The sequence below is a fragment of the Eggerthella sinensis genome (assembly GCF_003339815.1).
Classification (GTDB): domain Bacteria; phylum Actinomycetota; class Coriobacteriia; order Coriobacteriales; family Eggerthellaceae; genus Eggerthella; species Eggerthella sinensis.
The window spans coordinates 1-115,343 of the sequence record NZ_PPTT01000001.1 but is presented as its reverse complement, the minus strand read 5'-3'; the positions used below and the strand labels follow the sequence as shown (position 1 = coordinate 115,343).

Here is a 115,343-nt window from a genome sequence, read left to right as displayed (position 1 = left end):
CCGCCCGCGCCGGCCGGCTCGTTGTTATCACGGGGCGTTCGTACGACTTGGGCCATGCGGTGAGCGGGGTGCAGTTTTCGCTTAACGAAGGGGCCTCGTGGACGACGTATCCCTTCGAGAACACGAACGACTATCAGCCGGTGGACTGGTCGTTCGAGTTCCAGCCGCCGCGGGTGGGGGAGTACCGCCTGTGGGTGCGCTCGGTGAACGATGTGGGCGCGACGAGTCCCGAAGCCGCGCTCGCCGTTATTCGGGCAACGGCGTAGGGCGTGCGCGTTGTACTTGTGGGGGCGGGGCGTCGTATGGTGACGGCTCGCCCTTTTCTGTTGGCGATACCCCGCTTTTCCGCTACACTGCTCGCATTGTTCATGCGCGCTTCGAGCCTGATGGCCGGGCGCTTTCGATAAGCGAGGCAGAGTGGCTCGAGAAAAATTCGGATCCCGTCTGGGGTTCATCCTGATCAGCGCCGGGTGCGCCATCGGGTTGGGCAACGTGTGGCGGTTCCCCTACATCGTGGGGCAGTACGGCGGCGCGGCCTTCGTGCTGCTCATCATGTTCTTCCTGCTCGTGTTCGCGCTCCCCATTCTCATCATGGAGTTCTCGGTGGGGCGTGCCAGTCAAAAGGGCATCGCGCGCAGCTACGACGCGCTTGAGCCGGCGGGCTCGAAGTGGCATCGCTTCAAGTGGGTCGCGCTCGGCGGCAACTACCTTCTCATGATGTTCTACACCGTGGTGACGGGTTGGATGCTGGCGTTCATGGTGCGTAGCGCCATGGGCACGTTCGAGGGCATCGACGCGGCGGGCGTGAAGGCGGTGTACGACGGCTTGCTGGCGAACCCCGTGGAGTCGGCCGGGTTCATGGTGATCACCGTGGCCATCGGCGTGCTGACCACGCGCGCGGGGTTGCAGAAGGGCATCGAACGCGTGACGAAGGTGATGATGGGCGCCCTGTTCGCGGTGCTCGCCATCCTGTGCGTGCGCGCGGTCACGCTGCCGGGCGCGCAGGAGGGCCTGTCGTTCTACCTCATGCCCGATTTCGCGAAGCTGTTCGCCGGTGCGACGCCTACCGAGCAGTGGTCGACGTTCTTCGACGCCGTGTTCGCGGCCATGGGGCAGGCGTTCTTCATGGTGTCGGTGGGCGTGGGTTCCATGTCCATCTTCGGCAGCTACATCGGCAAGGACCGGCGGCTCACGGGCGAGGCGCTCAGCATTGCCGGCCTCGACACGCTCGTGGCCATCATGGCGGGTCTCGTCATCTTCCCGGCGTGCTTCGCGTTCGGCGTCGAGCCGGGCGCGGGGCCGGGCCTCGTGTTCATCACGCTGCCCAGCGTGTTCTCGCAGATGCCGTTCGGCCAGCTGTGGGGCGCGCTGTTCTTCCTGTTCATGAGCTTTGCGGCGCTGTCCACCGTCATCGCTGTGTTCGAGAACATCGTGGGCTTCAGCATGGACGAGTGGGGTATGCCGCGCACGAAAGCGTGCATCGTGAACGGCATCGCGCTCGCGCTGCTGTCGCTGCCGTGCGTGCTCGGCTTCAACCTGTGGGCGGGCGTCGAGGTGCCCGGCATCGGCAACATCCTCGACATCGAGGACTTCCTTATCTCGAACACGGTGCTGCCCATCGGCAGCCTCGTGCTGCTGCTGTTCTGCACGACGAAGCGCGGCTGGGGCTGGAACGCCTTCATCCGCGAGGCCGACACCGGCAAGGGCATCGGCTTCCCGCATTGGACCCGCCTGTACATCCGCTACGTGCTGCCGGGCCTCATCACCGTCGTGTTCATAGCCGGCTACGTTCCCATCGTGCGCACGTGGCTGGGGATGGGGTAGGCTCGCTGCGCTGGAGGGGGCGCGCCGCGAGGCCGAGCGGAAAGGGGCCGCTGGCGGGTGCGGCCCCCACTACAGCTTAGATCTCGCTCTTCACGGTTTCGGCCATGAGGTAGCCGTAGTTCATGGCGGCATCGAAGCCCATCGCGTAGGGTCGGCCGTCCTTCTCCTCGATGGATCCGCACACGTCGCCCGCTGCGTACAGGCCGGCGACGGCCTCGCCCGACTCGTTGAGCACGCGCCCCTTGGTGTCGATAGCCAACCCGCCCGTGGTCAGGTAGAACGTGGGGATGCAGGACACCACCCAAACGCCGTCGTGCGTGTCGAGGTACGGCAGCTTCTTACGCCCGAACTCGTCCTCCTCGCCGGCGAGCGCGTGGGCGTTGTGCGTCTCGAGCGTGGCGGCGAGGTCGGTCAGCCCCAGCTCCTCGGCTGCGGCTTCCACGGAATCGTAGTGCACCATGTCGCCGCGATGCTCGAGGCACTTGTAGGTGTCCATGGCGTACAGCTCGTTCTTGTTCGTGGTGATGCGGCCCGCTTCGTCGGTGATGTAGTAGAACGCGCCGCCGTTGGCTTCGTCGAGGAGCGCGCGTCCGAGCACGCCGTGGTTGTCCGACATGATGTTGCCGAACTGCTTGCCCGACGCGTTCACGAGGATGCCCGGCGTGGTCTGGTACAGGAAGGCGATCTCGAAGTTCGAGCCGGCCTGGTTCGTGGTGGACAGGAACGCGCCCAGGTCACGCCCCATGCATTCGATGGCGCCGCCCGCTTTCTGCCCCAGTTCGATGCCGTCGCCGGTGGAGCCGGGCGCACAGTTGAACTTGAAGTCGGCGTACTGGGGGTAGTGCTCCTTGATCATGTCTTTGTTCGCGGCGAACCCTCCCGACGTGAGGCATACGGCCTTCGCCGTGACGGTCCACGTGGAGCCGTCGCGCCCTTCCGCCTTGAGCCCGGTCACGCGACCGTCGGCATCCTGCACGAGCTCCGTCACCTTCGTCGCGTACACGATCTGCCCGCCGAGCGCGCCGATACGGTCGACCAGGAAGTCCTTCGCGTATCCGCAACCGCCCATGTAGCAACCGGGGGCCAGGTACGGCGTCACGCCGTACGCCTTGTTCACGCCCAGGCTGTAGAAGCCCACGCCGATGCCGTGCATCCAATCCACGAGCTGCCCCGAGTTCGAGTACATGGCCGTCTGGTACGGCATGGCGCCGTCGAAGCGGTCGTTCTCGGGGACGAGGTACTTCTGCATGACGCCCAGCATGCCCTCCTTGTTGTACATGGGGTTGTCGTCGGCGCGACCGAGCGCGTAGTTCGCCTGCAGCTGCGATTCGGCGGCGGCGACGCCCGAATACGTCATGGGCATGGAGCCGCCGGCGAGGTCCTGCTTCTCGAAGAGCACCACCGTCTTGCCGGCTTCCAGCAGGCGCGTCGCCGCAATGAGCCCCGCGGTGCCGGCGCCCATGAACGCCACATCCACGTCGGCGGTCTGCGCGGTGCCTCCGCTGGGGGTCGAAGCGCCCAGGCGGAAGTCCTTGGGGTTGCCGCCGGCGTTCGTGATCGCGTCGGCTACGGCGCTTTGCACGGCCATCGAGGTGGTGGTGGCGCCGGTGACCGTGTCGACGTCGAGGTTCTTGGCTTCGAGGATCTTCGCGGCCATCATCGGTGCGGCGGTCGATCCGATGCCGATGGTGTCGTCGCAGCGCAGCACGCTGATGCCCGCGATGTCGCCGCCGGCGACGGTCACCTGCACCAGCAGGTTGTCATCGTGGCCCATGGCCGTGCCGATCCACTTGCCGTCGGTGAAGCTATCGGGCACGCTCTTCTTGTCCGGTTCGGCGTCCTTCGCTTGGCCGTCGCTCGTCTGCTGCGGCGCGGCGCATCCCGCCAAGCCGCCCAGCGCGGCGACGCCGCCGAGCGCGAGCGATCCCTTGAGAAAGTCCCTGCGATTGAGTTCCATGATGAAGCTCCCTCCTTGATCGGTCGGCGGGGCGTCGGCATTGCCGCGCCGCGCCGAAATGAACAAAGCGAGTATCGTCAGACGGGGCGGTCGGAGTCGACCCCGATAATCGGTACACAGGTCGAAATCGACGGTTTTCGTCTCGCCCATTTTCGGTTATTTTTTGTATTTAGCCTGTTCAAGGGCATTCGACTGCGGGGGACAGCGGACGGTTTTCCGGCCGGTGCCCGCATTGTCCCGCGCAAGACAAGGTACAATGCAGCGGGGAGGAAATTGCGTGGCGAACAGGTTTGCAGGCATAGCCCTCGGGGCGCTCGGCTTCGGTCTGTGCAAGACCGCGATTTCCGTTGCCTACATCACGGCGATGGGGTCGGTGTCCTCTACCGTCGGGTTCGTGTCCGAGCTCGATTTCATGTTCGCGATGAATGCCGCTTCGTTCACGACGGCGCTCGTCATCATCGCGCTAGTGCGCGCGGGGCGGCTTCGCCCGGGCGCGCTGTCTCAGGTTCCGGCGGTGATCGCGCTGCTCGTCGGGTTCTTCTTGAGCGCTACCGGCGTGATGACGGGGCTGCCGTTCGCGGTGGCGGCCGTGTTCTACGGCGTGCTGTGCGGCTTCGCGCTCACGGTGCTCAATGCCGCGTGGCTCGAGGTGTTCGTCGCGGAGCCCGAGGCTGCGTACGGCGTGTACCAGATCGTAGGCGGGCTCGTCGTGCAATGCGTGCTGGTGTCGGTGCTGCCCCTGCTGGGATCGTTTGCGGCAAGCATGCTGTCCATCGTGGCGGTGGCTGCTTCGGCGTGCCTGCTCGTGCGGTGCAAGCGGACGCTCGCGTTTGCCGAACACGCCGCGCTTCTTCCGGCGAACCGCGGCGACCGCCTCACGCTGTTGCAGGCGTGCCTGTGCCTGTTCGTGCTGGTGGGCGTTGTGGGCATCCTGCATACCACCGTGCTGGGCTCGCGGTCCGAGAGCATCGTGGGCGATGTGAACATGTGGATGCCGCTGGTGGCGGCGACGGCGATCACCGCGCTGGTGGCGGGACTGACCATGCGCCACCCCGATCCCACCGCCGTCTACAAAGGCTGCCTTCCCGCGATGCTGGCAATCCTCTCGCTGCTGCCGTTCTTCGGCGAGGCGCTCGGCGGGCTGGCCGGTCTCGTCATGATCACCTGCTACGACGTGTGCGGCATGGTGTTCCTGCTGTTCATCGTCGATCGGGCGCGCACGTTGCGCATGTCGAGCTACGTGCTGTCCAGCGTGTACCTGGGCGGCTCGGGCCTGTTCTTGGTGATCGGCCTGTCCATTGGCAGCGCGTTGGGCGCGCTCAGCGCCGACTACGGGCTGTCGCTGCTGACGCTGCTCGCGTTCGCGGCCATCTACCCGCTGGCCATCGTGCTGGTGGTTGCGTTGCGCCGCGCGCACCCGCAGGACGCGTCTCCCGCTGCGGCGGAGGAGGGCAGGGAAGGCGCGACGAGCGCGGATGTCGTTCCCACGGTGGACGACGCGCTGGGCGCGGGCGTCGACGCGGTGGCGGCGCAGTTCGAACTGACGCCGCGCGAGCGCGAGATACTGGGCTACCTGGCGCGCGGCCGTTCGGCCAAGTTCATCGCCGAGACGCTGGTCATTTCCGAGAACACCGCGTGGGCCCACATCAAGCGCGTCTACGCGAAAACCGGCGTCCACTCCAAGCAAGAGCTCATGAGCGTCGTCGAGCAGCAGGGCAGAAGCAGGTAGAAGCGGAAAGCGCCCCGGCGAGGGAGGGGCCGGGGCGCTGCGGAGGGGGCTCGGGTTGGTTGAAGCTACGCGTCCCAGGCGTCGAGGGTTGCGGCGGTGCGACCGGCGATGCGGCCCCACACCATGTTCTCGGCGTTGTTGCCTCCCGAGATGCCGTACGTGTGACCGGCCATGTTGCCGAAGCAACCGGCGGCGTACAGGCGCGGGATAGGCTGGTCGTTGCAGTCCACGACGTTCGCGTTCACGTCCTTCTTCGGGCCGCCGAGCGTTGAACAGCCGCCGGGATAGAGCGGCCAGGCGTAGAACGGGCCGTCCATCGACACGGGCGCAAGCGTTTCGGCGGTGCGCTCGAACGCCGGGTCGGCGCCCTGCTCGCAGTACGCGTTGTACGTTTCAAGCGTGGCCTGCACCGACGCGGCGTCGGGAGCGTTGTCAACCGCCGCCATCTTCGTGCACAGCTCTTCGAGGGTGTCGGCCTTGATGATCCACCCCTTCGAGATCTCGGCCTGGTTGTCGGTGCTCCAGCCTTCGAAGCCGCCGCACTCGGCGGGTACGTCCTCAAGCGCCATGCCGATGGCCGTCGAGCCGCCGGGGGTGTTGAGCACGCCGCCCTTCACCGCCCCGAGCGGGCCTGCGTCGATAACCTCCTGGCCGGCCACCACCCAGGTGGGAATGCGCTCGAAGTCGGCCAGCGAGGCGTCGTTGAACTTCTCGAACTCGTGCCAGCCCACGTGCGGGCTGAGGAAGGTGGACTCGGCGATCCATCGGTTGCCCAGGCGGTCGAGCATGACGTAGTTGTTGGCAGCCGGCGTGACGGTGAACGCATAGGGCCATTCGGCGTCTTTGAAGTAGGCGTTGTACGAGCCGATGATGTTGTTCATATGCCACAGCTGCGCGCCCACGTTCTGCACCATCTTGATGCCGTCGCCCGTGTTGAACGGCCAGCCGTAGAAGCCGCTCATGGGGTAGCACTTGCAGTGCTCGTTCTTCAGCTCGTCGTTGAACTCGAAGCCGCCGAGCGTGAGCACGACGCCCTTGCGCGCTTTGACGGCTTTCGGCGTGGCATCGTCGCCGATGAGCGTGTAGCAGCCGACGATTTCCTTCGTCTCGGGGTTTTGGATGAGCTCCTCGTCGTGGCAGTTGAACACCACCTCGATACCCAGGTCGGCGCGCACCTGATCGAGCGTGTGCCACCCTGCGTTGCCGCCCTTCGTGGGGTCGCCGAACGAGCAGACGTGCATGGATTCGGCACCTTCGATGAACGGATACTCGCAGCTCGACGTGCCGCCGGAAGCGTTCGTGCCCTTCTTGAGCTCGGTCTCGATGCCCCAGTAATCGCAGTAGTCCATGTTCTGGTAGCATTCCTCGGCCCACGCGCGGGCGATGTCCTCGGGCGTGTGGTTCTTCGAGAAACCGGTGATGTACTGCACGGCGCCGTCGATGTCGTCGACCCAGGTGTACTCGCCCATGTTGATGGACGAGTTGCCGCCCCCGCGCGAAGGCGCTTTCTCAAGCACGAGCACGTCGGCCTCGCCCTCGTCCTTTGCGGTGACGGCGGCCCACAGGCCGGCACCGCCATACCCGATGACCAGCACGTCGGTCTCGTAATCCCAGGTTGACGGCTTCCAATCGGTTGCGGCGGACGCCTGCTGCGCGCAGCCGCCCAATGCTCCGGCCGCTGCCACGCTTGCGGCGGCGATGCCGGCTCCCTTGAACAGATCGCGTCGAGTCAAACTCATGAGTTCCCCTTTCAGACAGATGGTAGATACGGTTGATGCGGTTGGAACGGGCTGTCGCGCGGCTTGGCATCGCACGCCCCCGATTCCTAGCTGTGCTCGTGGCAGGTGTAGCATTCGAACACGTCGGCGTGATGGCAGGTGAGGCAGTACGCCTTGGCATCGGCTTGCAGGTCGGTCTGCTCTTCGTGCATGGTGTGGCAGTCGGTGCAGACGATTTGGCCGTGCGTCTCGGTGTCGGGCAGCTGATGCGGGTTCACCGTCGTGCCCTCCGCATCCGCGAGCGCGGTGCAGGCGGCGCTTTCGGCGGCGATCTCGTCCTGATCGTGGCAGCCGAGGCAAACCGACGAATCGACGGTGGTCTGTTTGAGCCGCGACGGCATGCGGTCGTCCGACGATGCGCCCTCGTGCTGTTTTGCGAGCGTGGTCGTATCGGTGTGGCAGTCGGCGCATTGCAGGCTCGTGTGCAGCGAAGCCGTGCATGCCGCATCCTGCCGCGACGTTGCTTCGGTGCTGTGGCAGGTGCTGCAATCGGTTTCCGGCGTCCAATCCGTGAGCGTGACCGACGCGCTTGCGGCCGCCGCTTGCGGCTGCCCGCTTCCCGAAGCGCCCTCCGAGGTTGCCTGCGGCGCGCATCCTTGCAGGCACCCCAGTCCCGCGGCGCAGGCGAGCATGCTTGCGCAGACGGCCAGCAACGCGGCCCTCTTGGGCATGGCGTGCGCAACGGCCGCTTCCCCTCTGTTCACCTTCATGGTTCCTCCTTTCCGTGGCATGAATTTCAACGGGCTCCATGGTGGCAGGAGGGGCGGGCGCAGAACTCCCCTCTGCCATATGATTTGCGGTGAAAACCCTTCATCTGTTTCAGAGTATTTCCTGTTGGCGGGCCGTTCGTACTCCGCGAAGCACGCTATGATGAAGGCGCTTTCAAACAAGCTGCATGTTCTTGGAGGGGCATATGGCACAAGGGGACGAGGGCGCGCGGGGCGCCCGGGTTGAACGCGGTGCGGCGCGCACGGCACGCTGCGCCGTTGGACTGGCGCTGCTGTGGTTTTGGGTGCCGTGGGCCGTGGCCGTCGCGCACCCGTTGGAGCGGGGCGTCATGTTGGCGCCGCTGTTGGCAACGGCCGTGTTCTTCGGGTCGACCGCGCTTGCGGCGGTGGCCGCGCTGTGGGTGGCGAAGCGCATCGGGACGGGGTACGCGCGCACGGGGGACCTGCTTGCGGCAAGCGCGGGGAGCCTGGGATGCGTGATCGCGCTGTTGGCGTATGGCGCGGGCGAGGCGGGCCTCGCGTTGCAGGCGTTGGCGATGGCGCTGTTGGGGTTCGCGATGGGCCTCGCGCTTGTCCGGTGGGAGCGAAGCGTGGCAAGCGTGTCGGAGCGGGGGGTGGTGGCGTGCGCGGCCGCCCTGCTGGCGTCGTGGTCGGCGCTGCTGTACGCCCTGTTCGCGGGCGGCGGCCCGGAGGCGAGTCTGGCGGGGCTTGCAGGCGTGGCCTCGCTCGCCGTGCGCCCTCGCGCGCTGACGCCCGATGCGCAGGACGTGGTGGTCACGCGGTTGCTCACGCTGCAAACGGCCTCGTTTCTGAAGCGCTACGCGGGAGCGTTCGCGGCGTCGGGCGCGGTGACCACGTTCGCGCTCATCCAGTTCGCCTCCGCGCGGTTCGCGGTCGTGTCCGGCGACACGTTTCTGGTATTGCTGCTGGTTGCCCCTGTGTTCCTGCTCGTACTGCTGTGCGCGTGGCTGCCCAAGCGCGAGCCGAACTTCATGCTGGCGTTCCACCTCTCGTTCGTGGTGGCGCTGCTGGCCCTGTTCCCGGTCAACCCGGGCACGCCGATATCGCTCAACGTGTCCGTGGCGTTCTGCATGCTGTGGATCGGGTCGCTGGCGGGGTCGCTTCTGGTGATGGGCTCGCGGGTGAACCGAGCGCTGCGGCTGTGGTGCGACCCCTGCGGCCTCGGGCCGGCAGCGTTCTGCCTGGGCGTTGCCGTGGGCGCGCTCGTGGCCATCGGGTGGACGATGACGCCCGACTTCGAAACGGTGGCATCCGGGTCGCCCGACGGCATCGTGAAGGTGAGCGTGGTCACCTCGTTCGCGCTCATCGTGCTGTTCTGCGCGACGAACGTGGTGCTGCGCGGGTCGATGCTGCGCCGGGTGGAGCTCATCGCGCGCGGCCGCATCACGCAGGTGATGCCGGCGCCGCGGTCGTTCTCCGGGTTGGAAGCGCGCAGCGAGGGCGACGCGCCCGACGCGTTGCAGGAGGCGTACCGGCGCATCGCGTTCGACCGGGGGCTCACGCCACGCGAGCTTGACGTGCTCGTGGTGCTGGGACGGGGCAACACGCTTGCGCGCGTGCAGAGCGAGCTGGTCATTTCGGAGGGCACCGCCATCACGCACCGACGCAACATCTACCGCAAGCTCGATGTGCACAGCAAGCAGGAGCTCCTCGACGTCGTCGAGCGGTACGCGCGCGGCTGAGGAGGCCCTACGAACGCAGCTTCAGGCGGATGGCTTGGGCGGGGCACGACGCGATGCAGGCGCCGCACTTGGAGCACTCGGGGATGCGGGCGCTGTGGGGGTCCACCTGCTCGGGGCATGCGTCCACGCAGGCGCGGCAGTCGATGCCGCGTTCGCGCAGGCACGCGGCGCGGTCGACGCGCGGCCGCAGGGTGCGGTTCGCGTTCGAGATGAGCGACACGAGGGCGCTGATGGGACAGATGTTCACGCACCACTTCCGCAGCACGAGCACCTCGATTGCGAGGATGGCGGGAAACAGGATGAGGCCCCAGGACGTCTCGTTGAACTGGAACAGATGCCACAGTCCGATGAGCGTGGCGAAGGTGAGCCCGACGGGGCACACGAGGCAGAACACCGGGAATCCGAACACGGCGGTGGCTCCCAACGCGCCCAGCAGCGTGGCGTGGCGCGTGTCGAGGCGGAAGCCGTCGCGCTTGCCGCCCACCGGCGCGAGGGCGCACGACGGGCAGGCGCCCTCGGCAGCGCAGGAGGACCCGCAGGACGAGCCGCAGGTGGCGTCGCAGGTGGCATCGCCGGCGGAGAGCTCGGCGGACTTGCGGGAGGGTTTGGGTCGCACGAGCTTTTGCAGCCACGGCACGGGGCAGAGCCAGGCGCAGAACGCCTTGCCCACGAGCACGATGATGGCAACTACGGCGATGAGCAGCAGCAACGGGTGCAGCATGACGTCCTTCGCACCCGCCATGGTTTCGAGCGCCCCCAGCGGGCACACGGCGGCAATCGCGTCGATGCCGAAGGCCGAGGGCGTTCCCGTGCCGATGCGAAACGCCAAGCCCGCCACCACGAACGCCACGAATGCGGCGAAGACGAGCGCGCGGGCTTTCGGGAAGGGGAATCGTGCGTGCGGCACCTTGTTCTTCGCCATGGCTATGCCTCGACTTTCTCCACGTTGATGCCACGGCGCGTGCCGCCCGAGAACGACCGGTACGTGTTCGACGGGCAGCGATACTCGCAGATGCCGCAGCCGTTGCAGCGCGTGGCGTCCACGACGGGACGCCCCGACGCGTCGGTGGAAATCGCGTCGTAGGGGCACGCGTCCACGCACACGCGGCAGCTTCCTTGAATCCACCCGATGCAGCGCTCGTCGTCGATGACGGCCACCCCGATGCGGCTTTCGTCCTCGCTCACGCCGACGATGGCGCCGGTGGGGCACGCCGTCTCGCAGCGCCCGCAAAAGTCGCAGATGCCGCGATGAAAATCCATGACGGGCGTGCGCCAGTTCAGCAGCCCGTCCTCAAGCGTGGCGGTGCGCACGCATCCCTGCGGGCAGATGGAGCGGCAGCGGTCGCACGCAAGGCAGAGCGCGCGAAAACGCTCCTCGTCCTGAGCGCCCGGCGGTCGCAGCGCGCTGCGCGACCCGTCGAGCGCCCGGGCGGCTCCTCCGACGGCGAAGTTCGCCGCCACGAGCGCGCCGCCCGCAACGAGGCCGCGTCGAGAAAGGGAATATGCCATGGCGTGCTCCTTTGCAGTCGGAGGAGGGAAGGAAGGGGGGAACCATCGTGCCGTCCGGCGCGCTTCGGGGCGCGCCGGACGGCACGAACCTAGATGAGCCCGAAGAAGTCGTACAGCCCCGCGCCCAGCAACCACATGGCGCAGCGGAACGCGCACGACCCGACGAGGGCGCCCGCGAGGGCAACCAGCCCCGCCACGAGCGCATTTCCAGGCCGCTTCCAGGCAAGCGCGCCGAAGACGAGCGGCACGACGCTGCCGCACAGCACGGCACCGCCGGCGTACACGAGCGCCGTCGAACCTGCGAACACGCCCGCCATCGCGCCGTACGCAACGGTGGTCACGAGGGACACCGCGCCCGCCACCAGCGTCATGAGCCCGAAGAAGCTCACGGCGGATTCGTCGGCCTTCTGCGCCGCGATGAGCATGAGGTAGGCCGCCGCGCCCGCCGCTGCGGCGGTGCCCAGGTAGCCGAGCGGCAGCAGCTCGGTGTTCCACGCGGCGATGGCGTCCATGAGGTAGCTCTGACCGGCCATGAACGACATGAGCACGCCCAGCGTCATGCCCACGATGGCCACGGCCTTGAGCGGCGTGCCCGCGATGGAGCGCTTGAGCATCACGAGGAACGCGACGAGCGTGATGCACAGCAGGCCCACCAGCACGGCCTCGGTGAAGATGCCCGACGTGGGATGCTGCAGGGCGCCCAGCATGCGGTCGGGGTGCGACAGGTGCGTGACCGACGCGCAGCCGCCCACGATGGCCAGCGCGAGGGCCGCCACGGTGCCGGCGAACGCGCCCTTGTCGGTTTTGCCCAGCAGCACGTTCAGGCCGACGAAGAAGAACAGCCATCCGCCCAGGCCCGTGAGCACGGTGAAGATGACGAGGGACCATTGGATATCCATTAGTCGATCTCCTCCTTCCAGTCGGCGTATTTTGAGGACAGGATGTAGGCGGTCTGCGGTCCGTTGCCCACGTCCTTCAAACGGTGCACGGAGCCGGACCCCGCAGCTGCGAGCGCCTTCGCGGCGTCGGAGGAGGGGTCGTCGAGGTCGCCGTAGAAGCGCGCCGACCCGCAGCAGGCCGCCACGCACTTCGGCAGCTCGCCCGCGGCGGTCAGCTGGCCGCACAGCGTGCATTTCTCCACCACGTGCTCCGATGGGCTCCACGAGCGCACGCCGTAGGGACAGGCCATCATGCAGTACTTGCAGCCGATGCACTTCTCCTTGTCCACCAGCACCACGTTCGTGTCGGGGTCGCGGTACGACGCGCCCGTCGGGCACACGTGCGTGCAGGGGGCGTTTTCGCACTGCTGGCACATGACCGGCAGAAAGTACTGCTGCAGGTGCGGGTAGTCGCCGAACGGGCCCACCTGCACCACCTTGTTCCAGAACGAGCCCAGCTCAACTTCGTTCTCGTTCTTGCACGCGATCTCGCAGCCATGGCAGCCGATGCAGCGATCGAGATCGACGACGATTGCGTAATGCGCCATTATGCGGCACCTCCTCCGGTGTTCTCAGTGGGTTGCGGCAGCCAGGGCGCGAAGTCGGTGGGCTCGTACCAGATGCCGTCGGGACGCGCGGCCTTCTCGATCTTCACGTTGATGCCGCGCAGGGTGTACGTGCCGAACTCGGGGTTGTAGTAGCCCGTGTTCTTCGTCAGCACGTTCATGTTGCACGTGGTCCAGCTCTTGCGCGGGTCCTTGCCATCCTCGAGGAACTCGGGATTCCAGAAGCGCTCCATGTAGGCGCAGTCCTTCGCAATGCCCTCGGTCACCTTGGCAACGCCGTAGATGCCGTCCTTCACGAGGTTCTGTCCCTCGGCGGTGAGCTCCTTGCCGGTGCTCAGGTCGCTGAACACGTCGAGGCCGTCGGTGCGGGGCGACTTCACGTTCACCCAATCGCCGTCGGCAATGCCGTGCTCGGAGGCGTACTCGGGACTGATCCACACCTCGGGTGCGGGGTAGATTTCGCGGATGTAGGGGTTGTTGCGCAGCGTGCCGTGGTGGAAGTAGGGAATGCGGCCTTCGGTGAGCACGAGCGGGTAGGCGTCGGCGTAGTCCGTGTAATCCTCGGGCTCCTTGTAGTACGGCATGGGAAGGTACTCGCTTGAGGCGGCGGGCATGTCGAACTGCTCGGCGCCGTGACGGCCGATGTAGATCATCGTGTCGCCGTAGGGGCCGCACTTGAGCGGGTTGTCCTTGATGTCGCCCGCGGCGCAGCGCGCGAATCCGGCGTACGTGCTGCCGTCCTTGGACAGGCCGCGGTAGGTGTCCTCGTAGGCGGCGTCCCAGTACTGCTCGGGCTCCATGTCGTTGTACGGGGCTTTCTGCTTCAGCTCGTCCCAGGTCATGCCCACGTTCGAGGCCACCCATTCGTAGTACTCGTCCATCGTCTCCCAGTAGGCGGGCGTGGCGCCGCAGGCCTCCTGGTCGAAGGACTTCTGCATGCCCTCGTGGCCGCGCTCGGCCAGGGATTTCGCCAGCTTCGCCCAGATGAACGTCTCGTCGATGCATTCGAACAGGTTCGTCACCGGCTGACGCAGCAGCACGGCGTACAAGCGTCCCTGGATGAAGGCCGTTTCCAGCCACTCCGCCGTGGGCAGCAGGATGTCGGCCGCTTCGGTGGAGAACGACGTGGGGTACATGTACATGTGCACGATGAGGTCGAGCTTCGGGAACGCGTCCACCCACGACGACGCGTTGCCCAGCATGGCCATCTTGTTGCCCGAGCGCTCGATCCAGATGTGCGGCTGATAGGGCTCGCCGGTGAGGATGGCGTTCAGTATGGTGGGAATGTGGCTGTGCATCCAGCCGCCGAGCCCTTTGTGCTCCACGTAGCCCAGACGGTTCTGGATGTTCTCGGGCTTTTGGAACTGGTACGGCGCCGTTCCCATGAACCCGTCGGGGAACACGGTTGACTCGGCCGCGTGCGGGAAGCCGTTCGCCGGGCTGCCGGGCTTGTCGATGTAGCCGCGCATGCAATCGAGCGCGGCCGCGCCGATGGCGGCCTGCGTGGACTGGGGGTACTGGTCGGTGGCCACGCCCAGGCTGATGCCGCCGGACTCCACGGTGGCGTACAGCTTGATGGCTTCCTCGAGGTCGCCCGCGTCCACCCAGCAGATGTCGGCCACGCGCTCGAGCGTGTACTCGTCGGCCTGGTCCTTGTACGCTTCGAACGCGGTTTTGGCCTTGACGGTGGAGCCGTCGGCCAGGGTCACGTCGTAGGTGCCGAACAGAGCCGGACGGTACGTCGCCTCGTTGTCGGGCGAGAGCGCCACGGCCTTCGTCACCTCGCCGGTGCCCTCGTCGTAGTACACGTAGCCCTCGTTCTCGGCGGTGACGTCGGCGAACACCTTGCTCGCGCGCAGCAGCGCGCCCGCGGGGTCGCTCGGGTCCACGAGGAAGGGCAGGTTCGTCCACTTCGTGCAGAACTCCTCGTCGTACAGCTTGTTCTCAATGAGGTAGCGCATCCACCCCAGCATCATGGCAACGTCGGTGCCGGGGCGGATGGGCAGCCACACGTCGGCGCGCGCCGCGTCGGGCGTGAAGCGCGGGTCGACCACCACCGTTTTCACGCCGGCGACGCGCAGTTCCACCACGGCGCGGCCGGCCGAGGACGGCGCGTGCTGCGCGGGACCGGTGCCCCACATGACGTACGTCTCGATGGACACGTTCGGGTTGTACAGCTCGGCGCAGCCCGAGTCGGCGATGGACGTGTCGCTCGTGCCGTTGATGAGCGGCATGGTGTAGTTGCGCGGCAGGTAGCACTGCGCGCAGCCCGGTTCGAACACGTTGCCGGCGCCCCAGAAGTTGCGGAAGCGGGGCGGGCTGAAGAACTGCGGGTTGCCGCCGCCTCCCGTGGAGCACAGCAGGCCTTCGAGCCCCGTCTTCTCCTTCATGTCCATGAGCGCATCGGCGATGGTGTCGATGGCTTCTTCCCAGCTCACGCGTTCCCATTGGTTGCCGCCGCGTTCGCCCACGCGCTTCATGGGGTACTTGTTGCGATTGGGATGGTACAGCGCCTGGATGCCCGACAGGCCCTTCGGGCACACGCGGCCCTCGGACATGGGGTCGGCGGGGTCGCCTTCCAGCTTCACGACGCGGCCGTTCTGCACGTGCGCGATGATGCCGCAGTTCGAGATGCAGGCGCGGCACGACGTGTGCACGAGCTTGACCTCGTCGGCGGCGTACGCCTTGTCGCTCGGCGCCAGGTTGCTCACCGCGGAAACGCCGCCCGCAAGTGCCGCCGCGCCGGCGGCCAGGGCCGAGGCTTGCACGAAACCGCGTCGGGTGAGGTTCGTCTGTGTCATGTTCCCTCCTTCTTGTTCGCTCGTCTTGTGATACGTGCTTTATCTATGGCGAAACGCCCGCGCGCCCGAAGCGCGGCGTGCGCTTCCGTCAAACCGATGCGAGAAAGCGCTTTCCGGCATCGGTGGTGACCCAGGCGTGATCCCACACGAGGCCGCCGGCCTCGCTCAGGCGATCGATGAAGTAGACGGCGTGCAGGCGCTGTCCCGCCGTGCCCGCGCTCGGCTCGAGCGCGGGATGGTTGGCGAGCAGCTGCTTGACGGCGTCGAGCGTGCGCGGCTGCTCGCAGAAGGCGAGCACGGCGGCGAAGGCGTCGCGGCGCGCCGGCACGGCGTTCACGCAGGCGGCGATGCGGCGCTCGGGAGCAAGCAGCTCGACGGCCGCGCGTCCGGCGGGCGTGGTGCGCACTATGCGGAAGGCTTCGCGGGGTTCGGCGGCAAGGTGGGAGGCGTCGGCGTCAGCTCCGGCATCGCCGCCGTCGTCGAGCGCGTTGCCCGCGGCGTCGCGCCGCACGAGGGCGAGCCCGCCCGCATCGACGAGGCACCGTACGAGCGTGAAGGGCGCCTGAAGCGCCTGCGCGCGTTCGGGCTGCGCCTCGATGAAGGCCTCGGCCTCCTCGAAGCGCCGCTCCTCGTCGCAGAAGTCCAGCGTCTTGTACAGCAGCTCGCGATGGCGCGGATGGTTGTACAGGCTGTCCACGACGCGGGCGACGCGTTCTTCCGTCAGATCTTCCGTCGATTCCGCTGCGGGCGCGGTGCCGTGTTCCATGTCGTTCCCCCTTGCTGCTCGATTGCTCTCGTCGGATTGCACCCTACGGCTCGGTGCCGGACGCCGCATCGTCAACGCTGTTCTAAATCGTCGAGCAGGGGGCGTCCGTCTAGTCAATCGGTGACTAGTCGCCGGGGCGATGCGCGGCAAGATAGAACGAAACGGGCGATTCGCCGCGGCGGGGGCGCTCGTAGGATGGGACGAGCAAGACGAGCGCAGACGAAAGGGGACCCTATGGGATCGAACGAACAGGCAACGATGCTCGAGCAGGTGCGCGCCGCCGAGGAGGCGCGGGCGGCGTTCTACCGCACGCTCGCGTCGTTCTACTTCAAGGAGCTCGACCAGGACGGCATCGACCGTTTGGCCGCGAGCGACCTGGCCGCTATCGAAGCCGACGACGCGCTCATGCGCGCGGGCTATGCCGACATGGCCGCGTACCTCGCGCGGCGCGACGGCGGCACCCGGCAGGAGCTGGCGAGCGATTTCGCCTGCGCGCTGCTCGCCGCCGGCTCGTACGAGGAGCGGCGCGCCACGCCCTACGAGAGCGTGTTCACCTCCGAGAGCGGGCTGCTCATGCAGGAGGCGCGCGACGACGTGTACCGCCTGTTCTGCGAGCAGCACCTTGCGGTGGACGAGGCGCTGCGCACGCCCGAGGATCACCTGAGCTTCGAGTTGGAATTCATGGCGACGCAGGCCGAGGCGGCGGCGTGCGCGCTCGCCCGCGGCGATGCGGAAGAGGCGCGGCGCGCGGTGGATGTGCAGCGGACGTTCCATCGCCATCACCTGCTCAACTGGATCGACGCATACGCCGACTGCCTCGAAAGCTGCGCTCGCACGCGGTTCTACCGCGGCCTGGCCAAGCTCACGCGCGGGTTCGTGCACGCCGACGAGGCGCTGCTCGACGAGACGGCCGCCGCGTTGGAGGATGCGGCGGTGTGCTAGGATTGCCGCATGGCGAAACGGCGGCGCGGCAGGGGCCGCGCCGGGAGCAAGGGGGATCTCATGCCGAGTGGGGAGCGGCAACGCGCGCGGCGCAGCCTGGGGGCTTGGGCGTCGCTGCTTGACGATCGCATGCCGCAGTTGAAGTTCTTCGGGTTCGGATTCTGGGTTGCGTGGTTCGGCGTGGCCTACAAAAGCTCCGTGTGGGTGGACGGGGTGGAGGCCACTGCGTCGGTGGTGTCCGACATGTTCTTCGCCTCGACGGTGGCCCATGCAGTGACGTTGCTGCTGTTCGCGGCGTTGTCGAAGCGCGCTGCCGCCATCGCGCAGCGCCCGTGGTTCGTGATGGGCGGCGGCGTGGCCGCGGCCGTGGGCTGCGTGCTCATCATCCTGGCCGGCCCTGCATTCATTCCCTCGCGCGTCGTGTTCACGGTGGGCAGCGCGCTCACGGGCGTCGGGACGGCGGCGCTCAGCCTGAACGCCGGCCTGCTGCTGTGCTCGGTGCGCCCGCGCCGCGCGCTCACGCTCATCCTGTACTGCGAGCTGGTGGCGGCGCTCATGCAGTTCATGGTGCTCGGGCTGCCGCAGCCGTACAGCGCGGCGCTGTTTGTGGCGCTGCCCCTCGTGTCGGCGGCCTGCTTCGCGGTGGGCGCGTCGAAGCCCGCGGTGCCGGTTGCATCCGAAAGCGAGCGGCTCAAGCCCGTGCCGACGTTCTACCGCTTCCTGCTGGTGGTGGGCATCCTCGGCGTGGCGGCGAACTTCGGCAAGGGCCTGTATCAGGTGCTGGTCAGCCCGCTGCAGCTGTCCGAGGACGGCAGCATCACCGCGTTCGTCACGGCGGTGTGCCTCATCGTGCTCGTCATCGTGGTGGCCGTCAAAGAGAGGGCGCTCAACTTCGGGCACCTGTTCTACCCGATGGCCCTCGTCATCATCTTCTCGCTGCTGGTGACGTACTTCTTCCCCGGCAGCGCAAGCGTGGGCGTGGTGTTGTCGGGCGTGGCGTTTCAGCTGTTCGACGTGGTCATGTGGTATATCTTCTCCTACATCGTGTACCAGTCGAAAGCGTCGGCCGTGCTGGTGGTGGCGCTTGGGCGCGCAGTCATCGCGTTCGGCGTGACGGCGGGCAACGCGGTGGGCAGCGCGTGCGCCACGATGGACGCGAACGCGTTGCCCCTGTCCACCGTGGTGTTCGTCATCCTGTTCGCCGCGGCTGTGGCGGTGTTCTTCCTCTTTCCCGAGAAGCAGGTGGATCGGCTGCTGCTGCCCATTCCCGACGAGGACGCGCCAAGCGTGCAACGCGCGGCGGCGGGGGAGGGCGCTGCGGGTGTGGGCGAAGGCGTGGCGACGAGCGCGACGGACGGCGCGGCGGAGCCGGAAGAGGCCACGCGGCACGGCCATTGGAAGCAGCGCTGCCTCGAGCTGGGCGACGAGGCGCAGCTCACCGAGCGCGAGAAGGAAGTGCTCGTCATGCTGGCGCGCGGCTACGGATCGCAGTCCATCTCCGACGCGCTCACCGTGTCGCTGTACACGACGCGAGCGCACACGCGCAACATTTACGCGAAGCTCGACGTCCATTCGCGCCAGGAGCTTGCCGACCGTGTGCGCGCGTACGTCGAGGCGCGCGAGGTCTAACGGGGGCGGCGCCCTTGAGCGGCCCGCGAATATTTCTCCACATTCCCTGCGAATGCTCGCGTGGGGGCACCGCTCGTGGCTATAATAGCGAGTAACACCTGAGCAACGGATGCTCGGCGGGGCGCGTACGGCGTTTCCGCGCGACGTCCCACACCGCACCGATCGCAGATGGAGGAGTTCATGGCATACTATTTCGACGAGCCGTCCCGAACCTTTAACGAGTACCTGCTCGTTCCGGGTTATTCGTCGGCCCAGTGCATTCCCACGGACGTCAGCTTGAAGACGCCGCTCGTGAAGTACAAGCGGGGCGAGGAAGCACCGATCTCGTTGAATATCCCCATGGTATCCGCCATCATGCAGGCCGTGTCCGACGACGGCATGGCCATTGCGCTTGCCACCGAAGGCGGTCTGTCGTTCGTGTTCGGCTCGCAGACCATCGAGGATCAGGCGGCCATGGTGGCCCGCGTCAAGGAGCACAAGGCCGGTTTCGTGACGAGCGACGCGAACCTGTCGCCCGAGATGACGCTTGCCGACGTGGTGGCCCTCAAGGACGAGCACGGCCACTCCACGATGCCCGTCACCGAGGACGGCACGCCGCACGGCAAGCTGGTGGGCGTGGTGACCGACCGCGACTACCGTCTGTCCCGCATGTCCATGGACGCGAAGGTGGCCGACTTCATGACCCCGCGCGACAAGATGATCGTGGCTCCGGCCGACACGAGCCTGAAAACCGCCAACGACATCATCTGGGACAACAAGCTGAACTCCCTGCCCGTGGTGGACGACGAAGACCATCTCATGTATCTGGTGTTCCGCAAGGACTACGATTCGCACAAGTCCAACCCGAACGAGATGCTGGACTCCCACAAGCGCTACATGGTGGGCGCGGGCATCAACACCCGCGACTACGCCGAGCGCGTGCCCGCCCTGGTGGCGGCCGGTGCCGACGTGCTGTGCATCGACAGCTCCGAGGGCTATTCCGACTGGCAGAAGTTCACCATCGAGTGGATTCGCGAGCACTACGGCGACGACGTGAAGGTGGGCGCCGGCAACGTGGTTGACGCCGAGGGCTTCCGCTTCCTGGCCGACGCGGGCGCCGACTTCATCAAGATCGGCATCGGCGGCGGTTCCATCTGCATTACGCGCGAGCAGAAGGGCATCGGCCGCGGTCAGGCCACGGCCACCATCGAGGTGGCGAAGGCCCGCGACGAGTACTTCGAGGAGACGGGCGTCTACATCCCCATCTGCTCCGACGGCGGCATCGTGTACGACCATCACCTCACGCTGGCCCTGGCCATGGGCGCCGACTTCGTCATGCTGGGCCGCTATTTCGCCCGCTTCGACGAGAGCCCCACGAACAAGGTGAACATCAACGGCTCCTACATGAAGGAGTACTGGGGCGAAGGTTCCGCGCGCGCCCGCAACTGGCAGCGCTACGACCTGGGCGGCGACAAGAAGGGCATGTCGTTCGAGGAAGGCGTCGATTCGTACGTCCCCTACGCCGGCTCGCTCAAGGACAACGTCGACCTCACGCTGTCGAAGGTGAAGTCCACGATGTGCAACTGCGGTGCGCTCACCATTCCCGAGTTGCAGGAGAAGGCGAAGCTCACGGTGGTGTCTTCCACGTCCATCGTCGAGGGCGGCGCTCACGACGTGGTGCTCAAGGACAAGACCCCCTACGTGAGCAGCACCATTCACTAGGCAATACGCGACGCCGAGCCGCACATGGCTCGCATCGCGCACTGCAGCCCGCCCGCGCCTCCCTCCCGGCGCCGGCGGGCTTTTTTGTGCGCTGCACCGCAGAAGCCGCGGAATTGGCAAATTTTGACGCGATTGCGGGCTTGCGAAGGCGCACGTCGGCCGAGAGAAAAACGCGACCTGGTGTTTTGCGTGGCGGTGGAGGGCCAAGCGTCGAAAACGGGGCGGAATCGAGGTCGAAATCCCGCAATCGCGTCAAAATTTGCCACTAAGGCGCTGCGAACGGAGCAGTCGCTTGCAACATCCGGGATTGCCGGGTTTCGCGCGCTCTACCGGTGCGGGACGACGGTGGGGTCGGCGCCGATGATGGCGTGGAGTTCGTCGATGTAGCGCAGCAAGAGCTCGCTCGGGCGACGTTCGTTGTGCATGATGTAGCCCACCTGCATGTCCTCCTCGGTGGCGAGGGGAATGGACGCGATGCCCGAATGCATTTCGGCCGACAGCACGCCGGTTGACAATGTGTAGCCGTTGTAGCTGGTCAGCAGGTTGGTGAGGGTGCCGCGATCCGAGATGCGGATGTTGCGCTTGTGCGGCAGGTGGCTGAGCGGCTCTTCGGAATAGTAGAACGAGTTCGTGGTGCCCTGCTCGAACGAGTAACGCGGGTAGTCGGCCAGGTCTTCGGGACGCAGCTGCTTCGCGTTCGCCAGCGGATGATGCTCGCCCACGAACACGTGCACGCGTGCGTCGAACAGCGGGAAGTAAGCCACGTCGGCATCGTCGAACGCCTTCTGCAGCACGCGCCGATTGAAGTCGTCGGTGTACAGGATGCCCACCTCGCTGCGGAACGTGCGCACGTCGTCGATGATTTCCGCCGTGGTGGCCTCGCGCAGGATGAACTCGTACTCGTCGCCCTCGCACGCTTCCACCACGTTGACGAAGGCCTGCACGCTGAACGCGTAGTGCTGCGTGGACACGGCCAGGCGCAGGTGGGTGGCGCCCTTGTCGGCGTAGCGCGTTTCCAGCATGTCGGCCTGCTCGATCACCTGGCGCGCGTAACCCAGCAGCTCGGTGCCGTCGTTCGTCAGCGTCACGCCGCGGTTGCTGCGCGTGAACACGGTGATGCCCAGCTCCTGCTCAAGCTCCTTGATGGCCGTGGACAGGTTCGACTGCGAGGCGTACAGGTTCTGCGCCGCCGCGTTGATGGAGCCGTACTCCGCGATGGCGATGAGGTAGCGCAACTGCTGCAGGGTCATGGGCGGGCCTTCCGGGTCTTCGTGTGTTCGCGCGGGTCTGACGATCTTTTTGTCATTCTACCCAGGTATCTATTCAATAGATAGCAAACCATCAAAACATCGAATGACGTAGAAGGTTGTGTTTGGGGCCGGTTCGTGGTTTCATGCAATACGCTGCATAATCGCAAACGAACAAGGAGCAACCATGGCGAAGGACATCCCCTACGATCAGAAGTACTACGATCCGGAGATCGAATGCATGCCGCGGCCTGAGCTTGAGACGCTGCAACTGCAACGCCTGAAGGACATGGTGGCCTACGCATACGACAACACGGTGTACTACAAGCGCGCGTTCGACGAGGCCGGCGTGGCGCCGAGCGACATCGAGACGCTTGAGGACATCGCGAAGCTTCCCTTCTGCGACAAGAAGACGGAGCGCGAAACGCAGCATGTGGGCAGCTTCTTCGGCGAGATGTGCTCCGTGCCCGAGGAAGAGGTCATCTTCATGGCCACGTCGTCGGGTTCGACCGGCGTTCCCACAGTGAGCCCCTTCACGCAGGAAGACTTCGACCTGTGGCAGGACACCGAGGCGCGCCTGTTCTGGCAGGCGGGTATGCGTCCGAACGATCGCTACGTGCACGGCCTGAACTTCGCGCTGTACGTGGGCGGCCCCGACGTCATCGGCGCGCAGCGTTTGGGCGCGCTGGCCATCTGGGTGGGCGCCGTGCCGTCCGACCGTCTGCTGTTCGTGCTCAAGCAGTACCAGCCCACGGTCATCTGGACGTCGCCGTCCTACGCGTGGCACCTCGGCGAGATCGCCAAGGAAAAGGGCTTCGATCCCAAGACCGACTTCAACATCCATACCATCATCGTGGCCGGTGAGGCGGGCGGTTCCATCACGTCCACGCGTGAGGCCATCGAGAACCTGTGGGGCGCGAAGGTGGTGGACTTCTACGGGCTGTCCGACATCTACGGCGCCTGCGCCGCCGCCTGCGAAGCGCACGACGGCCTGCACATCGTGGAGGATCAGATCCTCGTGGAGACGGTGAACCCCACCACGGGCGAGGTGCTGGCTCCCGGCGAGACGGGCGAGCTCGTGTACACGACGCTGTGCAAGAAGGCGCGCCCGATGATCCGCTTCCGCACGGGCGACATCGGCTACGTGAGCACCGACACCTGCGAATGCGGCCGCACGCTGGCGCGCATCCATGTGACCGGTCGCAAGGACGAGATGTTCATCGTGGGCGCCGTCAACGTGTTCCCGAGCGACATCGAGTACGTGGTGCGCGGCCTGGACGGCCTGACGGGCGAGTACTCCATCCGCGTGTACGAGAAGAACTTCACCTGCAAGTACGAGGTGTCCGTCGAGCGCTCGCTCGGCAGCGACGAGCCCTACGACGAGGTGGCAAGCCGCACGGAAGCCGCGCTCAAGGCGCACACCGGCGTGCGCCCGGCCAAGGTTATCGTGTATGATGCGGGCAAGCTGGGCACGTCGTCCGAACACAAGGCATCGCGCTTCATCGACGAACGCGGCTGCCAGACACGATAACCCCTGTCATCCTGAGCGGAGCGCCTTAGGCGCGGAGTCGAAGGATCTTGCTGAAAGGAACCACCTATGACCACTGAAACCACCTTCGCTGTTTCCGGGCAGCATTACCTGTTCAACGTGCAGACGTTCGCGCACGTGGTGTTGGCGCTGGGCGGCGATGCGTACCGCTACGCGCTGCGCGACCGCACCACGCAGGGCGTCATCGACGACGTCGCCAGCGGCAAGAGCCAGCTGGGCGTGCTGTTCGAGACCTCGGCCACGGCCGACGACGTGAACGCGGCGCTCGACGCGGCGGGTCTCGAGTTCGTCGAGCTCATTCAGTCGGCTCCGCGCGTGGCGCTGCCGAAGAGCCACCCCATGGTGAACGCCGAGAGCCTGACGCTCGAGGACATGGAGGACTTCCCGTACCTCTACTTCGAGCAGGACGCGGATTCGCCCGTGGCCTTCGCCGAAGAGGCCCTGGCCAGCGTGCCGCGTGCCAAGAGCATCGCGTGCACCGATCGCGCGTCGCTGTCCGAGCTCATCGTGGCGCTCAACGGCTACACGGTGACCAGCGGCATCCTCGTGGGCATCTCCGACGGCGCCGGCCTCAACACCGTGCCGCTCGACACCGACGTGCAGCTGCGTCTCGGCTACGTCGTGCGCAAGGGTGAAGAGCTTGGCGAGATCGGCCAGCGCTTCGTGGACACCCTCAAGAAGAACCTCGTGAAGTACGCACGCTTCTAACGCATCCAATGAGAAGGCCCCTCCGCGGAGGGGCCTTCTTCATGTGGTCATACGGGTTGGATGTGCTCGTCGTCCTCGTCCCAATCGGGGGCGTGATGGGGGCGACCGGCGAGGTCGCGGGTTTCGGGCGTTGGCGTAACGCCCTGCTCGTGCGCGCCCCACTTGGTGCGCACCTGCTCGCGGCGTGCGCGCTCGGCGCGAGCTTGGCTTGGACGCACGTGGCGCGGCGCTTCCTCTTCGACGGCTTCGGCGTGCGAGAGCGCCGAGCGAATGCGCATGTATTCCCAGATGAGCAGCACGAACAGGATGCACATCACAATGAGGTAGCCGATGACGGCGCCGGGCAGCCCCGTGAAGTTCACCAGCAGGATGGGCACGAACACGGCGAACCCGAACGTGATGACGTACAGCTTCGTGACGGCCTTCTGCTGGCGCAGCACGGTGATCACCTGGTACAGGAAGTCGATAGCGGCGGTCACGCCGCCGGCGGCCAGCATGATGTAGCAGAGCCCTCGGAACTGCTCGAAGTCCACGCCGTACAAGAAGCTCATGACGGGGATGCCGATCCACGCCATGCCGAGCGCCGTGACGCCGGCCACCGCCACGATAACCGCCATGATCACGACGATGATCAGGTCGAATCGCTTGCGCTTTGCGGGGTCGGCCCACACGTTCGCCATCTTCACGAGCAGCGGCTTGTAGATGAACCCGACGGTGAGCAGGATGCCCTGCGCGGGGAAGTACAGCGCGTTGAAGTACAGCTGATTGTCGTAGCTCAGCACGCCTTCCATGACGAACTTCGGCATGTTGTCGATGAACGCGTAGAGGAACAGCGCGATGAACAGGGGAAAGCACTGGCGGAACAGCTCGACGATGCTGCCGAAGTTCCAGCGTTTCGACTTCGGCGTCTCGAACAGCGCGAGCGGGAACGTGAACACGGCGAAGGTGGCGAGTGCGGCCACGGCCATCACGATGCACGATACGGCCAGGTTGCGCGTGACGAGCAGGCAGATGGAGAAGGCCACGAGCACCACGATGGAGCGGAACGCCTGCGAGACGCCCGACAGGTATAGCTTGTCCACCTGCTGCAGCCGGCCTTCGTACACGTCGGCTAGGCCGTCCACCATCTTATAGAGGTACACGCCCACGCTGATGGTGAACATCTGGCTTTCGTAGCCGCGTACCAGGCAGTACACGACGCCGACGAGCACCATGAACGCGCAGGTGATCCAGCGATTCACCTGGTAGTCCGAGAACGAATGCTCCTCGCTGACGTCGGATACCTGGTAGGTGCGCACGCCGTAGTTCGCCAAGATCATGAGCAGCGTGCCGGTGACGAACGCGAGCGAGAACATGCCTGCCTGCTCGACGCCCACCAGCTGCGTGACCACGACGGTGAGGATGGGGAACACCATGCCCCATGCGCCCACGCCCACCGTGTTCCATACGTAGTCGCGGGTGGTGCGGTGCGCGGCGTACTCCTCTTCCTGGTCGGCCAGCGAGCGCTCGGACACGGCGCCCAGCAGACGGTTGCACCAGCGGTTGACGCGGCGCGTGATGAAGTTGGGCTTGCGAGGCTTGCCGCCGGTGGCGCGCCGTTCGCGCGACGAGGCGCCCAAGAACGGCGTCGTGTCGGAGGGGGTGAACTCCTCCGGTGTCGACGGTTTCGCGTGCGTGCCTTTGGCCTGGTCTTTCTCGAATGTGCTGCGCGCCATGCTCGTGCGTCCGGCTCCTTCTTGCGTTCGGGCTCGTCTCTGCAAAGTATAGTTCATCGGGGCGCGGATTCCCGATATCCATACCAGCAGCAAATCGCGCACACGGGAGGAGTTTGGCCGTCAACGTGAGGGCTTTGACCGGAGCGCGCCGCGTCAGCTCGTGCGTGAGCGGTATACTGGCTCTACTTCACGCGAGAGACGAAGGGTGAGATTCATGATTGAAGTTGTATGGCACGGGCGCGGCGGGCAGGGCGCGTTCACGGCCGCGCGGCTGTTGGGCGCGGCGGCGTCGCTCGCCGAGGGCAAGCATGCGCTGGCGTTTCCCTCGTTCGGCCCCGAGCGCCGCGGCGCGCCGATGCGCGCGTTCACGAAGATGTCCGATGCGCCCATCGGCGACCGCAGCGCGGTGTCCTGCGCGGATTACGTGGTGTACCTCGATGACACGCTGCTGGGCGACGGCTGGGACAGCCAGGTGAAACCGGGCGGCATGGTGCTGGTGAACAGCACGCGCGTGTTCGACGACGAGCGCATTCTGGCGCTCGACGCGGACGGCATCTCGTCCGCCATCCTGGGTCGCCCCATCCCCAACACCGTATTCCTCGGTGCCCTGGTCGCCCTGTGCGATCGCATCGAAACGGAGGACGTGCAGGAGGCGATTCGCCAGTACATGCCGGAAAAGCTGCACGCGAAGAACCTCGCCATCGTGGAAGCTGCCGTGGAAGCGGTGCGGGGAGCGATGGGGGAGCGTGCGACCGGCGGGGCTGGTGCGGCCTCTCTCCCGTGCACGGCGAGCGAGGTTTCCGAAACCGGCAACCCTGTCCCGCCGTACAATGAGGAGGGCCTCGAGACGGCGCGCCGCAACCAGGCGGCTAGCATTCCCACCCTTCGCACGTCCTCCCTCGACCCGGCGGACTTTGCGCATTCCACCTGCTTCGAGGCCGGTTATCTCACCGTCAAGAACGCCGGCTGGCGCAACATGCGCCCCGTCATCGATGCCGCCGCGTGCACCGGTTGCCTCCAGTGCTACCTGCACTGCCCCGACGGCACCATCTTCAAGGTTGCCGAACCGGCGGCGCATGCTCCCGTGGCCGTCGACTACGACTTTTGCAAGGGCTGCGGCATCTGCGTGAAGGTGTGCGCATTCGGTGCCGTCGCCATGATTCCCGAGCGTGATGAAAGCGAGGCGGATGCCCGATGAAACGGTTCCTTTCCGGCGACGAAGCGTTCGCCGAGGGCGTGCGCTTGGCGCGTCCGCAGGTGATTTCCGCGTACCCCATCACGCCGCAGACCGTGGTGGTGGAGCGCCTCTCCGAGATGGTGGAGGACGGCTCGCTCGACGCCGAGTACGTGCACGTGGAGTCCGAGCACTCCGCGCTGTCGTGCGCCATCGGCGCGTCGGCCACGGGCGCGCGCACGTTCACGGCCACGTCGAGCCAGGGCCTGCTCTACATGGCCGAGTGCCTCACCTACGCGTCGGGCGGCCGATTCCCCATCGTCATGATGAACGCGAACCGCGCCACCGCGCTGCCGTGGAACATCTACGGCGATCAGCGCGACTCGCTGGCGTTGCTCGATCACGGGTGGATTCAGGTGTACGCCGAGGACAACCAGGAGGCGCTTGACCTGGCGCTTATGGCCTATGCAGTGGCCGAGCATCCCGCGGTGGCCACGCCGGTGATGGTGAACCTCGACGGCTTCGCGCTCACGCACACCTACGAGACGGTGGACGTGCCCGCGCCCGACGAGGCCGACGCGTTCCTGCCGCCGTACGAGCCGACGGGGAACCGCTTCGACTTCGAGCATCCCGTGAACATCGGATTCTCGGCCGGTCCGGAGTACAATCGCTACTTCAAATACTGGGAGCATCGCGACATGCTCGACGCGCCGGCGGTCGTCGACGAGGTGGAAGCACGCTTCGCCGAGGTGTTCGGGCGCGCCTATCCGGGTATGATCGAAACGCTGAACTGCGACGATGCCGACGTGATCCTCGTGACGCTGGGTTCGGCCGCCGGCCTCGTGCGCGGTGTGGTGGAGAAGCTGCGCGCGCAGGGCGTGCGGGCGGGCATGCTGCGCATCCGCTACCTGCGCCCCATGCCGAGCGCGCTCATCGCGGAGGCGCTGCGCGGCGCGAGCGCCGTGGGTGTGTTGGAGAAGGACGTGTCGTTCGGCGCCGAGGGCACCGTGTTCACCAACGTCAACTCCGCGCTGCAGCAGGCGGCTGTGGGCGTGCCCACGTACAACTTCGTTGGCGGCTTGGGTGGTGACGACATCTCCGAGACGCAGGTGGAGGGCATGTTCGCCATGCTTGAGCAGGTGGCGAAGGGTGCGGAAGCGGCGCGCGACATGCCCCGCGTGAGTTTTTTGGGGATCGATTCGCCCGCCGACGCGCTGGGAGCGCGCGGCGCGGAAGGGGGCCGCTGATCATGGCCATCAACGCCAAAACCATCGCCGACGACGAGTTTTTCTTCGGACACAAGGCGTGCGCGGGCTGCGGCGGCTCGCTTGCCGTGCGCGCGGCGCTCAAGGTGCTCGGGCCGAATGCGGTGTGCGCGCTTCCGGCGGGGTGCATGAGCGCGGTCGGGTTCAACTTCCCGCAGCTCAGCTTCGCCAATAACGCGATGATCACGCCGTTTGCCGCCACGGCCAGCGTGCTGACCGGCATCGAGGCCGGCCTGCGCGCCCAGGGCAAGAAGCCCGAAGACTGCACCGTGGTGGGCTTCGCGGGCGACGGCGGCACGGCCGACATCGGCATCCAGGCGCTGTCGGGCGCCATCGACCGCAACGACGACGTGCTGTACATCTGCTACGACAACGAGGCGTACATGAACACGGGCATCCAGAAAAGCTCGCTCACGCCGTTCGGTGCCAAGACCACCACGACGCCCGCGGGCGCGAACGTACGCGGCTGCCTCACGCAGAAGAAGAACATGTTCGAAATCGTGGCTGCTCACGGCATCCCCTATGCCGCCACTGCCTCCATCGGCTACCTCAACGACTTCATCCGCAAGGTGGAGCATGCCGCCACGATTCGCGGCACGAAGTACATCCACGTGATGGCGCCGTGCCCGACGGGGTGGGGTTGCGACGTGGACGAGACGGTGGACATCTCGAAGGATATCGTGGACTGCGGTCTGTGGTACCTCGCCGAGTTCGAGAACGGCACGTTCAAGCTCAACCGCAACCCGCGCCAGTTCGCCAGCGTCGAGGCCTACCTGCGCAGGCAGGGTCGCTTCAAGGCGCTCACCGACGGGGACATCGCGGAAGTCGAAGCCGGTCGCGACGCCAAATGGGAGGTCATGCGGCGGGATTGGGCCTGACCGAGGGGCGCGTTGGCGCGTTGATGGAGGCGAAGGGCGTTGCTTAACGGCAGCGCCCTTTTTATTGCTCGTTCTTGTTCATGAATCAATCGTATGATATAGTAGAATCAATCAAAAGATAGCAGATTGGAGAAACTATGTCACATGATCTCACTGCGCAGGATATCAAGCGGATTCGAGAAAAGTACGGTCTGACGCAGCAGGGGTTCGCGCGCTTATTGGGGCTTGGGGATGCGAGCGTCGTGCGGTACGAGAACGGGCAGACGCCCAGCAAGGCGAACGCGAACCTCATACGCGCCGCCGAGAACCCGGAGTTCGTGGCGGATTGCCTCAAGCGCGATGGAGACCTGCTTTCCGCCGGCCAGCGCGAAAAAACCGAGAAGATCGTGTACGCCCTGGTTTCATTCGACGAGGAAGGGGACATCATGGATATCAACGAGATGTACGAGATCACTTTGCAGCAAGAGATATTGATCGAACAGGTTGCGCATCTCGCAGGGAAGGTGTCGCGTTTGCTCACCGCCGCAAAAGATCGAGGAGACGAGATCAGCGAAGCCGTCTACGAAGATGTGCTCAAGCAGCTCGCGCTTGTCCGACCCCGTGTTACGTACAAGGAGAATTCAAACGATGCCAAACTGTCCGAAATCAGAGGGCAAGTCGAGTGCTTGAAGAGCATTGCTGCAAGGCGGGAATCCAAGGCGGCTTGATATGGGAAATCTCGAAGACTACTCGGATGACGAATTCCGAACCGAGTTCCAGACGATCACAAGCATGCTTCTCGTTGACCCGCTATGCGTGCCGGTCGAGCATCCTGAAGCGTTTTTGCTGGGCGGTCAAAGCGGCGCGGGCAAAACCACCCTGCATAGATTGCTTCAAGTCCGCCTTGCAGACAATGCGATAGTCGTCAACGGTGACGAGTATCGTTCTCGTCATCCTCGCTTCGAGCAGATCAGCGCCCAGTACGGCGTCGATGCTCCGGCGCGTACCGCTGCATGGGCGGGGTGCATGGTCGAAGCCGTCGTCGACGCTCTGTCCATTATGGGCTACAACCTCGTGATCGAGGGGACGCTGCGCACGTCGGAAGTCCCCTTGAAAACCGCGCAGCTTTTGCGCGGCCGAGGCTATCGCGTCTCATTGGCGCTCATGGCGATCAAACCTGAGATATCGCTCGTGAGCTGCCAGCTGCGGTACGAGCAGATGCGCCTTGCCGGCACCGAGCCGCGCGCGGTCGACCCCGCGCATCACCTCGCGATTGTGGAGGGCATCGTCGGAAATCTGGCGACGCTCGAGGAATCCGGCATGTTCGACAGCGTCAGCCTGTATTCTCGCAGCGAGCAATGCCTGTTCAGCAGCGATGACGGAAAAGGTTCGGCACATGAGGCGCTCGCGAGCATCCTCTTCGGCGACTGGACCCCAGAGGAGCGCGGACACCTATCCTACCTCGAGAAACGCCTGAGCGAGGCGCAAGGCGCCAGCTAACTGATTAGCTCTCCGCGGGTTTGGGGTCGAAGGAGTCTACGAGGTCGATGAGCTCTTGCTTCTTGTGCACGTCGAGTTTCGCGTAGATGCGCTTCGAGTGCATGCGCACGGTGTTCTCCGAGATGATGAGCTCCTCGGCGATGCGCACGACGGTTTTGCCGCGCACGATGTGCTCCATGACCTCGGCTTCGCGTGCGCTCAGGCGGTACTCGTCGCGAATGCGCGCCACTTGCTTGGAGATGCGGTCTTGATAGACGGGCTCGGTATCGGACGATGCGCCCTTGCTCGCGATCTTCTTCGTGCTCGTTCGCACGGGACGCGTCGTACGCTGCTGCGTGCGCGACACCAGCTCGACGTCCGGCACGGTGGGGGATACCGTGCTCATGGCGGTGCGGAAGCCGCCCTGCCCGAAGAAGTACATGAACCCCAGCAGGTACCCTGCCCCGAGGGCGACCACTGCGTGAGAGGAGAGGCCGGGGATCGACACCTGCGCGGCCAACGTGCCGCCGATGAAACCCGCGTCGTGCAACGCGTACACCACGCCGCCGAAGAACCCGTAGACGAACACCGGGTTCGTGCCGTGGTCACGCGAAGACTGCGCGCATTGGATCATCATGAGCATGATGGTGACGCTGTACGCGGCGTACAGGATGGCTGCCAGCCAGCGTGCGTATCCGTCGCCCAGAAACGGCAACAGCACGAACCCCGTGATGATGACGGGGAATACGATACGGAAGAGCGAGACCACGTTCAGCCGCACGCTTTTGAACTGCCACAGCACCAGAAACGCGACAGCTGTTACCAGCGAGGCGCCCATGGACAACGCGTTCACCAGCGAGCCCATGGACGGGTCGTCGATGGCCAGGGCGCGCATGAGCCCCGCGCACAGCCCGAGCGACCCGACGCACAGCGCCGGACGGGCGAGGTTGGAAATGGCTTGGCGGTACACGCCCTTGTTCTTCTTCGGCACGTCCTCGAACATGGGCTGGCTGAAGTCGATCTCGCGGCTTTTCAGCGAGATGGCAAGCGCGAAGAACGGCGTGATGACGAGGGGAATGAGGTACACGGTGACGGCACGGGGGATAAGATGCAGCGCGAAGTAGAGCACCGAGGCATAGGCGGTACCCAGAATGAGGTCGTGGTTGCCCGCGTCGGAGTCTTCGCTTGCGAACAGCCGCTGCCACAGCATGTAGAACCCGGCCGACCCCACGCCGATGAACCCGCCTCCCGCAATGACGAGCGGCAGCGTCCATTCGTCGAGGTACATCGACCCGATCAAGCAGAACCATCCCAGCAGATAGGGTACCGCCGACAGCCGCACGATGAACAGCCGCGTCGGCCCCGGCACGTGGTACGAGCCCACGACGCTCAGAAAGAAGCACGCGGCGAACACGAGCGATTCGGCGAAGAAAAACCAGAACAGCATGTGCGGCTCTTGCAGCTTCATCGGCAGGAAGGGGAATACGCCGCCCCAAGCGCCCGCGGCGTTCACAGCAAGGAACGACGCGTAGCCGAACAGCGTGGTGTTCGGCTTGAAGGCGCGCAGTATGTTCGCGGCGTTCACTATGATCCTCCCCTGGAAAATAGCCCTCGACCGGTAAAATTCCCCGTGCCCAGTATAACGGCAGGAAGAGGGCGCGGGGAATGATGATGCAAACGCATAGTAATCGTTTGATCAGGTGAAACGTAAAATGTACATATTTCATGTAACACGCGATTCCGCCGAGGAGCCTACAATGCGCGGTGTTTCGTCCATACGAAACGCATGAACAGACGAGGGAACAAGGAGGGATCATGACGAAAACGAAAGAGCATGCCGTTTCTCGCCGCACGTTCGTGAAGGGTTCGGCGCTCGCCGGGCTCGGTGCCGCCACCCTGGGAAGCGGTGCGCTGTTCGCCTGCACCCCGAAATCCGAGGATGCGGGAAGCGGCAACGCCGCCACCGCGCCCGTGGACGAGAAGGTGGTGTGGGGCCACTGCTCGGTGAACTGCGAGGGTCGGTGCGCGCTGCGCCTGCACGTACAGGACGACGAAGTCGCCTGGGTGGAGAGCGATAACACCGGCGACGATACGTACGGCAACCACCAGATTCGCGCCTGCCTGCGCGGCCGCTCCATCCGCCGTTGGATCAACCACCCCGACCGCCTGAGCTACCCCATGAAGCGCACGGGCAAGCGCGGCGAGGGAAAGTTCGAGCAAATCTCGTGGGACGAGGCGTACGACCTCATCGCCGAGAACTATCAGCGCATCCTCGACGAGTACGGCCCCGAGGCCATTTGGAACCACTACGCGTCGGGCGTGAACGCCAGCAACATCGGCTCGTTCCTGTCGCGCTTCATCAACCTGAACGGCGGCTGCTTGGGCCGCTACGGCAGCTACAGCTCGGCGCAGATTTCCGCAGCGCTGCCGTACCTGTACGGCACGCGCGCGGCCAACTCCAACTCCGACATCGTGAATGCGAAGCTGGTCGTGATGTTCGGCGAGAACTCCTGCGAGACGAAGGCCGGCGGCGCGGGCCCCACCTACCATCTTGAGCAGGCGCTCGAGCAGGGCGGCGCGAAGGTCATCGTCATCGACCCGCGCTACAGCGACACGGTGGCATCGCGCGCCGACCAGTGGATTCCGCTGCGTCCCGGCACCGACGCCGCGCTCGTCGACGCCATCGCGCACGTGCTCATCGAGGAGGACCTCGTCGACCACGACTTCCTCAACACGTACTGCATCGGCTACGACGAGGACACCATGCCCGAGTCGGCCAAGGGCAAGAACGCCTCCTACAAAGCCTACATCATGGGCGAAGGTGCCGACGGCGTGGAGAAAACGCCGGAGTGGGCCGAGGGAATCACCGGCGTGTCGCGCGACGTCATCACCCAGCTCGCACGCGAGATCGGTGAAGCGAAGCCCTGCGCTATCTACCAGGGCAAGGGCCCGCAGCGCCAGTCCAACGGCGAGCAGACCGCCCGCGCCATCTGCATGCTGCCGGTGCTCACGGGCAACGTGGGCATCAACGGCGGCAACACGGGCTCCGACCTCGACGGCTTCTACTTCTCGTCGTTCGAGGTGCCCACGGGCAAGAGCTCGGTGGAAACGAAGATCGCCACGTTCATGTGGACCGACGCCATCGATCACGGCACCGAGCTGACGAAGCTCGCCCATGGCGTGCGCGGCAAGGACAAGCTCGACGTGCCCATCAAGATGATCTTCAACTACGCGGGCAACACCATCACGAACCAGCACAGCGACATCAACCGCACGCACGAGATCCTGCAAGACGAAACGAAATGCGAGTTCATCGTGGTGTGGGAGACGTTCATGACCGACTCCGCGAAGTACGCCGACGTGCTGCTTCCCGACCTCATGCCCGTCGAGCAGCCGAACTTCGTGTCGAACGACTACGCCGGCAACATGGGCTTCATCATCATGGGCGACGCCGTGACCTCGCCGAAGTTCGAGCGCCGTACCCTCTACGCCGACTTGCGTGAAATTGCGAAGCGCATGGGCAAGGAAGAGGAGTTCACCGAAGGGCGCGACGAAGAGGCGTGGCGCGCGTTCTGCTACGAGGAGGCGCGCAAGGAAGACGCCGACCTGCCCACATACGACGAACTGAAGGAGATGGGCGTCTACCGACGCAAGGACCCCGACGGCCATCATGTGGCGCTCAAGGACTTCCGCGACGATCCGGCGGCCAATCCGCTCAAGACGCCGTCCGGCAAAATCGAGATCTACTCCGAGCAGCTTGCGGAAATCGCGGCGACCTGGGAGCTTTCCGAAGGCGACATCATCGACCCGCTGCCCGTGTACGCGCCGGGCGTCGAGGGCTGGGACGACCCGCTGCGCGAGACGTACCCGCTGCAAATGCCGGGCTACCACTACAAGGCGCGCGCTCACTCCTCGTACGGCTGCATCGACGTGCTGAAGCAGGCGAACCCCCAGGAGCTGTGGATCAACACCCTCGACGCCGCCGAGCGCAACATCAAGGACGGCGACACGGTGCAGGTGTTCAACGACCGCGGCACCGTGGAAATCGTGGCGAAGGTCACGCCGCGTATCATGCCGGGCGTGGTCTCGATGGGGCAGGGCGCATGGCACGATGCGAGCATGACCGGCGACAAGGTGGACAAGGGCGGCTGCATCAACACGCTGACGTCCCAGCGCCCCTCGCCGCTTGCGAAGGCGAACCCGCAGCACACGAATCTCGTTGAAGTCAAGAAGGCGTAGAGGGGGTAGACCATGACTCAGTATGGGTTCCATTTTGACGGCAAGCGCTGCACGGGATGCAAGACCTGCGTGCTGGCCTGCAAGGACAATAAAGATCTTTCCACCGAGATCGCGTTTCGCAACGTGTACGAATACGGCGGCGGCTCGTGGGAGCAGGCCGACGGCCTGTGGAGCAACGATGCGTTCACCTATTACGTTTCCGTTGCGTGCAACCATTGCGACAGCCCGGTTTGCATGGCCAAGTGCCCGCAGGCGGCTATCTCGAAGGACCCCGACACCGGCATCGTGACGTCGGATCCGGAGAAGTGCATCGGGTGCGGTACGTGCGCCATCACGTGCCCCTACAGCGCCCCGAAGGTGGACGAGGAAAAGAAGAAGAGCGTGAAGTGCGATATGTGCGCCGACCGTGTGGCCGAGGGCAAGCAGCCCATCTGCGTGGAGGCCTGCCCGCTGCGCGCGCTCGACTTCGGCGACATCGACGAGCTGCGCTCGAAGTACGGCGAGGTGGCTGCGATCGCGCCGCTGCCGAGCGAGGAAGAGACGCATCCGAATATCGTCATCACCGAGCCGGTGAACGCGAAACCGGCTGGAGATACCACGGGATCGGTGCTCAACGAGCGCGAAATCGCGTAAAATCTTCTGAGCAGTTCTGAGAAGGGTGTCGCGCTGCGGACGCGGCGCGGCACCCGGTTTGTCGCGAGGGGACGAGCGACGTGCCGGCTCGAGGCTCGACCGGCGATCGGGGGAGGACGCGTGGAGCAGTACGGTTTCTATTTCAACGCCAAGCGGTGCACGGGATGCAAGACGTGCATGCTTGCGTGCAAAGACTACAAGAACCTGGACGCGTCGGTGTCGTTTCGCCAGGTGTACGAAGTCGCGGGCGGCGACTGGTCCCAGAGCGCAAACGGGTGCTGGACGCAGGATTGCTTCGCGTACTACGTGTCCTCTGCATGCAACCACTGCTCGAATCCCGCCTGCATGGAGGTGTGCCCCACCGGCGCCATGGGCAAGAACGAGTTGGGGCTGGTCAGCGTTGACGAACGCCGCTGCATCGGCTGCGGGTACTGCGCGCTGTCGTGCCCGTACCATGCGCCGAAGGTGGATCGTTCGGTGGGTCACAGCGCGAAATGCGACGGGTGCTTCGACCGGGTATCGCAGGGCGAGCGGCCCATCTGCGTGGAGGCCTGCCCGCTGCGCGCGCTCGATTTCGGCCCCATCGACGACCTGCGCGCGACCTACGGGCGAACCGTCGATATGCCTCCGTTCCCCGACTCGTCGCAAACGGCTCCCAACCTGGTGTTGAGCCTTCCCGCCTGCCTTGAACGCGAGGGGCAACGGGTGTTTGAACAGGGGATCGTCCATAATGTGCGCGAACTAGTATGAGGGGTGTGAGGGGCATGAGGGATACGAGAGAAACGACGAATGACGCGGACGCAAACGAGCAGTCTGCGGCGGAGCTGGAGGCCATCGCCTTCGTGGGCGAGACGCTCGCTCCGTTTTTCCTGCAAGACCCGCGGACGGGCACGGCCGATGCCTCGTTCGACGCGGTGGCTGCGCTCGACGCGCAGGAAGCTGCCAGCGCTTGGCCTTTTGCCGACGCCGAGGAGGCGCAGCGGGCGTTTGCCCTCATGGTGGACGGGCTGGCCAAAGGCCGTGACGACGACCTCGTGTGGGAGTACCGCCGCCTGTTCATCGGGCCCGCGCCCAAGCCCGCGCCGCCGTGGGGCTCGGTGTACACCGACCGCGAGTGCGTCGTGTTCGGCGCCACCACGCTCGAGCTGCGCGCGTGGATGCGCGCCCATGGCGTGCAGCGTGCGAGCGACGAGCGCACGCCCGAAGATCACATCGGCCTCATGCTGGGACTCATGGCCTACCTCGCGCGCACGCAGCCCGGCGACCTCGACGAGTTCCTGCGGCTGCACCTGCTGCCGTGGTCGTCGCACCTGCTGAGCGCATTGGAAGAGGCCGCGGAGTACCCCTTCTACGTGGGGCTGGCGCTCCTGGCGAATTCCAGCTTGGAGGGCATTCGACAGGTGCGCGATCTGAATGTCGTGCAGCCGCGGTTCTATCGGTAGGTTGGTAGTGCGATGACCGGGTTCGCCACCGCTTTCAACGAGATCACGCTCGTGCTGTTCACCACCCTCGCGCCATCGGGCGCGGTGGCATACGCCGTGATGGCCCTCGCCGCGCTGCGCGCACAGGGCGAGACGCGCAAGCGGGTGAGCGGCGCGCTGCTCGTGCCCTTTCTCGTGACGCTCGTTGGTCTGGTGGCGTCCGCGACGCACCTCGGCAATCCCGACAACGCGCTGTACGTGTTCACGCGCGTGGGGCAGAGCCCGCTTTCGAACGAGGTATGCGCGGCCGTGCTGTTCTTGGGCGCTTCAGGCGTGCATTGGCTGTACCAGTTCGCCGAGCACGCGCGGCCGAAGGTGCTCGACGCGCTGCTGGTAGGGGCCATCGCGGCTGCGGCTGCGTTCCTCGTGTCGGTGGCGTTCGCGTACGACAGTCGCACGGTGGTGACGTGGGATACCCCGTTCGTCCCGCTTGCCTTGTGCTTGAACGCGCTGGTGGGAGGCCCGCTGCTTGCCATTGCCGGACTGCGGTTCGCGCGGTGGGAGCCGCTGTCGGGCACCGCCGCTCGCGTTCTGCTGGGCATCTCGCTCGTGGCCCTCGTGGCGAACGCGGGCGTGTACGCGGCGCAGGGGGCGCATGTGTTGCCGTTGGCGAACTACCTGACAACCGTCGAGCAGCTGGTTCCGGGGTACTTCGTCATGGTGCTGGTATTCGTTGCGCTGTCCGCTGCCGGGTTGGTGGTGGATGCGGCGGCGCTGCTGCGCGGCAGGCAGCTGGCGAGGTGCGCCGCGACGGCATCGTCGGTGCTCGTGTTCGCGGGCATCTTCGTCATGCGCTTCGCGTTCTACATGATGCACATGACGTACGGGATGAGCCTCTGACGTTGCGAGTATGGTACGCTGCGGGGGACAGCCCCCGGCGAAAAGGACCCGTGATGAGCAGCGATCTACCCACCACCACCGAGCGAATTCGTGCGATAGGCTCCTCCATCGAGCCGGACGTCATCGCGCTGCGGCGGCGGTTTCACCGTCATCCCGAGCTGAGCGGCAAGGAGCAGTGGACGTCCGACGCACTCTGCGCCGAGCTGGATGCGCTGGGCATTCCGCACCGCCGCGTAGCGGGCACCGGGGTGATTGCCACCATCGCGGGCGAAGCGGCGGCATCGGCGACCGCGTCCGAGGGTGGCGCGCGCTCGTGCGTGGCGCTGCGGGCCGATATCGATGCGCTGCCCGTGACCGAGCAGACGCGCGCGCCGTACGCCTCGGAATGTCCGGGCGTCATGCACGCGTGCGGTCACGACTGCCACATGGCCATGATGTTGGGTGCGGCGCGTATCTTGCACGAGCTGCGCGACCGGCTGTCGGGCGAGGTGCGCGTGCTGTTTCAGCCGGCTGAGGAGATTTCCATCGGCTCCACCATGATGATGGACGCGGGTGCGCTCGACGGGGTGGACGCCATCTTCGGCGCGCATATTTGGAGCGAGCTCGACGCGGGCCTCGTTTCCTGCGAGCCCGGTCAGCGCATGGCGCATACCGACTGGTTTCGCATCGACATCGAAGGCGTGAGCGCGCACGGGTCCATGCCGCACAAGGGCGTGGACGCCATCGTCGTAGGTGCCGAGATGGTGACGGCGCTGCAGATTCTCGTGAGCCGCGACGTGTCGCCGTTTGAACCCGTGGTGGTCACCGTGGGCGAGTTTCACGGCGGCGAGGCGCGCAACATCATGGCGGGTTCCGCGTACCTCACGGGCACGGTGCGCACGTGGAGCGACCGTCTGCGCGCCGAAGTGCCCGACCGCCTTGAGCGCATCGTGGGCAAAATCGCCCGCGCGTTCAATGCCGAGGCGCGCTTCACGTTCGAGTCGGGCAATGCGGGTTTGGCGAACGATCCGGCCTGCGCCGAGTTGGCGCGTCGCGCCGTGGTGGACGTGCTGGGCGAAGAGGCCGTGGGCTCGTACGAAGGCACGCTGTCGGGCGAGGATTTCAGCGAGTACCTGCGCAGGGTGCCGGGTGTGTTCGTGTTCGTCGGTTGCCGCAACCCGTCGGTGGGCGCCGAGCATCCGCAGCACAGCTGCTACTACGACGTGGACGAAAGCGTCCTGGTCAAAGGCTCTATGGTGGCCGCGCAATGGGCCGTGAGCGCGCTGGCAGGAGCGTAAGGACATGGATGCGGCAGCCGTTGCGCTTGCCGAGCGGGGCGAATAGGGGCGCGCACGCGAGCAACTATCATCGTTCGGCTCATTTTATTTGCCGAAGTGACGAGAAAGCTGGCGGGGGGGGGGGCTTCATTCTGTATAATCCCAAGAAATGAAGTCCGTTTCGAGACGTGAGTCGATGCCATGTACCAGGTCGTAATAGTTGAAGACGATGCCGATCAAGCAAGGATTCTCGGTCATATGATCGAGCGCTCCCCGCGGGGTGGCGACGTTGTCATCACGCACCTTGCCGACGCTGCATCGTTGCGGGAGCGCTTTGCGACAGGCTTGGCTGTCGACATCCTCATGATGGATATCGAGCTGGGGCCTGAGGACGCGAACGGCATCGACCTGGTGAAACAGCTCGTGCCCGTCGGATGCGGCACGCAGGTGATCTACGTCACGGGGTTCGTCAACTACTGCACGAGCGTGTACCGCACGGATCACGTGTACTTCCTCACGAAGCCGGTTGCGCAGGACGATTTGAACGATGCGATGGATCGCGCGTTCGAACGGCTCGAGCAATGCGCGAACAAGCCGCTGAGCGTGCGATTCGGCGGCAAGGTGATGCTGGTGCCGCCGCGCTCGATCAGCTATATCGAAAGCGACCGGCGCAAGGTTCGCATCCATGCCGGCAACGACGAGCTGGAAACGTACGCGTCGCTGTCCGATCTTGCGACCGAGCTGCCCTCGTCGTTCGTGCAATGCCACAAGAGCTTCCTCGTGAACATGGATCACATCGAACAGGTGCAGAAAGACGGCGTCGTGCTTGCGTCGGGCCATGTCGTGCCCGTCAGTCAGAAGCGCCGCAAGCTCGTGCGAGAAGCGCTGTTCCAGCACATCCAGACGAAACTGTAACGGCGAAGCGCATTCCCATGTCCAATGCCCTCATCGACATCGTCGGGACGTTTCCCGTGCAAATGGTGTTCGCGTACGCGCTTTCCCGGATGCTCGTCATGCGCAACGCCGCGCTGTACTGGACGTTGGAAATCGTATTGGTGCTGCTCCTGGCATGTTTTCGCTCACAGATGGACGTCGGGGTGAAGTTTTTGGCGGCGCTCCCGCTGTCGCTGCTGCCGATCTTCCTCTCGGAAGGCGCTCTTTCGCGAAGGATTCTGGCCGTTGTGCTGGCCAACCTCGTGCTGTTCTTCGTCGAATTGCCCGGCGGCGCGCTGTGGATGGCCCTCACCGGCACGCCTGTCGTCGACTACGATGCGACGCGCGCGCATCTCGATGCGTTCGCCCTCACCCATGCTGCCCATCTCGCCCTGCTCGTGGCCCTGCTTGCCGTGTTATGCCTGCTGTTCAACCGATTCGCCGACAGCGCGCAGAAGGAGGGCAGGTGGCTCCCCGTCGCGTTCACGGTGGTGCAGCTCATGCTGGTGAACATCATACTTGTGCTTCCGTTCGGGTACATCGAGTCGTCGGCGTTCTACTATGCGTTCAGCGTGCCCCTGTCGCTCCTCGGCCTTGCGGCCGACTTGCTGCTGCTCTTCGCGATGGGCCGGGTTGCGCAGAAGCGGCGGGCCGATGCGCGTGCCGCGCTGCTGGAGGAGGAGCTTGATCGGTACCTTGTGCGCTACGAGCGCTTCGTCGAGGATGTCGAGCAGGTGGCGAAGCTGCGCCACGATATGAAAAACCAGGTGCAGGTGGTGCTCGCGCTGTCCGAGTGCAAGAGGTTTGACGAGGCGCGCGGGCATCTCGAGCTCGTTCGCGACGTGCTCGATGCGGCGAGCGTGAGCGAGGGGAGGGCTTCGTGATCGCGCGAATCGCTGGCGCGGTGTGCGTCGTGCTGGTCATGTGCGCCGTCGTGGTGCTGCTTGCGCGGCGACTTCGCGACGTTTCGCTCGATCGCGTGCTCATCAACCTGCTGTTTCCGTTCAGCCAGCTGTGCATCGTCGTGTTCTTGTTCTACTGCACGATTGCGTACGAGCTTCCGCTGTGGATGTTCGTGGTGGTTGTCGTCGTCGGCTTGCTGTGCGGTCCCGTCGATTTGGTGCTGTTCAAAGCGCTGCGTGAGTCCGAAGAGCGCGAGCTGTCGCGCGAACGCGTGCGTCTGCTTGAAGAGCAGTTGAGGGCACAGGAAGACTATCTGCAGCGGCTCTCTGCGGACATCGACGAAGCGCGGCGTATTCGCGAAGACGTGGCGCGCGAATTGGAGGACGTCGAGGCACTACTCGATCGGCAGGAAGCCGAGGCGGCCTCACGCGGTCTGCTGAAGGCGGTGGACATGATGGACGCGGGCCGCACGCGCACGTGCGGCCATCAGGTGGTGGACGCCCTCGTGTCGATGAAGGCCGCGGTGTGCGAAGAGCAGGGCATTCGCCTGACGCTTGAGCTGGCGCTTTCCGACGATCTCGCCCTGCCGAGCGTGGAGTTGTGCGCCGTATTCTCGAACCTGTTGGACAACGCGATACACGCATGCGTCGACGTGCCCGCAGGCGAGCGGTTCATCGTGTTGAAGGCGCAGGTAGAGGCTGGGTATTTGGCGGTGCACATGGAGAACAGCTGCGCGCCGAACGCGTCCGCCGCGCGTCGTTCCGCCCGACGCCCCCGCGGCGCCCGCTTGCCGGAGCACGGCTGGGGTCTCGGCATTCTCGACACCCTCGCCACCCGCCACGACGGCAAGTTGGAAATTACCCAAGAAGGCCCCGTCTTCCAAACCACCGCAATCCTCAAACTGGAAGCTGGGTAGCCCCGCTTCTGCTGTGCGCTATCGGTTGATCCTGCGCGGGCTCCTTGCGGGGCCCGCGTTGTTTTGCCATACTCTCATGCATGGACAAGGACGTTTCGACGTGGGGGAGTGAGCATGCGGTTCATCGTGTCGCCGGCTAAAAAGATGAACGTGGTGGACGACGCGTTTGCGTGGCGCGACCTGCCGCGCTTTCTCGACCGTACGGACATGCTGGTCGAGGCCATGCGCGCGCGTTCATACGATGAGGCGAAAGCGCTGTGGCAGTGCAGCGACGCGTTGGCCGAGCTCAACTTCGAACGCTTCCGCACGCTCGATGTGCGCGCAGGCGCGCTGACGCCGGCGATCCTCGCGTACGAGGGCATTCAATACCAGCACCTTGCGCCGCAGGTGATGACGGCCGCGCAGCTGGACTACCTGCAAGGGCATCTGCGCATTCTGTCGGGGTTCTACGGCGTGCTGCGTCCGCTTGACGGCGTGGTGCCGTATCGCCTCGAAATGCAGGCGAAGCTCGAGGTCGACGGTGCAAAGCACCTGTACGAGTTTTGGGGCGACCGTCTGTATCGCGCGCTTGCGGACGAAGGGGGCACCATCGTGAACCTCGCATCGGTCGAGTACGCGAAGGCCGTCACGCCGTACGCCGCAGACGGATGCACGGTGCTCACCTGCCTGTTCGGCACCATCGACGCGCACGGCCGCCTCGTGCAGCGCTCGACCGCCGCCAAGGCCGCGCGCGGCTCCATGGTGCGTTGGTGCGCCGAGCACAGCATCGAGCGCCCCGACGACCTGCGCGCCTTCGACGTCGCCGGCTACGCCCTCGACCCGACGCGCTCCACCGAAGACACCCTGGTGTTCGTGCATGAACACCAGGGTTCTTAACGTCTCCCTATATCCCCAGCACTCCTACGATGAAGGGGACCCATAGGGTGATCAGCACGATGAGCACGGCTGCGGGGACGATGCCGGTTTTGAACATGTCGCCGAACGTGTAATACCCCTCGCCGTACGTCAGCATGACGGTGGGGTTGACGGGCAGCAGCACGTTGCCGGCAACCACGATGGCAAGCGAGATGGTGGGCACGGCGGGCGACACCCCGAAGCTCGCGCACAGCGTGATGAAGATGGGGATGAAGATGCCCAGGATAGCCGCGCCGATGGGGCAGATGGTGTGCAGCAGGTACACGAGCGTCATGAGGATGGCCATGGAGGCGAGGAAGCCGAAGTTCGTGACGCCGCTGTTCATGAACAGGTCGGCCAAGAACGCCGCGCCGCCGGTGCTCTGCACGACGCCGCCGATGGTCATGATGGTGCCGCACATGATGACGATGCCCCACGGCACCGACTCCTGGAACTCTTTCCAGGTGAGCAGATCCATGCCGGGCAGGAACATGACGATGAGTCCCACCACGGCAACCACTGTCACGTTGAACACGGGCACCCAGTTGCCGATGATCCACAGCGCAACGAGCAGCACGATGATGGCGAGCGCCTTGATCTCGTAGGGCTCGACCTTCTTCGCGGCGGCTGCCTCGTCGCGGATGCCCTGCAGGCAGCTGTCGGTGATAGGCTCGGGCTTGAGCACGGTGGTGATGAAGAACCACAGCACCGGCGTCATGACGATGGCGATGGGCAGCCCGACGATCATCCAATCGAAGAAGCTGATGGTGGTGCCGGTGATCTGCTGCATGATGCCGAGAGCCACCACGTTGAACGAGCTGCCGGCGGGAGTGGCGATGCCGCCCGTCACGGACGCGACGGGAATGGCAATCATCAGGCACTTGCCCAGATTCGACGAACCGGGCTTGGCGTCGGCCGCCTTGAGGATGGTCAGCGCGAAGCCCAGGAACAGCACCGTGCACGGTACGTCGGACATCACGGTGGATACGAGGGTGGTGGCAATCATGAATCCCAGCACGAGCTTGCGGGAGTCGGTTCCCGTCCAATCGAGCAAACGCGAAATGAGCCGGGCTCCCCATTTCGTCTTCATCATGATGACGGGCAGCGCGAACACCGAGATGATGAAGAACAGCGCCGGGCTTGCGAAGCCGGAGAACGCCTGCCCCATCTCGACGATGCCAAGCAGGGGGAGCAGGATGACCACGAGCAGCGCCACCGCGCCGATGGGCAGCGCCGACGTTGCCCAGAGCGAGGCGAGGGCAAGCAGCAGGCCGAGGGCCATAATGCCCTGGTGGGAGAGCGATTCCGATCCGGGAATCAGACATGAAGCGATGATGCAGATGGCCGCAACGCCAATCCCGATCAGGCGTTTCGGAAGAGGTACGCTTGTGTCCATGGGACAAGCCCCTTTACCTTGGTGCGCGTTCGCTCTGCGCGGATGCGCACAATGGATACGATAAGGGCCCCGCACCAGATCAGACGTCTGAAAGCGCGGGGCCCGTTACTATACCAGGGAAGGCAACCGCAGCGTTAGGCGCGATTCGCCTTCTTGGGGATCCTGACGAGGAACGCGCAGATGGCGCACACTGCCACGATGCCGGCGGTCACGAAGAACGCCGTGGTGGCAAGGCCGGTTGCGTCGTACAGGGCGCCCGCCATGACCGGGATGATCGAGGAGATGATCGTCGTGGTGAGCATGGTGGTGCTGAGGTTCTTCGGATACGCGGCCAGGCCGAAGTAGTTCGCCACGGTGGTGGGCAGGTTGGTGGCGATGGAGCCGAAACCGAGGCCGGTGCAGATGTAGTACACGTAGATCATGGCGGCGTTCGTCGCGAAGGCGGCGGACAGAATGCCGATCACGATGATGACGAGCGCGGCACCGATGATGCGGATGGGCTCGATGGTGTCGGAAAGCAGGCCGATGACCAACTTGCCGATGATACTGGCGATGCCCATGGCCGCCGCGGCACCCACGATGGTGCCGGTGTCGAAGCCGAGCGCGCTGAAGTGGATGACGCCCTGCGAAGTGGCCAGGCTGAACGCGCAGAAGCCGCCGGCGCCACCCACGGCGATGAGCCAGAAGAACGGGGAGCGAATGGCCTGGCGATACTCGACGGTGCCCGTGTTCTTGTACACCTTGAGGGGCTTCTTCGCACCTTCGGCGCTCGCGTCGGGTGCGGAGCCGTCGGGAACCTGGTTAACGTCGGCGGGCTTGTTCTTCACGACGAAGAGGGCTAGCGGAATGGAGATGACGGCGAACACGGCGATGAGGTACCAGCCGCTCTGCCAGGCACCGCCCGACGCGCCGATGATGGAGTTCACCACGAGCGGGGCGACGAACGACGCGAGGCCGCCGATGCCCATGGTCACGGCCATGGCAACGCCGCGCTTGGCGACGAACCACTGGCCGATGGTGCTCTGGACGGAAATCTGACCGACCATGATGGTGCTGACGCTCAAGATCACGCCGAAGATGATGAAGTACAGGATGGCGCTCTTCACGAGGAAGATCATGGCCAGGGCGGCCACGAGCATGATGACGCCGCCGAGCGCCATGGTGAACTTAGCGCCCTTCTTGGCAACAAGCTGACCGACGATGGGCGACGGCAGTCCCTGCATCAACACGAACAGCGAGAAGCCTGCGCCCAGCACGGTGCCGGTCAGGCCCATCGACGGGTCCTGCAGCATCATGGGGTTGACGATTTGCGCCGTTGCCAGCACGAAGCCCGATGACATGAAGTACATGAGACCGAGCACGATGGCGAGAGGCCATCCGAAGAACGATTTCTTTTCCATTAGTTCCTCCTTGATTGGGGTACGCATGCGCGTGCAGCGACCACGGCACGCGCGCGAGATGGACATGCCCCCGCCATCTCGCGGGTTCGTCTTGCGTGTGCGCGACGATCGTGGTCGTACGCACGCAAGACGTCTGATGGGGCGTGGTCGCAAAGTGAAATCCGGTGCGACACCTCCTTCGTCAGATCGGTTGGCTCGCAGTTCGATGCCGGGCCCGCATGAGGGGCCAACAGCGTCTCTACCTGGGAAGTATAGGAACATGCGCCGGTATGGAACAAATACGGATGTTGCAGATACCCTGCTCCTGAACAGTAAGGTGACCATACGGGGAGCGCAGGGCGTCTATGCACGGTTTGCATACTGTCGGCCGAGCGCGGCAAGAGAAAGGCCCGCGACAATGAGGGGTCGCGGGCCATGATACGAGCGGCGGTTCAGGGGTTGCGCCGCTACATATCCAAATTGAGGTCGACGGGATACATGGGGAACATCTTCACCTTGAGGGCGCCCTTGAAGAAGAGCACCGTCCAGGCGGCGATGCCCGCCGCGGACCCGACGAGCGCCACGACGGCGCAGGCAAGAGACGAGAACATGATGGCCGCGGCCAAGCCGAGCCCCGCCACGGCAACGCCGGTGACGATCCACGTGATGTACGCGGTTCGATACGGTTGCTCGCGCGCATCGACGTTTACGCCGTAGCCGACGGTGCGCATGCGGCTCGTGTAGGAGATCTGCGTGGCGACGCAGGCGAGGAAGCATACGACCGCTGCTGCAGACAGCGCCGCCGGCACGACCGGCCCGCCGCTCAGGCATACCACCACGGTGGCGATGCTGCCGGCTTCCGCAGCGGTGAGCAGGAACAGCACCACGATGAACGGGGTGTTCCAAGCCGGGCGCGAGCGCATCTGATACGCGAGGCCCGTGCATACGAGGAAGGCGAGCGCCAAGACGCCGGTCACCCACTCGATGGCGACGGACGCCCCTCCCGCATCGAACAGCAGCCCGTTCAGTCCGCACGCCACGAGGGCGATGCCCAGCAACGGCGTGATGATGGCTTCCTGCGTGAGGTGCGATTTCAAGTTCGAGAACGCGTTGAAGAAGCGCGATGGCGATTGCAGGTGGAAGATCGACGCGATGCCGCCGATGCCCAGAAACACGAGCGTTGCGAGCGCGACGATGTTCATGGGCAGGGCAAGCCCGAACGCGGCGCTTGCCAACAGCGCGCACAGGTACATGCCCAGCCCCACGCGCTGACAGGTGGTGGAAACTACGAGCGGCCAATGGATGTGCATAGCGTTTCAGCTCCTTTCCTCGGCACGAGATAGATGACGGACGGATTGTTGCCGAATTCGGGATGGATGCGGTACTGACGATCTTCGTTCGCGGCCAGCACCTGGGAAATCTTGCTGTCGGGATCGTTCATGTCCCCGGCCACGCGGCAGCCGGTGGTGCAGGTGTAGGCGCATGCGGGCTGCTCGCCCTTCTTCAGCTTGTGGATGCACAGCGTGCACTTCTCCACCGTCTTGGTGTTCGGGTTGAGCGTGCGGGCCTCGTACGGGCAGGCCCAGATGCAGTATTGGCATCCGAAGCAGCGGCTTGCGGCAACAAGCACCACGCCATCCTCGGTTTTGTACGTGGCCTTTGTCGGGCACACCTCGATGCAGCTGGGATGTTCGCACTGCATACACATGTTGGGGAAGTAGAACATCTCGAGCTTGTCCGGGAATTCGCCCACGGGTCCCATGCGGTACACGCGGCAGCGGAACACGCCCAGATCGACGTCGTTCTCCATCTTGCAGGCCACCGAGCATGCCTGGCAGCCAGTGCATTTATCGAGGTCGATGACCATGCCGTAGCGGCGGTTCGCCTCGCTTGCGTCGTGTGCCACGATCACTCACCTTCTTTCTTCTTCACGATGCGGCACAGCGTGCTGCGCATGCCGGGCGTGAGATACTCTTCGTTGTACGCGCGGTCGCTCGTCAGCGTGTTGGCATTCGCGCTGCCGTCGGGGTAACCCGGCAACCCGAGCGAGGGGCATGCCTGCCACCAGCCATGGGGGATGAAGCACACGCGGGGGTCCACGCCGTCGCTCGGGCGCGCTTTCATGCTGATGCGGCCCGTGGGCGATTCGATCCACACCCATTCGTCGCGCTCGATGCCCAGGTCGCGGGCAAGTGAGGTGTGGAAGATCACCTGCGGGTCGGGCACGATCTCGCGCAGGTGCGGTACGCCGCGGAACGAGGAGTGATAGTAGATGGGATAGCGACGGCCCGTCACGCCGGTCAGCGGGTAGTCCTTCGCGATCTCGGGCGTGGAGTGCACGCTTTCCTTCGGCTCGCTTGCTTCTGGGAAGGGGTCGCGCCCCTTGAAGAAGCTCACGGGCGTGTACAGCTCGACGCGGCCCGACTGCGTGAGGAAGCCGTTGTGCTCGAAGTCGCGCGAGGCGGCGTTCGGCACGTGCTGAATCCAGCGATCCTTAAGCTCGGCCCAGGTGACGCCCGCATGCGTCTGCTCCAGCTGCCAGTCGAACATGTCCTCGTCGGTTTCCCAAGGCCACCATTCGGGATCGAGTCGGTTGCCCAGCGTGCGCCAGAACCACACGTCGCTCTTGCGCTCGTACAGCGGCTCGACGGCCTTCTGCTGGCCGAACACCCACTCGCAGCACACTTCGTCGGCGATGTAGTCGCGCTCGGTCCAGTGCGCGGACGGCAGGACGAGGTCGGCAAGCTCGCAGGTGGGGGACATATAGTAGTCCATCATCACCAACAGGTCGAGGTGCAGCAGCGATTCCTTCACGAGCGCGGTGTTCTCGGACCACGACAACGGGTTGCCCTGCACCGAGATATAGCCTTTGATGGGATAAGGCTTGCCCGTGCGCATGGCCTCGAACACCTTGCTGGGATTCGAGGTGCCCAGCATATCGCCCGAAGCGCGCTCGTCCACGAGGCGCAGTTCCTTCTGCGTTTTGGGCTCGCGGCCGCCGAGGGGCATCATCTGGTTCCAGAACGGCATGCTCAGATTGCCGCCCGTGCGTTCCAGGTTGCCCGTGATGGCCATGATGATGTTGATGAGCTGCAGCGTATCCTTGCAGTTCGTCTGCTCTTCGACGCCTTGGAACACGTTGATGGTGGCACCCTTCGCGGTGCCGTACGTGCGCGCCGATTCCCGGATGCGCTCGGCGCTGACCCAGCACATCTCGGCGGCCTTTTCGGGCGTCCATGCGTCGGCGCGTTCCTTCAGACCCAGCCATACGGTCTTCACCTGCACGTCGCTGCCATCGGCTAAAGTGACGGTGCCGCAGTAGTCCAAGTCCTCGTCGATGTCGCGGTCGCGCAAGCTGGCGAATGCGCCTGCCTGCTTGTCCCAGACGAGCATCGTCTTGCGGTTGCCGCCCTCTTTGACGAGGGCCTCGGTGAGCGGCGCGTTGCTGCCCTCGATGATGAGCAGGGGCGCGTTCGTGTACTTCTGCACGAAGGTGCGGTCGTACAGCTCCTCGTTCATGATGACGTTGATCCAGGCGTATGCCAGGTACGTGTCCGAACCGGGGCGCACGCCCACGAAGTGGTCGGCCTTGGCAGCGAGCGGATGCTCGAACAGCGGGTCGATGACGATGAGCTTCGCCCCGCGATCGCGGCTGCGGCCGATCTGGCCCGACGTGTACGTGGCTTCGGTCCATACGGAGTTGCATCCCCAAAACACGATGCAGTCGGCGTGATCGAAGTCGCATCCGTCGTATATGGGCAGCATGCCCATCTGCACGATGGACTGCACCATCATGGGGCCGAGGCAGATGTTGCCGGGCGCCAAGCTGTGGTGTACGCGCCCTCCTGCGTGGCCGGCGCGCTTCGTCCATTGGTTCGTGCCGCGCCCGGTGCCCTGCCCGTAGGCGATGGTTTCGGCGCCGTACTCGTCGGTGAGCTCGTGTATGCGGTCGACGAGCCAGTCGAGCGCCTCGTCCCAGCTGATCTCCTCCCATTGCCCGCTGCCGCGCTCGCCCACGCGGCGCAGCGGCACGCGCAAACGGTCGGGGTCGTACAGGATCTTACGCGCGGATAGGCCCTTCGAGCACATGCGCCCCTCGTTGCGCGGGTCTTCCGGGTTGCCCTTCACGTTGGCGAGCACCCCGTCTTTATCCACTTCGCAGAGCACGCCGCACTTCGCGTGGCACTCGAAGCAGTTCGTCTTGACGATCTTTCCCCCGTCGGGGAGGTGAATGACCGATGGCATGCGCCCTCCTCTTCCGCTCGTCGGTGATGATGGCGAAGCGGTCCGGTCGACCGCTTCGCACCCTACAATGCCGACAGTATAGAAATGCGGGCGAGTATGGGGTAAATACCTATGTTGTTGGGTGGCCTGCTGGCGGTGCTCAGGGCGCTATGCGCGTCTCGTCAGGCAACCATGCGCAAAACGTATAGTGCCTGAACAGGTGTCTCCGCATTAGCATCCGTCAATGTCGACGGCGTTTTGATCCGGGCAGACTTCGCTGCGCATCGCTTCGGCATGCTGCCTGAGGTGCTCGGCGAAGAACTCGAGCTCCGGACGATCGGGATAGTTGTTCATGAGCGCATACGAATCCACGTAGCACGCGTCCTCGATGGAGCGGATTTTGACGTACTGCTTGAGCAGGCTCGAAATGAGCGGGTTGTACTTGCGGTCGACCTTTGTCAGCAGGTGGATGCCGTCACCGGGGTGGGTGCCGTAAAACTCCATTTGGCTGTCGGCCGGCACGAGCGTGATGTTGGGATAGAAGCCGCGCGCCGAGCATATGCGAATGAAATCCTCGCGGAAGCGCTCGCTGTGTCGGTTCGCCTGCAAGATGAAGCGCGATTGGGCGAGGTCGCTCAGCTTGAGGGTGGGCTGCGTTGCAAGCGGCGAGTCCTTCGCCACGCCCACCACCAGTTCGCCGTGAAACTCGGGAATCCAGATGGTCTGCAACGTATCGGGCACCTTCGGCTCGACAGGTGGCAATCCGTCGGAGATGGTGGTTTCAATCGAGATGTCGATCTTGCCCATTTCCACCATTTGCTGGGCGTTCATGCCGCTGCTGTCCATGTTGATGAGCTCGACACGCAGGCCGGGGTACTTCTGCTTCGCAAGCTTGGTGGCTTCGTTGATGCCGACGTACAGGGCGTTCGTGGGGAACAGGTCGATGATGAGGATGCGGTTTCCAAGCGCCGTCGGAAGCTGATCGAGTTCGGCGAGCATGTTCTTCTGGTCGCGGATGATTTTCCCGGCGTACTTCAGCACCACTTCGCCGGCGGCAGTAAGGCTGAGCGGCCGCGTCTCGTAGAAGAGCTGGCATCCGAGCTCTTTGGCGAAGGCGTTCATGTGGCGGCTCAGCGATGGTTGCGACATGTTGAGGTCGCGCGCCGCCGATACGAAGCTGCGATGCGTTGCTAGCACCGTAAATTCCCGGTAGATATCAATGTCCATCTAGCATCCTCCACTCCCGTTGCTCTTCTTCTGCGCGGTGCGTCCAACCGCCGTTTTCCCGCCGATCCTGGTCGCTATTGTACAACGGCCCCGCAGGCGGGCTCTGCCGCTGCGGGTGGTCGAGCTTCCCCTATCCAAACGTGCGCGATTGCTGCACTGCGTGGTTTGGTCATATTAAAAGTGCAGGTCAATGATGTGTTCAAAGGGAAGTGTATCAAAAGACGGGCCGTTGCGGGGCGACGCTTCCGCACGCAAATACCCCTGACCTCGCTCTATGCAAACCCTGTATTACGCACTATCGAACTCTGCATACGGAGGTGAAAGGGCACGGCTTCGGTTGCTGCAACATACGTATTTATTCCATACCGGCGCGGCTTTCTATACTGTCCGGCAAGGCGGCGGGGCGCCGTGGAGTCGTGAGCGTCTTCGTCAAACCACCGAATAGAGAAGGAGCACCGCGATGGACTTCAAGAAGACCGAAGAGCAGGAGCTGCTGCTTGAGAGCCTGAGGACCGCCTATGAGCGCGGCAACCTCGAAGACTACTTCAAGGAGTGCGACAAGAACCACGAGTATCCGCAGAAAGCGGTCGATATCCTCGTGGAAGCCGGTTTCTCGTCGCTCGGCATCCCCGAGGAGTTCGGCGGTACTCCCACCGACATCATGACGCAGATCATGGTGTGCGAAGAGGCCCATGCCCTGGGCTATCCCTCGCTCGTATGGATCAACTTCGCCACCGAGGTGGACGACATCCTGACGTTCGGCAACGAGGAGCAGCAGAAGGAGATCCTCAAGTACGCCATGCAGGGCGTCAAGCCGTTCACGCTCGGGTTCACCGAGCCGCAGGCCGGCTCCGACAGCGCCGCCATGGCTACGACGGCCACGAAGCGCGACGGCAAGGTGTACATCAACGGCAACAAGACGTTCAACACGAGTGCCGACCGCGCTCCGTACATGCTGTGCGTATGCCGCAGCGGCATCAACGAGAACCCCTACAAGGACTTCAGCATGTACCTGTTCCCCATGGATCGCCCCGGCATCACCATGGAGAAGCTCGACAAGATCGGCAACAACATGTGCGGCACCTACGAGGTGCACCTCGACAACGTCGAGTGCGAGGAATCCGACCTCGTGGGCGTCGAGGGCAAGGGCTTCTACCAGCTCATGAAGAACTTCGAGGTGGAGCGCCTCACCATTTGCGCCGCCAACGTGGGCATGGCTCGCTGCGCGTACGACGAAGCGGTGAAGTACGCCGGCCAGCGTGAGCAGTTCGGCAAGAGCATCGGCACATTCCAGCTCATCCAGGAAAAAATCGTCGATATGAAGATCAAGATCGAGAACATGCAGAACATGCTGTACAAGGCCGCGTGGAAGAAGATGAACGGCGAGTCCATCTCCATCGACTCCTCGCTCGTGAAGCGCTACACCGGCCAGGCAGCCTTCCAGGTGATCGACGACGCCATGCAGATCATGGGCGGTATCGGGTACACGCACGACTGCCGTATCTCGCGCTTGTGGCGCGATCAGCGCGTGTACCGCATTATGGCGGGCACCGAGGAGATCATGGTGCACACGGCCGGGCGTGCCCTCATCAAGGAAGCCCAGTAGGGCGCAGGGGGTACGTCATGAACACGGTTGCATGTTACAAGGTGGTGCCCGACGAGCAGGACATCGTCGTCAAGGCGGACGGAAGCCTCGATTTGAGCAGGGCGAAGCCGATCATCGGCGAGTACGACCTCATGGCTGTCGAAGAAGCGGTGCGCATTGCGGACGCCACGGGAGGCAGTGCGGTGCTGCTGAGCGCAGGCGATGCCAAGCTGACCGATTCCAAGCTGGTGAAGGCAGCGCTTTCCCGTGGAGCTTCCGAGTTGTACGCCGTGGTGGACCCTGCGCTGAGCGCAGCCGATGCGTTCCAGACGGCAACCGTGTTGGCGGCCGCTCTGGAAAAGATCGATTACGACCTGGTGCTGTGCGGCGAGGGCTCGTCGGATCTGTACGCACAGCAGGTGGGCTCGCTCGTGGGCGCCCTGGCGGGCGTGCCGGTGCTCAACGCGGTGAGCAGCATCGAAGTGCAGGGTGACAAGCTCATGGTGGCGCGCACGCTCGAACACGAAGTGGAAGTGCTCGAAGTGACGCTTCCCGCAGTGCTGTCGGTGACGACGGACATCAACCTGCCGCGCATTCCCCAGTTGAAGGACATTCTAGCGGCGGGCAAAAAACCGGTTACCACCTGGTCGCTCGACGAGGTGGGCGGCCTTCCTTCCACCCCGGTGGAAACCGTGTCGGTGCTGGCTCCCGAGAGCATCGAACGCAAGATGGTGGTGTATGAAGACGCTTCGGCCGAGAACATCAGCGCCTTGGCCTCCGATATTCGAGCTTCGCGGTAAGGGCGGTGAGGTGCATGAGCACGTTCGGAACGGTTTGGGTGATGGGGGAAGACCCCGAGAGCTATGCGGCGCTGTGCGCGGTCGGTCGTCGCGTGGGCGAGCGCGTTGAAGCGGTTTTCATCGGCACGGCCGCCGATGCCTCCCGCGTGCAAGCTCAGGGAGCAGACGCGGTGCATGTGGTATCAAAAGAGGAAAACGCGCTGTACGAGGATTGCATCGGCGCGGTGATAGAAGGCGTGAAGGAGCATCGTCCCGACGTGGTGCTCCTGTCCACGAGCAAGCGCCTGCGGTTGGCGGGTGCGTGCATTGCCGCCGCCGTGGGGTCGCGCGTGGTGAACGACGCTTCCCGCGTGTGGGTTGAGGACGGAACGCTGCTGGCCGAGCATCTGGTGTACGGCGGTAGCGCGCTGAGCGTGGAGCGCGTGCGGGCGGCAACGGCCGTGGTGCTGGTGGGCGACGCTCTGCTGCTGAACGAGCCGGTGCCGGAGGCGACGGGTGCGGAAGCGGCGCTCGACGAGCTGCCCGCATCTGCGGCGGCGAGCGGATGCACGCTCGTCGAGCGCCGTCCGCGCACCGTCGAGGCGGTCAATCTCGTGGCGGCGAAACGCGTGGTGAGCGTGGGGCGCGGCATCGCGCAGCAGGAAGACCTGCAGCTGGTGGAGCAGCTCGCGCATGTCCTCGAGGCAGAGGTGGGCTGCACGCGCCCCATCGCCGAAGGGGTGAACTGGATGTCGCGCGAACGCTACATCGGGGTGTCGGGCGTCATGCTCAAGCCGGATATGTTCGTTGCGGTGGGCGTGTCGGGCCAGGTGCAGCACATGGTGGGGGCGAACCGCGCCAAAACCATCATCGCCATCAACAAGGACAAGAACGCCCCGGTGTTCAAGCAGGCGGACTACGGCATCGTCGGCGACCTGTACGACGTGGTCCCGCAGCTCGTGGCGGCATTGGAAGCGTAAAGGGTGCACGAACGATAGCAAGGAGGAAGCACGATGGATCAAGCGTATTTGGAAGGTTTGGCGAAGAACGTCAACGAGGGGCCGACCCCCTTCATCAACCTCGCGAAGCTCCAGCCGGAGATCATCGAGGAACGCCATGTGCGTCTGGGGCTGCCCGTGCAAGAGCTGCATATGAACCATGTGGGCATCGCCTATGCGGGCAGTGAGTTCGTGCTGGCCGAGATCGCGGGCGGCACGCTGTTCATGGCCACGTACGGCAGCGACGAATTCGTGCCCATCCTCAAGGGCGTGGACATCAAGTTCGTCAAGCCCGGCACGAAGGACCTGTACGTCGAGCTGTCGCTCACCGAAGAAGAAGCGGCCGAGAAGATCGCGCCGGTGCGCGAGCGTGGACGGGGCAACTATTTCCTGCAGGTGGACGTGCACGACGTGGACGGAGACGTGGTGGCGCAGTTCGACTTCAACTACTACGCCTTGCCCGCTCAGAAGTAAGACCCAGGCAAGATCAGCGAGTGCGACCCCCAACGAAGAAAGGGATCTGATATGAGGCACTATGATGCGGTTGTGATTGGCGCGGGCATCGGCGGACTTGCTTCCGCGCTGCTGCTGGCGCACAGCGGCAAAAGCGTGGCGCTGTTCGAGAAGAGCGTGCGGCCAGGCGGGCGTCTGGGTTCGTCCGCGCGTGACGGGTTCACCGTCGATTACGGCGTCCATCTCATCTCGCGCGGCGAGAAGGGCCCGCTCATTCAGCTGCTCGAGCGTTGCGACGTCCCGTCGAGCATCGAGTTCACCAAGGTGCGCCCCGTGCAGAGCACGGGCGGCGAGAACTTCAAGTTCCCTCACGACCTCAAGGGCCGCGTGCCCGACGAGGACTTCGAGGCCGTCATTGCGATGGTGAGCGACATCAAGGCCATGAGCGATGACGAGACGCACGCGCTCGACGATATCACGCTTGAGGAGCACCTCAACTCCTACACCACGGATTCGTTCGTCCACGCCTGCGTGAGCCAGGTGGGCTTCATCTATTGCTGCATTCCCGAGTACCGCCTGTCGGCCGGCGAGTTCGCACGCTGTCTGAAGTGGGAGTCCGAGGCGCGTTCGTCGGCGTATCCGTCGGGCGGCTGCGTGGCCATCACGAATGCCTATATGGAGGGCCTCGACAAGTACGGCGTGGAAGTGCACCTCGGCATGCCGGTTGAGAAGATCATCGTGGAGGACGGCAAAGCCGTGGGCGTCATCGCGGGCGGCGAGGAGTGCCGCGCCGACTATATCGTGTCGAATTCCAGCATTAAAGACACCGTGCTCGAGCTGGCGGGGCCGGAGCGCTTCGACGAGGAGTACGTGCGCTACGTCGAAGATCTGGCCATTTCGTTCGTGGGCATCATCGCCCGCTTCGGCATGGACACGCCGGTCAGCCCCGAGATCAAGATGCTCAGCAACTTCTCGTCCATGGTGCCGCGCGAATACAACGAGACGCTTGCGCGCGGCGAGATGCCCGACGAGATCAACGCGTTCATCGTGGTCCCGTCAAGCTTCGACCCCTCAGTGGCGCCCGAGGGCAAGCAGCTTATCATGATGACCACCGCCGTGCCCGACGACCTTGACCAGACGTACTGTCCCGCCATCCTGGAAGCGCTCATCGATTCCGCCGAAGAGTACTTCCCCGGATTGCGCGAGCATGCGGCGTTCGTGGAAACGGTCATGCCGGCCGATGGCGCGCGCGTCATGGGCGAGCGCGGCACGGGCATCGGCATCGCTCAGGAGGCGGGCCAGGTGGGCAAGAAGCGCCCGGCCATCAAGACGCCGCTTGAGAACCTCTACGTCGTGGGCGGCGACGCAGGCGGTTCAGGTGTCGGCCTTGAGCTGTGCGTGAACAGCGCGATCGAGTTCTTCGACAACTACGTGGCGTAACCGAAAGGAGTGGGAAGGCATGGTCAAACGAGCCGATATTCCCGCATTTGGCAATCTCCAAGGAGTCAAAGTCGTGGTGTCCGCCGTGTCGACGGCGGGCCCCTTCGCCGGCGAGCTGTTCGCCGAGAACGGTGCCGACGTCATCTGGCTTGAACCGCCGAAAGGCCTCGACCCGTTCCGCTGGACGCAGGACGGGTGGGGCGCGCAGAACGAGCACCGCAATATGCGCAACCTCATGCTGGACGTCGTGTCGCCTGAGGGTCACGAGGTGTTCCTCAAGGTCATCGAAGACGCCGACATCTTCATCGAAGCCTCCCGCGGCGGTCAGTGGGAGAAGTGGGGATATCCCGACGAGCTGCTGTGGGAGCACAACCCGAAGCTGGTCATCGGCCACATGTCGGGCTATGGCCTGACGGGCGATCCCGACTACGTGAGCCTGCCCGGCTACGACTTCACGGTGAACGCGTTCAGCGGCCTCATGTACCTCAACGGCTACAAGGACGGACCGCCGTACATGATTCAGAAGTTCGTGACCGACTACTACGCGGGCCTGTTCGCCTACGGTTCGGCGTTGGCCGCGTACATCAATGCGCTGCGCACGGGCACGGGCGAGAGCTTCGACCTCGCGCAGTTCGAGGCGGCCGTGCGCTGCCAGGCGGGCCTGTACAGCAAGTGGTTCGACAAGCAGGTGCAGGAAGAGCGCGGAGCGGGTGCGCCGCGCGACAACATCTCGGCGGGCTGCGGCTACTACGAGTGCGCCGATGGCGAGGGCGTGTACCTGTTCACGGCCGGAGCATCGACGGTCAAGAAGGCTATCGAATTCTTCGGTTTGGAATACGGCTCCGAGCTGTTCCCGGAGGGCATGCCGTCGGTCGGCATCAACTCCGAGGGCGCGCCGGTGTACGACGGTGCCATCGAGCAGTACTGCTCCGAGCACACGGCGGCCGAATTCGCCGACGCCATGGCGAAAATCGGCATCCCGTGTTCGGTGGTCATGAGCTACGAGATGATGGAGAACCATCCTCACTACGTGGCGCGCGGCACGTGGGTCGAGTGGGATACGGTGGATGGCCGCAAGGCGAAGGGCGCCACATCGGTGCCGCGATTCACCAACCAGCCGTCGCAGATTTGGCGCGGGTGCCCGTCCCAGGGCATGGACAACGACGACATCTTGGCTGAATCGGGCTTCAGCGAGGACGAGATAGCCGCCCTGTACGAGAAGAAGGTTCTGCGTAAGTCCGATTACGTTGGTGGGCTTTGATGTCTCTCGCCGACATATGGGAGGCTTCGGTTCGTGCTCGTCCCGGCAAGGTGGCACTGCGCTTTGCCGGGCGGGCCTGGACCTACCGAGAGCTGGGCGACCGGGTTGACCGATTGGCCGGCGTGTTGAGCGAGCTCGGCGTGAGCGCGGGCGGCCATGTGGCCGCAATCACGCCGAACCATCCTGCATGCATGGAGCTGTTGCTCGCATGCATGCAGGTGGGAGCGGTGTACGAGCCGTACAACATACGGCTTTCGCCGCTCACTATCAAGCAGCTGCTTGCGCGTTCCGGGGCGAGCGTGGTGTTTCTCGCCCCGGAGCTGCGGGAGTCGGTGGGGTCTGTGCTGGGCGACGTGGGCCATCCCGTGCGGCTGGTATTGCTGGGCGACGAAGCGGTGGGGGATGCGCTGGCGTACGAACAGCTGCTGGCGCATGCGGGCCCGCGGAAATCGCGCGCGGCCGTCGAAGGTTCCGACACGGCGTTGCTGCTGTACACGAGCGGTACGACGGGTATTCCGCGCGGTGTCATGCTGTCGCACGACGCGCTGCTGAAGCGCGTTGAAATCGACACGCGCGCCATGCAGTTCTCGGACGATTGCGTCACGCTGTGCGTGCTGCCCCTGTTCCACGTGACGTTTATGTCGTCGCTCATCACGCTGTTGGTGGGCGGCGAGTTGGTGATGGCGAGCTCGCGCAAGGCGGAGGACCTGGTGGCGTCCATCAGCGAGTACGGGGTGACGCACCTGTGCGTCGTGCCGTTTCTGCTGCGCGGCATCGCCGCCTATGTGGAGCGGGAGGACGTGCGCATCACGTCGTTGCGCCTCGTGGTGTACGGCGGCGAGCCGGTGAATGCCGAGTTGCTCGCGTTGTGCCAGAAGCTGTTCGCGTGCGGGTTCTTCCAAGGCTACGGCATGACCGAAACGTTCGGCGCCATCGCCATGTTGCTGCCCGAGCACCATAGAGACCCCGCACGGCTGTTGTCGGCGGGCACGGTGGTGCCCGGTATGGACTTGAAGATCGTCGACGACGACGGCGCGGCATGCCCGCGCGGGGTTGCGGGCGAGGTGGTGGTGAAAACTCCCACTATCATGACGGGGTATCTGCGCGATGAGGAGCGCACGCGCGAGGTTCTGCGGGACGGGTGGTACTTCACCGGGGATATCGCCACGCTCGACGACGAAGGTTTCCTCACGCTCGTTGACCGGAAGAGCAACATGGTGATCACCGGCGGCGAAAACGTGTATCCGCTCGAGGTGGAGCGGTGCATCCGGTCGTTGGGCGAGGAGGTACTCGACGTTGCCGTGGTGGGCGTGCCCGATGCCTACTGGGGGGAATCGCTTGCCGCGTTCGTGGTGCGAGCGGAGGGCTCGCAGCTGACGGCTGAAGACGTGATGGGACAATGCGCTCGCCAGCTGGGAGGATATAAGAAACCCCATCGCGTTGCGTTCGTGCAAGAGCTGGAGCGAAGCGCGTCGGGCAAGGTGTCGAAGGCATACATCGACCTGCTGAAGCAGCAGGAGCAGTAAGGAGTGCGAACGTGGCGGATTTTGATGCGATAGTGGTGGGAGCCGGCTGCGCGGGCTCGGTGGCTGCCGCCGTGCTTGCGCAGGAGGGTAAGAGCGTCCTGCTGGTGGAGCGCGGCGAGGATGCGGGAGCCAAGAACATGACGGGCGGGCGCTTGTACGCGCATGCGCTGCGCGCGGTGTTCCCCGACTTTGAGGACGACGCGCCCCTCGAGCGTGCCATAACGAACGAGCGCATCACCTTCATGACGGACGATGAGAGCACCACGCTCTCGTTTTGCTCGCCGCGCCTCGCCGGCGCCGCTACCGTGTCGTATGCGGTGCTGCGCGGCCCCTTCGACCAATGGCTTGCCGGTCGGGCCGAGCAGGCGGGTGCCGAATGCGTGTACGGCATTGCCGTGGAAGACTTCGTCTGGGAGGGCGAACGCGTTGCGGGCATTCAGGCGGGCGACGATGCGATCACGGCTGATGTGGTGATTGTGGCCGACGGCGCGAACTCGCTGCTTGCCGAGAAGGCGAAGCTTGCCACGCGCCCGCTGCCACATCAGATTGCCGTGGGCGTGAAAGAGACGATTGCGCTGCCTGAACAGGTGATCAGCGATCGCTTCCAGGCTGCCGAAGGGGAGGGCGCGGCGTGGTTGTTCGCGGGTGCGGCGACGCACGGGCATGTGGGAGGCGGGTTCATCTACACGAACCGCGCGTCCGTTTCCATCGGGCTGGTGGCTACGTTGTCCGATCTGTGCACGTCGTCGGTGCCCGTCTATCAGATGATGGAGGACTTCAAGCAGCATCCCACGGTGGCGCCGCTCATTCGCGATGGAGCGCTCGTGGAGTATTCGGGCCACCTCATTCCCGAGGGCGGCTACGACATGGTGCCCACGCTGTACCGCGACGGATGCCTGGTTACCGGCGATGCGGCTATGCTCTGCATCAACCTGGGATACCAGGTGCGCGGCATGGACTACGCCATTGCGGCGGGTCGTATCGCGGCCGAGGCTGCCATCGAGGCGCTTGACGCCGGCGATGCGTCGGCAGCACGCTTGGCCTCGTATCGCGCAAAGCTCGAGGACAGCTTCGTGCTCAAGGACTTGCAGGCGTACCGCAGGTTCCCCGCGTTCATGGAGGGGACGCCGCGCATGTTCTCCGGGTATCCCGAGATGGCTGCCGATATCATGCGCGGGATGTTCTCGGTGGACGGCGCGCCGGTGCGGTCGGTGAAGAGCACCGTCATGGGGCCGGTCAAGCGGATGGGCATGCTGTCGCTGCTCAAGGATGTGCGGAAGGGGATGAAGGCGCTGTGATCGACACCATCACCGTCAACGTCGACGAGAAGCTGGCCGTCGACAAGTTCAACGTGGACGAGAGCCATGCCCATATCGCGCTCAAGGACGAGGTCGCTGCGGCCGAGTTCGACAAGCTCATCCTGTGCTGCCCGGCTGGATTGTACAAGCGCTCGCCCGAGGGCGAGACGAGCTTCGACTACGCCGGCTGCCTTGAGTGCGGCACCTGTCGCATCCTGTGCGCCGACACCGCCCTCGAGCGCTGGACCTTCCCCCAAGGAGGCCTCGGGGTGTCCTACCGCTACGGGTAGGCATCAACTCCACGTGTGAAGTTGGGCTTTGGCGCTTCGCTTTCGGGCGGCAATCACTATAATAGGTGCATTCGCGATTTTGAGCCTCCGCACGGACGCGTGCGGGTGGCGCCGACCTGACGAGGACAGCAATGATGAAACCTTACAACCCGCACGAGATCGAGCCGCGTTGGCAGCAGGAGTGGGCCGACATCGACCTGTACAAGGTGACCGAGGATGCCTCGAAGCCGAAGAAGTACGTGCTCGAGATGTTCCCGTATCCCTCGGGCGACATCCACATGGGCCACGTGCGCAACTACACCATCGGCGACGTGACCGCGCGCTACTACAAGATGCGCGGTTTCGACGTGCTGCACCCCATGGGCTGGGACGCGTTCGGCTTGCCTGCCGAGAACGCGGCCATCAAGCACAACAGCCATCCGGCGAAGTGGACCTACGCCAACATCGACACGCAGAAGGCCAGCTTCAAGCGCATGGGCTTCTCGTACGACTGGGACCGCACCGTCGTGGCGTGCGACCCCGAATACTATCGTTGGGGCCAGTGGATCTTCCTGCAGTTCTGGAAGCGCGGGTTGGTCGAGCGCCGCAACAGCCCGGTGAACTGGTGTCCGAACTGCCAGACCGTGCTGGCGAACGAGCAGGTCACCGAGGGTCAGTGCTGGCGCTGCGGCGGCGCGGTGGAGAAGCGCGACCTGACGCAGTGGTACCTCAAGATCACCGACTACGCCCAGGAATTGCTCGACGACCTCGATCAGCTGGACGGCTGGCCCGAGCGCGTCAAGCAGATGCAGGCGAACTGGATCGGCCGCTCCGAAGGCGCCGAGATCGACTTCGTGCTGTGCGGCCCCGACGGCGAAGCGCCGGCCGAGCCCACCGAAGCCGACACTATCACCGTGTTCACCACGCGTCCCGACACGCTGTTCGGCTGCTCGTTCTTCCTGCTCGCGCCCGAGTACAAGGGGCTCATGGAGCTCGTCGAGGGCACCGAGTACGAAGCGGGCGTGCGCGAGGTGGTGGAGCAGGCCGCGAAGGTGAGCGCCGTCGAGCGCGCGCAGGGCGACCGCGAGAAGCACGGCGCGTTCACCGGCCGCTACATGGTCAACCCCGTGAACGGCGAAAAGGTGCCCGTGTGGGTGGCCGACTACATCGTGAGCGACTACGGCACCGGCGCGGTCATGGCCGTGCCGTGCGGCGATCAGCGCGACTTCGAGTTCGCGCGCAAGTACGACCTGCCCATCATCCCCATCATTTTGGGCGAGGAAGACCCGCTGTATCCCCAGCTCAACGGCGAGCAGGAGCGCGTCGTGACCTCCGTCGACTGGGATCGCGCCTACGACGCCGAGGGTGTGCTCGTGCAGTCCGGGAAGTACACCGGCATGGTGGGCGGCAAGCATTCGCCGGCCGTGGACGCCATCATCGACGACCTCGCCGCCGAGGGCAAGGGCAAGAAGACCGTGCAGTTCCGCCTGCGCGACTGGCTCATCAGCCGTCAGCGCTACTGGGGCAACCCCATCCCGGCCGTCCATTGCCCGGAATGCGGCCTCGTGCCCGTGCCCGAGAGCGACCTGCCGGTGCGCCTGCCCGAAGACATCGACCTGGCCGCGGGCGAGACGCTGGCAACGCACGAGGCGTTCGTGAACACGACGTGCCCCGTGTGCGGCGGCCCGGCGAAGCGCGAGACGGACACCATGGACACGTTCACGTGCTCGAGCTGGTACTACCTGCGCTACACCGACCCGCACAACGAGGAGCTGCCGTTCGCGCCCGAGAAGGCGAACCGCTGGATGCCCGTCGATCAGTACATCGGCGGCATCGAGCACGCCATCCTGCACCTGCTGTACAGCCGCTTCTACACGAAGGTGCTGCGCGATCTGGGCATGCTCGAGTTCGACGAGCCGTTCGCGAACCTGCTGTGCCAGGGCATGGTGAAGGACGAGCACGGCGAGACGATGAGCAAGTCGAAGGGCAACGTCATCGCTCCCGAGGACATGATCGCCGAGTACGGCGCCGATGCCGTGCGCGCGTACATCCTGTTCATGGCCCCGCCCGACAAGGATCTGCTGTGGGACGAGGGCGGCCTTGCCGGCATCTACAAGTTCATGAACCGCGCGTGGCGCATCGTGAGCGATCTGCGCTACGTGGCCGACGACGAGTCGCTCTACCAGGAGGGCGCGTCGTTCGAAGAGGGCGAGAAGGCCGCCGAAACGCTCAACCGCGAGCGTCATCGCGTGGTGGGCAAGGTCATCGACGACTTCGACCGCAACAACTTCAACACGGCCATCGCCGCCATCATGGAACTGACGAACGCGACGAGCGACTACCTGCGCAAGGTGTCGCCCGAAACCCGCGCGAACTGCGACTACCTCAAGGACCTCGACGCCGACGTGGCCGCCGTGCTCGTGAAGCTCATGGCCCCCATCGCGCCGCACTGGTCCGAGGAGCTGTGGAGCGCCGTGCTGGGCAACGAAGGCTCGGTGCACACGCAGCCGTGGCCCGAGTTCGACCCCGAGCAGGCGAAGGCCGACGAGGTGGAGCTGGCCGTGCAGGTGAACGGCAAGGTGAAGGCCAAGATCATGGTGGCTGCCGACGCTGCCGAAGATGACATCAAGGCCGCCGGCCTCGCCGCCGTCGAGGCGGCGCTTGCGGGCAAGGACGTCAAGAAGGTTGTCGTCGTGCCGGGCCGCCTCGTGAACATCGTCGCGAAGTAGCGGCGCGCGCCACACGCAACGCGCAAAGCGGCCCGGGCATGCCCGGGCCGCTTTGTTGTTCTATCCTACGTAGTCGGCGGCGTTGTCGCCGGCGACGCGGCCGAAGGTGTAGATGTCGGCCATGGACGTGGAACCGAGGCGGTTCGTGCCCATCTTGTGGCCGGCCACCTCGCCGGCGGCGAACAGGCCGGGGATGGGGTTGCCGGCGGTGTCGAGCACTTCGGCGTTCGGGTTGATGCGCAGGCCGCCCATCGTGTAATGTACGGCCGGCTTGTACGCCATGATGTAGTACGGCGGCGTATCCACTTTGTGCATGGTTCCGCGATAGCTGAAATCGGGATCGGACCCCTGGTCAACGTAGGAGTTCCACTGCTCGATGGTCTTCGAGAGCGCGGCGGCGTCAATGCCGAAGGGCTCGCACGCCTCCTCGAGCGTGTCGGCTTTCACGCACAGCTGACGCGACGAGAGGTTCTCGAACTCGTCGGAATGGATGTCTACCACCTTGGTCTCGTCGGCTGCGGCCTGATCCCAAATCTCATAGGCGCGCTCGCCCGTCTGCTCGAGGATGGCCTTCGACAGCACGTCGCGACGGCCGAGCTCCTCGACGAAGCGCTTGCCCTCCTTGTTGAACATGACGGTGCGCTCGTCGAGGCGCATGTCGTCGAGGTAGAGCAGGGCGCCCGTGTCGACGTCGCAGATGGGGTACGTCTGAATGAGCTCCATGTCCACGAGGTCGGCGCCGATGTCGGACGCCATGGTCAGGCCGTCGCCCTGCGCGCCCACCGAGTCGGTGGAGTTGAACTGCTCGCCGAAGTCGGGATTCGCCTTCGCGCGCATGTCGACGTTGGCGCCGAAGCCGCCGCAGGCGAGCACGACTGCTTTGCAGTTGAACGTGTACTCGTCGCCCGTGACGGTGTTGGTGGCCTTGACGGCGTTGATGCTGCCGTCCGAGCCGAGCGCGAGCGCCGTGGCCTTCGTGTTGTCGATGAGCGTGATAGCGTCGATGGCCTGCGCGCGCGTGGTCAGCTTCGTGGTCATGGCATTGCCGATGTGTCCCGTGGGGATGATGGAGCGCTTCACCGAATGCCCGCCGAAGAACAGCAGGTTGTGCTCCCAGGAGACGCCGCCCTCATAGGTGAGCCACTGCGCGGCGTCGAACACGCCGTTCGCGATGACGTTCACCAGCTCGGGGTCGCCGCGATGGTCGCCGCCTTCCAGCATGTCGTTCGCCAGCTGCTCGGGGCTGTCGGACAAGCCCATGTTCTCCTGAACCCAGTTGTTCGGCACGGCCATCTCGCCGCCGGACAGGGCGGTGGACCCGCCGTACACGCCCAGCTTCTCCATGAGCAGCACTTGCTTGCCCTTGTTCGCCGCGCTGATGGCGGCCGTGAATCCCGCGCCGCCGGTTCCCACTACCACGACGTCGTAGGATGTGGCGATGCCGTCGGCCGGTTGCGGCAGTGCCTTGTCGCGCTTCTTCCACTCCGACGATTTCTCGCCGGCCTCGTCGAGCGCTTCGGCCACGGCGTTGAGGTACGCCATGCTCGAGAGCGAGGCGCCGGTGACCACGTCGACGTTGAGCGTCTGATGGTCGACGATGAGCTTGCCCAGCTTGTCCATGCACACGTCGCCGAGCCCCATGGACTCGCGCGATTCCAGCACGTCGATGCGCTCGATGACGCCGTCCTTCGTCACCACTTCAACTTGGATGGTTCCGTGCTTGCCCATTCCGGTGCCCACGGTTGCCGTGCTCGCGTTTTCGGAAACCGTGCTCGACGTTTGGCCCGTCGGCGCGCAGCCGCCCAGCGTCAGCGCGCCGCCCGCGGTGGCGAGCGCCGCTCCGGTGAGAAACTGCCTGCGAGAAAGTCCTGCCATGATGTCATCCTCCTTCGGTATGCCCCGCCTCCCTTGGTTTTCGTTCGGGGCGGCAAAACCCTACCACCGGATGTGCTGGCGATACGTCTAGCTGGGGGTTCAATGTGTAAACCGGCCCGAGTTTAAAAATGTAACCCGTGGGAAAACGCCCGGACGGCCCGGTTGTTTCGGGGTAAGATGGGAAACCGAGCCTGCAGGGAGGGGGTCATCTGCATGAGGGATTTCGTTGAGCGTTGGAAAGATGTGCTCATGCGCGTGGGCATGCTGCCCGTGGCGTTTCTGGGAGTGGGGCTGTATCGTGCGTGGCTGTCGACGTTTTTTCGCTACGAGGCGTTTCCTACGATCGGCTTCTTCGACTACGCGTTGTTCGAAGGGGCCATTGGCGTTGCGTCGTTCGCGGTGGTGATCTTCGCGCGCCGCATCGTGCCGCTGTGGTGCAACCGCACGCTGGTCAGGTTGACCGCCGTGGCCATGGTGGGAGGGTCGGCGCTGTGCGTGTTCGCGTGCTTCGCGGTGCAGATTGCGGCGCTCAAGTACGCGGGGCTCGTGTTGGCGGGCGCCGGGTTGGCCCTGCTCATCCTCATGTGGACGGAATTCTTCGGGTCGCTCAACCCCATGCGCGTCGCGGTGTACTACGCGGGGGCCATCGCGTTCGGCGAGTGCCTCAAGTGGCTGTTCACCGGGCTCGATCCGGCGTATATCGCGGTGTTCTCCGTGGCGCTTCCGCTCGTGTCCATCGATTGGGTGCGTCGCTCGATGAGGCGGCTTCCCGAGCTCGACCTGCCGAAACCCATGGGCAAGCCGCGGTTGTCGGAAGTGCCGTGGAAGCCCATCCTGCTCATGGGGGTATGCACGCTTGGAACGGGCTTCGGCGTGCTGCCCGATCAGCCGCTCGTGGCGGGCAATATCGTGGGCACCGTGTTCGTGGCGCTGTTCGTGTTCTTCGGCGTGCTGTCGTCGTCGAAGTGGTTCAACTTCGACACCATCTACCAGCTGGCCTTTCCCTTCATGACGGTGGGGCTGCTGCTCATCGCCCCGCAGTTTTCGCTCGATTCGCAAACGGCGGCGGCGTGTTACGACGCCGGATACACCATGCTGTCCGTCTTCATCATGATCGTGCTGAGCAACATCACGTATCGGTTCGGCATTGCGGCCGCGTGGCTCAACGGCATCGAGCGCGGCATCCGCTATCTCGTGGAGGCGGGCGGGTGGAGCGTCTTCGCGTTCGCCTCGGTGTATTTGTCGAAGGAGTCGATGAACGTCCTGCATATCGGCATCGTGATTGCGGTGGTGGTGGCGTTCGCGGCGCTGTTCTTCTCGGAGAAGCGGCTTTCCGCGAAGTGGGGCATCAACCTCAAGGGCGATCCGGGGGAGGACGACGTGTTCTCGCCCGGCGTGTTGGCGCTGCGCGTGTCCGATTTGTCGCGCGACCATAATCTGAGCCCGCGCGAGGAAGAGGTGCTGCAACTGCTGGCGCGCAAGGAGACCACCACCCAAATCGGGGAGAACCTGTTCGTGGCGCCCGGTACGGTGAAGGCGCATACCAGTCGCATTTACAGAAAGCTTGGCGTGCGCAGTCGCGAAGAGCTCTACGAATTGCTTACTATAGAACCATGAGCGGTTGGGATGGGTAAAGCGACAACATGAGGGGCGAGAGCGATGAGCGAGCTGTTCGAGGACATGCGGGTGGGGACGCTGCGGGCGAAGAACCGGTTGGTGCGCGCGGCAACCTACGAGGCGCTGGCCACCGAGGACGGGCGGATCACGCCGGAGTTGCAGGCGGTCTACGAGGAGCTTGCGGCGGGCGGCGTGGGCACCGTCATCGTGGGATATGCGTACGTCACGCCTGACGAGCAGCCGAATCCGCGCATGTTGAGCATCTGCGACGACGCGCTCGTCCCCGCCTATCGCGCGCTGGTGGAGGCGGCGCATGCGCACGGGGCGGCCATCGTGTCGCAAATCGTGTACGGCGGCTCCGCGACGAAACTCGATCCTCCGAGCGCGCGCATCCTCGGGCCCTCGGCGGTGCCCCATCCGAAGACCGGCATCGTGCCGGTCGAGGCGACGACGGCCGACCTGTGCGCGCTTGCGTCCGCCTTCGCGGACGCGGCGGCGCGAGCGCAGGCGGCCGGGTTCGACGGCGTGGAGCTGCATGCCGCGCACGGCTACCTGCTCAGCCAGTTTCTCAACCCGCTGCTCAACCGGCGCGCCGATGCGTACGGCGGCTCCCTCGAGAACCGGGCGCGGTTCCTCCTCGAGGTTGTCGATGCCGTGCGGGCGCGCGTGGGCACGACCTTCCCGCTGCTGGTGAAGTTGAACAGCTCCGACGGCGTGGACGGCGGGCTCACCGAGGACGATAGCCTCGCGGTGGCGAAGCTGCTCGCCGCGCACGGCGTGTCGGCCATCGAGGTGAGCGGCGCCTGGCGCGCCTGCCGCATGCGCGACTTCGACGGCGAGCCCTTCTTCGCCGCGTACGCGCGGCGCCTGGCGCGCGCCGTGGATATCCCCGTCATCCTCACGGGCGGCAATCGGAGCGTCGCTGCGATGGAGCGCCTCGTGCGCGAGGACGGCATCGCGGGGTTCGGCCTCTGCCGTCCGCTCATCTGCGAGCCCGACCTCCCGCGCCGCTGGCAGGCCGATCCGCACGCGAAACCGCGTTGCATCTCCTGCAACGGCTGCAGCACCACCTCCGGCCACCGCTGCCTCCTGCCCGCGCGGGAGTAGCCCTTCGGATGCTATGGTTCTCATCGTGCCACCCCCGAACCCCGCAATTCTCGTGTAATCGGCTTTGAGTTTCGATGACGAGTGATGAACGTGTGGCGGGGGCGGCGCGGCGTTTGTTATCATCGACCCCTATGACGCAACGTAAGAAACATGGGTGGTTGAGGACGATGCTGGGTTTGATACTCGGATGCATACTTGTGGTCGTTGCCGTGTTCGCGGTGACGAACGTCGTGACGGTTGCCACGACGAAGGAGCATATCGTCGAGCCGCAGGCCGCCGAAGGCTACAACGCCGACGCCATCGTGGTGTTGGGCGCGTCCGTGTTCGCCGACGGCACGCCGTCGGGCATCCTGCAAGACCGCCTCGACGACGGCATCGAGCTGTACAAGGCGGGCGTCGCGCCGAAGCTCATCATGAGCGGCGACAACAGCACCGTATCGTACAACGAAGTGAAGGCCATGAAGGACTACGCCATCTCGCAGGGCGTGCCGAGCCAGGATATCTTCTGCGACCATGCCGGGTTCTCCACGTACGAGAGCATGTATCGCGCGAAGAACGTGTTCGGCGCCGAGCGCATCGTGGTGGCCACGCAGACGTACCACCTGTACCGCGCGCTGTACGCCGCGCAGGGCCTCGGCCTCGAGGCCATCGGCGTGGCGAGCGACTACCACGACTACTCGAAGCAGTTCCAGTACGACATGCGCGAGATTCCCGCCCGCACGAAGGACTTCTTCAAGACGCTGTTCAAGGTGCCCTCGACGTTCGTGGGCGATCCCATCAGCCTCAACCAGTCGGGCGACGTCACCGAAGGCTAAGGCATGCGGCAGCGCCTGCGCCTCGCAGGCCGCCGCTCCGTCTACTCGTAGTTCTCGATGAGGTCGATGAGGTCCTGCTTCGAATGCAGGGCCGTCTTTTCCAGAATACGCCGCGTGTGGGTGCGTACGGTGCTTTCCGACACGAACAGCGCTTCGGCGATCACCTTGGCGGAGCGCCCGCGCGCGAGGTAGGGTAGCACTTCGGCCTCGCGCCGCGTGAGCCCGTAGTAGTCCACAATCGGGGCGAACACCTCGTCCGTGTCGTCTCCCTGCTCGCGTTGCCGCACGGGGCACGACGCTCCGCACGCAACGGCGCATTCCGCGTCCGCTTCCTTCGCCTTGCCCGCGCCGAAGCTTAAAAACGAGAAGCGATGTCGGGTGTGCTGAAACAACGCCAGCATGGCAAGCACGTAGATGGCGCCCACCGACACGCCGATGATCAGCACCGACGGGCTTTCGGGAATGAGCATCACCACGTAGCCGATGCCGATGCCCACGAGGCGCGCGATGATGGACACCCCGCGCACGATGCCGCCCACCACGAAGCCCGACACGGAGAAGTCGTACGCCGTCGACGCCACCATGTACCAGATGATCACGTCGAACACGCCGTAGCAGGCGCTCATCACCACGTTGAGCTCGACGGGATTCGTGCTCCAGAAGCACGGCATGAGCGCGAACAGCACCACCAAAATGGGCACGATCACCTTGAACGTGAGCGCGAGGTCGGTGCGGCGACGCGCGAACAGCACGAGCCCGATGAGTGCGACGGCCGCCACGATGTTGGCCATGAGCGGCAGCCGATGCGCTTCGTAGGCGGAATCCACCGACACCACGGTCATCTGCCACACGTACCCGAACAAACACGACAGCACGAGGCTTGCCACGATGAGGCTCACGAGCGATCCGAGCGCCGTGCGGTACCGTCCCGAATCGGCGGTGAGGGTGGCGCGCTCGTCGGGCACCTCGCGGTTGCAGCGCGTCAGGCACAGCTGCGAGAGGATGGGCAGCGGCAGCATGAGCAGCAGCGCGGGCACGCCCAGCTCCTCCGAGCAGAACGTGAACGCCACGAACAGCAGCGCCGTGAGCAGCAGCACCACGGGAAGGTAGAACGACGTGCGCGAGGGGTGCATGCGGCCGAGGCATTCGGCCCAGCTTCCCCAAAAGTAGCCGTATCCCACGCCGGCCAGCACCGAACCCGTCATGAGCACGGCGATGGCGACGGGCTCGCTCAGCAGCCCGGCGCTTCCGGCGGCGCCCGAACCGGCGAGCAGCACGAGCCCCGTCACGATGGACGCGGTGAACGCCGTTGGCGGTAGCTTGTCGTAGAAGGAAGGGTTGCGCTCCATGCGGGAGGCGACGAGGAACAGCGTGGTCATGTTCGCCACGAACGACACGATGACGATGAGCGTTTGATAGCCGGTGGTGTACAGCGGCCCCGAAAGCAGGATGGAGCTGCGGAACGTGAGCATGCTGCACGCCCAGAAGAACGCGAGACCGAGGTGGCGAAGTCGCAGCGTCTTCCATACCATGCGCATGCTGCGTCGTTCATTCGCTTCAGGCGAGCATTCGGACATGGGTCGGCAAACTCCTTCGTCGAACGGCGGCGGCTTGGTTCCAGGGGTCCGCACGGCCCCTGAGATAGAGGGCGCTTCGGGGGGAAGCGCGCTGACAACACTTTACCTCATCAGCATAAACACCATTATCATCAATTATTGATGATAAGCAAGTGATTCGCTGGGGTTAGGGTTTTGCGGCGACGAGAAAGGACGCCCGTGAATCCGAACGCACCCATCGCGCCCCACGCACCAGCCCTGTCCGCCGAGCCCGCCACGCCCACCGACATCATCCCCTCCGCACGTCTGCTGCAGGCGGCTTGCGTTGCCGTCGCGCCGCTGCTGACCCGGGAAGGTCTCGAAGCTGCCGACGAAGCCTCGGTGCGCGCCGTGTGCGAGGTGCTCGCGTGCCTGTCGGGCGAGGCGGTTGCGCCGCCGAGCGACGCGGCTCGCCGCGCGCTTGGCCGCGACGTGCTGGTTGCCGGGCTGCCGTTGGCGGCGCTGCCGGTGGAATCGCTGCACAAACCGTGGTGCGGTCCCGACGGCACGGTGCGCGCCGCGCGGGGCATGTACGGCGGCGAGTCGGCCCGGCACGTGCGGGCGCTGTACGCCGCCTGCGGGCTGAGCGTGCCCGAGGGGTTCGCGGCCATGCCCGATCACCTCGCGCTGCTGCTCGAGCTTGAGGCGTTCTTTCTCGAAGCCGATGATGCGTCGGCGGCGCGCACGCTCGTGTGCGATCACTTCGACTGGCTGGGCGCCTACGACGCCATGCTTGCCGCTCGTGCAGAGCAGGCGGCAGACGCCCCGGCATTCGATATGACCAAGCGCCGCGACCTCGCGCAGGGCATCGCCTTCATGCGCACGATGGTCCGCTCGATGGACCGTGCGGTGCACGCATGGGCTGCGAATGCGGCGTGAGAAACGCTCATCGGTAGGGAGGGCGTTGCGCGCTCGCGTGCGACGCAGACAGTACGACGAGATGGTAAGGAGGAGGAATGTTCGATTCTACGGTTTCGCGCAGGACGTTTCTGAAGGGATCGGCCGCGGCTGCGTCGCTGGGCGCGGTCGGGACGCTTTCGCTGAGCGCGTGGCGCGCCGATGAGGCGCATGCGGCCGGAGGCGACCGCGCGGTCACGCCGTCGCTGTGCAACGGCTGCTCGAGCAAGTGCGGCCTGATGGCCACCACGTTGGGCGGGACGCTGTTCACGCTGAACGGCAGCGAGCAGCATCCGTATTCGAAGGGCAAGCTGTGCGCCCGCGGCCATGGCTTCGCGCAGATGGCCTACAACGAGGAGCGCGTCACGCAGCCCCTGCGCCGTACGGAAAACGGCGAGTTCGAGCCCATCGACTGGGACACCGCGTTCCGGGAGATCGGCGAGAAGGTGCAGGCCATCGTGGCGGCAAGCGGCCCCGAGTCGCTGGCGCTCATCCACGACCCGCGCCCGTCGGGCAAGTACTACACGAAGCGCTTCATGAACGCGCTGGGCTCCGCGAACATCTACACGCATGCGGCGGCGTGCAACCTGTCCAAGGAAGCCGGCTTCGCCGAGACCATCGGCGCGTCGAACTACTCGGTGGACTTCGCCTCGTGCAAGATGGTGATGTTCATCGGCCGCAGCTACGGCGACGGCATTCGCCCGTCCCATGCCATGAGCTTGGCCGACGCCGCCGAGGCCGGCACGCGCGTGGTCATCGTCGACCCGCGCCTCAACAACGCCGGCATCTTCGCCACCGACTGGGTGCCCGTCAACCCCGGCACCGACCTGGCGCTGCTCATGGGCATCTGCAACGTGCTCATCGAAGAGGACCTCTACGATCACGAGTTCGTCGAGCAGTACACGGTGGGCTTCGACGAGTTCGCCGCGCAGGCCAAAACCTACACGCCCGAATGGGCCGAAGGCATCTGCGACGTGCCCGCCGACACCATCCGCGAGCTGGCGCAGGCGCTTGCTGCCGCCGCACCGGCCGCCGCGGTGGAGGCGAGCTGGCGCGCCGCGTTCGGCTGCGCGTACAAGAACTCGTTCGACACGGCCCGCGCCGTGACGGCTGTGAACACGTTGCTGGGGTCGTGGGGCCAGAAGGGTGGCGCGCTGCTCACGGGCTCGCCGAAGGCCGGCGACATCGCTGACGAGCGGTTCGCCGCTCCGCCGAAACCCGAGGCCAAGCGCATCGGCGACAAGGAGTACGGCGCGGTGAGCAGCTCGGGCTCGAACATCGCCGCCCTCGAAGCCGCCCTCGACGGCCGCATCAAGGGCCTGTTCTTCTACAACTCCAACGCGGCAAAGGGCTACGCCCAGCCCAAGGTGTGGGCCGAGGCCTTCGAGAAGCTCGACCTCATGGTGGCCATCGACGTGCAGATGTCGGAGACGGCCATGCAGGCCGACTACGTGCTGCCCGAGTGCACCTACCTCGAGCGCATGGAGGCCCCCGACTACATCGGCGGCAAGAAGCAGTTCGTGGCCCTGCGCGCTCAGGCGCTCGACCGCGTGCATCCCGACACGCTGCCCTGCGACGAGATTTTCACGGGCCTCGCGCAGGCCTGCGGGGTGGGCCAGTACTTCGACTTCACCGTCGAGGATCTGGCGCGCGCCGAAATGGACACGCTCGGCGTGAGCTTCGACGAGCTCAAGGAGAAGGGCATCGTGGACGTGACGTCCAAGAAGTTCGAGTACGGTGTGCCCGCGTTCAAAACGCCCACCGAGAAGTACCAGTTCACCAGCGATAAGGCGGGTGCTGCGGGGCTCAACCCCGTCATCGGCTACGTGGAGCGCCTTGTCATGCCGCAGGGCGACGAGCTGCACTTCATCGGCGGCAAGCAGGCCATCCACTCCCACACCATGACGCAGAACATCGAGGCCCTCAACGCCATCTCGCGCGAGTACAACCTGGAGCGCGTGTGGATGAGCTCGAAGGATGCGGCGGACCGCGGCATCGCCGACGGCGACCTCGTGGAGGTGGCGTCGAGCGAGCATACCGGCCAGGTGCGGTGCAAGGTAACCGAGCGTCTCAAGCCGGGCGTGCTGTACCTGCCCACGCACTACGGCGGGTCGTCTCCGTACCAGTCGCGTGCCTACGAGTACGGCATCAGCATGACGGAGTTCGTGCCGTTCCACGGCGGCGAGCCGGGCGTCGGTTCGACCATGAGCCAGGAAGTGGCCGTTACGGTGAAGAAGGTGGAGGCATAACATGGCGCGTTACGGAATGCTCATCAACACGAAGAAGTGCGTGGGGTGCTACGCCTGCCGCGTGGCCTGCCAGATGATCAACGGGTTGGACTCCGACAAGGCGTTCATCCACTACGAGGAGCTGGAAACCGGGACATACCCCAGCGTGTACGCCGAGAACGTGCCCGTGCAGTGCATGCACTGCGAGAACGCCCCGTGCGCGTCGGTATGCCCGACGCACGCCACCTACACCACCGATTCGGGCGTGGTGCTGGTGGAAGAGGAGAAGTGCATCGGCTGCAAGTACTGCATGGCCGCGTGTCCGTACGGCGTGCGCGTGCAGCTGCACTCGGGCGTGGTGGAGAAGTGCCGCTTCTGCTGGTACGAGGGCGAGCCGGGCAACCCGCCGGCGTGCGTGGGCACCTGCATCACGGGCGCGCGCATCTTCGGCGACCTGGACGATCCTGAGAGCGAGATCTCGAAGGCCATCGCTCGCTCCAACGCGCAACCGCTCGCGAGCAATCTGACCGAATCCAAGATCTACTACGTGAGGTGATGAACAATGGTATGGGGACCCCTTATCGCTTGGTACCTGTTTCTGGCCGGCGCGTCGGCCGGCGCGTTCCTGACGGCCGCGTTCGTCGAGGCCAAGTACCCTGACAGCGTGAAGATGCGCGTGGCCGGCCGCATCATCGCTCCCGTGTTTCTGGCCATCGGCCTGGTCATGCTCATCTTCGACGCCGAAGCCGGGCTGCACAACCCGCTGCGTTTCGTGTGGCTCATCGCGAACCCCGGTTCGGTGATGACGCTGGGCGTGTACTTCATCTGCGTGTTCATGCCGGTGGCGCTCGTGTCGGCACTGCTCGAGGTGTTGAAGAAGCCCGTGCCGAAGTGGCTCACGTGGATCGGCGTGGTAGCCGCGTTCGCGGTGGCGGCCTACACGGGCTTCCTGCTGGGCGTGGTGAAGGCGTATCCGCTGTGGAACAACGCGGTGCTGCCCATCCTGTTCGTGGTGTCGGCGCTGTCGGCGGGCCTTGCGGCCACGTCGCTCGTGGGGCTGATCGTTGACCGCGAGCGCTTCGAGCAGATGTGGCTCATCAAGAAGTCGCACGTCATCCTGTCGGCCATCGAGATGGTGGTGCTGGCAACCATGCTCATCATCGTGAGCGCGGGCAGCGTGGAAGGCGCCGCGTCGGTGCAGTCGCTCGTCATGGGGCACTACGCACCGGCGTTCTGGGGCGGCATCGTGCTGCTGGGTTTGGTGGCGCCGTTCCTCATCGAGGGCTATCCGGTGTTCATCACGAAGCGCGTGGAAACGTCCATGACGTCCATGGCCGTGAGCATCATCGGCGAGGCGGGCGTGCTCGTGGGCGGCTTCCTGCTGCGCCTGCTCGTGGTGCTCGCCGCGCTGCCGGTGCTGTACCTCTAGCGCCGCCGCTGCGTCGAACGTACGCGCGCATCATACGCATTACCCGACGGGCGCCGCACCCTCTCCGCGGCGCCCGTCTTTTTGCGTCTACCGGTAGCGTTCGATGAGGTCGATCACTTCTTGCTTGGAGTGGAGGTCGGTCTTTTCCAAGATGCGGCGGGTGTGCGTGCGGATGGTGTTCTCCGACACGAACAGCGCGTCGGCGATGACGCGCGCCGACCGCCCGCGGGCGATGAAGGGCAGCAGCTCGGCCTCGCGGCGCGTCAGGCTGAAGTCCTCGGCGATCATCTCGAAGACGGCGTCCTCGGATGGGGGCGCGGCGGGGACGGCCTGCGCCGGGGTAGGAGCCGCGGGGGCTTGCGGCATTGCGGGTGCGGCCGGAGTCGCGGGGACGGGCGCAACCGCGCCTGCGGGGGAGTGCTCCGCCGTCTCGCCCGCCGTCAGCTCGCCCGCGCCCGCTTCGGCGCGCGCTGCCTCGAGCACCGACGGCTTGCGCCGCGTGCCGTAGAACAGGCCCAATGCGGCCAGCACGTAGATGGCGCCCACCGACACGCCCACGATGAGCAGCGACGAGCTGTTCGGTATGAGCATGAGCAGGTACCCGATGCCGATGCCTATGAGGCGCGCGAGGATGGACAGCGCGCGCACGATGCCGCCGATGACGAAGCCCGAAACCGCGAAGTCGTAGGCGCTCGACGCCACCATGTACCAGATGATCACGTCGAACGCGCCGTAGCTCGCGCTCATCACGGCGTTGAGCACGATGGGGCTCGTCTCCCAGAAAAACGGCAGCACCGCGAAGAGGATGACGATGACGGGCACGATGACGCGGTACGCCAGCGCCAGGTCTAAGCGCTTGTGCGCGTACAGCACGAGGGCGATGAGCAGCACGGCCACCACGAGGTTCGCCACGAGCGGCGCCTGGTGGGCCTCGTTCACCGAGTTCACCGACAGCACCGTCATCTCCCACACGAGGCCGAACAGCAGCGATAGCACGAGGCTTGCCACGATAAGCGTGACGAGCGAGGCGAGCGCCGTGAGGTAGCGCTTGGAATTCGTGGTGCGCGCGTAGTTCCCGTCGGGAACCTCGGCATGGCAGCGGCGCAGACAGAGAAGCGACAGGACGGGCAACGGCAGCATGAGCAGCAGCGGCGGCGCGCTCTCGTACTCGGCCGCCAGCGAGATGCCCAGGAATAGCGCAGCCGTGAGCAGAAACGCCACGGGGATGTAGAACGAGGTGCGCGAGGGGTGCATGCGCCCGAAGTATTCGGCCCAGCTTCCCCAAAAGTAACCGTATCCCACGCCGGCAAGCGCCGAGCCGCCTATCAGCAGCGCGAGCATGACCGCTTCGTTGCCGCAGCGTCCTGCCACGTCGATCACCACGAGGCCCACGATGATGAACGCGCAGAACAGCCAGCCGGGCAGGCGGTCGAACGTGCGGGGGTCGCGTTCCATGAACGCCGCGATGGCGAACAGGGTGGTCATGTTCGCCACGAACGAGACGAGCACGACGAACGTCTCGAGCTCGGGCGTGTCCGCGGGGCCTTGCAGCAGGATGGAGCTGCGGAAGGTGAGCATGCTGCACGCCCAGAAAAACGCGAGCCCGATGTGGCGCAGCCGGAGCGTCTTCCACACCATGCGCATGCTGCGTCGATCGCGTCCGACCGCCAGCCGAGTGCTCAAATCCATCCCCCTCTTGGTCAACGGACGCGTAACAACCCGGTACCGACGTCCCGTTCTACTTGCGAAAAAATCCCTATTCATCAGGTGAAATAACGAAATCACCAGAAACTGATTACCCGGCCTTTCGCCGCCGCGCCTAGGATGGGCGGCAACGAGAAAGGACGAAACCGTGCGAGCCATGAACAACACAGCTTTCCTATTATCGCTCATTGCGCCGCTGTTTTCTCACCTGAAGGATGAGGAATACGGTCAGGTGCTGCGAAACGCCGCATGGCAGGACGTGCGTGCCGCGGCGGGCGACACGGCGGGCGCCGCGCTTGCGCTTCCCGCATGGCCGGTTCGTTCCTCGTTCCAAAACGAACTGCTCATGCCCGGCATGCCGCTTGCCGCCATGCCCGTGGAATCGCTGTACAAGCCGTGGTCCTCGCAGGAGGGCAACGCGTTCGGCGCCACGCGCGGCCTCTACATGGGCGATGCGGCGCGGCATATGTCGGCCCTGTACCGCCAGCTTTCCATCGACGTGCCCGCGTCCTTCGCCTCCATGCCCGATCACCTCACCCTCGAGCTCGAACTGCTGTCGCTCGTGCTCGAGGCGGGCAACGAGGAGGCCGCCCGACAGCTCGTGCATGACCACGTCGACTGGCTCGACGACTACGACGCAGCGCTTGCCAATCGGGCCGACATGGTGGCGCACAACGGCGCCCTGATCGACCAACGCCGCCGCACCCTGCTCGACGGCATCGCGTTTCTGCGGGCGCTCCTTGCGCTGGTGACCTCGATTACCCGCGCCATTCTGAATGAGCGAACCGAGGCGCCGCACGGATGCAGCAACCCCGTCCCCCTGTTTCATGCGGGACGATAAGCGATAGATAAGACGAGTTGAACTGCAAGAAAGGGAGGAAAGGAATGAGGGAGACAACGGTATCGCGTAGAACGTTCCTCAAGGGTTCGGCCGCTACGGCCGCGCTCGCCTGCGCCGCGGGTTCCATCTCGCTCGGCTCATGGCAGGCAGAGCGCGCCGTAGCGGACGAACCGTCCGCGACCAAAACCGCTCCGTCGCTGTGCAACGGCTGCTCGAGCAAGTGCGGCCTCGTGGCCACCACGGTGGACGGCCAGCTGTGGACGCTGCGCGGCAACGAGGGGCATCCGTACGCGAAAGGCCGCATCTGCGGACGCGGCCACGGCCTTGCCCAGATGGCGTACTCCGACGAGCGCGTGACGCAGCCCATGCGCCGCAAGGACGACGGCTCGTTCGAGCCCATCGACTGGGACACCGCGTTCAAGGAGATCGGCGAGAAGACGAAGGCCATCATCGAGAAGAACGGCCCCGAGTCGCTGGCCATCATCCAGGACCCGCGCCCGTCGGGCAAGCAGTACTCCGCGCGCTTCATGAACGCGCTCGGCTCGGCCAACGTGTACGCGCACTCCTCGTCGTGCAACCTGTCGAAGGAAAGCGCCTACCAGCTCACCATCGGCGCCACCGGGTTCTCCAACGACTTCGCCAACGCGAAGATGGTGCTGTTCATCGGCCGCAGCTACGGCGACGGCATCCGCCCCTCGTCGGTGCAGAGCCTGGCCGACGCGGCTGAGAACGGCACGCGCATCGTCATCGTGGACCCGCGCCTCAACAACTCCGGCATCTTCGCCAGCGATTGGGTGCCCATCAACCCCGGCACCGACCTCGCGCTGCTCCTGGCCATGGCGAACGTGCTCATCGAAGAGGACCTCTACGATCACGACTTCGTCGAGCAGAACACGTACGGCTTCGACGAGTTCGCCGCGCAGACCAAGGAGTACACGCCGACCTGGGCCGAGAAGATCACCGACATCCCGGCTGCAACCATCGAAGAGCTTGCCCGCGCCATGGCGAAGGCGGCCCCGGCGGCCTCCGTCGAGTCGGGTTGGCGCGCGGTCATCGGCTGCTCGTACAACAACTCGTTCGACACCGCCCGCGCCATCGCGGCCATCAACGCCCTGTTGGGCAGCTGGGGCGCGAAGGGCGGCGCGCTGCTCACGTCGTCCCCGAAGGCCGGCGCCATCGAGGACGCCCGCTTCAAGGCCCCGGCGAAGCCGGAAGCCAAGCGCGTGGGCGACGCGGAGTACCCGCTGGCCCTCGCGAGCGCCGGCACGAACGTCGCCGCGCTGCAGGCCGCGCTGAACGGCGAGATGAAGGGCCTGTTCTTCTACAACTCGAACGCTGCGAAGGGCTACGCGCAGCCGAAGAAGTGGACCGAGGCCTTCGAGAAGACCGACCTCGTGGTCACCATCGACGTGCAGATGTCCGAGACCGCGCTGCAGTCCGACTACGTCCTGCCCGAGGTCACCTACCTCGAGCGCCTCGAGCTGCCCGAGTTCGTGGGCGGCAAGAAGCACTTCGTGGGCATGCGCACCGTGGTGCTGGACAAGATTCATCCCGAGACGAAAACCTGCGACGAGATTTTCAACGGCCTGGCCGAAGCGTGCGGCGTGGGCGAGTACTTCCAGTTCACGGCCGAGGATTGGGCTGAAGCGCAGCTGGCCACCGTGGGCGTGACCCTCGACCAGATGAAGAAGGACGGCGTGATCGAGCTGCCCGACCCGAACTTCCAGTATGGCGTGCCCACGTTCAAGACGACCTCCGGCAAGTTCGAGTTCAAAACCGACAAGGTGGGCGACGCCGGCCTCAACCCGGTGATCGGCTGGGTGCCGCGCAAGGTGACCCCGAAGGACGGCGAGTTCTCCATCATCGGCGGCAAGCAGGGCATCCACTCCCACACCATGACGCAGAACATCGAAGCGCTCAACGCCATCTCGCGCGAGTACCACATGGAGCGCCTGTGGATGGCCGCGAAGGACGCCGAGCAGCTGGGCGTGCAGACGGGCGATACCGTGGAGGTGGCCTCGAGCGAGCACACCGGCCAGGTGGAGGTGCGCGTGACGCAGCGCCTCAAGCCCGGCGTGGTGTTCCTGCCCACGCACTACGGCGGAGATTCGCCGACCCAGACCCGCGCGTATCAGTACGGCATCAGCCTGAACGACTTCATTCCCCTCGACGCCGAACCGGGCGTGGGCTCCATGATGAGCCAGGAAGTGGCCGTTACGGTGAAGAAGGTGGAGGCGTAACATGGCACGCTACGGAATGCTCATCAACACGAAAAAGTGCGTCGGCTGCTCGGCCTGCCGCATCGCCTGCCAGATGAAGAACCATCTGGAAACGGGGGAGTCGTTCATCAAGTACCACGAGATCGAGACGGGGGAGTACCCCAACGTCTACAACGAGATCGTGCCCACCCAGTGCATGCACTGCGAAGACGCGCCCTGCGCCGCCGTGTGCCCGACGCACGCCACCTACATCACCGACTCCGGCGTGGTGCTGGTGGATGCGGAGAAGTGCATCGGATGCAAGTACTGCATGGCCGCGTGTCCCTACGACGCCCGCATCGTGCAAGAATCCACCGGCGTGGTGGAGAAGTGCCGCTTCTGCTGGGACGGCGAGAATCCGGGCAACCCGCCGGCGTGCGTGGGAACCTGCATCTCGGGCGCGCGCATCTTCGGCGACCTCGATGATCCGAACAGCGAGATCAACCAAGCAATTGCGCGCTACCATGCGCAGCCGCTCGCCGACAATCTGACCGCTTCGAAAATCTACTACGTGAGGTGATGAACCATGGTTTGGGGACCTATGATCGCATGGTACCTGTTTTTGGCCGGCGCGTCGGCGGGGGCGTTCCTGACGGCCGCGTTCGTCGAAGCCAAGTACCCTGAGAGCGTTAAGATGCGCGTTGCCGGCCGCATCATCGCTCCCATCTTCATCGGCATCGGCCTGCTCATGCTCATGCTTGACGCCGAGGCCGGGCTGCACAACCCGCTGCGCTTCTTCTGGCTCGTCTCGAACCCCGGTTCGGTGATGACGCTGGGCGTGTACTTCATCTGCATCTACATGCCGGTGGCGCTCGTGGTGGCCCTGCTTGAGATCCTGAAGAAGCGCGTGCCGAAGTGGTTGACGTGGATCGGCATCGTGTTCGCCTTCGCCGTGGCGGCCTATACGGGCTTTTTGCTGGGCGTCGTCAAGGCGGTGCCGCTGTGGAACAACGCCATCCTGCCCATCCTGTTCGTGGTGTCGGCGCTGTCGGCGGGCCTTGCGGCCACGTCGCTCGTGGGGCTCATCCTCGATCGCGAGCGCTTCGAGCAGATGTGGCTCATCAAGAAGTCGCACGTCGTCCTGTCCGTCGTGGAGATGGTGGTGCTCGCAACGATGCTGGTCATCGTCAGCGCCGGCAGCTTCGAAGGCGCGGCATCGGTGCAGGAGCTCGTGGCCGGGCAGTATGCGCCGGCGTTCTGGGGCGGCATCGTGCTGCTGGGTTTGGTGGCGCCGTTCCTCATCGAGGGCTATCCGGTGTTCATCGCGAAGCGCGTCGAAACGTCGACGACCTCCATGGTGGTCAGCGCCATCGGCGAGGCCGGGGTGCTCGTGGGCGGCTTCCTCCTGCGCCTGCTCGTCATCTTGGCGGCGCTCCCCGTGCTGTTCCTCTAGCTTGCCCGCGCGTCCCGCCCACCCCCTGGCGGGACGCTTTTCGGCAGCTCGGCCTCCTTCGAGCTTGCCGTTCCCCCTCCCTAGGGCGTCACGCATACCCCCTCCGCGTGGCGCCCGCCTGTATTGAGACGAATCGAGGTGCACTATATGGAAGATTCCCGTGCTGTGCATTGGGGCATGGTCATCGACCTTGCGAAGTGCGTCGGGTGCGACTCGTGCACCGTGGCGTGCAAGGCGGAGAACCGCACGCCGCCGGGCGTCACGTACAACGTGGTGCTTGAGCAGGAGACGGGCACGTATCCCAACGTGCGCATCGAGGCGGTGCCGCGCCCGTGCATGCAGTGCGAAGACCCCGCCTGCGTGTCGGTGTGCCCGGTGCGCGCCACGTACCGCGGCGAGGACGGCATCGTGGTGATCGACGCCGACCGCTGCATCGGGTGCAAGTACTGCATCGCCGCGTGCCCCTACGGGGCGCGCTCGGCCGACGAGGGCTCGTCGTACGCCGCCGAGATGCAGGCGGCCGACCAGGTGACGGCGCCCGAGTACGGCGTGGAGCGCGGCGCGCGCGGGAAGTACGCGGGCACGTACGGCACGGTGCGCAAGTGCACGTTCTGCGCGCATCGCATCGCCGAAGGCGAGGCGCCGGCGTGCTGCGAGACGTGCATCGGCGACGCGCGGTACTTCGGCGACTTGAACGACCCGGAATCGAAGGTGGCGCAGCTGGCCGCCTCGCCGCGGGCGTTCCGCCTGCGCGAAGAGCTAGGTACGAATCCATCCGTCTACTACCTGAAATGATCGGGGTGACTATCCATGGCATCTAACACAACGAGGAAGGGCGCGCCGCGCACGTACGCGCTGCCCGCGCCGTTCTCGCGCCGCGCCACCGTCGGGTGGGCCGTTATCGTGGGCGCGCTGCTGGCGGCGGGCGCGTTCTTCATGTTCGACCGCCTGGCCAACGGGCTGGGCATGGCCGGGGCCACGAACGCCGTGCCCTGGGGTTTGTGGGTGGTGGTGTACATCTGGTTCTCCGGGCTGGCGGGCGGCTTGTACCTGCTGTCGGCTTTGGTGTATCTGCTGAGGCTGCCGCGCTTCGCGCCCATCGCGCGGCTGTCGCTGGGACTGAGCATCGTGTCGCTTGTCGTGTCGATGATCTTCATTGGCATCGACCTGGGCGCCATCCGGCATTCGCTGGGCACGCTGCTGTTCTTCCACTGGTCGTCGCCCTTGGCGTGGGAGATCAAGGCGTATATGTTCTTCATGGCGGTGGCCATCGCGCAGTTCGCGCTGGTGCTGTGGAACGACAGGCGCACAGCGCGCGAGGGCGCGGATGCCGCGGGTTCGGGCGCTGGCGCTGGCGCGCCGAGCGCGGCGGCGCTGCGGCGGCGCGGCAACGTGAACCTGGCCATCCGCGTGCTGGCCGGCGTGGGCGTGGCCACGTCGTTCGTGGGGCCTCCGGGCGGCACGGGCATGTTCTTCGCCGCGGTGAAGACGCGCGGGCTGTGGGAGGGCGGCATCACGTCGGTGCTGTTCTACGTCATGGCCATCGTGACGGCGGCCGCGTTCCTCATCGTGGCGTTCCGGCTGCTGGCCCGCCTGCGCGGGGCGCGTTCCGAGGCGGGCGTGCTCGTGGGGTTGAACCGCGTGCTGGCCGCGTCGCTGTTCGCGCTTGCGTTCTGCGTGTTCTTCCAGGTGGCGCCCGCGCTCTTGTCGGGCGATCCGGCCGTGGCCGCCGCTGTGCAGGTGATGGTGGCGGGGTCGTTGGCGCCGCTGTTCTGGGTGGGCGAGATCGGCCTGGGGCTGGTGCTGCCGGCCGTGCTGCTGGCGGTGGGCGCGCTGCGCGGGCGCCGGGCTGCGAGCGGTGTTGCTGCCGGTGCCGCCGGTGGCGCTGCGGGCGGCGCGTGGGCCGTGGGCGCGGCCCTCTCCGCGATGGCGGGCATCCTCGCGCTGCGGTACGTGCTGGTGGTGGCCGGGTTCTCCGTGCCGCTGCTGGACGGCATGCCCGCGCCGGTGTACGTGCCCAGCGTGGGAGAGGTGATGGTGGCCCTGTTCGTGCTGGGGCTGGCCGTCGGCTGCTACGGGCTGGCCGTGCGCCTGCTGCCGCTCGAGCGCGTGGGCGCGAGCGAGGGCGAAGCGCGGTTGGAGAGCGCGTACGCGGACGCGTACGCCGATGCGGACGCGGCGTTTGGTGCGGCGGCGCGCGATGAGGTTTCGACGGGCAAGGAGGTGCGCGATGGAGGCGCAGCGTAAGGACGAAGCGCAGGAGCGTGCCGGCATGTTCGGCACGCCGTCGCGCCGCGCCGTCATCGGCGCGAGCTGCGCGGTGGCTGCGGGCGCGGTGCTGGCCGGTGGAGGATTGGGGGCGTACATGGCAACCGACAACCCGATGACCGACGAGCCGCACGGACGCGGCAGCGCTACCGGCGCGTACGCGGCCGACGACGTCATCCTGTCCATGTGCAACAACTGCAACACGTACTGCACCATCAAGGTGCGCGTGGCCGATGCGGCCGACGGCGCGGGCGCCAACGAGGGCGCCACGGCGCTCGTGCGCAAGATTGCGGGCAACCCGTACTCGCCGCTCAACTCGCAGCCCTATGCGCCCGTGCCCTACGCGACGCGCCCGGAGGACGCGCTTGCGCCCGGCGACGACATGGCCCGCGCGGGCCGCGCTACGAACGGCGGCATGATCTGCCTCAAGGGCCAGTCGGGCATCCAGCTGGCGCACGACACCTTCCGCATCACGCAACCGCTGCGCCGCGTGGGCGCGCGCGGCTCCGACGAGTGGGAGACGGTGAGCTGGGACACGGCCCTCGACGAGATCGTGCACGGCTCGTCCGCGCTCGGCACGCCGGGCATTGCCGAGTGGTACGCTTGGGCGCCGAAGAAGCAGGTGGAGGCCGATGTGGCACTCGTGGAGTCCGGCGAGATGGGGCAGGACGAGTTCGACCGGAAATGGGCCGACACGCTCATCGACACGAAGCACCCCGACCTCGGCCCGAAGTCTAACCTGTTCTGCTCGGCGGGCGGCGACCGCATGTTCCTCATCGGCGACCGCCTCACGCAAAACGGCTTCGGCTCGGTGAACAACTTCAACCACGGCGGCGTGTGCGGCATGACCGGCGTCATGGGCAACGTGCGCACGCACCCCACCACGAACCACAAGCGCATGTACGCCGACATCGACCACTGCGAATGCCTCATCATCTGGGGCACCGAGCCCATGACGGCGAACAAGGGGCCGTCGTGGCTGGCCCCGCGGCTGTCGGTGGCGCGCGAGCGCGGCATGAAGCTGTACGTGGTGGACCCGCGCCAGGGCCGCAGCGCGTCGAAGGCCGACGGGTGGCTGCCCGTGATGCCCGGCAAGGACGCCGAGCTGGCCTTCGCCCTGATGTCGTGGATCTTCGCGAACGAGCGCTACGACGCTCGTTATCTGGCGGCGCCCGGAAAGAAGGCGGCTGCGGCGCTGGGCGAGCCCACCTGGTCGGACGCGGCGCACCTCGTGGCGGTGGATCTGCCGAACCGGCCCATCGTCACGGCGAAGGTGCTCGGGCGCGCGGGCGAGGCCGGCGCCGACGATGCCGCGCTGGCGGAAGACGCGCGGTTCGTGTTCGTGGACGGCCAGCTCGTGGCCGCCGATGCCGTCGACGGTGCGGCCGACTTGCTGGTGGATACCGAGATCGAGATCAAGGGCAAGCCGGCGCGGGTGAAGAGCGTGTTCCAGCTGTTGAAGGAGCGCGTGGAAGAGCGCTCGCTCGAGGAGTACGCCGCCGACGCGGGCATCGAGCCCGCAGTGGTGGAGGACGTGGCGCGCGAGTTCACGAGCCACGGCAAGCGCGCCTGCGTCATGAGCTACCGCGGCCCCGCCATGCATGCGAACGGCTACGACGCCGTGCGCGCGGTGGGCTACCTCAACTTCCTCATCGGCAACCACGACTGGAAGGGCGGGCACCTGGCCGCTGGGGCGAAGTTCGCGCCGTACACCGGCCGCTACGACCTGCAAACGGTGCCCGACGCGCACGCGGGCTGGGGTATTCCCATCACGCGCCAGAAGACGCAGTACGAGAACACGAGCTACTTCAAGCAGGACGGCTATCCCGCGTCGCGCCCGTGGTACCCGCTGCCGGGCAACCTGTCGCACGAGATCATCCCCACGCTGCGCGCGGGCTACGTGTACGACCATCTGGGCGCGCTGTTCATCCATCGCCACTCGCTCGTGGATTCCACGCCGGGCGGGCAGCGCCTGGCCGACGTGCTGGGCGACCCCGACAAGATCAACCTGCTCGTGTCGTTCGACGTGGAGGTGGGCGACACCTCGCGCTACGCCGACTTCGTGCTGCCCGACAAGACCTACCTCGAGCGGTTCAGCCAGGAATCCATCTACCCGAACCAGCAGTACCAGCTCATCCAGCTGGGGCAGCCGGCCATCCGTGCCTACGAGGGCCCGCGCTCGGTGGAGGACGTGTACTTCGACCTCATGCAGCGCCTTGAGCTGCCGGGCGTGGGCGAGAGTGCCGTGCCGGTCGGCAAGGACGGTGCGGGCGGCACGGCGGCGCTTTCGACCGAGTACGACTACTGGTTGAAGATGGCCGCGAACGTGGCGTACGCCGGCGAGAATCCGGTGCCCGACGCCGACGATGACGAGCTGGCCCTGTTCGAGCGTGCCCGCACGCGGGCGCTCGGCGACGCGTTCGACCTTGCGGCGTGGAAGGCGGCCGTCACCGAGGAGGAGTGGCCGAAGGTGGTGTACGTGCTCAACCGCGGCGGCCGCTTCGGCTCGGCCGACCCGGCGAAGGACGACGGCTACGAAGGCGACCTCATCAAGACGCGTTACGGTGGGATGTGCGCGTTCTACGATCCGAAGACGGCCTCGCTGAAGAACGCCCTGACCGGCGAGAACTTCGACGGCATGGCGCACGCGGCTCCCGTGGCGCTCGCCGACGGCACGCCGATGGAGCATGCTGCCGACCGACCGCTCGCCTTCATCAACTGGAAGGCCCGCACGAACGGCACGCACCGCACCATCGCCTCGTCGTGGCTGCGCGAGCTGTCCACCGAGAACTTCGTGTGGATGGCCCCGGCCGACGCCGCCGCGCGCGGACTGGCGAACGGCGACGCCGTGGACATCGTGGGCCCCGAGGGCGTTTTGGCCGGTCACGTGCGCGTGACCGAGGGTATCCGCCCCGGCGTGGTGGGAGCGAACTACTCGTTCGGCCATCAGGGCTACGCCGCCCGCGCCGTGCGCATCGACGGCGAGGACGTGGGCCCCGCGCCCGACTACCTGGAAGAGGAGGGCATCCTCGACGGCGACGAGCCCGGCAAGCAGAAGACCGGCTACGCCGGCGGTCGCGGTCGCGGCTTCTGCATGAACGAGCTGCTGCCCGAGGACACCGCCGCGGCAGGCGGAGGCGGCATCTGCGACCCCATCGGCGGCGGAGCCGCCCAATTCGACCTATGGGTTGACGTGCAGAAACATAGGTGACGCGCTTCGCGCAGGAGCGCCGCTTCTATGGCGCGGAGGGAGATGCGCGGCTGAGCACCTCCCTCCGCGCCGATCCAACCCGGCCGCGGCCTGCAATCGGCGCGGCCAATGACGCCCAGGTCTCTGAGCCTTCTGCCGCGCCAGAAAAAAAGCTCGCACCAGAAAAAAGCCCCACGCCCGAAGAACCCCGCGCCCAAAAAGCTCCATGCCCAAAAAAAGCCCCGCGCCCAACAAGCCTCTTTTACCGTAACTGTGGAAATCGCTTGGAGCTGGCAACATTCCCAAACCTACGGGGGTTTTCGGTTCCGGTATACTTGCCCGCTGTGAAATCGCTCCTGCAAACATATGAACGGTATACCAGCCCCCGGCAGCTCTCGCGGCATCGGGCGCGCCGGTTTCTTTTTGCGGCATCTGACACCCCGCTTTCGAGCATGAGGGTGTAGTCCTCGCCGCGTTTCCCCTTGTCACTATATCTTTTTCGTCGCCGACGGCCGAGCCGCCGCACGGTCTTCGACGCCCTCATATAAGGAAGTTGATGCAATCTTGAATGAACAACAATTGGTGGCCCAGCAGCACAAGGTAACCCGCAAGGAGATCACCGTCATCGGCATCGTGCTGGCCGGCGCGTTCCTCGCCATCCTCAACCAGACCGTCCTGTCGCCCGCATTGCCGAAGCTCATGGACGCCTTCGCCATCTCGGCCGGCACGGCGCAGTGGGTGACTTCCATCTACATGCTAGTCAACGGCATCATGGTGCCCATCACCGGGTTCCTCATCGACCGCTTCTCCACGCGCAAGCTGTTCTTCGCGTCCCTCGTGGCGTTCATCGTGGGCACGGCGCTGTGCGCGGCCGCGCCCTCGTTCGAGCTGCTTATCATCGGGCGTATCCTGCAGGCGGCCGGCGCGGGCGTGCAGCTGCCGCTCGTGGGCGTGGTGCCCATGCTCATCTTCCCGCCCGAGAAGCGCGGCACGGCCATGGGCATGGCCGGCATCGTCATGAGCTGCGCGCCGGCGGCCGGTCCCGTGCTGGCGGGCGGCATCATCGACTCGTGGGGCTGGCGCATGATGTTCTGGGCGATGATTCCCCTGGCCATCATCGTGCTTATCGTGAGCATCGTCGCGCTGACGAACGTCGGCACGCTCAAGCGCCCGCACCTCGACGTGCCGTCCATCATCCTGTCCACGTTCGCGTTCGGCGGCCTTCTGTACGGGTTCTCGAGCGCCAGCACGATGGGCTGGGACAGCCCCGTGGTCATCGGCTCCATCGCCGTCGGCGTGGTGGCGCTCGTGTGGTTCATCCATCGGCAGCTGCACATCGACGAGCCGCTGCTGCAGCTGCGCGCCCTCAAAACGCCGACGTTCGCCTACTCCGCCATCATCGTGACGGTGGTGAACTCGGCGCTGGCCGTGGGCAGCGTCATCCTGCCCATCTACCTGCAGAACGTCCTGGGCCTCACGGCGTTTGAAACCGGCATCCTCATGACACCGGGCGCCGTGGCCACCATCTTCCTGAGCCCCGTGAGCGGCATGCTGTTCGACAAGTTCGGGCCGCGCGTCATCGCCATCGTGGGCCTGACCGGGCTCACCGCCTCGTTGGCGGCGCTGTCCTTCGTCGACGATACCACCGTGGTGGCGTACCTCGTGGTGTTCTACGTCATCCAATCCTCGGGCCTCACGCTGGCGAACATGCCGGTGACCACCTGGGGCATCAACGCGCTGCCGAACGACATGATTGCCCACGGCAACGCCATCAGCAACACGGGGCGCCAGGTGGGCGGCGCGGTGAGCACGGCGCTCATCGTCACCGTCATGACCATGGTGACCTCCGCGAACGCCGAGGCCGGCCCCGTGGCGTCCACGGCTGCGGGCATTGACGTGGCGTACGGCATTTCCGCGGCGGTGGCGGCGATTGCTCTCATCATCGCTATCTTGAAGGTGCGCAACCCGAAGAAAAAGGCCGTGGCGACGCCCGCCGCTCAGGAAGCGGCGGCCTACGCGGTCGATATGCAGGAAGCTCAGGAAGGAGCCGGACGATGAACCGCACAATTGGCGACATCATGGAACGCGACGTGTACACGTGCCGCTACGATCAGAACCTCGGCGAGGTGGTGGCCCTGTTCAACGAGTACGGCACGAGCGGCCTCGCCGTCATCGACGAGGAGCGCCACGTGGTGGGCTTCATCAGCGACGGCGACATCATGAAGGCGGTGGCCGCGCAGAAAACGCGTTCCATCTTCGGCGGCGGGTACGCCAACATGGTGCTGTACGACAACGAGTCCTTCGAGGAGAAGGCCCGCGCGCTCAAGCATCGCAACGTCATGGAGTTGGCCGTGCAGAAGGTGCTGTGCGCCACGGCCGACCAGTCGGTGGGCGAGATCGCCGACGTGCTGGCGAAGAAGAAGTTCAAGAAGGTGCCGGTCATCGACGAGAACGGCAGGCTCATCGGCGTGGTGCGGCGTGCCACCATCACGCGCTACCTGTTCGACGTGCTGTTCGGCGAGCAGGGTGCGGCGCCGTCGGCGACCACCGCGTAACGCGCCGAGCGCCCGTTGGTGGTGCGCTTGCACAAAACCGCGCCGCCGTGCGTGCGGGCGCTCTATACTGAGAGGATCGGGCGGTGCCGTCGAGGCGCCGCCGTCCATCAGCGAAAGGAGCGCCGCATGAAGGTGATCGTGGTCGGGTGTCATGGACAGATGGGGCAGCCCATCAGCCGTTTCGTGGACGAGCGCGAGGGCATGGAGCTCGTGGGCGGCGTAGGCCCCGTTGGGCGCGACTACATCGGGCGCGACCTGGGCCAGGTGGTGGGCCTCGGGCGCGACCTGGGCATTCCCGTGGTGGACGACCTTGCTTCCATCATCGACCAGTGCGATGCGCTCATCGACGTGTCAAGCGTGGAGCAGTGCCTGCAAACGCTCGATCTGGCCGTGGCGCACAAGAAGGCCCTCGTCACCGCCAGCACCGGGTTCACGCCGGAGCAGTTCGAGCGCTTCGAGGCGGCGGGCGCGGAAATCCCCGTCATCTTCAAGTGCAACACGTCGAAGATGGTGAACGTCATGCTGAAGCTCGTGGAGCTGGCGGCCAAGGCGCTCGTGGACGAGACGGACATCGAGATCATCGACCAGCACGACCGCTACAAGCTGGACGCCCCCAGCGGCACGGCCGTCATCATCGGCAACATGATTGCCGAGCTCAAGGGCACCACCCTCGACGAGCTGGCCGAATACGGCCGCGGCGGCCACGGTGCCCGCAAGCCCGGCGGCGTGGGCTTCCACTCGCTGCGCGCCGGCGACATCACGAGCGACCACAAGGTGTTCTTCGGCGGCATGGGCGAGCGGTTGGAAATCACCCACTACTCCTACAGCGACGACTGCTTCGCCCGCGGCGCCGTGGACTGCGCGGCGTTCCTCCACGGCAAGCCCGCCGGCGTCTACAACATCAAAGAGGTGTTCGACCTGTAGAATGTGGCAGAAATGACGGGTATGGTAAAGCAGCTCTTTCTTTTTGCGCGGCGATAAGATCTCCGACCAGGTGAAATGCAATCCGCCGCGCAAGGAGGGGGCGCGCAAGGAGGGGGCGCGCAAGGAGAAGGCGCGCAAGGAGGGGGCGCGCAAGGAGGGGGCGCGCAAGGAGAAGGCGCGCAAGGAGGGGGCGCGCAAAAAGCGTAGCTGCTCGCGCCAATCGTCGCCCGCAAGCCTTACGGGCGGCGGGCGTTGCGGGCGGCGAGCACGAAGAGGGCGAACGTCGCTGCGGCGAGGGCGGCCAGCAGGGCGAGCGGGGGCGTGGGATCGCCGGTTCTCACGATGGTGTCGCTTGCCGCCTGGGCGGCCACCTCGGCGGGCGCATTCGGCGCGCCGCCGCCCGCTTGATCCCCGCCGTCCTCCTGCGCGGTGAACACCCAGCGCAGACGGTGCGAGGAATCGGCCAGCTCATTGCCCACGCTCGTGGGCACCCTGATGGCCACGTCGGTTTCGAAGGAGCCGTCGCGGTCGAGCGAGACGAGCTTCGTGTCGCGGTCGAGCCGGCGGTCTCGCCCGAGGGCGCCATCGCTCACGCCGGCGCCGTCGGCGGTGACGGTCAGCTCGACGGCTTCGAGCCCGGCGGTCTCGGCGGCGTCGTAGTCGGTGCGCAGGTAGAGCGTGGTGGGGCGATCGAGGTGCTCGGCCACCACGGTGAACTGCTGCGACAGCTCGTCGCCCGGAACGAGGTCCTTGAACGACGCGAACAGGTCCGAACCTTCCACGTTGCGGTACGAGAACGACTTGGACGCGCCGTCGTACACGAGCGTGGGTTGCTGGGCTGGCGCGGCGAACGCTGCGATGGCCATGCCCACCGTGCACGCGAACAGCGCCGCGGTCAGGACGGCGGCAACCGCCCACCATCGTTGCACGCGCGTCATGACGCCGCTCCTTCCTCAGCTGCGGCGGCGGGCGCCGGTATGCTCGCCACATCCAGCAGTCCGTCGGCCAGCACGGGAGCGCCCCAGGCGCCTGTCACCGCATCGGCGGGATGCGCCTGAATCGCCTGCACGGCGATATCCACCACGAGGTGCCGGTCGCTGGACGTCGAGGTGGGGGAGCACGTGTCGATCAGGTTCGTCGTGGAGGCGCCGGGTGCGAGCGGCGCGGTGTAGTAGTACAGCCCGTCGCGCGCCATGTTCCAGGACCCGCCGGCACTGTCGGCTGCGGTGCCCCAGGTCATGCTGTAGTCCACGCCGTAGCGGGGCGCATCCCACAGCTGCGCGCCGTCGGCGTCCTGCCACGCGATGCTCACGACGGCGCGCACGTACACGTCCACGTTGTTGGGCTGATCGTTCGCCACGCGCACGTCGCGCTTGAGCGCGCCGCCATCGGCGAAGTCCTCCACCACGGTGGGTTGGGCCGTGCCTGCGACGAAGCGGTTCGCCGTGCTGGTCTGGGCCGTCAGCCACGCGAGCGCCGTGCCGGCGCCCGCCATCGTCACGAGCACGCACGCGAGCGCGGCGGCAACGGCGATGCGCCGCGTGCGGTGCGAGCGCTTCGCTTCCGCATCTTGATCGTTTCGCGGGATATGCACCTTGCCCGCCTCCTATCCGAATACGTTGGTCCGACGCTCGTCGCCGTCGATCCACTGGTTGTTGTCGCGGGTGTTGGTGCAGGTGACCGTGGCGCCGGAGGACGACACCGTCACCTTCGTATCCTCGCGTGGCACCGTGGCGCCCAGGTCGAGCACCGTGAACGCGGGCGTTGCGCGCCAGGCCCATGCGGCGTCTTCGGCCACGGTGTACTCGCCGTACGGCAGGCTGATGGTGCTGCTGCCGCCTATCGACCCGTCGCTTTGGCGCGCGCACGTGATGAGCACGGTGCGCGTCTCCTCGCCGATGATGCCCGTGCCGCTCGACGTGGACGCGCCCGTCACGGACAGCGCGAACGTGCGCCCGCTTGCCGTGCCGCTTGCGCAAACCTTCTTCAACGTGAGCGAGCCGGTGAACGTGAACGAGGCCATGCCGTCCACATCGGTTGTCTCCCGGCCTATGTTGGCGGCCGAGGCGTCCACGCTGTTGTACAGCGCCACCGCCACATCCTGCTGCGGGGTGGTGTCGAACGTGCCGCCGGTGCCGTAAGCCGCCTGATCGACGGTTACCCACAGCGACGACTGCACGTAGGGTGCGCGCAGGTACGCCCGCACGGGCACCGCCGCATCGCCCGTGCCGCCCGACGCGGCGGTGTTGAAGTCGATTTGCCACGTGAGGTTCGGCGTGAAGGAGGCCCCGTTCGCGTCGAGCGCTGCGCATCGCCACGTGACGGGGTAGAGGTCCATGTCCTCGCTGATGGCGGTACGGTAGAAGTCGTCCCAGGCCACCACCGTGCCGTCGGACTTCACCCACTGCCATGCGTTGAACGTCTCGCGCTGAGGCGCCTGCTGGCACTCGTTGTCCAGCTGTTGCACGATGGCCTGGTAGGCACCCGAGTCGATGATGGATTCCACCTGTTTCGTAGAGGTTTGATTGCCATCGTCGTCGTACACGGGCACCTCCACCATCTCCACGAACGAGCGCGGCTCGTCGTCGCGCACGCCCACGGTGTCCAGCACGGCGCCGTGCGTGTCGTGGTAGCGCAGCTCGTGCACGGCTTCGTAGACGGCGGTGTACGCGACGGGGTCGAACGCCTGCGAGGCATCGAGGGAAAACGTCGCTGCGGCGCTGACCAGCGTGCCGGGATTCGCCGCGTCCGCGTAGTCGCGGTACCAGCCGGCGAACTGGTACCCTGCGGCATCGCCCGCCTGCACCACGAGCCCGCCGTCGGCTCGGCCGACGGAGCGCACCGACGCGGGATCGATGCCGCCCGCCGCCAGCTCGGCGTCGATGTTCGACGCCGCCGTCGCGCCGATGGGGCGGTACACCGGCCAAAGCTCCGTCGGGCGCGACACGGGGTCGGACGGCCCGACAAGCGTCGTGCTCGCGTCGCCGATGGCGTAGCCGCCCGCACCGGGGTTCGCGTCGGTCCATCCCACGAACACGTGCACGCCGCCCGCCGCGGCGTCGATGGCGTCGAGGTCGAACAGCGGTTGCGGGCCGGGCCCCAGAAGATCGCCCGTGTTCTTGAGGCGCACGTCGGTCTGCGAGGCGTCGAGGTGGTACACCACCGCGAGTGGGGTGTAGTTCGCTACGAAGGTGGAGCGCGGGCCGGGTCCCACGACGTACGTGAACACGTTGCCCCCGGTCGTGGTGGGGGAGAGCGTGACGGTGGCGCCGCCCGCGCGCTCGAGCGTGAGCGACGCGAGCTCGTACAGCGTGGCGCTGCCCGACGTCACGGGCGTGTTCACGTCGGCCGTGACGGTGGCCGTGAGCGTGCCGTCGCCGTTGTCGGTTGTGACGAACGCGGGGTCGGGCGGCACGGCGATGCCCGAGCCTGCCGGCACGCCCGCACGCGCAACGTTCGTGGTGGTGACGATGTCGTACTTCGCGTACACGGGGTAGAGGTCCATCGCGCGCGTCACCGTGGCCGCGCCGTCCACCACGTAGGGTAGCGCGCGGGTCGGGTCGGACGTGCACGAGGCATCGTCGGCCACGTCGAATACGTAGTCCCATTCGTCCTGCGTCATGCCGCCCGCAGCAACGGTGTTCCGGTCCATCCAACCCAGGAAGCGGTAGCCCGCCACCTGCATCGATGCATCGCTCGGCGAAGCCGCGCTCGTGTTCGACACGCCCGCCGCGCCGTTTTTGGTGTAGAGGTACGGGTAGGCGTACGTGCTGTTCGAGCTTTGGAACACCGGCTCCTGGTAGCGCCGCGTCGCGGGCATGACCGCGCCCGATTTCGCGTGGAAGTCCACGTCGGCCGTCATGCGGGCGGAGAACACGTAGTTGCTCGTGGGCAGCAGCAAGCCCACCGCGAACGCCGGGGTGCTCTTCGTTTCCTTGTAGCTGATCAGCGCGTCGCTCTCGCCGGTCCAACAGACGAAGTTGTACCCGGTCAGCGGGGTGGCCGTGAGGGTTTTCAGGTTGTTCGCGCTCGGCGCGTCCTGGGTGAACGTGACGCTGCCCGGGAAATCGGTGGTGATGAAGGCGCTGTAGCCCACGTTGCCGCCGCTCGTGGACGTGTTGTGCGCGTACACGTCGAGCGGCGCCACAACGGGGTTCGCGCTCGTGTAGGCAACGGTGTTGCCGTGGCCGGCGGTCGTCCAGAAGGCGAACGTCTCGCGCATGTACGCGGGTGCCGCCAGCACGGTGAAGGGCGCTTGGTAGCGCTCCCACCGTGCGGCGAACACGGTGCTCGCGTTGTTGTAGTTGCCCGCGTTCTGGTACTGCGCCTTCGCCCAATACTGCACGCGATAGCTGAAACGCGCCGTGTACGTGTGCTGCTGCGTGAGGTCCACGTCGGCGGGCAGCACGTACGCCTGCTCGCGGCTCACGCGCACGTCCACGCCGTCGCGCGTTTCGTACCAGCCGAGGAAGCGGTAACCGTCGGGGAAGGCGCCGTCCGTGCCGACGCCCGTCACCGCGATGGAATAGACGGGGTTCCCGTCCGCGTCGGTGTCGGCGGCAACCGAAGTGGCGCCCACGCCCTCGCGCATGCTTGCGCGGTCGTCGCCGTCCTGCTCGTTGCCTTCGAACACGGTGACGATGTTGGACGAGTAGTCGGCGTACACGGGATAGAGGTCGAGGGGCTTGCGCACCGTATCGCCTGCCAGGTACAACGCGCCGGTGGCCTTGAGGTCGGCCAGCTCGGTGGACGTGACGGCCGGCCAGCCGCCGCCCGTGCCCATATACGGCGTGCTCGCCCAGCCGATAAGCTTCGCCGACGCGCTCACGTGGCTTGCGCCCGAGCCCGTGTTTGCCGGGGCCGGCACGGCGGGCAGCGCGGCGGCGTAGTCGTACCAGTCGTCGCTCGCATCCGCGCTCGCCGCGCCCGTGGTCTTGTCGATGGCGCCGCCCTCCACGTCATGGAACAGCACCTGCGCTTGAAAATGCGCCACGAACAGGTCGTTGCCGGCGAACGCCGAGATGAGCGCGGCGTCGGTGCCCACCAGGTTGCCCTTCGCCACGATGCCGGGGTAGAAGCCGGTTTCGGGCGAGGCGTAGTTCACGTCCACGCCCGCCTCGCGATACCAGCCGCAGAAGCGGTAGCCGCCGTTGTCGGCGCTGCCCGCCGAAACGGGGTCCTTGGCGTTCGTGGCGGCCGTGAACGAAAGCGAGGTCTCGCTCGGCAGGAAGCCTTCGACCGCGAACGCCGCGGGGTCGGACGTCCCCTGGCCTGCCGGCGCAAGCGCCGACGCTCCGATGGACACGCTGCCCGCGCCGGGGAAGTCGAGCCCTGCCTTCACCGAGGTGCCGTGCACGGGAATGCCCAGGTTGAAGTCCATCGTCCACGTGTTCACATGGTTGGCGTCGTAGGCGCTCGACCGCGCCGTGCCGCCCGCGAGGTCGAAGTCGCGTCCTTCCCAGAACGTGCGGTCGCGGTAGCGATCGTCGGTTTGCGGCCCGTACGACGCGCCCGACGCGCTCGATCCCACGGCGGTGATCTTCTTCGTGACGCCCGCTTCGTTGCTGGCCGAAGGCTTGTAGTACGCGTTCGTCACGCTCACGCTGTCGCCCACCTTCTCCACGATGCCCGCCAGGTTCACGTTCTTCTGGATGACGGGGATCACCAGCACGGCGTTGTACTGCTGCGAGTGCAGGTTGCCGGCGTAGTGCGAGCGCGCGATGGTGCAGCTCGAGCCGTACGCTGCAGCCGCGATGCCTCCCACGTAGCCCACGTTGCCCGCGCCCACCGACACGTAGGTGGCGCAGTACGTGTAGCAATCGGCCGTGGAGAAGCTGTCCAGCACGGCCGTTCCGCCCGCAATCTGACCGGCGATGCCGCCCGCGTACACGGCCTGCCCCGACACGGCGCCCACGGCGATGTCGTACTTGTTCGACACGCGCGTGTACGTGGGGGAGCTGCCGGTGCCTGCGCTGTTTACCTGCGGCGTCACGCGGCAGTACTCGATGGTGCTGCCCGACGCCGTGCCCACCAGTCCGCCCAGGTACAGGCCCTCGCCGCCGAGCGCGGTGACGCCGGCCGTGGAGGTGTTGATGGCCCCGCCGCCGCGCACTTCGCAGTTGTACAGCACCGAGTTGTTCACCTCGCCGGCCAGCACGCCGCCGGCCAGGCCCGCGTTCGTGATGAGGGAGATGGCGTTGTTCGCCGGCGTCACGCTCGACGTGCAGTTGATCAGCGTGACGTTCTCGATGCGCGTGTCCTGGGCCAGGCCCACCAGCACGCCGCCGCGGAAGTCGGCGCCCACGTACGCGTCGCGCATGTCGAGGTTCTTGATGGTGGCACCCTGGGTTTGCGCGAAGAGCCCCGTGTCGGCGGCCGGCACGAACAGCGCGCGGTTGTAGTCGAGACCCGTGATGGCGTGGCCTTGACCGTCGAAGGTGCCCTTGAACGGCACGCTCGACGAGCCGAACGACAGATGCCCCAGCTCCTGCATGGCGGCGTCCATGTTCGAGCCGGTGAGGTCGAGGTCGGCGGTCAGCACGATGGTGCGGCCCTCGAACGCGTCCGTTTGCGACTGGCGCACGAGGGAAACCAGCGCGTCGAACGACCCCACCTCGAGCACGGTGGCGTCGGCATGCGCCTGCGGGCTTGCCGCAAACGGCAGGCAGGCGAACAGCATGAGGGCGGCAAGCGCCAACGATGCGGCGCGCTCGCCTATGCTCTCGCGTCGGCGGTGCTTCACGAGGTGCCTCCTTCCGGCCATCCGGCCGCGTCGAGCGGGTTGGTTCCGTTGTGCTCGCTCTGCACGCCGCGCGCGTCGATGTGCAGCGCAAGCGAGCCGTGGGGGAAGCGTGCGTTCGCGGCCGCCGTGTCCACGGTCAGCGAGGTGATGAGCGGCGGCGTGGTTTCGCCGGGCGCGAGGGCGCGGTCGAAGTAGCGCCAGCCGTCGCGTTCGACCCAGGCGGCGTCGCCGGAGGCGTAGCGCACGAGGTCGTCGGCGGGGGAGGCGGCGTCGCTGTGCGAGGTGCCGGTCACCGTGAGAGCGACGCGCACGTAGAGGGGATGCGCACCGGTGTTGCGGATGCGCACGATGCGGCTCGCTTCGCCCGATTGCAGGGCGAGCGTCTCCTCGGCGGGCGCGTCGACCTCGCGGCCGGTGCCGTCGTCCATGGTTTCAAGCACCTGCATCTTCACGCTGCCGAACGTCACCACGTTGTCGGCGTTGACGGAGCGCGCGGTGAACGCGAGCGTTTGCACGATGGCAAGTGCGGCAAGCAGGGCCACGGCGCCAACCGCAAAGGTCAGCGCCGTGCGCCGCGTCGGACGCGAGGCGGAGGGCCGGGTGTCCGGCGCGGCGGTCATGGTGCTACGCCGCCAGGCCGTTGGCCCAGGTCTGGACCGCGGTGGCAAGGTCGGTCGTGCTCGTGCCCTCGGACGTTGCCAGGTAGCACGAAACGTCCATCGTGTAGGCGCCGTCCTTGCCCGTGTAGCTGGCGGCCGTGGCCGTCGTGGGCATCTTCACCGTGGAGAACAGCTCGCCGGTGTACGTGTCGGCCGTGGGGGAGCCGGCAAGCACGGCGGCGTCGGAGCCGCTCGGGCCCACGTACACGAACAGGCCGCCCGTGTATTCGCCCGCCGAACCGCCCGCGAGGGGCTTCGCCGTGCCGTCGCCCACGTACGTCACGGGCTGCCAGTTGCTGTTCAGCGTGAAGTAGGCGTCGGTGGCCACGTTGTTCTTGACGAACGCGTACACGTACGAGCTGTCGCTGCCCTTGCCGATGCCGATGTTCGGGTTCTTCGCCACGGTGGAGCCGGGAACGATCTTCGAATCGTCAACCCACTTGTTCTCGGAGATGTTGCCCGCCAGCGTGACCGTGGTGGCCGGGGTGTCGGGGTCGGTGGTGGGCTGCGTGATGCTGCCGATGGTGAACGTGTTCGTCACGCTGTTCGACACGGTGAGCCAGGCCAGCACGCCGGCGACGGCGGCCGCTGCCAAACAGGCGGCGAGGACGGCTATGAGCGCGATCCTCTTTTTGTTGATGGTCGTTTCCACGTGGAGCTCCTTTCAGGGGATGGTCGCGTCTTGGCGCGACCGATGATGAGGGAGGTGCCTATGAACACGCCGAGAGCGGCGATGATCACGAAGATGCCCGGAGGCGTGGTGCATGCCACGTTCACGTACCCGAGCAGGGGCAGCGCCGCAACCGGCTTGCCCACGAGCGCCGTGAACGGCACGGGCGCGGCGTCGTGCAGCGTGGAACCGTCGGCGTTCTTGTTCGCGATGCCCTGGGTGAAGAACTGCTGGCGGGCCTCGTCGACGTCGTACACCTCGTGGGTGACGAGCGTGCCCGAGTCGAGGCGAAACGTGATGGCGTCGCCCGCGGTCACGTCGGCGGGGGTCGCGTGTTGCACGTAGATGAGCGACCCGGTGGGGTAGCGCGGCTCCATGCTGCCGCTCAGCACCGCGTACGGCGTGAGCCCGACCGCGCGCACGCCGACAAAGGCCACGACCAGGGCAAGGCCGATGCCGATGACGATGATGCCGAAGGTGTTCCATATGCGGTGGAGCATCGATGTTCCGTTCGAGAGGGAAGCGCGCTTGCATGCGAAAAGATGGCGGATACCCTACCAGCCCGCGCGCGGGCGACGACGTTGAGAACGCGACGGTTATACATAGGTATGTAGGTTGATCAAAGTGCGACAGCGTTTCGTCATGCATCCGACAGAACGCGACCGTGTCGTTGGCGGGCCGCCATGCGCCGTTGATCTCGGAAAGACGGATCGGCGCGCCCTTGCGGTCCCCTGTGACATCGCAGCCACGAGGCAGCAACGCCTCTTTGAACGTCGGGCCGGGTCAGCTGGCCCATCGTCGTGCGAACGTACGATGAGGGTCGCATTTGACGTACCAGCAAGAGGGTTCGTCGTGAACCCTGAGGAGGTGGCAGATCATGGATCTCGCATTGCTCCAACTGCCGATGGTTCTGTTTACCACGCTCGTGCCCATGGCATCGGGCGCGTTCATCGGCCTGGCGGTGGCGTTTCTCACCACGCGCTTCAGTAAGGAACACCTGGAACGCATCGATCGGTGGACGCTGTTGCCGCTGGCCATCCTGGCCGTCGGTTACATCGCATCGTTCGTGGCCCTCTCATCGCCGCAGTACGCGCTCAGCCTGTTCCAAGGCATCGACATCGCGCCGCTGTCCTTCGTGGGCATCGCCGGCATGCTGTTCGTGGCCCTGGCCGTGGTGTACTGGATCATCGCGATGACGGGCAACCTGCCCGAGCGCCCGCGCAAGGTGTTCTCCAGCGTGGTGGGCGTGGCGTCGCTGCTGCTGGCGCTCAGCATGGGCGTCATGTACATGGGCTCGGCCGTGCTCACGTGGAACTCGGCGCTTGTGCCGCTGGGCATCATGGGCTTCGCCGTGGCCGGCGGCGTGCCGCTGGGCGCGCTCGTGATCGGCTTGGGCGGCGGCCTGCCTGAGGCGCGCGCATCGCGCTTCCCGGCGGTGGCGCTTATCGTGGCGCTCGTCGGCACCATCGTGTCCATCTTCGCGGTGAGCGCGCAGCTGCTGTTCGCGCAGTCGGCGTTCAGCGCGTACGTCGCCGGTGGCGAGGTGCTTCCCGGCTCGTGGGTGTACCTGATCATCTCCATCGCGGGCTTCGTGGCCATGCTGGCCACGCTGCGCTCCACGCTGATGCCGGGCGGCCGCACCGCTGCGGCGCTCGGTAGGACGGCAGGCGCCGCGGCGGCCATCCCGCTGCGCGACCGCGAGGACGTGGACATCGACGCGCCCGTGGGCATCCGCTCGGCGGTGCCGCTGCTCGTGGCCGGCAACGCGGCCGTGCTCATCGGCATTTTCGTGGCCCGCATGATGTTCTACGCACTGCAGTTCTAACCGAGGCTCGCCCTCGACCGCGCTTGAGCCGCCGGTACCCCAACAGGTGCCGGCGGCTTTTTCATGTGCTTGGCGCGCGGCGCTTGGCGGTGCTGGAATCGCGCTGGAACCGCATGCGAGGCGCGCTGGAACCGTGCTGGACGCGGATGCGCGCCGCGTGGGATTCGCGTGGAAACGACGTTGGAAATGCGCACGTTCGAGACGGTCTTCCATGGTGACGCACGCCATCGAAGTGCTAGGTCGGCTCGTTATACTCATAGGTACGGATACGCCAGGCGGCTTGGTGCCTCTCCCTCTCATGATTCTAGATGGATGGAGGTGAAGACCATGACCGTTTTGGATTTGCTTGCATTGGCCGAACTGCTCGTGAAGCTGGTGACTCGGATCGTCGAGTTCGCTCTGATGATAAGAGACGCGCTCCAATCCCGAAGGGGAAAGGAGCGCTCCAAGTAAACCCAAACCGCCGAAGCGATCCGAGAGCCGTGGGGAGTTAGGAGCTCCCTGCGGCTCGCCCTATATTATACGAAACGCCCGAGAATCCGCAAGCGACGAGGGCCTTGTTCGCGCGCTGTATCACTCCTGCAAGTCGTTCGGGTCGAACGACTCGATGAGGTCGAGCAGTTCCTGCTTTTTGTGGATGTCCAGCTTCGCGTAGATGCGCTTCGAGTGCGTGCGGATGGTGTTCTCGGTCACCACGAGGTCCTCGGCGATGCGCGCCACGGTGTTGCCGCGCGCGATGAGCTCCATGACCTCGGTCTCGCGCTCGCTCAGGCGGTAGTGCTGCTGCAACAGCGCGGCCTGCTTCGAGATGCGGTCGAGGTACACGCGCTCCTCGCGCCGCGGCTTGCGGTTCGCCCGCCCGGCCGCCTTCCGCGTATCCACCTCGCTCGGCGCGGGCTCGACAGCCGGCTTCTTCTCGGAGGCGTGCGCGCGCAGCGCCACGAGTTCGATGCTGGATGCGGCGCCGTTGTCGTGCTTGAAGATGCGGCGGAACCCTCCCTGCCCGATGAAGTACATGAGTCCCAGCAGGTACACGGCCACAAGCGCCACCACCGCCAACGGCGCGATGCCCATGATGCGCGTCTGTTCGGCGAACGTGCCGCCGATGAAGCCCACGTCGTGCAGCGCGTACACGATGCATCCGAAGAACGCATAGATGAACACGGGGTTGATGCCGCGGTCGCGCGAGCCCTGCGCGCACTGGATCATCATGAGCATGATGGCCACGCTGTACACGGCGTACAGGGCGCCGGCCAGCCAGCGCGCGTACTCCTCGGGCAGAAACGGCAGCAGCAGAAACGACGTGATGACGAAGGGGAAGAAGATGCGGTACGCCGCCACCACGTTCACGCTGAGGTTCTTGAACTGCCACAGCACGAGCACCACCGCGGCCGCGGTCAGCGAGCCGCCCATCGACAGCACGTTCACGAGCGACCCCACCGACGGCTCGCCGATGGCCAGCGAGCGCATGATGCCCGTGCAGAACCCGAGCGCCCCCACGCACAGCGCGCTGCGCCAGTAATCGTTGATCACGCTGCGGTACACGTGCGGATGGTCGCGCGGCACGTCCTGGAACATCGGCTGGTCGAGGTCGATCTCGCGGCTCTTCAGCACGATGGTCAACCCGAACAGCGGCAGGAACACGAGCGGGATGAGGAACGCCGTCACCGCTTGGGGAATAAGGTACAGCGAGAAGTACAGCACCGCCGCGTACACGGTGCCCAGGATGAGGTCGCGGTTGCCCGTGTCGGAATCCTGGCTTGCGAACAGTCGTTGCCACAGCATGTAGAAGCCGGCCGATCCCAGTCCCAGCAATCCGCCGCCCACGATGACGAGCGGCAGCGCGACGTCGTCCAGGTAGATGGCCGCGATGAGGCAGCACCATCCCAAGAGGTACGGCATGGTGGCCAGCCGCACGATGAACGTGCGCGTGGGTCCGGGAAAGAAGTACGACCCGAGCGCGCTCGCGAAGTAGCTGAACGAGAACACGAGCGACTGCGCGAGGAAGAACCAGAACACGATTTCGGTGGTCTGGAATTCCAGCGGCAGGAAGGGGAACACGCCGCCCCAGACGCCCGCGGCGTTGATGGCCAGAAACAAGCCGTAGCCGAGCGACGTGATGTTCGGTTTCAGGATGTAAGCTACGGTGGCTGCGTTCAAGAATCCCCCCCGGCACGACGTTGCCAACTCATGATTTCATTCGCATCAGTATAGCGGTAAAGCCGGGGGTACCGTGCGACGCGTTACCAAAGTGCTCACTTGTGACCAGGCAAAACTCTAAGTTCGCATATTTTATGTGACAACGGGTGACGCCCTGCGTGCAACAATGCGAGCTGTTCCGCCTGGGAAGCGGATCACAGGACGAGAGAGTGAAAGAGGGAGGGACCATGACGAAAACGTTGGAGAACGCACAGGTGTCTCGCCGCACGTTCATGAAGGGCTCGGCGCTGGCCGGCCTGGGTGCGGCCGCTATGGGCACGGGTGCCGTGTCGTTGTTCGGATGTTCGCCGAGCGGTACCGAGAGCAAGGGCGGCGACGCCGCGAAGCAGGCGGTCGAAGAGACTACGACGTGGGGTCACTGCGCCATCAACTGCCCCGGCCGTTGCAGCCTGAAGTTCCACGTGCAGGACGACGAAGTCGCCTGGGTGGAAACCTACACGAGCAAGGACGCGGGCTTCGATGAGATTCAGCCGCGCGCCTGCCTTCGCGGCCGTACCTACCGCCGTTGGCTCGCCAACCCCGATCGCATCAACTACCCCATGAAGCGCGTCGGCAAGCGCGGCGAGGGCAAGTTCGAGCAGATTTCGTGGGACGAGGCCGTTGACACGATCGCCAGCGAACTCAAGCGCATCATCGACGAGTACGGCAACGAATCCATCTACATCCCCTACGCCACGGGCGTGAGCTCCACCACGGCGCGTTCGCTGCCGCGTTTCATGAACTGCCTCGGCGGTTACCTGGGATCGTACGGCGACTACAGCGCCATGCAGATGGAAATGATCGTGCCGCACACCTACGGCGCATCGGGCTTCAGCGGCAGCACGCTCAACGCCGCCGAGGACGCCGCGCTCATCCTCGCGTTCGGCACGAGCCCGACCGAGACCCGTCAGGGCGGCGCCGTGTCGCACTACGACTGGGTGCACCTGCGCGAGACCACCAAGGGCAAGATGATCTACATCGACCCCCGTATGAACGACTCCGTCATGGGCCGCTCCGCCGAGTGGCAGCCCATCAACCCCGGCACCGACGCCGCGCTGTGCTCCGCCATCGCGCACGAGCTCATCGCGAACGACCTGGTGGACAAGGAGTTCCTGGACACCTACTGCATCGGCTACGACGAGGACACCATGCCCGAGTCCGCCAAGGGCCAGAACAAGTCCTACAAGGACTACATCATGGGCACCGGCTACGACATGGTGGAGAAGACCCCCGAGTGGGCCGCCCCCATCTGCGGCATCTCCGCCGACCGCATCAAGGAGCTGGCGCAGGAAATCGGCGCCGCCAAGCCGCTGTACGTCGTGCAGGGCTGGGGCCCGCAGCGCCGCAGCAACGGCGAGCTGAACTGCTGGTCCATCATGATGCTGCCGCTTCTGACCGGCCAGGTTGGTCTGCCGGGCACGAGCAACGGCTGCCGTGAGGGTTCGTACTCCATCAGCCTGCAGTCCCTGCCGGCCGGCGATAGCCCCATCAAGACGAAGATCCCCGTGTTCCTGTTCACCGAGGCCATCGACCACGGCACGGAGATGACGGCTCTCAACTCCGCCATCACGGGTGCCGACAAGCTCAACCAGAACATCAAGTGCATGCTGAACTACGCCGGCAACTGCCTGACGAACCAGCACGGCGACATCAACTACGCGCACGATATCCTTGCCGACGAGAGCAAGTGCGAGTTCATCGTGGTGTGGGAAACGGCCATGACCGACTCCGCGAAGTACGCCGACATCCTGCTGCCCGACCTGTTCCGTTTCGAGCAGGTGTCGCAGATCGGCACCGGCGGCGACAACGCCTACATGATCAGCGGCCAGCCGTGCACCACGCCGAAGTTCGAGCGCAAGACCCTCTACGATTCGCTCACCCTCATCGCCGACAAGATGGGCGTGAAGGACGCGTTCACCGAGGGCAAGACGCAGGAAGACTGGATCAAGGAGCTCTACGAGAAGTCGCGCGAGAAGGACACCGAGCTGCCCACGTACGACGAGGCCATGGAGATGGGCGTCTACACCCGCAAGAACCCCAAGGGTGCCACCATCGCGTTCGAGGCGTTCCGCGCCGACCCGACGGCCAACCCGCTTGACACCCCCTCCGGCAAGATCGAGATTTACTCGGAGACGCTGGCCGGCATCGCGGAAACCTGGGAGTTGGGTGAGGAAGACCTCATTTCGCCCATCCCCGTGTACACGCACGGCTTCACCGAGACCGACGTTCCCACCGACGAGTATCCTCTGCGCTGCAGCGGCTTCCACTACCGCGGCCGTACGCACTCTTCCTGGGGCGGCATCGAACTGCTCAAGGAAGTCAACCCGCAGGAGGCCTGGATCAACCCGGCCGACGCGAAGGAGCGCGGCATCAAGCAGGGCGACAAGATTCGCGTGAAGAACGCGTTCGGTGAAATCGAGCTGCTGGCGAAGGTGACGCCGCGCGTGGTTCCCGGCACGGTGTGCATCTCGCAGGGCGCATGGCACGACGCCGACATGAGCGGCGATCGCGTTGACAAGGGCGGCTGCATCAACACGCTGACCACCCATCGTCCGTCCCCGCTGGCTAAGGGCAATCCTCAGCACAGCAACATCTGCCAGGTAGCGAAGGCGTAAGCAGCGAGCTTTAAGGAAGGGTGAAACCACATGTCTCAATATGCATTCTACTTTGACGGCACGCGCTGCACCGGTTGCAAAACCTGCGAGATGTCGTGCAAAGACTACAACGATCTGAACGTCGGCATGACCTACCGCCGCGTGCTCGAGGCCACCATGGGCGACACGACCCGCGACGCCGACGGCATTGTCACCACGACGTGCGTGAGCTATCCCGTCTCGGTTGCCTGCAACCACTGCGATAGCCCCATCTGCTTCGAGAAGTGCCCGCAGAGCGCCATCGTCAAGGACGCGGACACCGGCCTCATGTCCATTGACGAGGAGAAGTGCATCGGCTGCGGCACGTGCGCCATCGTGTGCCCGTACAGCGCGCCGAAGGTGGACGAGGAGAAGAAGAAGGCTGTGCGTTGCAACGGTTGCGCCGACCGCGTGGCCGCCGGCGAGAAGCCGGTGTGCGTGGAGGCCTGCCCGGCCCGCGCGCTTGACTTCGGCACTGCCGAGGAGATGGCGAAGCTGGGCGAGCGCGCCAACATCGCGCCGCTGCCCGACGCATCGGAAACCACGCCGAACCTGTTCATCAAGGCGTCCGCCGACGCTCAACCCGCAGGCACGGTAGAGGTAGCCAACCCGCTCGAGGTCGCATAAACCAAAGGGGCCGCGAAAGCGGCCCCTTTTCTTCTCTCCCCCATGCGCCGCGCGGGGGTCGCGCGCACGGTTTCTGCTGTCGCGGCGCAACCGAGCAACCCGCAAGTCTCCCCATTGCGCCGCGCCATCCCCCCAGCCCGCCGTCAGCCACGCGGCGCAAAAGAAAGAGGACTCAAAAGTAGGGGGAGCGCCCCAGCTTCTACTCTGCCCTGGTACGCTAGAATAATCCCGATAGTTTGCGATCCGTGTTGGCGAGAGGAGGGTCGTCGTATGTCTCAGCAGGCTTTTTTCTTCGATGGAACGCGTTGTTCGGGCTGCAAGACCTGCTTGTTCGCCTGCAAGGACGCATACGACCTCGACGTGGGCACGATGTATCGCCGCGTGTACGAGTACGCAGGCGGCGAAACGAAGCGCAACGAGCGCGACGGCACGTTCGAAACCACGTGCTTTGCGTACAACGTGTCCATCGCGTGCAACCACTGCGACAACCCGGTGTGCGTGCAGGTGTGCCCGACGGAGGCCATGCACAAAGACCCTGAAACGGGCCTGGTCAGCGTCAACGAACGCCACTGCATCGGCTGCGGGTACTGCCACCTGTCGTGCCCGTACAGCGCGCCGCGCGTGGATCGCGACAAGGGCCACTCGGTGAAGTGCGACGGCTGCGTCGACCGCGTGACCGCCGGCGAGAAGCCGGTGTGCGTGGAGGCGTGCCCGGCCCGCGCCCTCGACTTCGGCCCGGCCGACGAGATGGCGAAGAAGGGCGAGCGCGCCGCCATCGCGCCGTTGCCCGACCCGGCCGCAACGGTGCCCAACCTGTTCATCAAGCCGCCGGACGACGCGCGGCCCGCCGAATCGAAGGACGGCGCCGTGTCGAACCTGTTGGAAGTAGGATTTCGCTCGACCGCCGAGGTGCGGGCGACCAAGAAAGAGGAGATGGAATGAGCGAACAAGCAGCTGCGCCGATTTCCCAGGATGCGCTTGAGGGCATTGCCTTCGTCGGGGAAACCCTCGGGCCGTTCTTCTTGCAGGACCCCGTGAAGGGCGATGCCGGCCCGGCGTTCGCGGCTCTGGCCGCGCTCGATGCCGCGCAGGCGGCGGTCGAGTGGCCGTTCGTAGTCGAGGACGAGGCGCGCGCCGACCTCGAGCTCATGACGAGCGGCCTTGCCAAGGGCGTCGAGGACGACGACCTCGTGTGGGAGTACCGCCGCCTGTTCATCGGGCCCGCCCCGAAGCCCGCGCCGCCGTGGGGCTCGGTGTACACCGACCGCGAGTGCGTCGTGTTCGGCGCCACCACGCTCGAGCTGCGCCGTTGGATGCGCGAGCACGGCATTGCGCGCCAGACCGACGACAAAACCCCCGAAGACCATATGGGCCTCATGCTCGTGCTCATGGCGTGGATCGCGCGCAATCAGCCCGAAGACCTGGCCGAATTCCTGCGCCTGCACCTGCTCACCTGGTCGACGCACTTCCTTGATCAGCTGGCCGAGGCCGCCCGTCAGCCGTTCTACGAGGGCCTTGCCCGCCTGACGAAGGCCTCGCTCGAGGGTATCGAGGCCGAGCTCGGCCTCGAGGTTGTCCACCCGAGGTTCTACCGCTAGGCCCGCCTCGATGATTTCCGGATTCGATACCGCGCTCGGCGAGATCACGCTCGTGTTGTTCACGACGTTGGCACCGTCGGGCGTTGTCGCGTTCATCTGCATGGCGCTGCCCGTGCTGGCCCGCGGCACGTCCGATGCCATGCGGCAGCGCCTCAACGTGTTCCTCGGGCTGCCGCTCGTGGTGGCCATGGTGGGGCTCGTAGCCTCGGCCACGCACCTCGGCAATCCGGCGAACGCCCTGTACGTGTTCATCGGGGTGGGGCGCAGCCCGCTGTCCACCGAGGTGTTCTTTGCCGTGGTGTTCTTGGCGCTGGCGGGGCTGTACTGGCTTTACGCGTTCGTGGAGCACCCGAAACCGCAGCTGCAGCGTGTGTGGCTGGCGCTGGCCATGGTGGCCGGCGTCGTGTTCGTGGTGGCGGTGGGCTTCGCCTACGCAGCCGAGACCATCGTGTCGTGGTACACGGTGTACGTGCCGCTCAACCTCGTGCTGAACGCGGTGGTGGGCGGCCCCATCCTGGCCATCGCGGGGTTGCGGGCGGCGGGCTACGAGCGCATCGAGGGGCGCTTCGGTCGCGTGCTCGCGGTGGTGGCCGCCGTAGCGCTGGCGGCGAACGTCGTGTCCTTCGGCATGCAGAGCGCCGATTTGCCGGCCATCGAGAACTCGTTCGTGACGGCGGCGCAGCTTGTGCCCTCCTACGGCCTCATGATCGGGGCGTTCGGCCTCATGAGCATGGCGGGCATCGGCGCGGACATCGCCGCGTTGTGGGGCAAGGCCCGCCTCACGCTCGTGCGCGCAACCGGAGCCGCCCTGCTGGTGCTGGGCGGCATCTTCGTCATGCGGTTCGCGTTCTACATGATGCACATGACGGTGGGCTTGGGCGTGTGAAGGGCGCGCGGGTGCGCCCTTCACACGCGCGGGTTCGCCTCGTAGAAGCAGAAGTGCGCTTTCCCCTTTGATTTCGCCTGGTAGAGGGCGCGGTCGGCGCGTTCGTACACCGTCTTGAACGTGGTGCCGTCCTGCGGCGCCATCGCGATGCCGATGGACACCGACAGCGAGATCTCCCGCTGATCTTCCAGCGTGGTTTTCCAGGGGCCGTCGCACAGCACGTGCATGCGCGCGGCCATGTCGTCGCGGGTCGTGCGTTCGCAGTACACGACGAACTCGTCGCCGCCCCAGCGGCAGATGAGGTCGTTCTCGCCGAACGCCCTGCGCAGGTGCTGCGCCACGCCGGCCAGCACCGAATCGCCCGACAGGTGGCCGTAGTGGTCGTTCACCAGCTTGAAATCATCGAGGTCGATGATGGCGAAGGCGCCTGCGTTCTCGTGCTGCACCGTGCGCTCGAGCGCGGCCGGAATGAGCACCGAGGCGGTTTGCCGGTTCATGAGGCCCGTCAACGCGTCGTGCTCGGCCTTGTCCTCAAGGTCCAGCTCGCGCCGCTTGCGGTCGTCGATGTCGTTCACCGACAGGTAGGCGAACACGCTGCCGCCGTCCTCGAGCTGCACCATGCGATAGCTCAGCTCCATCCAGCGCTCGTCGGAGCCGTCGGTCTGTCGGAACTCGATCGAATCGTAGCGCGCGCCCGCGTCGAAGCGCCGCAGCATCTCGTCGAAATCGAAGAAGCTTCTCAGAGCGTCGGCGTCCTTCGGCGAATGGATCACCTTTCTGATGCGGTCGTCAATCGTGCTGTCCGACCAATCTTCAAGCGAGAGACCGGCCCAATAGCGCCAGGCGCGCCGGTCGGCCGAGCTGAGGAAGCTGTGGGTGCTCACGTTGATGTACCAATGATCCACCGCCGTGCCCTTGAGGATGTTGAGCAGGTGGTTGTCGCCGGCGCGCGTGAAGCGGGCCTGCGGCTCTTGCGTCGGGTCCTCCAGGTAGCCGATGACGCGCGCCGGTTCGCCGTTCGCGCCACCTATCACCTCGCGCTCGATGTGCAGCGTGAGCTGCTCGCCCGTGGTGGACCACACGTTGATGGTGCGCACGGCCGGGCGTCCCCACAGCGCTTCTCGCGACAGGCGGCGCAGCACGTTGCTCACGTCGGCGTTGAGGCTTCTGCCATCGTCTTCGTCCGAGCCCGAAGCGGCCAGCAGCGATGCGATGCCGTTGGACGAAAGATTCTGGAACGACAGGCAGTCGCGATCGACGTCGTACACCCACACGTTCAAATCGGACTGTTCGATGATGCGGTGGAGCACCTCGTCCTCAAGCGCCAATGCCTGCTGCATGCCCACCGTGTCGTCGATGTCGATGCACAAGCTGGCGATGGCCAGGCGATTGTTCTTCGTGCGCACCACGCGCCCGTGGTCGGATACCCAGAAGCACGAGCCGTCCTTGCGCAGCATGCGGTACTGCGTGGTGTACTCGAGCCCTTCGTAGTACTCGGTTCCCACGTCGAAGGCGACCTGCTCTCGGTCGTCGGGGTGGATGGAGTTGATCACCTTGCCGTCGATGGCTTCGATGAATTCCGCCGACGTGTCGTAGCCCGCCATGTGCGCGATCTCGTCGTTCGCGAACAGGATGGGGAAGTCCTCTTCGCAGTAGCCGCCCACGAGGCCTCCGGGGGTATTGCGCATGAATATCTGCGCGGCCGTCCGGCGATTCTCGTCCGTCAGGTCGCTCAGGCTCATCTCGTTCGAAGACGACATGCCCAGCACGCTGTCCAACGCGGATTGTGACGAGCGCAGGCGCTCTTCCTGCTCCTTCTGCTCGGTCACGTCGGCCAGGGAGGCGAAGAAGATCGTGCGATCCTGCTCGCTGCGCAGGAAATACACCTGCATGCGCAGCCACATCATCTCGCCGTTCAAACGGTACCGGCGGATGACGGCCTTTGCGCCCGACACGGGGTGCTGCTGCGCATCCTCGAACATGGCCTGCACGATGGGCAGGTCGTCGGGGTGCACCTGGTTGGAGATGAGCGTCTGACGTTCGCGCAGATCAACCGAGTTGCAGCCGGTAACGTGGTAGTACTCGTTGTTCACCTGCAGCAGCTCGAAACGGTCGGGGTACACGGCGTACACGGCCAAGCCGCCGATGAGGTGGTCCATGATGGTGCGGCTCGTGTCGTCGTCGTGCACGAGCGAGTTCACGTCGATGGTTTCCATCTTGGGGCTCAACACGCCGCGATGATCCACGATGCTGTCGTCGCGCAGCAGTTCTTCAAGCGCCTCGGTGCTCATGGGACGGTAGAAGTAGTAGCCCTGCGCGTAGTCGCACCCCACGTCTTGCAGGAAGGCCACCTGCTCCTTCGTCTCGGCACCTTCGGCGATGATACGCAGGTCCATGAAGCGCGCCATGGACACGATGGCTTCGAGGATGCTCTCGCTGCGCTGCGATTCGCTCTCGCGCGCCAGGAAGCCCATGTCGATTTTCAGGATGTCGACGGTGATGTCCTTCAGCATGTTGAGCGACGAGTAACCGCTGCCGAAGTCGTCCATGAGAATGGTGAACCCGAGGTCCCGCAGGCGGGCCACCGTGTTCTCCATCTTCTCGTCTTCGGCGTAGGCGCTCTCGGTGATTTCCAGCTCGAGCATCCAGCGTTCCAGCTCGTAGCGCTCCATGAGCCCCTCGAACGTCTCCACGACGTCGATGGCGTAGAGGTCGGCGCGCGAGATGTTCACCGATACGGGGATGGGGGTTCCGCCGCGATCGATCCACGAGCGGATGTGGCGGCATGCCTCGTCCCATACGTACAAATCGAGGCTCGCGATGAAGTTGCTGCGTTCGAGTATGGGGATGAACGCGCCCGGATACACGAGGCCGCGTTCGGGGTGCTGCCAGCGCACGAGCGCTTCAAGGCCCACGATGCGTCCCGTGCGCGTGCTGCACTGTGGCTGCCAATGCAGCACGAATTCGCGATTGGCCAGGGCTTGCTTCACCTCCAGCAGCAGCTTGGCCTCGGCTTCCATCTCTTCGGCCATGGCCGTGTGGTAACGCTCGAGGCGCTTGGTGTAGCGGCCCTTCACCGAGTTCATGGCAATCATGGCGTGGTCGAAGGCGGTGACCACCGGCACGGCGGGGAAGTCGATGGCGCACACGCCGAACGCCGGCTGGAACCCGATGGTTTCCTCGGAGTCGAACGGCGGGCGCTTGAGGTGCTGATCGAGCACGTCTTCGCTGATGAGGCCGCTTGGCAGCACCAGCACGAAGTCGTCGCCGCCCAGATAGCCGGCGACGCCGTCGCATTGGTTGACGACCTCCTTGAGGCGATCGGCGATGGCGCACAGGATGACATCGCCCGCTTCGCGCCCGTGCCACTCGTTGAAAATCTTGAAGTGCGCGATGTCGATGTACACCGCTTCGTAGCTGATATCGGGCGTGCTGGTTACGAGGGATTCGGCCTTGTCGTAGAACGTGGCTGCATTGTACAGCCCGGTGAGCTGGTCGCGCTCGCGCAGCAGCTGGATTTGCGAATGCTCGGCCCGCGTTTCGCGGCGGCGCACCTCGTCGTCGATGTCGGCCACGAAGCACATGACCACCTGCTCGCCGCCGCTGCCGCGCTTCACGGATACGACGGTTTGCGCCGCCCATCCCCATCCGCCGGCAAGCAGGCGCTTGCGGAATTCGCCGCGCAGCGAACCGCCCGCGGCGTCGAGGCGTTCGAGCAGCGTGTCGAAATCCCAGAACGCTCGGAAGCGATCGTGGTCGTCGGGGTGAATCTTCTGCGCGACAACGTCGCCGAACATGATGCTGAGCTTCCCCTCGGGCGGGGAGGTGACGTACTTGTCGGGCTCGTTGTACAGCACCTTGTACGTGTCGTCGGTCAGGTTGAGCTCGAACAGCTCGTCGTAGGTTGCCGTCGAGCTGATGGAGCCGAACAGGCTGCGACTGTGCTCGTCGACGGGGTGGCTGGAAAACAGGACGCACGGGCCCTCGTCGAACCACTCCAGCTCAAGGCAGGTGGTTTCGTACCACTGCTCGAGGCGGGCGCTGTAGATGAGCGTCTGCGAGGCGTGCTGCCCCGCGTCGGAGCGCCAGGGGCAGTCGTGGCAGGGTTCCTTCTGCCCGCGGAAGCACTCGTAGCACAGCTCGCCCACGCGCCCTCCGGGAAACACGCGGCGCGCTGCCCCGTCGAGATACACGACCTGGTAGTGTTGGTTGATCACGTAGGCGTGGCCTTGGATCGGGACGCTCTTTCGTCGGCTGCCCGGCATCGCTACTCCTGTCTCAAGCCTTCCGACCATTGTAGGGCTTCACCTCACGATATGTCCCGAACAATCGCGAAATTGATGAGAAGGAAGGGAAGCCGTCACGTGCGCGAACGCGCCCTATCCGCAGTCTGGATGCTCGGTCTCGAACATTCCCAGGAGATCTTGCTTCGAATGCACGCCCGCTTTGCGGTAGATGCTCGTCATTTGAGACTTGATGGTGTTGAGCGATACGTAGCGCGCTTCGGCGATGCGCTTGATGGTGAGTCCCTTCACGAGGTAGAACAGCGTGTCGCATTCGGCGTCGGTCAGCTCGTGACGGGCGGCGAACGCCTGGCATTGGCTGCGGATCGCTTCGTTGACGTCGTCGAGGTCGGCCGGGTGCTGCTCGGATGGCGGCGCTTGCCGTGCGGTCGAGCGATTGCCGAACAGGAAGATGAACGCCAGCAACAGGGCCACGGCCACGGTGGTGGGCGTTTCGATGGAGGGCACGGCTACGCTCATGATGCGGCCCATGACCAGTCCGAGGGCGATGCAGGCGTCGAAGAGGGCCAGGGCCTCGATCAGCTGTTTGCCGTTGGGCCGGGCGTGTCCTTCCGCGTCGTTGCGACCGAGCAGGAACAGGCACAGCGACAACATGGAATAGCCCATCCACACGGCTCCCATGAACACGGCATGCCAGTCGGGTGCGACGGCGTTCAGCAGAATGGCGATGCCCAGCATGGCGAACACGAGACGGATGAGGGCTTCGGCGTTCGCCTCGCGCTTCTGTATGAGCGACACCGCGAAAAAGGTGGCGCACACCGCGATGGCGCCGAATACCCACAGCGTGTAGTCGCGCAGCGACGGCGACGAGCCCCACAGGATGCCGACGCCCAAGGTGGACGCCGCGATGCCGATGACGAGCGGGTCGCGTTGCGGGCGGGTGCGCCGATGGCGGTCTGCGAAGGGGGCGGCGCTTGCTCCCTCGCGCGATGCGAGGGCGTGCACGGTGACGAAGAGAATGGCGCACGAGGCGATGAGGAAGCTCGCCTGCACCTCCGTGCCCGCCTGCTTGAGGGCCATGAATGCCCCCGAGGTGATGAGCTGCCCCACCGTCAGCGCGGCGAGCACGGTGAGCAGGTTGGCCCGAAGCGCCAGGATGGCCCAGACGAAGTGCAGCAACGCGTACCCCGTCGACATGACGGCGGCAGCGGCAACGACGAGGGTCAGCGACGCGTTCGAGAACACGAGCGAAAGGAATGCGAGCGCCCCGCCCAAGGCGAGCGCGAACCCCGGCGGGAGCAGACGCATGACGCTGCTCCAGGCGAGCCGCTTGCGCGCGAACACCGCCAGAGCGGCCAGAAGGGTTGCGGCGGATACGATACCCCAGGTGCAGAACAGCGCGACGAAACACGCGGGCTGCAAGGCGTCCCACGTCGGTCCGGTGAGCGCGTCGCCGTTCCAAGCCAGCAAAATGCTCAGCTTGTATGCGACGAAGCCGCCCATCAGCAAAAGCAGCGTATGGAGCTGAGCTCGAGTCATGAAGTCCTTTATCGGAGCAGGGCTCTGTAGCATAGCAAATTGCTCGCCCTCGGTACCGGAGAGGGGGAGGGATGATGCCCGCCCCCTCCTATTTCCTACTCCCAATCCGCTTCGGCTGCGACATTGCTTCCCGCTTGGCGGCCCGTCGTTATGGCGGTGGCCACGGCGGAGCCGCAGGTGGGGTAGAAGCGGCCGAGGGCCATGCTGTTCATGCCGGCAGCGTACAGACGCGGAATGACCGCGTCGCCTGTCGCCCGCAGGGCGTGCATGTCGGTGTCAACCGTAATGCCTCCGAACGTGCAGGCGGCGCCCGGCTTCACCTCGGCGGCGTAGTAGGGACCGCTCTCAAGCGGGTACAGCTCGCTCGGGCGCCCGAACTGCGCATCGACGCCCGCGGCGCACGAAGCGTTCCACTGCTCCACGGTGGCGGTCAGCGCTTCGGGGTCCACGCCCATGCTTGCGGCCACCTCGGCCAGGGTGTCGCCCGTATGCGCCTGCTCGGCCGCACGCGACAGCCCGGCCTTTCCCGCGTCGCCGCACGTGAGCACAAATGCGCGCCCCTCGGGCTGCTTCAGGATGTCGTCGCAGATGTACGAGTAGAACTTGCGCTCGTTCGTCCAGCGCTCGCCCTGCACGTTGACCGAGATGAACGGCGGCTTTCCCTCCATGGTGTCGGGACCCAGCACGATGAACGCGCACGGCATGATGGGCTGGGAGAATTGCACGTTCGACAGCATGCCGAAGTAGCCCACGCTCGTGCCTGCGGCCAGGCCCAGGTTCATGCCGTCGCCCGTGTCGCACTCGTTGGCCGTGGTCTGCACGTCGTAGCGCGAGATGAGCGCGTGCATCATGTCGGGGTTGCGCGCGAAGCCGCCTGCGGCCAACACCACGCCCTTGCGGGCTTTGATGGCCTTCTCGCGTCCGTCGCCAGCGATGACGCCCAGCACTTCGCCGGTGTCGCCGCGCTGTACGAGCCTGGTGGCCGGCGTGCCCGTGTGCACGGTGATGCCCTCCTGCGCGTCGGCCGCCTTCTGCAGCACAGGCCATAGGCCCGGGTCGGGCTTGACGGCATAGTGGGTGCGCATGACGGGTGCGGTGAGGTCGGCACGCTCCTTCTCCTGACCGCCGAACACGAGGCCGGGATTGCCGATTTCCGTCGGCACCTGCATGCCCAGCCCGATGAGCCATTCGACGGCGTCGGCACTGTGCTCCACCACGAAGCGCACGAGGTCGTCGCGCCCGTCGCCGATGGCCGAGAAGTACTTCATGGCCTCTTCCACGGAGTCCTCGATGCCGAGGGCTTTCTGGACGGACGTCCCCACGCCCATGATGGCCTGTCCGCACAGGGCCGTGGAACCGCCCGTGGCAGGTCCCTTCTCCAGCACGATGACGGACGATCCCGCTTCGGCGGCCATGAGCGCCGCCGACATGCCCGCGCCGCCGCCTCCCACGATCACGACGTCGGCCTCTTCGTCCCACGTCTCGGGGATGCCCGATTCCGATACGGTACGTTCCTTTGACGTATTGGGCGCGCAGCCCCAGAGCAGTGCTCCGGCGGCAACGGCCGCGGTGGCGCCGGATGCCTTCAAAAAGCTGCGGCGCGAAACGTCGGTGTCAAGATGCGTTCCCATGATGTCCCCTTCCCTCAGATGTCGTTGTGGTCGTCGACGACTCCACGAGCGTACGGGAGAACAGGGGCTACGCGCATCACCCCTTTTTCGCGAAATGGGGTTTTGACGCAAAGATGCCCGGCGTTCCGCGGTGAGGGGAGGGGGCGGAAGGCCGGGCGTGGGTCGATCTG

At 65.6% G+C, this 115,343-nt stretch carries 88 protein-coding genes (1 of these 88 running past the window's edge); 57 read left to right on the top strand and 31 right to left on the bottom strand.

What is annotated here, in order from left to right; all coding sequences use genetic code 11:
• Positions 1 to 266, top strand: the 3' portion of a protein-coding gene (locus C1876_RS00440; protein WP_114544753.1) for a molybdopterin-binding protein. The gene continues 16 nt to the left of window position 1, outside the view; the window shows 266 of its 282 coding nt (coding positions 17-282); its start codon lies off the left edge, out of view; the stop codon is at positions 264 to 266.
• Between the two features lie 151 nt (positions 267 to 417).
• Positions 418 to 1,824, top strand: coding sequence for a sodium-dependent transporter (locus C1876_RS00435; RefSeq protein WP_114544752.1), 1,407 nt, complete (start codon positions 418 to 420; stop codon positions 1,822 to 1,824).
• Between the two features lie 76 nt (positions 1,825 to 1,900).
• Here the strand turns inward: C1876_RS00435 and C1876_RS00430 are convergent, their stop codons facing one another.
• Entirely contained in the window at positions 1,901 to 3,781 is a 1,881-nt protein-coding gene (locus tag C1876_RS00430) for an FAD-binding protein (protein ID WP_114544751.1), read from the bottom strand.
• A gap of 277 nt (positions 3,782 to 4,058) precedes the next feature.
• On the opposite strand from C1876_RS00430, the gene C1876_RS00425 reads away from it, so the two are divergent.
• Positions 4,059 to 5,510 carry a response regulator transcription factor gene (locus C1876_RS00425; RefSeq protein ID WP_114544750.1) on the top strand — a complete coding sequence of 484 codons (1,452 nt, stop codon included), beginning with the start codon at positions 4,059 to 4,061 and terminating at the stop codon, positions 5,508 to 5,510.
• A gap of 65 nt (positions 5,511 to 5,575) precedes the next feature.
• Here the strand turns inward: C1876_RS00425 and C1876_RS00420 are convergent, their stop codons facing one another.
• Both C1876_RS00420 and C1876_RS00415 read right to left on the bottom strand, forming a co-directional pair.
• Positions 5,576 to 7,249: an FAD-dependent oxidoreductase gene (locus C1876_RS00420; RefSeq protein WP_114544749.1), complete on the bottom strand. Its 1,674-nt coding sequence runs from the start codon at positions 7,247 to 7,249 to the stop codon at positions 5,576 to 5,578.
• An 86-nt stretch (positions 7,250 to 7,335) separates the two neighbouring features.
• Entirely contained in the window at positions 7,336 to 7,998 is a 663-nt protein-coding gene (locus tag C1876_RS00415; protein ID WP_158544504.1) for a cytochrome c3 family protein, read from the bottom strand.
• Positions 7,999 to 8,201: 203 nt separating this feature from the next.
• On the opposite strand from C1876_RS00415, the gene C1876_RS00410 reads away from it, so the two are divergent.
• The gene (locus C1876_RS00410; protein ID WP_158544502.1) at positions 8,202 to 9,719 is read left to right on the top strand and encodes a response regulator transcription factor; all 1,518 of its coding nucleotides are present in this window, start codon (positions 8,202 to 8,204) and stop codon (positions 9,717 to 9,719) included.
• A gap of 7 nt (positions 9,720 to 9,726) precedes the next feature.
• Here C1876_RS00410 and C1876_RS00405 read toward each other — a convergent pair whose 3' ends face one another.
• The 6 genes from C1876_RS00405 to C1876_RS17465 form a co-directional block, all read right to left on the bottom strand.
• Positions 9,727 to 10,641 carry a 4Fe-4S binding protein gene (locus C1876_RS00405; protein ID WP_114544746.1) on the bottom strand — a complete coding sequence of 305 codons (915 nt, stop codon included), beginning with the start codon at positions 10,639 to 10,641 and terminating at the stop codon, positions 9,727 to 9,729.
• Positions 10,642 to 10,643: 2 nt separating this feature from the next.
• Positions 10,644 to 11,228, bottom strand: a complete 585-nt coding sequence (locus tag C1876_RS00400) for a 4Fe-4S dicluster domain-containing protein (RefSeq protein ID WP_114544745.1) — start codon at positions 11,226 to 11,228, stop codon at positions 10,644 to 10,646.
• A gap of 89 nt (positions 11,229 to 11,317) precedes the next feature.
• On the bottom strand, positions 11,318 to 12,127 hold the full coding sequence (locus tag C1876_RS00395; RefSeq protein WP_114544744.1) for a dimethyl sulfoxide reductase anchor subunit family protein: 810 nt from the start codon (positions 12,125 to 12,127) through the stop codon (positions 11,318 to 11,320).
• Positions 12,127 to 12,714: a 4Fe-4S dicluster domain-containing protein gene (locus tag C1876_RS00390; RefSeq protein ID WP_114544743.1), complete on the bottom strand. Its 588-nt coding sequence runs from the start codon at positions 12,712 to 12,714 to the stop codon at positions 12,127 to 12,129. Before C1876_RS00390 ends, C1876_RS00395 begins: the two co-directional genes overlap by 1 nt.
• Entirely contained in the window at positions 12,714 to 15,533 is a 2,820-nt protein-coding gene (locus C1876_RS00385) for a molybdopterin-containing oxidoreductase family protein (protein WP_114544742.1), read from the bottom strand. Before C1876_RS00385 ends, C1876_RS00390 begins: the two co-directional genes overlap by 1 nt.
• Before the next feature lie 88 nt (positions 15,534 to 15,621).
• Positions 15,622 to 16,299 carry a hypothetical protein gene (locus C1876_RS17465; RefSeq protein ID WP_158544500.1) on the bottom strand — a complete coding sequence of 226 codons (678 nt, stop codon included), beginning with the start codon at positions 16,297 to 16,299 and terminating at the stop codon, positions 15,622 to 15,624.
• A 234-nt stretch (positions 16,300 to 16,533) separates the two neighbouring features.
• Between C1876_RS17465 and C1876_RS00375 the strand changes: the two genes are divergently transcribed.
• The 3 genes from C1876_RS00375 to C1876_RS00365 all read left to right on the top strand — a co-directional run bounded on the left by C1876_RS00375 (position 16,534) and on the right by C1876_RS00365 (position 20,571).
• Positions 16,534 to 17,241, top strand: a complete 708-nt coding sequence (locus C1876_RS00375; RefSeq protein ID WP_158544498.1) for a TorD/DmsD family molecular chaperone — start codon at positions 16,534 to 16,536, stop codon at positions 17,239 to 17,241.
• 60 nt (positions 17,242 to 17,301) lie between these two features.
• Complete coding sequence (locus tag C1876_RS00370; protein WP_158544496.1) at positions 17,302 to 18,870, top strand: helix-turn-helix transcriptional regulator; 1,569 nt, start codon at positions 17,302 to 17,304, stop codon at positions 18,868 to 18,870.
• 180 nt (positions 18,871 to 19,050) lie between these two features.
• Positions 19,051 to 20,571 carry an IMP dehydrogenase gene (locus tag C1876_RS00365; RefSeq protein WP_114544738.1) on the top strand — a complete coding sequence of 507 codons (1,521 nt, stop codon included), beginning with the start codon at positions 19,051 to 19,053 and terminating at the stop codon, positions 20,569 to 20,571.
• Positions 20,572 to 20,897: 326 nt separating this feature from the next.
• On the opposite strand, the gene C1876_RS00360 is transcribed toward C1876_RS00365, so the two are convergent.
• On the bottom strand, positions 20,898 to 21,821 hold the full coding sequence (locus tag C1876_RS00360) for a LysR family transcriptional regulator (RefSeq protein ID WP_114544737.1): 924 nt from the start codon (positions 21,819 to 21,821) through the stop codon (positions 20,898 to 20,900).
• Between the two features lie 184 nt (positions 21,822 to 22,005).
• On the opposite strand from C1876_RS00360, the gene C1876_RS00355 reads away from it, so the two are divergent.
• A complete protein-coding gene (locus C1876_RS00355) occupies positions 22,006 to 23,349 on the top strand; it encodes a phenylacetate--CoA ligase family protein (RefSeq protein WP_114544736.1) in 1,344 nt (447 codons plus the stop codon).
• A gap of 66 nt (positions 23,350 to 23,415) precedes the next feature.
• Complete coding sequence (locus C1876_RS00350; protein WP_114544735.1) at positions 23,416 to 24,075, top strand: LysR family transcriptional regulator substrate-binding protein; 660 nt, start codon at positions 23,416 to 23,418, stop codon at positions 24,073 to 24,075.
• Positions 24,076 to 24,122: 47 nt separating this feature from the next.
• Here C1876_RS00350 and C1876_RS00345 read toward each other — a convergent pair whose 3' ends face one another.
• Positions 24,123 to 25,790, bottom strand: a complete 1,668-nt coding sequence (locus C1876_RS00345; RefSeq protein ID WP_227112104.1) for a lipopolysaccharide biosynthesis protein — start codon at positions 25,788 to 25,790, stop codon at positions 24,123 to 24,125.
• Between the two features lie 214 nt (positions 25,791 to 26,004).
• Here C1876_RS00345 and C1876_RS00340 point away from each other — a divergent pair, with 214 nt between their 5' ends.
• The 5 genes from C1876_RS00340 (at position 26,005) to C1876_RS00320 (ending at position 30,586) form a co-directional block, all read left to right on the top strand.
• Positions 26,005 to 26,988 carry a 2-oxoacid:acceptor oxidoreductase family protein gene (locus C1876_RS00340; RefSeq protein WP_114544734.1) on the top strand — a complete coding sequence of 328 codons (984 nt, stop codon included), beginning with the start codon at positions 26,005 to 26,007 and terminating at the stop codon, positions 26,986 to 26,988.
• The gene (locus tag C1876_RS00335) at positions 26,985 to 28,211 is read left to right on the top strand and encodes a transketolase C-terminal domain-containing protein (RefSeq protein WP_114544733.1); all 1,227 of its coding nucleotides are present in this window, start codon (positions 26,985 to 26,987) and stop codon (positions 28,209 to 28,211) included. The genes C1876_RS00340 and C1876_RS00335 overlap by 4 nt, the downstream gene beginning before the upstream one ends.
• 2 nt (positions 28,212 to 28,213) lie before the next feature.
• Positions 28,214 to 29,107 carry a thiamine pyrophosphate-dependent enzyme gene (locus C1876_RS00330; RefSeq protein WP_114544732.1) on the top strand — a complete coding sequence of 298 codons (894 nt, stop codon included), beginning with the start codon at positions 28,214 to 28,216 and terminating at the stop codon, positions 29,105 to 29,107.
• Positions 29,108 to 29,244: 137 nt separating this feature from the next.
• Positions 29,245 to 29,814, top strand: a complete 570-nt coding sequence (locus tag C1876_RS00325) for a helix-turn-helix domain-containing protein (protein ID WP_114544731.1) — start codon at positions 29,245 to 29,247, stop codon at positions 29,812 to 29,814.
• Between the two features lies 1 nt (position 29,815).
• Positions 29,816 to 30,586, top strand: a complete 771-nt coding sequence (locus C1876_RS00320; protein ID WP_114544730.1) for a zeta toxin family protein — start codon at positions 29,816 to 29,818, stop codon at positions 30,584 to 30,586.
• A gap of 4 nt (positions 30,587 to 30,590) precedes the next feature.
• Here the strand turns inward: C1876_RS00320 and C1876_RS00315 are convergent, their stop codons facing one another.
• On the bottom strand, positions 30,591 to 32,150 hold the full coding sequence (locus tag C1876_RS00315; RefSeq protein WP_114544729.1) for a LuxR family transcriptional regulator: 1,560 nt from the start codon (positions 32,148 to 32,150) through the stop codon (positions 30,591 to 30,593).
• Between the two features lie 230 nt (positions 32,151 to 32,380).
• Between C1876_RS00315 and C1876_RS00310 the strand changes: the two genes are divergently transcribed.
• The 10 genes from C1876_RS00310 (at position 32,381) to yaaA (ending at position 42,642) form a co-directional block, all read left to right on the top strand.
• Complete coding sequence (locus tag C1876_RS00310) at positions 32,381 to 34,804, top strand: DMSO/selenate family reductase complex A subunit (protein ID WP_114544728.1); 2,424 nt, start codon at positions 32,381 to 32,383, stop codon at positions 34,802 to 34,804.
• Positions 34,805 to 34,816: 12 nt separating this feature from the next.
• Positions 34,817 to 35,437 carry a DMSO/selenate family reductase complex B subunit gene (locus tag C1876_RS00305; protein WP_114544727.1) on the top strand — a complete coding sequence of 207 codons (621 nt, stop codon included), beginning with the start codon at positions 34,817 to 34,819 and terminating at the stop codon, positions 35,435 to 35,437.
• Between the two features lie 120 nt (positions 35,438 to 35,557).
• Positions 35,558 to 36,187: a DMSO/selenate family reductase complex B subunit gene (locus tag C1876_RS00300; protein ID WP_114544726.1), complete on the top strand. Its 630-nt coding sequence runs from the start codon at positions 35,558 to 35,560 to the stop codon at positions 36,185 to 36,187.
• A gap of 14 nt (positions 36,188 to 36,201) precedes the next feature.
• Positions 36,202 to 36,879 carry a Tat proofreading chaperone DmsD gene (dmsD, locus tag C1876_RS00295; protein WP_114544725.1) on the top strand — a complete coding sequence of 226 codons (678 nt, stop codon included), beginning with the start codon at positions 36,202 to 36,204 and terminating at the stop codon, positions 36,877 to 36,879.
• Positions 36,880 to 36,891: 12 nt separating this feature from the next.
• Positions 36,892 to 37,758, top strand: coding sequence for a dimethyl sulfoxide reductase anchor subunit family protein (locus C1876_RS00290; protein ID WP_114544724.1), 867 nt, complete (start codon positions 36,892 to 36,894; stop codon positions 37,756 to 37,758).
• A gap of 53 nt (positions 37,759 to 37,811) precedes the next feature.
• On the top strand, positions 37,812 to 39,035 hold the full coding sequence (locus C1876_RS00285; RefSeq protein ID WP_114544723.1) for an amidohydrolase: 1,224 nt from the start codon (positions 37,812 to 37,814) through the stop codon (positions 39,033 to 39,035).
• Between the two features lie 180 nt (positions 39,036 to 39,215).
• Positions 39,216 to 39,929, top strand: a complete 714-nt coding sequence (locus C1876_RS00280; protein WP_114544722.1) for a LytR/AlgR family response regulator transcription factor — start codon at positions 39,216 to 39,218, stop codon at positions 39,927 to 39,929.
• A gap of 17 nt (positions 39,930 to 39,946) precedes the next feature.
• On the top strand, positions 39,947 to 40,831 hold the full coding sequence (locus C1876_RS00275) for a hypothetical protein (RefSeq protein WP_114544721.1): 885 nt from the start codon (positions 39,947 to 39,949) through the stop codon (positions 40,829 to 40,831).
• The gene (locus C1876_RS00270; protein WP_114544720.1) at positions 40,828 to 41,766 is read left to right on the top strand and encodes a GHKL domain-containing protein; all 939 of its coding nucleotides are present in this window, start codon (positions 40,828 to 40,830) and stop codon (positions 41,764 to 41,766) included. The genes C1876_RS00275 and C1876_RS00270 overlap by 4 nt, the downstream gene beginning before the upstream one ends.
• A 114-nt stretch (positions 41,767 to 41,880) precedes the next feature.
• On the top strand, positions 41,881 to 42,642 hold the full coding sequence (yaaA, locus tag C1876_RS00265) for a peroxide stress protein YaaA (RefSeq protein ID WP_114544719.1): 762 nt from the start codon (positions 41,881 to 41,883) through the stop codon (positions 42,640 to 42,642).
• 7 nt (positions 42,643 to 42,649) lie between these two features.
• Here yaaA and C1876_RS00260 read toward each other — a convergent pair whose 3' ends face one another.
• The 6 genes from C1876_RS00260 to C1876_RS00235 all read right to left on the bottom strand — a co-directional run bounded on the left by C1876_RS00260 (position 42,650) and on the right by C1876_RS00235 (position 50,886).
• Complete coding sequence (locus tag C1876_RS00260; RefSeq protein ID WP_114544718.1) at positions 42,650 to 44,056, bottom strand: SLC13 family permease; 1,407 nt, start codon at positions 44,054 to 44,056, stop codon at positions 42,650 to 42,652.
• A 134-nt stretch (positions 44,057 to 44,190) separates the two neighbouring features.
• The gene (locus C1876_RS00255) at positions 44,191 to 45,456 is read right to left on the bottom strand and encodes an MFS transporter (RefSeq protein ID WP_158544494.1); all 1,266 of its coding nucleotides are present in this window, start codon (positions 45,454 to 45,456) and stop codon (positions 44,191 to 44,193) included.
• Positions 45,457 to 45,902: 446 nt separating this feature from the next.
• Complete coding sequence (locus C1876_RS00250) at positions 45,903 to 46,745, bottom strand: dimethyl sulfoxide reductase anchor subunit family protein (RefSeq protein ID WP_114544716.1); 843 nt, start codon at positions 46,743 to 46,745, stop codon at positions 45,903 to 45,905.
• The gene (locus tag C1876_RS00245) at positions 46,721 to 47,341 is read right to left on the bottom strand and encodes a 4Fe-4S dicluster domain-containing protein (RefSeq protein ID WP_227112088.1); all 621 of its coding nucleotides are present in this window, start codon (positions 47,339 to 47,341) and stop codon (positions 46,721 to 46,723) included. The genes C1876_RS00250 and C1876_RS00245 overlap by 25 nt, the downstream gene beginning before the upstream one ends.
• A gap of 2 nt (positions 47,342 to 47,343) precedes the next feature.
• Positions 47,344 to 49,680, bottom strand: coding sequence for a molybdopterin-containing oxidoreductase family protein (locus C1876_RS00240; protein WP_114544715.1), 2,337 nt, complete (start codon positions 49,678 to 49,680; stop codon positions 47,344 to 47,346).
• 210 nt (positions 49,681 to 49,890) lie between these two features.
• On the bottom strand, positions 49,891 to 50,886 hold the full coding sequence (locus C1876_RS00235; protein WP_114544714.1) for a LysR family transcriptional regulator: 996 nt from the start codon (positions 50,884 to 50,886) through the stop codon (positions 49,891 to 49,893).
• Positions 50,887 to 51,346: 460 nt separating this feature from the next.
• Between C1876_RS00235 and C1876_RS00230 the strand changes: the two genes are divergently transcribed.
• The 10 genes from C1876_RS00230 to leuS all read left to right on the top strand — a co-directional run bounded on the left by C1876_RS00230 (position 51,347) and on the right by leuS (position 63,224).
• Positions 51,347 to 52,492 (top strand): acyl-CoA dehydrogenase, encoded by a 1,146-nt coding sequence (locus C1876_RS00230; RefSeq protein WP_114544713.1) that lies wholly within the window; start codon positions 51,347 to 51,349, stop codon positions 52,490 to 52,492.
• Between the two features lie 17 nt (positions 52,493 to 52,509).
• The gene (gene fixA, locus C1876_RS00225; RefSeq protein WP_114544712.1) at positions 52,510 to 53,271 is read left to right on the top strand and encodes a putative electron transfer flavoprotein FixA; all 762 of its coding nucleotides are present in this window, start codon (positions 52,510 to 52,512) and stop codon (positions 53,269 to 53,271) included.
• A gap of 14 nt (positions 53,272 to 53,285) precedes the next feature.
• Positions 53,286 to 54,230, top strand: coding sequence for an FAD-binding protein (locus C1876_RS17895; protein WP_114544711.1), 945 nt, complete (start codon positions 53,286 to 53,288; stop codon positions 54,228 to 54,230).
• 33 nt (positions 54,231 to 54,263) lie between these two features.
• Positions 54,264 to 54,722 (top strand): PaaI family thioesterase, encoded by a 459-nt coding sequence (locus C1876_RS00215; RefSeq protein WP_114544710.1) that lies wholly within the window; start codon positions 54,264 to 54,266, stop codon positions 54,720 to 54,722.
• Between the two features lie 51 nt (positions 54,723 to 54,773).
• Positions 54,774 to 56,141, top strand: coding sequence for a phytoene desaturase family protein (locus C1876_RS00210; RefSeq protein WP_114544709.1), 1,368 nt, complete (start codon positions 54,774 to 54,776; stop codon positions 56,139 to 56,141).
• Between the two features lie 19 nt (positions 56,142 to 56,160).
• Complete coding sequence (locus C1876_RS00205) at positions 56,161 to 57,402, top strand: CoA transferase (protein ID WP_114544708.1); 1,242 nt, start codon at positions 56,161 to 56,163, stop codon at positions 57,400 to 57,402.
• Positions 57,402 to 58,928, top strand: coding sequence for a class I adenylate-forming enzyme family protein (locus C1876_RS00200; protein ID WP_148044514.1), 1,527 nt, complete (start codon positions 57,402 to 57,404; stop codon positions 58,926 to 58,928). Before C1876_RS00205 ends, C1876_RS00200 begins: the two co-directional genes overlap by 1 nt.
• Positions 58,929 to 58,939: 11 nt before the next feature.
• Complete coding sequence (locus C1876_RS00195; protein ID WP_114544706.1) at positions 58,940 to 60,226, top strand: FAD-dependent oxidoreductase; 1,287 nt, start codon at positions 58,940 to 58,942, stop codon at positions 60,224 to 60,226.
• A complete protein-coding gene (locus tag C1876_RS00190) occupies positions 60,223 to 60,516 on the top strand; it encodes a ferredoxin family protein (protein ID WP_114544705.1) in 294 nt (97 codons plus the stop codon). Before C1876_RS00195 ends, C1876_RS00190 begins: the two co-directional genes overlap by 4 nt.
• 134 nt (positions 60,517 to 60,650) lie before the next feature.
• Positions 60,651 to 63,224: a leucine--tRNA ligase gene (gene leuS / locus C1876_RS00185; RefSeq protein WP_114544857.1), complete on the top strand. Its 2,574-nt coding sequence runs from the start codon at positions 60,651 to 60,653 to the stop codon at positions 63,222 to 63,224.
• A gap of 60 nt (positions 63,225 to 63,284) precedes the next feature.
• Here leuS and C1876_RS00180 read toward each other — a convergent pair whose 3' ends face one another.
• The gene (locus C1876_RS00180) at positions 63,285 to 65,099 is read right to left on the bottom strand and encodes a flavocytochrome c (RefSeq protein WP_114544704.1); all 1,815 of its coding nucleotides are present in this window, start codon (positions 65,097 to 65,099) and stop codon (positions 63,285 to 63,287) included.
• A 213-nt stretch (positions 65,100 to 65,312) separates the two neighbouring features.
• On the opposite strand from C1876_RS00180, the gene C1876_RS00175 reads away from it, so the two are divergent.
• From C1876_RS00175 to C1876_RS00165, 3 genes are all read left to right on the top strand, one after another.
• Positions 65,313 to 66,716 carry a helix-turn-helix domain-containing protein gene (locus C1876_RS00175; RefSeq protein ID WP_114544703.1) on the top strand — a complete coding sequence of 468 codons (1,404 nt, stop codon included), beginning with the start codon at positions 65,313 to 65,315 and terminating at the stop codon, positions 66,714 to 66,716.
• A 42-nt stretch (positions 66,717 to 66,758) separates the two neighbouring features.
• The gene (locus C1876_RS00170) at positions 66,759 to 67,823 is read left to right on the top strand and encodes an NADH:flavin oxidoreductase (RefSeq protein ID WP_114544702.1); all 1,065 of its coding nucleotides are present in this window, start codon (positions 66,759 to 66,761) and stop codon (positions 67,821 to 67,823) included.
• A 167-nt stretch (positions 67,824 to 67,990) separates the two neighbouring features.
• Positions 67,991 to 68,638 carry a SanA/YdcF family protein gene (locus C1876_RS00165; RefSeq protein WP_114544701.1) on the top strand — a complete coding sequence of 216 codons (648 nt, stop codon included), beginning with the start codon at positions 67,991 to 67,993 and terminating at the stop codon, positions 68,636 to 68,638.
• A 41-nt stretch (positions 68,639 to 68,679) separates the two neighbouring features.
• On the opposite strand, the gene C1876_RS18085 is transcribed toward C1876_RS00165, so the two are convergent.
• Positions 68,680 to 70,176 carry a response regulator transcription factor gene (locus C1876_RS18085; protein ID WP_211309474.1) on the bottom strand — a complete coding sequence of 499 codons (1,497 nt, stop codon included), beginning with the start codon at positions 70,174 to 70,176 and terminating at the stop codon, positions 68,680 to 68,682.
• A gap of 237 nt (positions 70,177 to 70,413) precedes the next feature.
• Here C1876_RS18085 and C1876_RS00155 point away from each other — a divergent pair, with 237 nt between their 5' ends.
• The 4 genes from C1876_RS00155 to nrfD (C1876_RS00140) all read left to right on the top strand — a co-directional run bounded on the left by C1876_RS00155 (position 70,414) and on the right by nrfD (C1876_RS00140) (position 74,787).
• Positions 70,414 to 71,112 (top strand): molecular chaperone TorD family protein, encoded by a 699-nt coding sequence (locus tag C1876_RS00155; protein WP_158544490.1) that lies wholly within the window; start codon positions 70,414 to 70,416, stop codon positions 71,110 to 71,112.
• 77 nt (positions 71,113 to 71,189) lie between these two features.
• On the top strand, positions 71,190 to 73,379 hold the full coding sequence (locus C1876_RS00150; protein WP_114544698.1) for a molybdopterin-containing oxidoreductase family protein: 2,190 nt from the start codon (positions 71,190 to 71,192) through the stop codon (positions 73,377 to 73,379).
• Between the two features lies 1 nt (position 73,380).
• Positions 73,381 to 73,914, top strand: coding sequence for a 4Fe-4S dicluster domain-containing protein (locus C1876_RS00145; RefSeq protein WP_114544697.1), 534 nt, complete (start codon positions 73,381 to 73,383; stop codon positions 73,912 to 73,914).
• A 6-nt stretch (positions 73,915 to 73,920) separates the two neighbouring features.
• On the top strand, positions 73,921 to 74,787 hold the full coding sequence (nrfD, locus tag C1876_RS00140; RefSeq protein WP_114544696.1) for an NrfD/PsrC family molybdoenzyme membrane anchor subunit: 867 nt from the start codon (positions 73,921 to 73,923) through the stop codon (positions 74,785 to 74,787).
• 87 nt (positions 74,788 to 74,874) lie between these two features.
• On the opposite strand, the gene C1876_RS00135 is transcribed toward nrfD (C1876_RS00140), so the two are convergent.
• Positions 74,875 to 76,476 carry a helix-turn-helix domain-containing protein gene (locus tag C1876_RS00135; protein ID WP_244909975.1) on the bottom strand — a complete coding sequence of 534 codons (1,602 nt, stop codon included), beginning with the start codon at positions 76,474 to 76,476 and terminating at the stop codon, positions 74,875 to 74,877.
• A 172-nt stretch (positions 76,477 to 76,648) separates the two neighbouring features.
• Here C1876_RS00135 and C1876_RS00130 point away from each other — a divergent pair, with 172 nt between their 5' ends.
• The 10 genes from C1876_RS00130 (at position 76,649) to dapB (ending at position 89,920) form a co-directional block, all read left to right on the top strand.
• Positions 76,649 to 77,332, top strand: coding sequence for a molecular chaperone TorD family protein (locus C1876_RS00130; protein WP_244909974.1), 684 nt, complete (start codon positions 76,649 to 76,651; stop codon positions 77,330 to 77,332).
• Positions 77,333 to 77,376: 44 nt separating this feature from the next.
• Positions 77,377 to 79,572, top strand: coding sequence for a molybdopterin-containing oxidoreductase family protein (locus tag C1876_RS00125; RefSeq protein WP_114544694.1), 2,196 nt, complete (start codon positions 77,377 to 77,379; stop codon positions 79,570 to 79,572).
• A gap of 1 nt (position 79,573) precedes the next feature.
• Positions 79,574 to 80,110, top strand: coding sequence for a 4Fe-4S dicluster domain-containing protein (locus tag C1876_RS00120; protein ID WP_114544693.1), 537 nt, complete (start codon positions 79,574 to 79,576; stop codon positions 80,108 to 80,110).
• A 6-nt stretch (positions 80,111 to 80,116) separates the two neighbouring features.
• A complete protein-coding gene (gene nrfD / locus C1876_RS00115; RefSeq protein WP_114544692.1) occupies positions 80,117 to 80,983 on the top strand; it encodes an NrfD/PsrC family molybdoenzyme membrane anchor subunit in 867 nt (288 codons plus the stop codon).
• A gap of 147 nt (positions 80,984 to 81,130) precedes the next feature.
• Positions 81,131 to 81,778 carry a 4Fe-4S dicluster domain-containing protein gene (locus C1876_RS00110; RefSeq protein ID WP_114544691.1) on the top strand — a complete coding sequence of 216 codons (648 nt, stop codon included), beginning with the start codon at positions 81,131 to 81,133 and terminating at the stop codon, positions 81,776 to 81,778.
• A 15-nt stretch (positions 81,779 to 81,793) separates the two neighbouring features.
• Positions 81,794 to 83,230 (top strand): NrfD/PsrC family molybdoenzyme membrane anchor subunit, encoded by a 1,437-nt coding sequence (gene nrfD / locus C1876_RS00105; RefSeq protein WP_114544690.1) that lies wholly within the window; start codon positions 81,794 to 81,796, stop codon positions 83,228 to 83,230.
• Complete coding sequence (locus tag C1876_RS00100; protein ID WP_114544689.1) at positions 83,214 to 86,462, top strand: molybdopterin-dependent oxidoreductase; 3,249 nt, start codon at positions 83,214 to 83,216, stop codon at positions 86,460 to 86,462. The genes nrfD (C1876_RS00105) and C1876_RS00100 overlap by 17 nt, the downstream gene beginning before the upstream one ends.
• 543 nt (positions 86,463 to 87,005) lie before the next feature.
• Positions 87,006 to 88,499: an MDR family MFS transporter gene (locus tag C1876_RS00095; protein WP_244909973.1), complete on the top strand. Its 1,494-nt coding sequence runs from the start codon at positions 87,006 to 87,008 to the stop codon at positions 88,497 to 88,499.
• Entirely contained in the window at positions 88,496 to 88,996 is a 501-nt protein-coding gene (locus C1876_RS00090; protein WP_114544687.1) for a CBS domain-containing protein, read from the top strand. The genes C1876_RS00095 and C1876_RS00090 overlap by 4 nt, the downstream gene beginning before the upstream one ends.
• A 126-nt stretch (positions 88,997 to 89,122) precedes the next feature.
• Positions 89,123 to 89,920 carry a 4-hydroxy-tetrahydrodipicolinate reductase gene (dapB, locus tag C1876_RS00085; protein WP_114544686.1) on the top strand — a complete coding sequence of 266 codons (798 nt, stop codon included), beginning with the start codon at positions 89,123 to 89,125 and terminating at the stop codon, positions 89,918 to 89,920.
• Positions 89,921 to 90,156: 236 nt separating this feature from the next.
• Here the strand turns inward: dapB and C1876_RS00080 are convergent, their stop codons facing one another.
• From C1876_RS00080 to C1876_RS00055, 6 genes are read right to left on the bottom strand one after another with little or no spacing between them, the layout of a single operon-like run.
• Complete coding sequence (locus C1876_RS00080; protein ID WP_114544685.1) at positions 90,157 to 90,858, bottom strand: hypothetical protein; 702 nt, start codon at positions 90,856 to 90,858, stop codon at positions 90,157 to 90,159.
• The gene (locus tag C1876_RS00075; RefSeq protein WP_114544684.1) at positions 90,855 to 91,514 is read right to left on the bottom strand and encodes a hypothetical protein; all 660 of its coding nucleotides are present in this window, start codon (positions 91,512 to 91,514) and stop codon (positions 90,855 to 90,857) included. The genes C1876_RS00080 and C1876_RS00075 overlap by 4 nt, the downstream gene beginning before the upstream one ends.
• Before the next feature lie 12 nt (positions 91,515 to 91,526).
• Positions 91,527 to 96,662 carry an InlB B-repeat-containing protein gene (locus tag C1876_RS00070; RefSeq protein WP_158544488.1) on the bottom strand — a complete coding sequence of 1,712 codons (5,136 nt, stop codon included), beginning with the start codon at positions 96,660 to 96,662 and terminating at the stop codon, positions 91,527 to 91,529.
• Complete coding sequence (locus C1876_RS00065) at positions 96,659 to 97,282, bottom strand: hypothetical protein (protein WP_114544682.1); 624 nt, start codon at positions 97,280 to 97,282, stop codon at positions 96,659 to 96,661. The genes C1876_RS00070 and C1876_RS00065 overlap by 4 nt, the downstream gene beginning before the upstream one ends.
• 4 nt (positions 97,283 to 97,286) lie before the next feature.
• The gene (locus C1876_RS00060; protein ID WP_114544681.1) at positions 97,287 to 97,973 is read right to left on the bottom strand and encodes a hypothetical protein; all 687 of its coding nucleotides are present in this window, start codon (positions 97,971 to 97,973) and stop codon (positions 97,287 to 97,289) included.
• Complete coding sequence (locus tag C1876_RS00055; protein WP_114544680.1) at positions 97,934 to 98,491, bottom strand: signal peptidase I; 558 nt, start codon at positions 98,489 to 98,491, stop codon at positions 97,934 to 97,936. Before C1876_RS00055 ends, C1876_RS00060 begins: the two co-directional genes overlap by 40 nt.
• Positions 98,492 to 98,868: 377 nt before the next feature.
• Between C1876_RS00055 and C1876_RS00050 the strand changes: the two genes are divergently transcribed.
• On the top strand, positions 98,869 to 99,816 hold the full coding sequence (locus C1876_RS00050; protein WP_114544679.1) for a dimethyl sulfoxide reductase anchor subunit family protein: 948 nt from the start codon (positions 98,869 to 98,871) through the stop codon (positions 99,814 to 99,816).
• Positions 99,817 to 100,389: 573 nt separating this feature from the next.
• On the opposite strand, the gene C1876_RS00045 is transcribed toward C1876_RS00050, so the two are convergent.
• Positions 100,390 to 101,976, bottom strand: coding sequence for a helix-turn-helix transcriptional regulator (locus C1876_RS00045; RefSeq protein ID WP_114544678.1), 1,587 nt, complete (start codon positions 101,974 to 101,976; stop codon positions 100,390 to 100,392).
• A gap of 227 nt (positions 101,977 to 102,203) precedes the next feature.
• Here C1876_RS00045 and C1876_RS00040 point away from each other — a divergent pair, with 227 nt between their 5' ends.
• From C1876_RS00040 to C1876_RS00020, 5 genes are all read left to right on the top strand, one after another.
• Positions 102,204 to 104,630: a DMSO/selenate family reductase complex A subunit gene (locus tag C1876_RS00040; RefSeq protein ID WP_114544677.1), complete on the top strand. Its 2,427-nt coding sequence runs from the start codon at positions 102,204 to 102,206 to the stop codon at positions 104,628 to 104,630.
• Between the two features lie 30 nt (positions 104,631 to 104,660).
• Positions 104,661 to 105,275 (top strand): 4Fe-4S dicluster domain-containing protein, encoded by a 615-nt coding sequence (locus C1876_RS00035; RefSeq protein ID WP_114544676.1) that lies wholly within the window; start codon positions 104,661 to 104,663, stop codon positions 105,273 to 105,275.
• A 270-nt stretch (positions 105,276 to 105,545) separates the two neighbouring features.
• Positions 105,546 to 106,217 carry a DMSO/selenate family reductase complex B subunit gene (locus C1876_RS00030; protein ID WP_114544675.1) on the top strand — a complete coding sequence of 224 codons (672 nt, stop codon included), beginning with the start codon at positions 105,546 to 105,548 and terminating at the stop codon, positions 106,215 to 106,217.
• A complete protein-coding gene (dmsD, locus tag C1876_RS00025) occupies positions 106,214 to 106,873 on the top strand; it encodes a Tat proofreading chaperone DmsD (protein WP_114544674.1) in 660 nt (219 codons plus the stop codon). Before C1876_RS00030 ends, dmsD (C1876_RS00025) begins: the two co-directional genes overlap by 4 nt.
• A 10-nt stretch (positions 106,874 to 106,883) precedes the next feature.
• On the top strand, positions 106,884 to 107,759 hold the full coding sequence (locus C1876_RS00020; protein ID WP_114544673.1) for a dimethyl sulfoxide reductase anchor subunit family protein: 876 nt from the start codon (positions 106,884 to 106,886) through the stop codon (positions 107,757 to 107,759).
• A 20-nt stretch (positions 107,760 to 107,779) separates the two neighbouring features.
• On the opposite strand, the gene C1876_RS17885 is transcribed toward C1876_RS00020, so the two are convergent.
• The 3 genes from C1876_RS17885 to C1876_RS00005 all read right to left on the bottom strand — a co-directional run bounded on the left by C1876_RS17885 (position 107,780) and on the right by C1876_RS00005 (position 115,173).
• The gene (locus tag C1876_RS17885; protein WP_244909972.1) at positions 107,780 to 111,976 is read right to left on the bottom strand and encodes an EAL domain-containing protein; all 4,197 of its coding nucleotides are present in this window, start codon (positions 111,974 to 111,976) and stop codon (positions 107,780 to 107,782) included.
• Between the two features lie 162 nt (positions 111,977 to 112,138).
• Positions 112,139 to 113,542, bottom strand: a complete 1,404-nt coding sequence (locus C1876_RS00010; RefSeq protein ID WP_158544486.1) for a helix-turn-helix transcriptional regulator — start codon at positions 113,540 to 113,542, stop codon at positions 112,139 to 112,141.
• 95 nt (positions 113,543 to 113,637) lie between these two features.
• Complete coding sequence (locus tag C1876_RS00005) at positions 113,638 to 115,173, bottom strand: FAD-dependent oxidoreductase (protein WP_114544855.1); 1,536 nt, start codon at positions 115,171 to 115,173, stop codon at positions 113,638 to 113,640.
• Positions 115,174 to 115,343: the final 170 nt, after the last annotated feature.

Excerpts from the sequence above, each read along its gene's own strand:
- C1876_RS00385 (WP_114544742.1), bottom strand. The coding sequence starts at position 15,533 with ATGACACAGACGAACCTCACCCGACGCGGTTTCGTGCAAGCCTCGGCC.
- C1876_RS00375 (WP_158544498.1), top strand. The coding sequence starts at position 16,534 with ATGGGATCGAACGAACAGGCAACGATGCTCGAGCAGGTGCGCGCCGCC.
- C1876_RS00235 (WP_114544714.1), bottom strand. The coding sequence starts at position 50,886 with ATGGACATTGATATCTACCGGGAATTTACGGTGCTAGCAACGCATCGC.
- C1876_RS00370 (WP_158544496.1), top strand. The coding sequence starts at position 17,302 with ATGCCGAGTGGGGAGCGGCAACGCGCGCGGCGCAGCCTGGGGGCTTGG.
- C1876_RS00100 (WP_114544689.1), top strand. The coding sequence starts at position 83,214 with ATGGAGGCGCAGCGTAAGGACGAAGCGCAGGAGCGTGCCGGCATGTTC.
- C1876_RS00415 (WP_158544504.1), bottom strand. The coding sequence starts at position 7,998 with ATGAAGGTGAACAGAGGGGAAGCGGCCGTTGCGCACGCCATGCCCAAG.
- C1876_RS00280 (WP_114544722.1), top strand. The coding sequence starts at position 39,216 with ATGTACCAGGTCGTAATAGTTGAAGACGATGCCGATCAAGCAAGGATT.
- C1876_RS00165 (WP_114544701.1), top strand. The coding sequence starts at position 67,991 with ATGCTGGGTTTGATACTCGGATGCATACTTGTGGTCGTTGCCGTGTTC.
- C1876_RS00255 (WP_158544494.1), bottom strand. The coding sequence starts at position 45,456 with ATGGAAAAGAAATCGTTCTTCGGATGGCCTCTCGCCATCGTGCTCGGT.
- C1876_RS00200 (WP_148044514.1), top strand. The coding sequence starts at position 57,402 with ATGTCTCTCGCCGACATATGGGAGGCTTCGGTTCGTGCTCGTCCCGGC.
- C1876_RS00410 (WP_158544502.1), top strand. The coding sequence starts at position 8,202 with ATGGCACAAGGGGACGAGGGCGCGCGGGGCGCCCGGGTTGAACGCGGT.
- dmsD (WP_114544674.1), top strand. The coding sequence starts at position 106,214 with ATGAGCGAACAAGCAGCTGCGCCGATTTCCCAGGATGCGCTTGAGGGC.
- nrfD (WP_114544696.1), top strand. The coding sequence starts at position 73,921 with ATGGTATGGGGACCCCTTATCGCTTGGTACCTGTTTCTGGCCGGCGCG.
- C1876_RS00325 (WP_114544731.1), top strand. The coding sequence starts at position 29,245 with ATGTCACATGATCTCACTGCGCAGGATATCAAGCGGATTCGAGAAAAG.
- C1876_RS00250 (WP_114544716.1), bottom strand. The coding sequence starts at position 46,745 with ATGCACATCCATTGGCCGCTCGTAGTTTCCACCACCTGTCAGCGCGTG.
- C1876_RS00065 (WP_114544682.1), bottom strand. The coding sequence starts at position 97,282 with ATGACCGCCGCGCCGGACACCCGGCCCTCCGCCTCGCGTCCGACGCGG.
- C1876_RS00135 (WP_244909975.1), bottom strand. The coding sequence starts at position 76,476 with ATGGATTTGAGCACTCGGCTGGCGGTCGGACGCGATCGACGCAGCATG.
- C1876_RS00050 (WP_114544679.1), top strand. The coding sequence starts at position 98,869 with ATGGATCTCGCATTGCTCCAACTGCCGATGGTTCTGTTTACCACGCTC.
- yaaA (WP_114544719.1), top strand. The coding sequence starts at position 41,881 with ATGCGGTTCATCGTGTCGCCGGCTAAAAAGATGAACGTGGTGGACGAC.
- leuS (WP_114544857.1), top strand. The coding sequence starts at position 60,651 with ATGAAACCTTACAACCCGCACGAGATCGAGCCGCGTTGGCAGCAGGAG.
- C1876_RS00390 (WP_114544743.1), bottom strand. The coding sequence starts at position 12,714 with ATGGCGCATTACGCAATCGTCGTCGATCTCGATCGCTGCATCGGCTGC.
- C1876_RS00055 (WP_114544680.1), bottom strand. The coding sequence starts at position 98,491 with ATGCTCCACCGCATATGGAACACCTTCGGCATCATCGTCATCGGCATC.
- C1876_RS00345 (WP_227112104.1), bottom strand. The coding sequence starts at position 25,790 with ATGGCGCGCAGCACATTCGAGAAAGACCAGGCCAAAGGCACGCACGCG.
- C1876_RS00005 (WP_114544855.1), bottom strand. The coding sequence starts at position 115,173 with ATGGGAACGCATCTTGACACCGACGTTTCGCGCCGCAGCTTTTTGAAG.
- C1876_RS00305 (WP_114544727.1), top strand. The coding sequence starts at position 34,817 with ATGACTCAGTATGGGTTCCATTTTGACGGCAAGCGCTGCACGGGATGC.
- C1876_RS00145 (WP_114544697.1), top strand. The coding sequence starts at position 73,381 with ATGGCGCGTTACGGAATGCTCATCAACACGAAGAAGTGCGTGGGGTGC.
- C1876_RS00335 (WP_114544733.1), top strand. The coding sequence starts at position 26,985 with ATGAAACGGTTCCTTTCCGGCGACGAAGCGTTCGCCGAGGGCGTGCGC.
- C1876_RS00340 (WP_114544734.1), top strand. The coding sequence starts at position 26,005 with ATGATTGAAGTTGTATGGCACGGGCGCGGCGGGCAGGGCGCGTTCACG.
- C1876_RS00350 (WP_114544735.1), top strand. The coding sequence starts at position 23,416 with ATGACCACTGAAACCACCTTCGCTGTTTCCGGGCAGCATTACCTGTTC.
- C1876_RS00330 (WP_114544732.1), top strand. The coding sequence starts at position 28,214 with ATGGCCATCAACGCCAAAACCATCGCCGACGACGAGTTTTTCTTCGGA.
- dmsD (WP_114544725.1), top strand. The coding sequence starts at position 36,202 with ATGAGGGATACGAGAGAAACGACGAATGACGCGGACGCAAACGAGCAG.
- C1876_RS00170 (WP_114544702.1), top strand. The coding sequence starts at position 66,759 with ATGAGCGAGCTGTTCGAGGACATGCGGGTGGGGACGCTGCGGGCGAAG.
- C1876_RS00035 (WP_114544676.1), top strand. The coding sequence starts at position 104,661 with ATGTCTCAATATGCATTCTACTTTGACGGCACGCGCTGCACCGGTTGC.
- C1876_RS00150 (WP_114544698.1), top strand. The coding sequence starts at position 71,190 with ATGTTCGATTCTACGGTTTCGCGCAGGACGTTTCTGAAGGGATCGGCC.
- C1876_RS00090 (WP_114544687.1), top strand. The coding sequence starts at position 88,496 with ATGAACCGCACAATTGGCGACATCATGGAACGCGACGTGTACACGTGC.
- C1876_RS00210 (WP_114544709.1), top strand. The coding sequence starts at position 54,774 with ATGAGGCACTATGATGCGGTTGTGATTGGCGCGGGCATCGGCGGACTT.
- fixA (WP_114544712.1), top strand. The coding sequence starts at position 52,510 with ATGAACACGGTTGCATGTTACAAGGTGGTGCCCGACGAGCAGGACATC.
- C1876_RS00010 (WP_158544486.1), bottom strand. The coding sequence starts at position 113,542 with ATGACTCGAGCTCAGCTCCATACGCTGCTTTTGCTGATGGGCGGCTTC.
- C1876_RS00130 (WP_244909974.1), top strand. The coding sequence starts at position 76,649 with ATGAACAACACAGCTTTCCTATTATCGCTCATTGCGCCGCTGTTTTCT.
- nrfD (WP_114544690.1), top strand. The coding sequence starts at position 81,794 with ATGGCATCTAACACAACGAGGAAGGGCGCGCCGCGCACGTACGCGCTG.
- C1876_RS00120 (WP_114544693.1), top strand. The coding sequence starts at position 79,574 with ATGGCACGCTACGGAATGCTCATCAACACGAAAAAGTGCGTCGGCTGC.
- C1876_RS00360 (WP_114544737.1), bottom strand. The coding sequence starts at position 21,821 with ATGACCCTGCAGCAGTTGCGCTACCTCATCGCCATCGCGGAGTACGGC.
- C1876_RS00395 (WP_114544744.1), bottom strand. The coding sequence starts at position 12,127 with ATGGATATCCAATGGTCCCTCGTCATCTTCACCGTGCTCACGGGCCTG.
- C1876_RS00020 (WP_114544673.1), top strand. The coding sequence starts at position 106,884 with ATGATTTCCGGATTCGATACCGCGCTCGGCGAGATCACGCTCGTGTTG.
- C1876_RS00125 (WP_114544694.1), top strand. The coding sequence starts at position 77,377 with ATGAGGGAGACAACGGTATCGCGTAGAACGTTCCTCAAGGGTTCGGCC.
- nrfD (WP_114544692.1), top strand. The coding sequence starts at position 80,117 with ATGGTTTGGGGACCTATGATCGCATGGTACCTGTTTTTGGCCGGCGCG.
- C1876_RS00290 (WP_114544724.1), top strand. The coding sequence starts at position 36,892 with ATGACCGGGTTCGCCACCGCTTTCAACGAGATCACGCTCGTGCTGTTC.
- C1876_RS00400 (WP_114544745.1), bottom strand. The coding sequence starts at position 11,228 with ATGGCATATTCCCTTTCTCGACGCGGCCTCGTTGCGGGCGGCGCGCTC.
- C1876_RS00310 (WP_114544728.1), top strand. The coding sequence starts at position 32,381 with ATGACGAAAACGAAAGAGCATGCCGTTTCTCGCCGCACGTTCGTGAAG.
- C1876_RS00080 (WP_114544685.1), bottom strand. The coding sequence starts at position 90,858 with ATGACGCGCGTGCAACGATGGTGGGCGGTTGCCGCCGTCCTGACCGCG.
- C1876_RS00240 (WP_114544715.1), bottom strand. The coding sequence starts at position 49,680 with ATGCCATCGGTCATTCACCTCCCCGACGGGGGAAAGATCGTCAAGACG.
- C1876_RS00320 (WP_114544730.1), top strand. The coding sequence starts at position 29,816 with ATGGGAAATCTCGAAGACTACTCGGATGACGAATTCCGAACCGAGTTC.
- C1876_RS00205 (WP_114544708.1), top strand. The coding sequence starts at position 56,161 with ATGGTCAAACGAGCCGATATTCCCGCATTTGGCAATCTCCAAGGAGTC.
- C1876_RS00285 (WP_114544723.1), top strand. The coding sequence starts at position 37,812 with ATGAGCAGCGATCTACCCACCACCACCGAGCGAATTCGTGCGATAGGC.
- C1876_RS00405 (WP_114544746.1), bottom strand. The coding sequence starts at position 10,641 with ATGGCGAAGAACAAGGTGCCGCACGCACGATTCCCCTTCCCGAAAGCC.
- C1876_RS00355 (WP_114544736.1), top strand. The coding sequence starts at position 22,006 with ATGGCGAAGGACATCCCCTACGATCAGAAGTACTACGATCCGGAGATC.
- C1876_RS00180 (WP_114544704.1), bottom strand. The coding sequence starts at position 65,099 with ATGGCAGGACTTTCTCGCAGGCAGTTTCTCACCGGAGCGGCGCTCGCC.
- C1876_RS00110 (WP_114544691.1), top strand. The coding sequence starts at position 81,131 with ATGGAAGATTCCCGTGCTGTGCATTGGGGCATGGTCATCGACCTTGCG.
- C1876_RS00230 (WP_114544713.1), top strand. The coding sequence starts at position 51,347 with ATGGACTTCAAGAAGACCGAAGAGCAGGAGCTGCTGCTTGAGAGCCTG.
- C1876_RS00175 (WP_114544703.1), top strand. The coding sequence starts at position 65,313 with ATGAGGGATTTCGTTGAGCGTTGGAAAGATGTGCTCATGCGCGTGGGC.
- C1876_RS17895 (WP_114544711.1), top strand. The coding sequence starts at position 53,286 with ATGAGCACGTTCGGAACGGTTTGGGTGATGGGGGAAGACCCCGAGAGC.
- dapB (WP_114544686.1), top strand. The coding sequence starts at position 89,123 with ATGAAGGTGATCGTGGTCGGGTGTCATGGACAGATGGGGCAGCCCATC.
- C1876_RS00365 (WP_114544738.1), top strand. The coding sequence starts at position 19,051 with ATGGCATACTATTTCGACGAGCCGTCCCGAACCTTTAACGAGTACCTG.
- C1876_RS00420 (WP_114544749.1), bottom strand. The coding sequence starts at position 7,249 with ATGAGTTTGACTCGACGCGATCTGTTCAAGGGAGCCGGCATCGCCGCC.
- C1876_RS00430 (WP_114544751.1), bottom strand. The coding sequence starts at position 3,781 with ATGGAACTCAATCGCAGGGACTTTCTCAAGGGATCGCTCGCGCTCGGC.
- C1876_RS00040 (WP_114544677.1), top strand. The coding sequence starts at position 102,204 with ATGACGAAAACGTTGGAGAACGCACAGGTGTCTCGCCGCACGTTCATG.
- C1876_RS00275 (WP_114544721.1), top strand. The coding sequence starts at position 39,947 with ATGTCCAATGCCCTCATCGACATCGTCGGGACGTTTCCCGTGCAAATG.
- C1876_RS00030 (WP_114544675.1), top strand. The coding sequence starts at position 105,546 with ATGTCTCAGCAGGCTTTTTTCTTCGATGGAACGCGTTGTTCGGGCTGC.
- C1876_RS18085 (WP_211309474.1), bottom strand. The coding sequence starts at position 70,176 with ATGCGCATGGTATGGAAGACGCTGCGACTTCGCCACCTCGGTCTCGCG.
- C1876_RS00260 (WP_114544718.1), bottom strand. The coding sequence starts at position 44,056 with ATGGACACAAGCGTACCTCTTCCGAAACGCCTGATCGGGATTGGCGTT.
- C1876_RS00215 (WP_114544710.1), top strand. The coding sequence starts at position 54,264 with ATGGATCAAGCGTATTTGGAAGGTTTGGCGAAGAACGTCAACGAGGGG.
- C1876_RS17465 (WP_158544500.1), bottom strand. The coding sequence starts at position 16,299 with ATGGAACACGGCACCGCGCCCGCAGCGGAATCGACGGAAGATCTGACG.